Annotated in this window: 100 protein-coding genes, 4 tRNA genes, 1 other RNA gene and 1 pseudogene (2 of these 106 only partly in view); 56 read left to right on the top strand and 50 right to left on the bottom strand. The window is 73.8% G+C overall.

Annotated features, from left to right (window positions below):
• From CHC11_RS22485 to CHC11_RS22470, 4 genes are all read left to right on the top strand, one after another.
• Positions 1-3,650 carry the 3' portion of a type I polyketide synthase gene (locus CHC11_RS22485; protein ID WP_218826197.1) on the top strand. The gene continues 2,488 nt to the left of window position 1, outside the view, so 3,650 of the gene's 6,138 nt are visible here — the last part of the coding sequence; its start codon lies beyond the left edge, outside the window; it ends in the stop codon at positions 3,648-3,650.
• Complete coding sequence (locus CHC11_RS22480; RefSeq protein ID WP_089313728.1) at positions 3,647-7,906, top strand: type I polyketide synthase; 4,260 nt, start codon at positions 3,647-3,649, stop codon at positions 7,904-7,906. Before CHC11_RS22485 ends, CHC11_RS22480 begins: the two co-directional genes overlap by 4 nt.
• A 46-nt stretch (positions 7,907-7,952) precedes the next feature.
• Positions 7,953-9,164, top strand: coding sequence for a glycosyltransferase (locus CHC11_RS22475; protein WP_245919594.1), 1,212 nt, complete (start codon positions 7,953-7,955; stop codon positions 9,162-9,164).
• A 73-nt stretch (positions 9,165-9,237) separates the two neighbouring features.
• On the top strand, positions 9,238-9,627 hold the full coding sequence (locus CHC11_RS22470; RefSeq protein WP_089313727.1) for a RidA family protein: 390 nt from the start codon (positions 9,238-9,240) through the stop codon (positions 9,625-9,627).
• Between the two features lie 7 nt (positions 9,628-9,634).
• Here the strand turns inward: CHC11_RS22470 and CHC11_RS22465 are convergent, their stop codons facing one another.
• Positions 9,635-12,346: an ATP-binding protein gene (locus CHC11_RS22465; RefSeq protein ID WP_218826196.1), complete on the bottom strand. Its 2,712-nt coding sequence runs from the start codon at positions 12,344-12,346 to the stop codon at positions 9,635-9,637.
• Between the two features lie 269 nt (positions 12,347-12,615).
• Here CHC11_RS22465 and CHC11_RS22460 point away from each other — a divergent pair, with 269 nt between their 5' ends.
• A complete protein-coding gene (locus tag CHC11_RS22460; protein WP_143227196.1) occupies positions 12,616-14,751 on the top strand; it encodes a hypothetical protein in 2,136 nt (711 codons plus the stop codon).
• Positions 14,752-14,757: 6 nt separating this feature from the next.
• Here CHC11_RS22460 and CHC11_RS41510 read toward each other — a convergent pair whose 3' ends face one another.
• The 4 genes from CHC11_RS41510 to CHC11_RS22440 all read right to left on the bottom strand — a co-directional run bounded on the left by CHC11_RS41510 (position 14,758) and on the right by CHC11_RS22440 (position 17,689).
• The gene (locus CHC11_RS41510; RefSeq protein WP_179278946.1) at positions 14,758-15,597 is read right to left on the bottom strand and encodes a M48 family metalloprotease; all 840 of its coding nucleotides are present in this window, start codon (positions 15,595-15,597) and stop codon (positions 14,758-14,760) included.
• Between the two features lie 699 nt (positions 15,598-16,296).
• Positions 16,297-16,695 carry a hypothetical protein gene (locus CHC11_RS22450; RefSeq protein WP_089313723.1) on the bottom strand — a complete coding sequence of 133 codons (399 nt, stop codon included), beginning with the start codon at positions 16,693-16,695 and terminating at the stop codon, positions 16,297-16,299.
• A gap of 52 nt (positions 16,696-16,747) precedes the next feature.
• Complete coding sequence (locus CHC11_RS22445; protein WP_089313722.1) at positions 16,748-17,092, bottom strand: DUF6191 domain-containing protein; 345 nt, start codon at positions 17,090-17,092, stop codon at positions 16,748-16,750.
• A gap of 45 nt (positions 17,093-17,137) precedes the next feature.
• Complete coding sequence (locus CHC11_RS22440) at positions 17,138-17,689, bottom strand: pyridoxamine 5'-phosphate oxidase family protein (RefSeq protein WP_089313721.1); 552 nt, start codon at positions 17,687-17,689, stop codon at positions 17,138-17,140.
• Positions 17,690-17,803: 114 nt separating this feature from the next.
• Between CHC11_RS22440 and CHC11_RS22435 the strand changes: the two genes are divergently transcribed.
• The 4 genes from CHC11_RS22435 (at position 17,804) to rnpB (ending at position 20,935) form a co-directional block, all read left to right on the top strand.
• Positions 17,804-18,625 carry a Nif3-like dinuclear metal center hexameric protein gene (locus tag CHC11_RS22435; protein ID WP_089313720.1) on the top strand — a complete coding sequence of 274 codons (822 nt, stop codon included), beginning with the start codon at positions 17,804-17,806 and terminating at the stop codon, positions 18,623-18,625.
• Entirely contained in the window at positions 18,622-19,365 is a 744-nt protein-coding gene (locus CHC11_RS22430) for a zinc ribbon domain-containing protein (RefSeq protein ID WP_089313719.1), read from the top strand. Before CHC11_RS22435 ends, CHC11_RS22430 begins: the two co-directional genes overlap by 4 nt.
• Positions 19,362-20,465, top strand: coding sequence for a bifunctional RNase H/acid phosphatase (locus tag CHC11_RS22425; protein WP_089313718.1), 1,104 nt, complete (start codon positions 19,362-19,364; stop codon positions 20,463-20,465). Before CHC11_RS22430 ends, CHC11_RS22425 begins: the two co-directional genes overlap by 4 nt.
• A gap of 73 nt (positions 20,466-20,538) precedes the next feature.
• An RNA gene (rnpB, locus tag CHC11_RS22420) (RNase P RNA component class A) lies at positions 20,539-20,935 on the top strand.
• A 216-nt stretch (positions 20,936-21,151) separates the two neighbouring features.
• Here the strand turns inward: rnpB and CHC11_RS22415 are convergent.
• Positions 21,152-21,400 (bottom strand): hypothetical protein, encoded by a 249-nt coding sequence (locus tag CHC11_RS22415; RefSeq protein ID WP_089313717.1) that lies wholly within the window; start codon positions 21,398-21,400, stop codon positions 21,152-21,154.
• Between the two features lie 250 nt (positions 21,401-21,650).
• On the opposite strand from CHC11_RS22415, the gene CHC11_RS22410 reads away from it, so the two are divergent.
• On the top strand, positions 21,651-21,857 hold the full coding sequence (locus tag CHC11_RS22410) for a hypothetical protein (protein WP_245919592.1): 207 nt from the start codon (positions 21,651-21,653) through the stop codon (positions 21,855-21,857).
• Positions 21,858-21,900: 43 nt separating this feature from the next.
• On the opposite strand, the gene CHC11_RS22405 is transcribed toward CHC11_RS22410, so the two are convergent.
• From CHC11_RS22405 to CHC11_RS22395, 3 genes are all read right to left on the bottom strand, one after another.
• Complete coding sequence (locus CHC11_RS22405; protein ID WP_245919590.1) at positions 21,901-24,138, bottom strand: SulP family inorganic anion transporter; 2,238 nt, start codon at positions 24,136-24,138, stop codon at positions 21,901-21,903.
• Positions 24,139-24,427: 289 nt separating this feature from the next.
• The gene (locus tag CHC11_RS22400) at positions 24,428-26,296 is read right to left on the bottom strand and encodes a hypothetical protein (RefSeq protein WP_143227195.1); all 1,869 of its coding nucleotides are present in this window, start codon (positions 26,294-26,296) and stop codon (positions 24,428-24,430) included.
• Positions 26,297-26,563: 267 nt separating this feature from the next.
• Positions 26,564-27,151, bottom strand: a complete 588-nt coding sequence (locus CHC11_RS22395) for a YbhB/YbcL family Raf kinase inhibitor-like protein (RefSeq protein ID WP_245919588.1) — start codon at positions 27,149-27,151, stop codon at positions 26,564-26,566.
• 391 nt (positions 27,152-27,542) lie between these two features.
• Here CHC11_RS22395 and CHC11_RS22390 point away from each other — a divergent pair, with 391 nt between their 5' ends.
• Positions 27,543-28,916: an NAD(P)/FAD-dependent oxidoreductase gene (locus tag CHC11_RS22390; protein ID WP_089313714.1), complete on the top strand. Its 1,374-nt coding sequence runs from the start codon at positions 27,543-27,545 to the stop codon at positions 28,914-28,916.
• Positions 28,917-28,985: 69 nt separating this feature from the next.
• On the opposite strand, the gene CHC11_RS22385 is transcribed toward CHC11_RS22390, so the two are convergent.
• Together CHC11_RS22385 and CHC11_RS22380 are read right to left on the bottom strand one after the other, a co-directional pair.
• Positions 28,986-29,795: an ABC transporter permease gene (locus CHC11_RS22385; protein ID WP_089313713.1), complete on the bottom strand. Its 810-nt coding sequence runs from the start codon at positions 29,793-29,795 to the stop codon at positions 28,986-28,988.
• Positions 29,792-30,784 (bottom strand): ATP-binding cassette domain-containing protein, encoded by a 993-nt coding sequence (locus CHC11_RS22380; RefSeq protein ID WP_089313712.1) that lies wholly within the window; start codon positions 30,782-30,784, stop codon positions 29,792-29,794. The genes CHC11_RS22385 and CHC11_RS22380 overlap by 4 nt, the downstream gene beginning before the upstream one ends.
• A gap of 304 nt (positions 30,785-31,088) precedes the next feature.
• Between CHC11_RS22380 and CHC11_RS41505 the strand changes: the two genes are divergently transcribed.
• A complete protein-coding gene (locus CHC11_RS41505; protein ID WP_245919586.1) occupies positions 31,089-31,649 on the top strand; it encodes a PH domain-containing protein in 561 nt (186 codons plus the stop codon).
• Positions 31,646-33,088, top strand: a complete 1,443-nt coding sequence (locus CHC11_RS22370) for a PH domain-containing protein (RefSeq protein WP_089313711.1) — start codon at positions 31,646-31,648, stop codon at positions 33,086-33,088. Before CHC11_RS41505 ends, CHC11_RS22370 begins: the two co-directional genes overlap by 4 nt.
• On the opposite strand, the gene sepH is transcribed toward CHC11_RS22370, so the two are convergent.
• On the bottom strand, positions 33,060-34,820 hold the full coding sequence (gene sepH, locus CHC11_RS43510; RefSeq protein WP_089313710.1) for a septation protein SepH: 1,761 nt from the start codon (positions 34,818-34,820) through the stop codon (positions 33,060-33,062). The genes CHC11_RS22370 and sepH overlap by 29 nt on opposite strands.
• A gap of 444 nt (positions 34,821-35,264) precedes the next feature.
• Here sepH and CHC11_RS22360 point away from each other — a divergent pair, with 444 nt between their 5' ends.
• Positions 35,265-36,185, top strand: coding sequence for a hypothetical protein (locus CHC11_RS22360; protein WP_143227194.1), 921 nt, complete (start codon positions 35,265-35,267; stop codon positions 36,183-36,185).
• A 30-nt stretch (positions 36,186-36,215) separates the two neighbouring features.
• On the opposite strand, the gene CHC11_RS22355 is transcribed toward CHC11_RS22360, so the two are convergent.
• Positions 36,216-37,526: a D-arabinono-1,4-lactone oxidase gene (locus tag CHC11_RS22355; RefSeq protein ID WP_089313708.1), complete on the bottom strand. Its 1,311-nt coding sequence runs from the start codon at positions 37,524-37,526 to the stop codon at positions 36,216-36,218.
• 250 nt (positions 37,527-37,776) lie between these two features.
• On the opposite strand from CHC11_RS22355, the gene CHC11_RS43505 reads away from it, so the two are divergent.
• From CHC11_RS43505 to CHC11_RS22340, 3 genes are read left to right on the top strand one after another with little or no spacing between them, the layout of a single operon-like run.
• Positions 37,777-38,925 (top strand): lytic transglycosylase domain-containing protein, encoded by a 1,149-nt coding sequence (locus tag CHC11_RS43505; RefSeq protein ID WP_089313707.1) that lies wholly within the window; start codon positions 37,777-37,779, stop codon positions 38,923-38,925.
• A 47-nt stretch (positions 38,926-38,972) separates the two neighbouring features.
• Positions 38,973-39,881, top strand: a complete 909-nt coding sequence (locus CHC11_RS22345; protein WP_089313706.1) for a ferrochelatase — start codon at positions 38,973-38,975, stop codon at positions 39,879-39,881.
• On the top strand, positions 39,878-40,687 hold the full coding sequence (locus CHC11_RS22340) for an inositol monophosphatase family protein (protein WP_089313705.1): 810 nt from the start codon (positions 39,878-39,880) through the stop codon (positions 40,685-40,687). Before CHC11_RS22345 ends, CHC11_RS22340 begins: the two co-directional genes overlap by 4 nt.
• An 83-nt stretch (positions 40,688-40,770) precedes the next feature.
• Here CHC11_RS22340 and CHC11_RS41495 read toward each other — a convergent pair whose 3' ends face one another.
• Positions 40,771-40,947 carry a hypothetical protein gene (locus CHC11_RS41495; RefSeq protein WP_179278945.1) on the bottom strand — a complete coding sequence of 59 codons (177 nt, stop codon included), beginning with the start codon at positions 40,945-40,947 and terminating at the stop codon, positions 40,771-40,773.
• Between the two features lie 251 nt (positions 40,948-41,198).
• On the opposite strand from CHC11_RS41495, the gene CHC11_RS22335 reads away from it, so the two are divergent.
• Together CHC11_RS22335 and CHC11_RS22330 are read left to right on the top strand one after the other, a co-directional pair.
• Positions 41,199-41,852, top strand: a complete 654-nt coding sequence (locus CHC11_RS22335; protein WP_024935038.1) for a response regulator transcription factor — start codon at positions 41,199-41,201, stop codon at positions 41,850-41,852.
• The gene (locus CHC11_RS22330; RefSeq protein ID WP_245919584.1) at positions 41,849-43,222 is read left to right on the top strand and encodes a sensor histidine kinase; all 1,374 of its coding nucleotides are present in this window, start codon (positions 41,849-41,851) and stop codon (positions 43,220-43,222) included. Before CHC11_RS22335 ends, CHC11_RS22330 begins: the two co-directional genes overlap by 4 nt.
• Positions 43,223-43,266: 44 nt before the next feature.
• Here CHC11_RS22330 and CHC11_RS40445 read toward each other — a convergent pair whose 3' ends face one another.
• The gene (locus tag CHC11_RS40445; protein WP_143227193.1) at positions 43,267-46,035 is read right to left on the bottom strand and encodes an ABC transporter substrate-binding protein; all 2,769 of its coding nucleotides are present in this window, start codon (positions 46,033-46,035) and stop codon (positions 43,267-43,269) included.
• Entirely contained in the window at positions 46,032-47,708 is a 1,677-nt protein-coding gene (locus CHC11_RS22320) for a serine/threonine-protein kinase (RefSeq protein WP_089313704.1), read from the bottom strand. Before CHC11_RS22320 ends, CHC11_RS40445 begins: the two co-directional genes overlap by 4 nt.
• Before the next feature lie 507 nt (positions 47,709-48,215).
• Between CHC11_RS22320 and CHC11_RS22315 the strand changes: the two genes are divergently transcribed.
• Both CHC11_RS22315 and CHC11_RS22310 read left to right on the top strand, forming a co-directional pair.
• Positions 48,216-48,512, top strand: a complete 297-nt coding sequence (locus tag CHC11_RS22315; protein WP_089313703.1) for a DUF4193 domain-containing protein — start codon at positions 48,216-48,218, stop codon at positions 48,510-48,512.
• 52 nt (positions 48,513-48,564) lie between these two features.
• A complete protein-coding gene (locus CHC11_RS22310; protein ID WP_245919582.1) occupies positions 48,565-49,383 on the top strand; it encodes a hypothetical protein in 819 nt (272 codons plus the stop codon).
• Positions 49,384-49,568: 185 nt separating this feature from the next.
• On the opposite strand, the gene CHC11_RS22305 is transcribed toward CHC11_RS22310, so the two are convergent.
• The gene (locus tag CHC11_RS22305; protein WP_089313702.1) at positions 49,569-49,856 is read right to left on the bottom strand and encodes a DUF4235 domain-containing protein; all 288 of its coding nucleotides are present in this window, start codon (positions 49,854-49,856) and stop codon (positions 49,569-49,571) included.
• A 128-nt stretch (positions 49,857-49,984) separates the two neighbouring features.
• On the opposite strand from CHC11_RS22305, the gene valS reads away from it, so the two are divergent.
• Complete coding sequence (gene valS / locus CHC11_RS22300) at positions 49,985-52,510, top strand: valine--tRNA ligase (protein WP_089313701.1); 2,526 nt, start codon at positions 49,985-49,987, stop codon at positions 52,508-52,510.
• Between the two features lie 89 nt (positions 52,511-52,599).
• Positions 52,600-53,487 carry a metal-dependent hydrolase gene (locus CHC11_RS22295; RefSeq protein WP_089313700.1) on the top strand — a complete coding sequence of 296 codons (888 nt, stop codon included), beginning with the start codon at positions 52,600-52,602 and terminating at the stop codon, positions 53,485-53,487.
• Between the two features lie 10 nt (positions 53,488-53,497).
• Here CHC11_RS22295 and CHC11_RS22290 read toward each other — a convergent pair whose 3' ends face one another.
• The 7 genes from CHC11_RS22290 to CHC11_RS22265 all read right to left on the bottom strand — a co-directional run bounded on the left by CHC11_RS22290 (position 53,498) and on the right by CHC11_RS22265 (position 57,883).
• Positions 53,498-54,823 carry a cytochrome P450 gene (locus CHC11_RS22290; protein WP_089313699.1) on the bottom strand — a complete coding sequence of 442 codons (1,326 nt, stop codon included), beginning with the start codon at positions 54,821-54,823 and terminating at the stop codon, positions 53,498-53,500.
• Positions 54,824-54,917: 94 nt separating this feature from the next.
• Positions 54,918-55,475 (bottom strand): hypothetical protein, encoded by a 558-nt coding sequence (locus CHC11_RS22285; RefSeq protein ID WP_089313698.1) that lies wholly within the window; start codon positions 55,473-55,475, stop codon positions 54,918-54,920.
• 18 nt (positions 55,476-55,493) lie between these two features.
• Positions 55,494-55,661, bottom strand: a complete 168-nt coding sequence (locus CHC11_RS41490; protein WP_179278944.1) for a hypothetical protein — start codon at positions 55,659-55,661, stop codon at positions 55,494-55,496.
• The gene (locus CHC11_RS22280) at positions 55,649-56,203 is read right to left on the bottom strand and encodes a hypothetical protein (RefSeq protein ID WP_089313697.1); all 555 of its coding nucleotides are present in this window, start codon (positions 56,201-56,203) and stop codon (positions 55,649-55,651) included. Before CHC11_RS22280 ends, CHC11_RS41490 begins: the two co-directional genes overlap by 13 nt.
• Complete coding sequence (locus tag CHC11_RS22275; RefSeq protein ID WP_089313696.1) at positions 56,200-56,661, bottom strand: hypothetical protein; 462 nt, start codon at positions 56,659-56,661, stop codon at positions 56,200-56,202. The genes CHC11_RS22280 and CHC11_RS22275 overlap by 4 nt, the downstream gene beginning before the upstream one ends.
• Positions 56,658-57,188: a MauE/DoxX family redox-associated membrane protein gene (locus CHC11_RS22270; protein WP_089313695.1), complete on the bottom strand. Its 531-nt coding sequence runs from the start codon at positions 57,186-57,188 to the stop codon at positions 56,658-56,660. Before CHC11_RS22270 ends, CHC11_RS22275 begins: the two co-directional genes overlap by 4 nt.
• Entirely contained in the window at positions 57,185-57,883 is a 699-nt protein-coding gene (locus tag CHC11_RS22265; protein WP_089313694.1) for a hypothetical protein, read from the bottom strand. Before CHC11_RS22265 ends, CHC11_RS22270 begins: the two co-directional genes overlap by 4 nt.
• A 230-nt stretch (positions 57,884-58,113) precedes the next feature.
• Between CHC11_RS22265 and dut the strand changes: the two genes are divergently transcribed.
• The 3 genes from dut (at position 58,114) to CHC11_RS44050 (ending at position 59,632) form a co-directional block, all read left to right on the top strand.
• A complete protein-coding gene (gene dut / locus CHC11_RS22260) occupies positions 58,114-58,605 on the top strand; it encodes a dUTP diphosphatase (RefSeq protein ID WP_089313693.1) in 492 nt (163 codons plus the stop codon).
• 3 nt (positions 58,606-58,608) lie between these two features.
• Positions 58,609-59,430: a DUF3710 domain-containing protein gene (locus CHC11_RS22255; protein WP_089313692.1), complete on the top strand. Its 822-nt coding sequence runs from the start codon at positions 58,609-58,611 to the stop codon at positions 59,428-59,430.
• Between the two features lie 121 nt (positions 59,431-59,551).
• Positions 59,552-59,632: a 50S ribosomal protein bL37 gene (locus CHC11_RS44050; RefSeq protein WP_476692282.1), complete on the top strand. Its 81-nt coding sequence runs from the start codon at positions 59,552-59,554 to the stop codon at positions 59,630-59,632.
• Here the strand turns inward: CHC11_RS44050 and CHC11_RS22250 are convergent.
• A complete protein-coding gene (locus CHC11_RS22250) occupies positions 59,629-60,288 on the bottom strand; it encodes a PIG-L deacetylase family protein (protein ID WP_425427336.1) in 660 nt (219 codons plus the stop codon). The two genes, CHC11_RS44050 and CHC11_RS22250, sit on opposite strands and share 4 nt — an antisense overlap.
• A gap of 257 nt (positions 60,289-60,545) precedes the next feature.
• Between CHC11_RS22250 and CHC11_RS22245 the strand changes: the two genes are divergently transcribed.
• Positions 60,546-61,343, top strand: coding sequence for an ABC transporter ATP-binding protein (locus CHC11_RS22245; RefSeq protein WP_089313690.1), 798 nt, complete (start codon positions 60,546-60,548; stop codon positions 61,341-61,343).
• Position 61,344: 1 nt separating this feature from the next.
• Positions 61,345-62,700, top strand: a complete 1,356-nt coding sequence (locus CHC11_RS22240; protein WP_089313689.1) for an FtsX-like permease family protein — start codon at positions 61,345-61,347, stop codon at positions 62,698-62,700.
• A gap of 235 nt (positions 62,701-62,935) precedes the next feature.
• Here CHC11_RS22240 and CHC11_RS22235 read toward each other — a convergent pair whose 3' ends face one another.
• Entirely contained in the window at positions 62,936-64,411 is a 1,476-nt protein-coding gene (locus CHC11_RS22235) for an MFS transporter (protein WP_089313688.1), read from the bottom strand.
• A 140-nt stretch (positions 64,412-64,551) separates the two neighbouring features.
• Between CHC11_RS22235 and CHC11_RS22230 the strand changes: the two genes are divergently transcribed.
• Complete coding sequence (locus tag CHC11_RS22230; protein ID WP_089313687.1) at positions 64,552-64,974, top strand: OB-fold nucleic acid binding domain-containing protein; 423 nt, start codon at positions 64,552-64,554, stop codon at positions 64,972-64,974.
• 28 nt (positions 64,975-65,002) lie between these two features.
• Positions 65,003-65,698: a DUF3159 domain-containing protein gene (locus CHC11_RS22225; protein ID WP_089313846.1), complete on the top strand. Its 696-nt coding sequence runs from the start codon at positions 65,003-65,005 to the stop codon at positions 65,696-65,698.
• A 2-nt stretch (positions 65,699-65,700) separates the two neighbouring features.
• Here CHC11_RS22225 and CHC11_RS22220 read toward each other — a convergent pair whose 3' ends face one another.
• Entirely contained in the window at positions 65,701-66,360 is a 660-nt protein-coding gene (locus tag CHC11_RS22220) for a potassium channel family protein (protein WP_089313686.1), read from the bottom strand.
• Positions 66,360-67,025, bottom strand: a complete 666-nt coding sequence (locus CHC11_RS22215) for a potassium channel family protein (protein WP_089313685.1) — start codon at positions 67,023-67,025, stop codon at positions 66,360-66,362. The genes CHC11_RS22220 and CHC11_RS22215 overlap by 1 nt, the downstream gene beginning before the upstream one ends.
• A 257-nt stretch (positions 67,026-67,282) precedes the next feature.
• Here CHC11_RS22215 and CHC11_RS22210 point away from each other — a divergent pair, with 257 nt between their 5' ends.
• The 3 genes from CHC11_RS22210 to CHC11_RS22200 all read left to right on the top strand — a co-directional run bounded on the left by CHC11_RS22210 (position 67,283) and on the right by CHC11_RS22200 (position 71,365).
• On the top strand, positions 67,283-69,316 hold the full coding sequence (locus CHC11_RS22210) for an APC family permease (protein WP_089313684.1): 2,034 nt from the start codon (positions 67,283-67,285) through the stop codon (positions 69,314-69,316).
• Entirely contained in the window at positions 69,309-70,646 is a 1,338-nt protein-coding gene (locus tag CHC11_RS22205) for a class I SAM-dependent RNA methyltransferase (protein ID WP_089313683.1), read from the top strand. Before CHC11_RS22210 ends, CHC11_RS22205 begins: the two co-directional genes overlap by 8 nt.
• A gap of 308 nt (positions 70,647-70,954) precedes the next feature.
• Positions 70,955-71,365, top strand: a complete 411-nt coding sequence (locus tag CHC11_RS22200) for a PASTA domain-containing protein (protein WP_089313682.1) — start codon at positions 70,955-70,957, stop codon at positions 71,363-71,365.
• Positions 71,366-71,410: 45 nt separating this feature from the next.
• Here CHC11_RS22200 and CHC11_RS22195 read toward each other — a convergent pair whose 3' ends face one another.
• Positions 71,411-72,157 carry a GntR family transcriptional regulator gene (locus CHC11_RS22195; RefSeq protein ID WP_089313681.1) on the bottom strand — a complete coding sequence of 249 codons (747 nt, stop codon included), beginning with the start codon at positions 72,155-72,157 and terminating at the stop codon, positions 71,411-71,413.
• A 392-nt stretch (positions 72,158-72,549) separates the two neighbouring features.
• On the opposite strand from CHC11_RS22195, the gene CHC11_RS43500 reads away from it, so the two are divergent.
• On the top strand, positions 72,550-72,672 hold the full coding sequence (locus CHC11_RS43500) for an ATP-binding protein (RefSeq protein ID WP_143227192.1): 123 nt from the start codon (positions 72,550-72,552) through the stop codon (positions 72,670-72,672).
• A gap of 297 nt (positions 72,673-72,969) precedes the next feature.
• On the opposite strand, the gene CHC11_RS41485 is transcribed toward CHC11_RS43500, so the two are convergent.
• A complete protein-coding gene (locus tag CHC11_RS41485) occupies positions 72,970-73,119 on the bottom strand; it encodes a hypothetical protein (protein WP_179278943.1) in 150 nt (49 codons plus the stop codon).
• 460 nt (positions 73,120-73,579) lie between these two features.
• Here CHC11_RS41485 and CHC11_RS22185 point away from each other — a divergent pair, with 460 nt between their 5' ends.
• Complete coding sequence (locus CHC11_RS22185) at positions 73,580-74,761, top strand: GNAT family N-acetyltransferase (protein ID WP_089313679.1); 1,182 nt, start codon at positions 73,580-73,582, stop codon at positions 74,759-74,761.
• A gap of 1 nt (position 74,762) precedes the next feature.
• Here the strand turns inward: CHC11_RS22185 and CHC11_RS22180 are convergent, their stop codons facing one another.
• Positions 74,763-75,794, bottom strand: a complete 1,032-nt coding sequence (locus tag CHC11_RS22180; RefSeq protein ID WP_089313678.1) for a glycoside hydrolase domain-containing protein — start codon at positions 75,792-75,794, stop codon at positions 74,763-74,765.
• A gap of 243 nt (positions 75,795-76,037) precedes the next feature.
• Between CHC11_RS22180 and CHC11_RS41480 the strand changes: the two genes are divergently transcribed.
• A complete protein-coding gene (locus CHC11_RS41480; protein WP_179278942.1) occupies positions 76,038-76,772 on the top strand; it encodes a hypothetical protein in 735 nt (244 codons plus the stop codon).
• A 58-nt stretch (positions 76,773-76,830) separates the two neighbouring features.
• A complete protein-coding gene (locus CHC11_RS22170) occupies positions 76,831-77,757 on the top strand; it encodes an LLM class F420-dependent oxidoreductase (protein WP_089313677.1) in 927 nt (308 codons plus the stop codon).
• 57 nt (positions 77,758-77,814) lie between these two features.
• On the opposite strand, the gene CHC11_RS22165 is transcribed toward CHC11_RS22170, so the two are convergent.
• Positions 77,815-79,521: an MFS transporter gene (locus CHC11_RS22165; protein ID WP_089313844.1), complete on the bottom strand. Its 1,707-nt coding sequence runs from the start codon at positions 79,519-79,521 to the stop codon at positions 77,815-77,817.
• A gap of 168 nt (positions 79,522-79,689) precedes the next feature.
• Between CHC11_RS22165 and CHC11_RS22160 the strand changes: the two genes are divergently transcribed.
• On the top strand, positions 79,690-80,442 hold the full coding sequence (locus CHC11_RS22160; RefSeq protein WP_245919578.1) for a TetR/AcrR family transcriptional regulator C-terminal domain-containing protein: 753 nt from the start codon (positions 79,690-79,692) through the stop codon (positions 80,440-80,442).
• On the opposite strand, the gene CHC11_RS22155 is transcribed toward CHC11_RS22160, so the two are convergent.
• Complete coding sequence (locus CHC11_RS22155; protein WP_089313676.1) at positions 80,439-81,269, bottom strand: TIGR02452 family protein; 831 nt, start codon at positions 81,267-81,269, stop codon at positions 80,439-80,441. The genes CHC11_RS22160 and CHC11_RS22155 overlap by 4 nt on opposite strands.
• A gap of 106 nt (positions 81,270-81,375) precedes the next feature.
• Between CHC11_RS22155 and CHC11_RS22150 the strand changes: the two genes are divergently transcribed.
• Both CHC11_RS22150 and CHC11_RS22145 read left to right on the top strand, forming a co-directional pair.
• Positions 81,376-82,809: a 3' terminal RNA ribose 2'-O-methyltransferase Hen1 gene (locus CHC11_RS22150; RefSeq protein ID WP_089313842.1), complete on the top strand. Its 1,434-nt coding sequence runs from the start codon at positions 81,376-81,378 to the stop codon at positions 82,807-82,809.
• Entirely contained in the window at positions 82,806-85,361 is a 2,556-nt protein-coding gene (locus tag CHC11_RS22145) for a polynucleotide kinase-phosphatase (RefSeq protein ID WP_089313675.1), read from the top strand. Before CHC11_RS22150 ends, CHC11_RS22145 begins: the two co-directional genes overlap by 4 nt.
• 52 nt (positions 85,362-85,413) lie before the next feature.
• Here the strand turns inward: CHC11_RS22145 and CHC11_RS22140 are convergent, their stop codons facing one another.
• The 3 genes from CHC11_RS22140 to CHC11_RS22130 form a co-directional block, all read right to left on the bottom strand.
• On the bottom strand, positions 85,414-85,683 hold the full coding sequence (locus CHC11_RS22140) for a TFIIB-type zinc ribbon-containing protein (protein WP_089313674.1): 270 nt from the start codon (positions 85,681-85,683) through the stop codon (positions 85,414-85,416).
• A 67-nt stretch (positions 85,684-85,750) separates the two neighbouring features.
• Positions 85,751-86,650 carry a phosphotransferase family protein gene (locus CHC11_RS22135; RefSeq protein ID WP_089313673.1) on the bottom strand — a complete coding sequence of 300 codons (900 nt, stop codon included), beginning with the start codon at positions 86,648-86,650 and terminating at the stop codon, positions 85,751-85,753.
• An 8-nt stretch (positions 86,651-86,658) separates the two neighbouring features.
• Positions 86,659-88,392 carry an AMP-binding protein gene (locus CHC11_RS22130; protein ID WP_089313672.1) on the bottom strand — a complete coding sequence of 578 codons (1,734 nt, stop codon included), beginning with the start codon at positions 88,390-88,392 and terminating at the stop codon, positions 86,659-86,661.
• Positions 88,393-88,688: 296 nt separating this feature from the next.
• Between CHC11_RS22130 and CHC11_RS43920 the strand changes: the two are divergent.
• The 5 genes and pseudogenes from CHC11_RS43920 to CHC11_RS22105 all read left to right on the top strand — a co-directional run.
• Positions 88,689-88,913, top strand: a pseudogene (locus tag CHC11_RS43920) (MFS transporter); the annotation flags it as partial.
• A gap of 145 nt (positions 88,914-89,058) precedes the next feature.
• Positions 89,059-89,250, top strand: coding sequence for a hypothetical protein (locus CHC11_RS22120; RefSeq protein WP_089313670.1), 192 nt, complete (start codon positions 89,059-89,061; stop codon positions 89,248-89,250).
• A 364-nt stretch (positions 89,251-89,614) separates the two neighbouring features.
• Positions 89,615-90,742 (top strand): mannose-6-phosphate isomerase, class I, encoded by a 1,128-nt coding sequence (gene manA, locus CHC11_RS22115; protein WP_245919574.1) that lies wholly within the window; start codon positions 89,615-89,617, stop codon positions 90,740-90,742.
• The gene (locus CHC11_RS22110) at positions 90,739-91,656 is read left to right on the top strand and encodes an ROK family protein (RefSeq protein ID WP_089313668.1); all 918 of its coding nucleotides are present in this window, start codon (positions 90,739-90,741) and stop codon (positions 91,654-91,656) included. Before manA ends, CHC11_RS22110 begins: the two co-directional genes overlap by 4 nt.
• 75 nt (positions 91,657-91,731) lie before the next feature.
• Complete coding sequence (locus tag CHC11_RS22105; protein WP_245919572.1) at positions 91,732-91,995, top strand: sigma factor-like helix-turn-helix DNA-binding protein; 264 nt, start codon at positions 91,732-91,734, stop codon at positions 91,993-91,995.
• On the opposite strand, the gene CHC11_RS22100 is transcribed toward CHC11_RS22105, so the two are convergent.
• Complete coding sequence (locus CHC11_RS22100; protein WP_218826194.1) at positions 91,958-92,500, bottom strand: LysR family substrate-binding domain-containing protein; 543 nt, start codon at positions 92,498-92,500, stop codon at positions 91,958-91,960. The genes CHC11_RS22105 and CHC11_RS22100 overlap by 38 nt on opposite strands.
• A 388-nt stretch (positions 92,501-92,888) precedes the next feature.
• Here CHC11_RS22100 and CHC11_RS22090 point away from each other — a divergent pair.
• The 5 genes from CHC11_RS22090 (at position 92,889) to CHC11_RS22075 (ending at position 95,148) form a co-directional block, all read left to right on the top strand.
• Positions 92,889-92,974, top strand: a tRNA-Ser gene (locus CHC11_RS22090).
• A 1-nt stretch (position 92,975) separates the two neighbouring features.
• Positions 92,976-93,048: transfer RNA gene (locus CHC11_RS41475), tRNA-Met, on the top strand.
• An 11-nt stretch (positions 93,049-93,059) separates the two neighbouring features.
• Positions 93,060-93,132 (top strand) — tRNA-Arg (locus CHC11_RS22085).
• A 2-nt stretch (positions 93,133-93,134) separates the two neighbouring features.
• Positions 93,135-93,206, top strand: a tRNA-His gene (locus CHC11_RS22080).
• Positions 93,207-93,300: 94 nt separating this feature from the next.
• Positions 93,301-95,148, top strand: coding sequence for a glycoside hydrolase family 3 protein (locus tag CHC11_RS22075; RefSeq protein WP_245919570.1), 1,848 nt, complete (start codon positions 93,301-93,303; stop codon positions 95,146-95,148).
• Between the two features lie 18 nt (positions 95,149-95,166).
• Here CHC11_RS22075 and CHC11_RS22070 read toward each other — a convergent pair whose 3' ends face one another.
• Complete coding sequence (locus tag CHC11_RS22070) at positions 95,167-96,447, bottom strand: ABC transporter substrate-binding protein (protein WP_089313666.1); 1,281 nt, start codon at positions 96,445-96,447, stop codon at positions 95,167-95,169.
• Complete coding sequence (locus CHC11_RS22065) at positions 96,444-97,739, bottom strand: Gfo/Idh/MocA family protein (RefSeq protein ID WP_089313665.1); 1,296 nt, start codon at positions 97,737-97,739, stop codon at positions 96,444-96,446. Before CHC11_RS22065 ends, CHC11_RS22070 begins: the two co-directional genes overlap by 4 nt.
• 123 nt (positions 97,740-97,862) lie before the next feature.
• On the opposite strand from CHC11_RS22065, the gene CHC11_RS22060 reads away from it, so the two are divergent.
• From CHC11_RS22060 to CHC11_RS22050, 3 genes are all read left to right on the top strand, one after another.
• Positions 97,863-99,062 (top strand): ROK family transcriptional regulator, encoded by a 1,200-nt coding sequence (locus tag CHC11_RS22060; protein ID WP_089313664.1) that lies wholly within the window; start codon positions 97,863-97,865, stop codon positions 99,060-99,062.
• 119 nt (positions 99,063-99,181) lie between these two features.
• Positions 99,182-99,487, top strand: coding sequence for a hypothetical protein (locus tag CHC11_RS22055; protein ID WP_089313663.1), 306 nt, complete (start codon positions 99,182-99,184; stop codon positions 99,485-99,487).
• Positions 99,484-99,771, top strand: coding sequence for a hypothetical protein (locus tag CHC11_RS22050; protein ID WP_089313662.1), 288 nt, complete (start codon positions 99,484-99,486; stop codon positions 99,769-99,771). Before CHC11_RS22055 ends, CHC11_RS22050 begins: the two co-directional genes overlap by 4 nt.
• 14 nt (positions 99,772-99,785) lie before the next feature.
• On the opposite strand, the gene CHC11_RS22045 is transcribed toward CHC11_RS22050, so the two are convergent.
• From CHC11_RS22045 to CHC11_RS22015, 7 genes are all read right to left on the bottom strand, one after another.
• Positions 99,786-100,895: an AAA family ATPase gene (locus CHC11_RS22045; protein ID WP_089313661.1), complete on the bottom strand. Its 1,110-nt coding sequence runs from the start codon at positions 100,893-100,895 to the stop codon at positions 99,786-99,788.
• Positions 100,892-101,539: a nicotinamide riboside transporter PnuC gene (gene pnuC, locus CHC11_RS22040; RefSeq protein ID WP_089313840.1), complete on the bottom strand. Its 648-nt coding sequence runs from the start codon at positions 101,537-101,539 to the stop codon at positions 100,892-100,894. The genes CHC11_RS22045 and pnuC overlap by 4 nt, the downstream gene beginning before the upstream one ends.
• 41 nt (positions 101,540-101,580) lie before the next feature.
• Entirely contained in the window at positions 101,581-102,312 is a 732-nt protein-coding gene (locus tag CHC11_RS22035) for an anti-sigma factor (RefSeq protein WP_089313660.1), read from the bottom strand.
• A complete protein-coding gene (sigK, locus tag CHC11_RS22030) occupies positions 102,309-102,896 on the bottom strand; it encodes an ECF RNA polymerase sigma factor SigK (protein ID WP_089313659.1) in 588 nt (195 codons plus the stop codon). The genes CHC11_RS22035 and sigK overlap by 4 nt, the downstream gene beginning before the upstream one ends.
• Before the next feature lie 65 nt (positions 102,897-102,961).
• Positions 102,962-104,380 (bottom strand): sulfite exporter TauE/SafE family protein, encoded by a 1,419-nt coding sequence (locus CHC11_RS22025; protein WP_218826193.1) that lies wholly within the window; start codon positions 104,378-104,380, stop codon positions 102,962-102,964.
• The gene (locus tag CHC11_RS22020) at positions 104,377-105,687 is read right to left on the bottom strand and encodes a tetratricopeptide repeat protein (protein WP_089313658.1); all 1,311 of its coding nucleotides are present in this window, start codon (positions 105,685-105,687) and stop codon (positions 104,377-104,379) included. Before CHC11_RS22020 ends, CHC11_RS22025 begins: the two co-directional genes overlap by 4 nt.
• Positions 105,687-107,249, bottom strand: a complete 1,563-nt coding sequence (locus CHC11_RS22015) for a DUF4331 domain-containing protein (protein ID WP_089313657.1) — start codon at positions 107,247-107,249, stop codon at positions 105,687-105,689. The genes CHC11_RS22020 and CHC11_RS22015 overlap by 1 nt, the downstream gene beginning before the upstream one ends.
• 249 nt (positions 107,250-107,498) lie before the next feature.
• Between CHC11_RS22015 and CHC11_RS22010 the strand changes: the two genes are divergently transcribed.
• Positions 107,499-108,284: an SDR family NAD(P)-dependent oxidoreductase gene (locus CHC11_RS22010; RefSeq protein ID WP_089313656.1), complete on the top strand. Its 786-nt coding sequence runs from the start codon at positions 107,499-107,501 to the stop codon at positions 108,282-108,284.
• A 67-nt stretch (positions 108,285-108,351) separates the two neighbouring features.
• Here the strand turns inward: CHC11_RS22010 and CHC11_RS22005 are convergent, their stop codons facing one another.
• Genes CHC11_RS22005 through pdhA form a run of 3 tightly spaced genes read right to left on the bottom strand, consistent with a single transcriptional unit; the run spans position 108,352 to position 111,872 of the window.
• Positions 108,352-109,689: a dihydrolipoamide acetyltransferase family protein gene (locus CHC11_RS22005; RefSeq protein WP_089313655.1), complete on the bottom strand. Its 1,338-nt coding sequence runs from the start codon at positions 109,687-109,689 to the stop codon at positions 108,352-108,354.
• Positions 109,686-110,735, bottom strand: coding sequence for an alpha-ketoacid dehydrogenase subunit beta (locus CHC11_RS22000; protein WP_089313654.1), 1,050 nt, complete (start codon positions 110,733-110,735; stop codon positions 109,686-109,688). Before CHC11_RS22000 ends, CHC11_RS22005 begins: the two co-directional genes overlap by 4 nt.
• Positions 110,736-110,744: 9 nt before the next feature.
• A complete protein-coding gene (gene pdhA / locus CHC11_RS21995) occupies positions 110,745-111,872 on the bottom strand; it encodes a pyruvate dehydrogenase (acetyl-transferring) E1 component subunit alpha (protein WP_089313653.1) in 1,128 nt (375 codons plus the stop codon).
• A gap of 148 nt (positions 111,873-112,020) precedes the next feature.
• Here pdhA and CHC11_RS21990 point away from each other — a divergent pair, with 148 nt between their 5' ends.
• The gene (locus tag CHC11_RS21990; RefSeq protein WP_245919568.1) at positions 112,021-112,647 is read left to right on the top strand and encodes a GntR family transcriptional regulator; all 627 of its coding nucleotides are present in this window, start codon (positions 112,021-112,023) and stop codon (positions 112,645-112,647) included.
• 27 nt (positions 112,648-112,674) lie between these two features.
• On the opposite strand, the gene CHC11_RS21985 is transcribed toward CHC11_RS21990, so the two are convergent.
• The gene (locus tag CHC11_RS21985) at positions 112,675-113,379 is read right to left on the bottom strand and encodes a GntR family transcriptional regulator (RefSeq protein ID WP_089313651.1); all 705 of its coding nucleotides are present in this window, start codon (positions 113,377-113,379) and stop codon (positions 112,675-112,677) included.
• A gap of 156 nt (positions 113,380-113,535) precedes the next feature.
• Between CHC11_RS21985 and CHC11_RS21980 the strand changes: the two genes are divergently transcribed.
• Positions 113,536-113,606: the start of an NRAMP family divalent metal transporter gene (locus CHC11_RS21980; protein WP_089313650.1), read on the top strand. 1,159 nt of this gene lie beyond the right edge of the window; 71 of the gene's 1,230 nt are visible here — the first part of the coding sequence; it begins with the start codon at positions 113,536-113,538; the stop codon falls past the right edge of the window.

Below are 113,606 nucleotides of genomic sequence, written 5' to 3'. Positions count from 1 at the left end.
GCCGCGCCCTGGAGCGCGCCTACGAGCGCGCGGGCGTGTCACCCGCCTCCGTCGGGCTCGTCGAGGCGCACGGCGCCGGGGCCGAGGCGGACGACAGGACGGAGCTGGCGACCCTCGCCTCGGTGTTCACCGGAGCGGCGCCGGGCGGCATCACGCTCGGGTCGGTGAAGTCGCAGATCGGGCACACCGGGTGCGCCGCGGGCCTCGCCGGTCTCATCAAGACCGCGTACGCGCTGCACACGGGCGTGCTCCCGGGGACGCTGCACCTCGCCCGGCCGAATCCGGAGTGGACGCCGGACGGCCCGTTCGCGTTCGGCGGCGCCGCCCGGCCGTGGGCCGCCGAACCGGGCGAACGGTATGCGGGGCTGAGCGGCTTCGGCGCCGGCGGCGCGAACTTCCACGCCGTCCTGTCCGGCTACGACGGCGCTCCCGAGCCGGTGTCCGGGCTCGACGAATGGCCGGCCGAGTTGTTCCTGATCCGCGGAGCCGACCGGTCCGCCGCGCGCGCCGGCATCGACCGGCTCTCGGCGCTGCTGCCCGGCGAGCCCCGGCTGCGCGACCTCGCCAGGACCGCCGCCTCGCTCGAAGGCCCGGTGCAGGCGGCGCTGGTGGCCTCGAACCTCGACGACCTCAGGGCCAAACTCGCGCAGGCGGCCGCGTTCCGCCCGGCGCCCGGTGTCTTCCTCCCTTCCGGCGAGCCGGGGCAGGTCGCGTTCCTCTTCCCCGGCCAGGGCAGCGAGCGGCCGGGCATGCTCGCGGACCTCTTCGTCGCCTTCCCTCGCCTCCAGCGCCTGCTGCGGCACGCCGGCGGACGGTACGCGGGCGCGATGTTCCCGCCCGCGGCGTTCACCCGGTCGGAGTCCCGCCGCCACCGGGCGGAGATCACCGACACGCGGGTCGCGCAGCCCGCCCTCGGCATCGCCGGGCTGGCCGTCCACCGGCTGCTGACCGCGGTCGGCGTGCACCCGCACCTCGCCGCCGGGCACGGCTGCGGCGAGCTCGTCGCGCTCTGCGCCGCCGGCGTGTTCGACGACGCCGACATGATCGGCCTGAGCGCCGCGCGCGCCGAGGCGATCCTGTCGGCGGCCGGGGCCGAGCCGGGCGCGATGGCGGCGGTGGCCGCGTTGCTCGGCCGCGACCTGCGCTCGCCCGCGTTCCCGGTCTGGTCGAACGCGACGGCGGCCCCCTACGAGACCGACCCGTCCGAGCTGGCCGCCACCCTCGCGGGGCAGCTCGCCGCGCCCGTCCGCTTCGTCGAGCAGATCGAGGCGATGTACGCCGCGGGCGCCCGCACCTTCGTCGAGGCGGGACCCGGACGGGTCCTCACCGGCCTCGTCGCCGCGATCCTCGGGGACCGGCCGCACACCGCCGTGGGCTGCGACGCGCCCGGCGGCAACGCCCTGGCGGGGCTGCTGCGCGCGCTCGCCGAACTGGCCGCCGCGGGCGTCCCGGTCGACCCGCTGCCCCTGTTCGCCGGGCGCGACGCCCGCCCGCTCCCCGGCGAGCCCGCCCCGGAGCCCGGGTGGATCGTCAACGGCCATCTCGTCCGCACCGCCGACGGCGGGTATCCGGCGGGCGCGCTCCGGCCCGCCGAGCGCATCGAGGGCCCCGGCCCGGGCGGCTCGCAGGCCGCCGTCCTGGAGTACCTGCGCGCGAGCCGCGAGGTGATCGCCGCGCAGCGCGAGGTGGTCCTGCGGCACCTCGCGGCCCCGGTCCCGGCGGGACGGGACGCGGCGGCGCGGTCCGTCCCCGCGCCCCGTCCCGTCCTGCCGGGCGAGACGCTGCCGGACGGGCGGCCGGCGGCGCGGGACGCGCCGGAGGAGCGGCCGGCCGCCGACGACGAGCGGGACGTGCGCGCCTCCGCCGGCGCCGCGATCCGTGCCCGCAGGAGCGACGGCCGCACGGACGCACCTGGGGAGCCGCCGCACCCCGCCGTCCCGGAGCCGACCGCCCCGGAGCCCGCCGTGCCCGAACCCGCCGTGCCCGACGCCGCCGTGCCCGAACCCGCCGTGCCCGACGCCGCCGTGCCCGAACCCGCCGTGCCCGACGCCGCCGTGCCCGAACCCGCCGTGCCCGACGCCGCCGTGCCCGAACCCGCCGTGCCCGACGCCGCCGTGCCCGAACCCGCCGTGCCCGACGCCGCCGTGCCCGAACCCGCCGTGCCCGACGCCGCCGTGCCGCGGCCCACCGCCCATGTCAGCGCCGCGGACCTGTCCGGAGGCCGTCCCGCACCGCGGGTGGCACGGGAGGTCCCGAGGATCGTCGAGCTGGACGCGCTGCCCGTGCCGCCGGAGTCCGGGGCGGGGTTCGCGGGCAGGCGGTTCCTGATCGTGGACGACGCGTGCGGCGTCGCGCTCGAACTGGCCGACCTGCTGGAGCGGCACGGCGCGCAGGTGCGCGTCCCGCCGGACGTCGACGGGCCCTGCGACGGGCTCGTCCATCTGGCGGCGCTGCGGCCGGGAGCCGCGCGCGTGCTGCCGCAGGCGTTCGGGGGCGTCCGGCAGGCGCTGGCCGGCGGCCTGCGGTGGCTGGTCTTCGCGAGCGGCGCCGGTGGGACGTTCGGGCACCGGTTCTGCGGCGGCGCCGTCGGGGACCCGGGACCGGGAGCGGGCCTGGGAGGGCTGGCCCGGACCATCGCGCGGGAGTACCCGGAGGTGCTCGTCCGCGCGCTGGACGTCGACACCAAGGACACCCCGCGCGCGATCGCGCAGCGGATCCTGGCCGAGCTGCTGACCGCCGAGGCGCCGGTCGTGGTCGGGCACGAGGGCGGCCGGCGCAACGCCCTGGACCTGATCCCCGCCGGACCGCCCGGCGGGGACGCGGCGAGCCCGCCGGGCCCCGGGCCGGACGGCGTCGTCCTGCTGACCGGGGGCGCGCGGGGCATCACCGCGCGGGTCGCCCTGGAGTTCGCCCGGACGAGCGGCTGCCACATCGAGCTGGTGGGCCGCACCCCGGAGCCGGTGGGGGAGCCGGAGTTCCCTGACGCCGAGGACGAGGCCGGGCTGCGCCGCGCGCTCGTGGCGCACGGCGAGGAGCAGCCCGCCGAGATCGAGGCGACGGTCCGCAGGCTTCTCGCCGAGCGTGAGATCCGCCGGACCCTCGGGGCGCTGGGCGAGCACGCCGCCTCCGTGCGGTACCACGCGGCGGACGTGCGCAAGCCGGGCGCCGTGCGGGCCGTGGTGGACGACGTCTACCGGCATCACCGGCGGCTGGACGGCGTCGTCCACGGCGCCGGTCTCGCCGGGGACCGCCTCATCCGTGACACCTCGCCCGAGTCGTTCGCGCGGGCGTACCGGACGAAGGTGGACGGCGCCGCCGCCCTCGTCCAGGCGGTCCGCCCCGGCCTCGGGTTCTTCGTCGTCCTCGGCGGCATCGCCGGCGCGCACGGCGGCCGCGGGCAGGCCGGCTGCGCGGCGGCCGGCGACGCGTGCGGCGCGCTCGCGCACGTGTGGCGGAGGCGGCTGCGCGGGCGGATGCTCGTCGCGGAGTGGGGCCCGTGGGCGGGCGGCGCGGTGTCGCCCGAGCAGGCGCGCGAGTACGCGCGGCGCGGCGCCGGGCCGATCGACCCGGACGCCGGGGCGGCCGCCCTGCTCAGGGAGATCGCGCACGGGGACGAGACACGGGTCGTGCTGACCGGGACCGTCCGGTGAGCGGGGCGGCGGAGCCCATCGCGATCGTCGGGGCCGGGGCGGTGTTCCCCGGCGCCGGCTCGGCGGCCGAGCTGTGGCGCAACGTCCTCGACGGGGTCGACGCGATCGGCGACGTGCCGCCCGGCCGCTGGGACCCCGCGCTCTACTACGACCCCGACGCGTACGGGCGGGAGCCGGAGAGCGACCGGTTCTACTGCCGGCGCGGCGGGTTCGTCGACGAGCTGGCCACCATCGACCCGGCCAGGTTCGGGATCGTGCCCGCGGCGGTGCGGGGCATGGAGCCCGACCACCTGCTGGCGCTGCGCGCGGCCGGCGACGCGATCGCGGACGCGGGCGGCGCCGAGCGGCTGCCCGACCGTTCCCGGATCGGCGTCGTCATCGGGCGCGGCGGCTACCTCGCCCCGGGCGCGGCGCGGTTCGACCAGCGCGTCAGGACCTCCCACCAGGTCGTCGGGATCATCGGCGAGCTGGTGCCCGAGCTCGGGCCGCGGCGCCTGGCGGAGATCCGCCGGGCGTTCTGCGACCGGCTGGGCCCCGACGAGCCGGACGCCTCGGCCGGGCTGCTGCCGAGCTTCGCCGCGGCCCGCATCGCCGACCGGTTCGACCTGCGCGGCCCCGCCTACACGCTGGACGCGGCGTGCGCGTCGTCGCTGCTCGCGGTCGAGCACGCCGTGCGGGCGCTGCGCGGCGGGCATGCCGACGCGATGCTGGCGGGCGGGGTCCACCACGCGCACCACGCCACCGTGTGGAGCGTCTTCAGCCGGCTCCGCGCGCTGAGCCCGAGCGAGACGATCCGGCCGTTCGACCGGGCCGCCGACGGGACGCTCCTGGCGGAGGGGACGGGCGTCGTCCTGCTCAAGCGGCTGTCGGACGCCCGGCGGGCCGGGGACCGCGTCCACGCGCTGGTCCTGGGCGCCGGCTCGTCCAGCGACGGCCGCGCCGCGAGCCTCCTGACCCCGCTGGTGGACGGGCAGGTCCTCGCGGTGGAGCGGGCGTGGCGGGACGCGGGCCTGGACCCCGCCGCGCCCGGCGCGGTCGGGCTGGTCGAGGCGCACGGCACCGGCGCTCCGGCGGGCGACGAGGCGGAGCTGGCGACGCTGCGCCGGGTCTTCGGCACGGCCGGCCCGCCGATCGGCCTCGGCACCGTCAAGTCGATGATCGGGCACGCGATGCCGGCCGCCGGGATCGCCGGGCTGCTCAAGGCCGCGTTCGCGTTGCGCGACGGCGTCCTGCCGCCGACGCTGCACGTCGACGACCCGCATCCGGCGCTGGACGGCGGGCGGCTGAGGCTCGTCCGTGAGGCCGCGGAGTGGGCCCGGGAGGGCGGCCCCCGCCGGGCGGCGGTCAACGCGTTCGGGTTCGGCGGCGCCAACGCGCACGTGGTCCTGGAGGAGCCGCCCGCCGCCCGCAGGCCCCGGCGGCGCAGGCTCGACGCGCCGCCGTCGGACGAGGGCGTCCTGCGGCTGGCGGCACGCACGACCGAGGAACTGTCCGAGGCCCTGGCCGCCCCCGACGAGGAGCTCCTCGCCAGGGTCCGCGACGACGCCCCCGACCTTCCGTGCCGTCTCGCCATCGTCGGCCCCACACCGCGCAGGCTCGACCTGGCGCGCGCCCTCGTCCAGCGCGGAACCGCCTGGCGGGGCCGCAGCGACGTGTGGTTCTCGCCCCGCCCCCTCCTCGCGGGCGGCGGGCGGCTGGCGTTCCTCTACCCCGGCTTCGAGGCCGCCTTCGACCCGCGCGTGGACGACGTCGCCGCGCACTTCGGCATGCGGGCGCCCGTGCTGACCGGCCGCACGGACCTGGTCGGCCACGCCGCCGACGTGCTCCGCGCCGGCCGGCTGCTGACCGCGGCCCTCGGCCGGCTCGGCGTCGAGCCCGACGTGGCGGCGGGCCACAGCCTCGGCGAGTGGACGGCGATGGCCGCCGCCGGGGTCTGCGACGCGGACGCGGTCGAGGCGCTCCTCGGCGCCCTCGACGGCGAGGCCCTGGACGTCCCCGACGTCGCCTACGCGGCGCTCGGCTGCGGCGCGGCCCGGGTGCGGGAGGCCGTGGGGGCGCGGTCCGGCGTCGTCGTCAGCCACGACAACTGCCCGCACCAGTCGGTGGTCTGCGGTCCGGCCGGGGAGGTCCGCGAGGTCCTGGGCCGGCTCGCCTCCGAAGGGGTGCTCGGCCAGGAGCTGCCGTTCCGGTCGGGGTTCCACACGCCGCTCGCCGAGGCGTACGAGAAGCAGGTGCGGCGCTCGTTCGAGGCGCTGGAGTTCCGCGAGCCCCGCGTCCCGCTGTGGTCGGCGACGACGGTCGCGCCGTTCCCGCGCCGCCCCGCCGAGGTCCGCGAGCTGGTCGCGCGCCACCTGCTCGAACCCGTCCGGTTCAGCGAGCTGGTCGAGGAGCTGTACGGCGCGGCCCACGTGCGGGTGTTCGTTCAGGTCGGGCCGGGCGGGCTCACCGAGTACGTCGCCGACCGCATCGGCGGCCGGGAGCACCTCGCGATGGCCGTCAACGTGCCGAAGCGCGACGGGATGGCCCAGCTCCGCCGCGTCGTCGCCGCGCTGTGGACCGAGGGCTACGGCGCGTCCTCGCCGTCCCCGCCCTCCGCGACGGGCATGCGCCTGGACCTCGGGACGCCGCTGGTCAGGCTGGACGGGGCCGTCGAGCCGCTGCGGCTCGGCCGGGGACTGCCGCCGCTGCCGGCGGACGATCCCGTGCTGGCCGAGCTGGAGGCCCTGCTCGACGACGCGACGAGCGGGGCGCAGTCGGTCCTGGAGGCGCTCGGCGGCGGACCTCCGCTCCCGCCCGTCCCGGGCGAGGACGTCTCGCCGGTGGCCGCCGAGCTGAACGTCTCCCGCGTCTTCTCGGTCGAGTCGATGCCGTGGCTGCGCGACCACTGCCTCGTCCCGCAGCCCCCCGACTGGCCGGACATGTCGGACAGGTTCCCGATCGTTCCGCTGGCGGGACTGCTGGAGGTCATGGCCGACACGGCGCGCGAGCTGCTGCCCGACCTGGTGGTCGTGGGGTTCGAGAACGTCCGCGCGGTCCGCTGGCTCGTCGCGGCCCCGGCCACCCCCGCCGACATCCGCGCCTACCTCATCGAGTCGGCCGGACGGCCGCGCAAGGTGAAGGTCGTCGTCAACGGCCACGCCGACGGGACGGTCCTGCTCGCCGAGCGCTACCCGGCGCCGCCCCTGCCGGACCGCACGCCGCTCAGCGTCGAGGGGCCGCCCATCGTCACCGCCGAACGGCTCTACGAGGAACGCTGGATGCACCACGGCCCCCTCTTGCGCGGCGTCACCGAGATCACGGCGCTCGCGGAGGACGGCGTGCGAGCCGTCCTGACCTCGCTGCCCACGCCGGGCGCGCTCATGGACGGCGCGGGGCAGCTCTGCGCCCACTGGATCCAGGTGTACGGCGACACCAACCAGACCGTCTTCCCCGTGGGGATCGAACGGGTCGCCCTCTACGGGCCCACGCCGTCCCCGGGGGAGGACCTGGACACGACCATCTGGAACCAGTCCCTCACCGACACCACCATGCGCTGCTCGGCGGAGATGGTGACGGAGAACGGAACGGTGTGGGGGCGCGTCGACGGATGGACGACCCACCGCTTCTACACCGACGAGGCGCTCTGGCGGATGAAGTTCACCCCCGAGGTCTCCGGGACGGGGGAGCCGCAACCCGGCGGCTGGTGCCTGGCGCGCAAACGGTGGGACGGCACGGCGTCCCGCGACCTGCTGATGCGCCAGTACCTCTGCGCCGCCGAGCGCGCCGAGTACGAGGCCCTCCCGCCGTTCGCGCAGGGGCCGTGGCTGCTCGGACGGATCGCGGCCAAGGACGCCGTCCGCGACCACCTGTGGCGTGCGGGGCACGGGCCGCTGTTCCCCGCCGAACTCGCCGTCCGGGACGGGCCGGTCGTGACGGGGCCGTGCGAGGAGCCGCTCACCCTCTCGATCGCCTCGGACGCCGACCTGGGCGTGGCCCTGGTCAGACCCGGCCGCGAACCGGCTGGCATCGGACTCGCCCCGACCGGGGAGGGCGCGCGGATCCGCGCGGCCAAGCAGGCCGTGTCGGACGCGGTGCTGCGGGGAACGGGCACCGGATCCGACCGCCTCGAACTGGTCGTGACCGTCGCCGACGCCGAACGGCTCCTGATCGCGGCGGGCGGCACGGTCACTACCGTGGAGACCCGCGAACTCGAAGGACACGTCGTGGCCTGGACGGCCGCGTCCGGTACGGCGGACATGGAGGAGGCCCGAGCATGAACGACGTCGATCGCACCGGCGCCCGGCGGCCGGCGGGAGCCGCCCGGTGAGCGCCCGCCGCGTCCGGGTCCCGTCCCTGATGGGCGACCCCGGGATCGCGCGGGCGTGCGTCCCGTCGCGCCGCTTCCTGTTCGCGGTCCCGCCGCTCGCCGGGCATGTCGCCGCGGTCGCCGCCGTCGCCGCCGAGCTTGTCCGCCGCGGCCACAAGGTCGGCTGGACGGGCCACCGCGCGTCCCTCGAACCCCTGCTGCGCCCCCGCTCACGGATCTTCAGCGCCCTGGGCGACGGGGACGCGGCGCGCCTGCGCGACGACCGCCTCCGGTCGCACGGCCCCGCCGACCCCTCCTTCTGGGAGGGGTTCCTCGTCCCGCTCGGCCACGCCATGATGCCCGGCGTCCAGACGGCGGTCGACCGGTTCCGCCCGGACGTGGTGGTCGGCGACCAGCTCGTCCTCGCCGCGCCCGTCGCGGCCCGCCGCCGCGAGATCCCCTGGGCCACGGCCGCGGCGACGCCGGCCGAGTTCACCCGCCCGCTCGCCGACCGGCCGGACGACGAGCGGCGGGTGCGCGAGCGGATCGGCGGGTTCCAGCTCGACCACGGCATCGACGACCTGCTCGACCTGCGCTTCTCCGACCACCTCGTGCTGGTCTTCTCCACCGGGGCGCTGGTCGGCGACGTCTCCTTGTTCCCCGACCACTTCGCCTTCGTGGGGCCCGTCCTCGGCCGTCCCGTGCCGAGCGCGTTCCCGTGGGACCGGCTGGACGGCCGTCCGGCCGTGCTCGTCTCGCTCGGCGCCGTCGGCGACCCGTCACCCGAGCGGTTCTTCCGGGTCGCCGCCGAGGCCGTCCGGGAGCTGGACGTCCAGGCGGTCTTCGCGGCGCCGCCCGCGTTGGTGGGGGACGTGCCGCCGAACGTCCTCGTCCGCGCGCAGGTCCCTCGGCCCAAGCTCCTCGAACGGATGTCGGCGGTCGTCTGCGACGGCGGTTACGGCGCCGTGTGCGAGTCGCTGTCCCACGGCCTCCCGCTGGTGGCCGCGCCGGTCCGGGACGACCAGCCGATCATCGCGGGGCTGGTGGAGAAGGCGGGCGCGGGGACCTCGGTTCCGTTCGAGGGCGTCCGGCCGGACGGGTTGCGGGCCGCCCTCACGACCGTCCTGGCCGACGGCCCGCACCGCGCCGCCGCCGGGCGCGTCCGCGACTCCTTCGCCGCGGCGGGAGGCGCCGCCGAGGCCGCCGACCGCCTGGAGAAGCTGGCCTGACCCGCGCGACCCGGTGGCGTGCGCCGCACCCCCCGCGAACGGCGGGTATCCGGAACGCTCCATACTTTCGACCATGACGGAACGACGCGCGATCCTCAGCGGTTCGACCTTCGAGGAGCAGATCGGCTACGCCCGCGCCGTGGTGGACGGCGACCGGGTGCACGTCTCGGGTACGACCGGGTTCGACTACGCCACCATGACGATCTCCGACGACGTGGTGGACCAGGCCGAGCAGTGCCTCCGCAACATCGAGGCCGCGCTCGCGGAGGCGGACTGCACGTTCGCCGACGTGGTGCGCGTCCGGTACCTGCTGCCCGACCGCGCCGACTTCGAGCCCTGCTGGCCCGTGCTGCGGCGCCGCTTCGGCGAGGTGCGGCCGGCCGCGACGATGCAGGTGTGCGGGCTCGCCGACCCCCGCATGAAGATCGAGATCGAGGTCGACGCGCGGAGGGCGAAGGGGTAGGGCGCGGCTAGCCGGCGGTGGTGAGGGAGTCGAGCAGGCCACCGAAGTCGCCGAGGCCGGACGTCGCCTCCCGGAGGCGGTCGGGCCAGTCGGGATCGGTGCGCAGGGCGCCCACCGCGGTCTCCAGCGCAGGGGAGGATCCCCACAGCGCGAAGTCGCGGGCGGCGAGATCGCGCTGGTCGCGGTCCCACCAGGCGCTGACGGTGCGGAGCTGCTCGGCGAGCGTGTCGCCGGGGACCGCGCGCCCGTAGCGGCTCTCCCAGTCCCCGCTCAGCGGATGGCGTGCGCCGTCGGGGGTCGCTCGGTGCGCCTCGCCGAGCTGCTCCAGGACGAGGCACCAGCGGTAGGGAGGGGCGAAGAACTCCATCTCGTCGGCGGAGCACGCCTCGCCTCGCAGGATCGCGACCAGATGGGCTGCCAGACCGGCGGAGGCGGCGCGGGACGCGACGGCCGCGTCCACCGCGTGCGAGGCGGTGCAGTCGCGGATCCGGGGCGGCAGCCCGTCCAGCACCGGGGAGGACGGGCGCGGGGACCCCCAGCCGGTCAGGTGGGCGGCGGCGGCGAGCTCCGCCCACACCACCAGCCCGGGACGGTCGGACAGGGCGCGCTGGGCGGTGCGCATGTCCCGCAGCGTGCAGGGGGAGTCGCGGCAGTCCGCCCCGCAGGTCCCGCTGCGGGGGGTCACCAGCACGCGGGGCGAGGCCGTCGGCGGCGCGGCCTCCTCCAGGTGCGAGCCGTCCGGCATCCGGACCAGGTGCGGGTAGTCCATGCCGTCGGTGAACACCGCGCCCTCGCCCGGCGTGAGCGTGACGAGGAACTGCGACTGGGCCTCGGTGATGTTCATCGTGGCGCCGACCGCGTCCCGGTCGTCCTTCGCGGGCAGCCGGTGGACGATCTTGACGGCGGTGTTCTTGATGACGTCCGGGACGAGCTTGGACGGGATCTGCTCCGCCACGATCAGCCCCTCCCCGTACGCGCGGATCTCCGCCAGGAGGCTCGCGAACGTCTCCACGGCGTGGGACGCGGGCCCGGCCTGCTCGCTGCGGCGCAGCAGCCGGTGCGCCTCCTCGAACACGCTGAGGTGCCGCAGCCCGGACGGGGCGCCCTGCCGCTGCCGCAGCCGCAGGTGCTCGACCAGCCGGACCAGGACGGTGCCCATCAGGAACGCCTTGTCGCGGTCGTCCCCGACGTCCTCGATCTCCAGGACGACGTTGCGGGCGAGCAGCGCGTCGAAGTCGATGGGGTGGCCGCCCTCGAAGAACCGCCCCGTGGTGCCGAGCCGCAGGCTGGACAGCCGCACCCGGATGAAGCCGCGCACGTTGTCGGTGATCTCCTGGCCGTAGCCGATCTCGTCGACGACCTGCTCGGCGGTGGACTGCAGGTCGGCCAGCGTCGGGTAGCGCGGCGCGGTGCCCGGCGCGGTCGGCTCGCCGAGCGCCAGGTCCCAGCCGAGCCGCTCGTAGCAGCGGGTCAGCGCCGCCGCGAGCACCTGCGGGAACGGCTCGTCGGCCTCGAACGCCGCGAGGAACAGGGCGCGGACGAGGTCGGCGTGGGTCTGCAGCGGGAACGGCCGCCCGTCCGGCCCGGTCGCCGGTTCGAGCGGGTTGATCCCGGCCGCGATCGCCTCCGCGTCCCCCGGGCGGATCGTGACGACCTCCGCGTCCGGGAGCCGCGCCGCCATCAGCCGGTACTCCGCCTTCGCGGGCTCGACCACCAGCCACGGCAGCCCCGCCGCGGACGCGGCCGCCAGCAGCGACCGGACGGTCTGCGACTTGCCGGCGCCGGTCGCGCCGCACACGAACGTGTGCCGGTTCAGGCTGGACAGCGGCAGCGAGATCGGGCCCACGTCGCGGCGGTTGCGGTCCAGGACCCGTCCGAGCACGACCCCGGTGTCCGGCGACTCGGGCGTGACGTCGAACTCCGGCCGCATCACGAACCTGACCCCGGGGACCTCCCGGACGGGCGGCCGGGCCAGTGCCGCGACGAGCTGAGTGCTCGCCTCGAACGGCCCCGCCGCGCCCGGGACCAGCGCGTACGGCAGGCGGCCGAGGTCCGCCGACGCGCACACGAGCGCCGCGACCCGCGCGGCGGCCCGGGGCGTCGCCGCCCCGGCCGCCAGGTGCACCCGCCAGAGGCCGGACGTGGCGGCCTGGCGCAGCTCGCGGTGCCGCCTCTCCATCCGGACGGCCGTGACGGAGTCCTCCGGCGACAGCTCCGCCATCGACCGGGCGCGCTGCTGCCGGTCGGCCAGGTCGTCGGCGAGGCGCCGCGCCTCGTCCGGGTCGACGGGCTCGGCGACCAGCATCCAGGCGAACGGCTGCATCCACACCGCGAGCAGGCCGTCCTCCAGGGACGGCCGCGCGGGCTCCTCCGGCGGGGGATCCTCCAGGAGCAGGCCGTCGGCGATGCCGCCGATGCTCACCCAGTGGGCCATCGAGTCCTCGCCGATGCCCTGGGGCAGCAGGGTCCCGCGCCCGCCCGCGGGGAGGCTGAGGGTCGCGGCGTGCCCGTCGCGGTCGGCGAGGAGCCCGTCCCCGCCGACGAACACCTCCGTGGGGCCGAACGCCTCCGCGCGCCGCCAGCCGACGAGCACCGGGTCCCCGCCCGCGTGGTAGGCCGACACGAGCGCTGCGAGCCGCTGGTCGCGCCACTCGTCCCGCCCGTCCGTCCCGTCCGGGCGGGGGACCTCCGTCAGCCGGCACACCGGAAGGCCGCGCACGACGTCCCACATGGTCAGCCGCGCCGGCGGGCCGGGCCGGACATTTTCGCGATCTCGCCTCGGTCCAAGGTCATGAGCAGTCAGGCTATTGAGCAAGGTCCCCTTTGGGAAGGCCGATTCCTTACGGAGGGCCTGACAAGTCACATGTCAATCTGCTTGGGTTATTTGCGGCATACCGAGCGGGACGGGACGGGCGTGACGATAGCGTCGGCACCCGGACGGGACGGAGGGTTCAGGTCGTGAGGGGCGTTCCGGTCGACCATGGGGGCTTGCTGTCACGCCGGGAACGGCTCTTCACCCCTGATCCCCGTCTCGGCTGGGTGTTCCGCGACCGCTGGTGGTTCCTGCACCCCTTCCCGGACGCGCCGCCCCAGCAGCAGGCGCTGCCCGACTACCTGGCGCGCCGGGTCGTGCAGACCGAGCAGCTCGCGCAGCGCAGGCTGAGCCGGACGCTCCCGGTGAGCGCGGCGATCGCGACGATCCTCGTGCTCTTCGCCGCCTGCTCGGTCGGCGGCTCCCGGGACGTCTCGATCGGCTCGCTCCTGCTGGCCGCCATCGCCCTGGCTCCCGGCGCGGCGCTGACCTGGTGGGCCGTGCGGCAGCGGCAGAGCGCCAGGAAGGTCCACGAGCTGGCCCAGCAGCAGATCATCGGCGGCTACCAGGACCAGGCGCGGCAGTGGCACGCGCGCAAGCAGGCGCACGACGCCGCGGAGCGCGCGCGGCTGGACGGCCTGCCCGAGTGGGGCGCGGCCCCGCGCCCCGGCCGCCGCCTGGACGTGTTCGGCGGGACGCTGTGGGCGTGGGAGGCGCTGCTCACCACCTACGGGACGTCCACCCTCGCCGTCCAGCCGTTGCTCGTCCTCGACCTGTCCCGCGAGGTCGTCAGCCGCGAACTGGTCGAGCTGGCGCAGGCGGCGTGGATGGGCGTGGACGCGCAGCTGCTGCCCAGCCGCCAGGTCTCGTCCACCCTGCTGGCCGACCTGTCGCCCCGCGACCTGGTGGACGCGATCGTCGAGTCCATGCACGGCGGCACGCCCGACGCCGCGCGCGCCGACCGCAGCATGGACGACCGGATCCTGACCAAGGTCTGCGGAGCTCTCGGCGACGACGTCACGCTCGGCCGGATCGCGGCGGCCCTGCGCGCCCTGATGGGCGAGCCCGACGACGGCGACGCGCTGACCCGCGGGGAGCGGCGGCACATCGCGAGCGAGCTGTTCACCGTGGAGTACCGGCGGCAGGCCCACGCGAACCTGTCGCGGATCGAGTCCTACGTCCACCCGCTGGAGGACCTCGGGACGGCGCCCGCCGTGAGGGAGGGCGCCGGGTACCTGACCTGCGTCGCGCTCGACAGCCAGGCCCGCAACGTCCGCTCCGAGCTGCTGACCGACCTCATCGTCCAGTGGGTGACGCACCGCATCACCGCGTCGCAGGCCTCCACGCCCGCCCTCGTCGTCGCCGGCGCGGACGAGCTGGCCCGCCGCCACCTGGAACGGCTCTCGGACGCCTGCGAGCGGCGCGGCGTCCCGCTGACCCTGCTGTTCCGGCGGCTGCGGGAGACGTCCGCGGAGATGATCGGCGGCGGCGCCGTCGCGTTCATGCGGCTCGGCAACCACGAGGACGCCTCCCGCGCCGCCGACTTCATCGGCCGCGACCACAGCTTCGTCCTGTCGCAGATCACCAAGAACGTCGGCGGGAACGAGTCCCACACCACCACCGACACCGAGGGGACGGGCGACTCCGAGACCCACAGCACCAGCCGCACGACCGGGACGTCCCGCAACTGGGGGACGAACCGCTCGTCCGGCACCAGCTACTCGGGCGGCGAGATGTTCGGGCTGTTCCCCGACCGCTCGACCTCCTACCAGCGCGGCAGCAACCGGGGCGGCTCCACCAGCACCAGCGACACCGAGGGCACCTCCACCTCCACGTCGCGGAACTGGTCGGCCGCCTACTCCTTCGCGGAGGGGACCAACTGGAGCGACGCCGACACCACGCAGCGCGTGTACGAGTACGTCGTCGAACCCGTCACCCTCCAGCACCTGCCCGACCATGCCCTGCTGCTGGTCGAGTCGGCGCCCGGCGGCGGCCGCACGATCACGCCGGTCGAATGCGACCCGGCCATCATCACGCTGGACCGCGTCACCACCGGCCCCCTTCCGGACCCGCCGCCCCCGCAGCAGGCGCTGCCCGCCCCCGGCCAGGCGCCGACCTCGCCCGGCCCGGTGCCGCAGCCCCAGCAGTGGGGCGCGCCGCAGGGCCCGCGATGGGCCGCCCCGGCCACGCCGCCCCCGCCGCGGGCGCCCCTGTCGACCCGGCCGGGCCCGCCGCCCGGCCAGCAGACCGGCCCGAAGCCGCCCGACAACCCCCGCCAGGGGCCGCCGCCGCTGTTCGGCGGGAGGACCTGACCCGGCTCAGCCGAGCCGGCGGCGGAGCGCCTGCGCCCGCCGGACGAGGGGGAGCGGAAGCCCGTCGGGCTGGTGCTCGATGCGGTGCTCCACGGCCGCGACCAGGTCCGCGCCGAACCCCATGCGCACCGCCGCCGCGTCCGCCCGCGCCTCGCCGCCGGCGCTCAGCAGGCGCGCGCCCAGCGAGGCGGCGCTGGCGAGCGCGGCGGGCACCGCCACCAGCACCGTCACCACCGTGGCGACGGCGGCCAGCAGGAACACCCCGAGGAAGCCGATCGGCCGGTGCCACTCGACGGCCCGCCTCCACATCGGGCCGATCGGGGACCACGCCGTCCGCAGCGCCCACCGCAGGGTCCGGTTCGGCAGCGTCACCTGCGCGTGGACGAACGCCGGCACCGCCCGCCACCCCTGGAGATGCCCCAGCTCATGCGCGAGGACGGCGGCGAGGTGCCCGGGCGGCAACGAGCGGGCCGAATGCGAGGTGACCGCCACCGTGCGCGCCGACGGCCTGCACGCGGTCAGCCCCTCCGACTCCACGATCACAAGCCGGTAGCCGCTGACGCCGGCGTGCTGCTGCACGTAGCGCCACGCGTGCTCCAGCCGCGCGCGCTCGTCGGCCTCCGGCTCCCGGTAGCCGTACGAGCGCGGGGCGCTGAAGGGCGCCAGCAGCAGCATCGCCCACACCGCGAACACCGAGACCGCGCCCCAGAAGGGCCAGACGGACCCCGCCCCGAACGCGACGGCGGCGACCACGCCCCCCTCGGCCGCCACGACCAGGCCGATCGCGAGACCGGCCCGCCCGGACGGCGTGCCCTGCGGCTGCCCCGGCGGAAGATGACGCGGCACCGTTTCGTCCGCCTGCCGCGGCACCTCCGCCGCCCGTCGCTCCGGTACCGGCGGCCGTCGCACCGGCCCGGCGGGCCGCGGCGCCGGAGGCCGCGGAGCATGGGACTTCCGTAGACCCGGCGCAGGAGGCGCCGACGTCTCCATCCGAGCCTCCTGCAAGGGCGGCTGGGCAGCCAGTGGCGGGGCCGCGGGTCGCGGAGGCCGCACGGGCGATGGTGAGGACGCGGGTGCGGCCGCCGCGCGGCGCGGCGGTTCCGGCCGCGGGGGCGATGCGGGAGGCCGCGGTGTGCGGGGTCCGCCGGGCCGCGGCGACGGAGGCGCGGGCGATTCGAGCCGGGCCTCTCCCGTTGGCGGCGGCTGGACAGGCCGTGATGGAGGCGTGGCCTCGGGGTGAGGCGACTCGGGTTCTGGGGGCGGGGGCGGTGGTGGGGCCGGTGCCTGCGGTCGCGGTGCGGGCCCGGGCCGTTGCGGGCGTGGGGTGGGGGCGGGTGGGGGATCGGCGCTCAGGGAGGCGCGGCGGCGGGCGCGGGAGTCGTAGCGGCGCGACCGGTCGGTCCAGGTCTGGCCGTCCCAGTAGCGCTCGCGGCCCATCCACTCTGGATCTGGGTACCACCCAGGTGGTGTGCTCACCGGAACCCCGCCTCCCGTAAGGAACAGGTCAAGGCTTGCGCACGCCGCGACACAGCGTCAACACGGCGGTCACAGCTTGGGGGTGAAGGGGCGGCGATGGGCCGGATCGTCCGGCTCGGCCAGGCCGCGCAGAGCCGTCTCGACGAGCTCGATCCCCTGGAGGAGGGAGACGAGGCGGGCGCCCTCGCGGCGGTAGGCCTCCAGGACGGACTCGACGCCGTGCGGGGGGACGACGTCCCCGAGATCGACGCGGGCGGTGCGGAAGCCCTCGCGGGCCGCCTCCACGGACGCGTGGACGTGGTGGCGGGCCATGCGGGCGAGGGCGATGGGGTAGCGGCGCAGGACGCCGTAGCGCCGGTACTCGGGCGGGACGAGTTCCAGCAGCCAGGCGAGCGCCGTGTCCACGAAGCGGTCGGTGCCCGGTGGATGCACCTGCGAGGGCCAGCCGGGCGGAACGTAGGTGCTCACGAGGGCAGGATAACCCGGATTCGAACCTATGTTCGAGAGCGTTCCGGCGCGGTCATCCGGGCGGCGGGGTGCGCCGGATCCGGATCTTGCCGGACTCCAGGTCGTCGCGGGCGTTGCCCGATCCGGTCTGCTCGTGGTCGTCCTGGCGCAGCACCTTCTGCCGCTCCTGCTCCTCCTGCTTGACCTTCTTGGAGCCCTCGAAGGCGGAGGCGAGGTCCTCGAACATGCCGCCGCCGAAGCCGGCACCGGTCTCGCCGTCGCCCCGGATGGCCCCCATCAGGGACGACTTGCCCGTCCCCTCGCGGGGCCACTCGATGGTCTCCGGCTCGGCCGCCTCCGGGCGGTTGCCCATCGGACGGCCCTTGACGCGCTTGCGGCGGCGAAAGGGTGGCTTCACACACTCTCCAACGCGATGAGTCTCCAGAATGATCCCAGCGGACATTCAGGTTCCGAACGACCACCGGGTGGGAGAACCGGTGAAATCTCCCTGGCGGAGCCCGAACACCGACTGTGGCCGCACCGCGACGGTGGCGTTCACCTCCGGATCCAGGAAATCGACACGATAGCGCGTGGCGTACTTGGAGTTGACAAGGTCGATGAACCGCTGGAGGTCCCGCTGGTCGGTGACGATCTCGGCGCGCCCCTCGATGACCACCGGGTTCTCGGCCTCCTCGGTGGTGACCACGACCTGCGGGTTGCCCCGCAGGTTCACCATCTTGCGGGACGGCACCGCGCTGCTGAACAGCAGTGCCTCCCCTGACCAGGCGCCCCAGACCGGCATCGCGTGCGGCCGTCCGTCCGGCCGCACCGTGCACACCCAGAAGTTGCGGGCGGCCCGCAGCCGCTCCACGGCCCAGGACCACGGCAGCAGGCCGCTCCCCTCGTGCGGCCCCTGGATGCCGTAACCCGGCATGTACGGACGTTCCGCCTTCGGTTCGACGGGTCGGACGGGCTGGATGGGCTCCGGTTCCGCGGCGGCGCCGGCGGCCGACATGGCGTTCCTCCCTCGGTCGTGCACTGTCCCGTCCCATATCGTTACAGACCTTGGCGTCTCGGGGTGACGCTCGGTGGCTCGTTGGGAGCGCCCAGGCGCGGTAGCCTGCGGGACGTGCGCCTATCCCTTGTCATCTCCGCTTTGGAGGAGCTCTATCCACCCGCCTGGGCGGAGTCCTGGGACGCCGTCGGCCTCGTCTGCGGCGACCCCGGCCAGGAGGTGGGACGGGTGCTGTTCGCGGTCGACCCCGTCGCCGCCGTGATCGACGAGGCGCTGGAGTGGGAGGCCGACCTCGTGGTCACCCACCATCCGCTGCTGCTGCGCGGGGTGCACTCGGTCGCCGCCACCACGCCCAAGGGCCGCCTCGTCCACCGCATGATCACAAATGGGATCGCGCTGCACACCGCGCACACCAACGCCGACCGCGCCGCCCCGGGCGTGTCGGACGCGCTGGCGCGGGCCGTCGGCCTCACCGGCGGGCTGCGCCCGATGGTCCCCGCCGACGACGACCCGCGCCGCGGGCTCGGCCGGATCGGGGAACTGGACGAGCCGATCGCGCTGCGGAAGTTCACCCGGCGCGCCGCGGCCGGGCTGCCGTCCACCGCCTGGGGCCTGCGGGCGGCCGGCGACCCGGACCGCCCCGTCCGCACCGTCGCCGTCTGCGGCGGCGCCGGCGACTCCCTGCTCGGCACCGCCCAGGCGGCCGGTGTCGACGTCTACCTCACCGCCGACCTGCGGCACCACCCCGCGTCGGAGTTCGCCGAGCAGGGCGGCCCGGCCCTGGTGGACGCCGCGCACTGGGCGACCGAATGGCCCTGGCTCGCCGACGCCGAGCGGCGCCTGGCCGGGTCGTCCCCGGAAGCTGGCAAGTTGGAGACACGGGTGTCCACGCTCGTCACCGACGCATGGACCCTCCACGACGAAGGAGCATTGTGAAAGCCGCACCGCAAGCCCAGCTTCGCCTGATCGACCTGCAGGACCTCGACAGCTCCCTCGACCGGCTGGCGCACCGCCGCCGCACGCTGCCCGAGCTGGCGGAGATCGAGCGGCTGGAGGGCCGGCTGACCGAGCTGCGCGACGCGATCGTGGCGGCCGAGACGGAGGTCGGCGACCTGCGGCGGGAGCAGAAGAAGGCCGAGCAGGACGTCGACCAGGTCCGCACCCGCGCCGACCGCGACCAGAAGCGGCTCGACTCGGGGCAGGTGACCTCGGCCAAGGACCTCAGCAGCCTGCAGACCGAGATCGAGTCGCTGCACCGCCGCCAGTCCGACCTGGAGGAGGTCGTGCTGGAGATCATGGAGCGGACCGAGGAGGCCGAGGGACGGGTCGCCGCGCTGAACGCCGAGCGGTCCGGCGCGCAGGACGACCTGGCCGGGCTCAGCGAGCGCCGCGACGCCGCCCAGCGCGAGATCGACGACGAGGCCGGGACGTCGAGCGCCGCGCGCACCGCCGTCGCCAAGGACGTCCCGGACGACCTGCTCGCCCTCTACGAGAAGCTGCGCGGCCAGTTCGGCGGCGTCGGCGCGGCCAAGCTGTACCGCGGCGCCTGCCAGGGCTGCCACCTCGCGCTGAACACCGTCGACCTGAACCGCATCCGGGCCGCCGCCGAGGACGAGGTCATCCGCTGCGAGGAGTGCCGCCGCATCCTCGTCCGGACGCCCGAGTCGGGTCTGTGAGCACCGGCAGGAAGCTGGTCGTCGAGGCGGACGGCGGTTCGCGCGGCAACCCCGGTCCCGCCGGGTACGGAGCGCTCGTCCGCGACGCCCTGACCGGCGAGGTGCTCGCGGAGGTCGCCGAGTCGATCGGGCACGCCACCAACAACGTCGCCGAGTACCGGGGCCTGATCGCCGGGCTCGCGGCGGCCGCCGGGGTCGACCCGTCCGCACGCGTCGAGGTCCGGATGGACTCCAAGCTCGTCGTGGAGCAGATGTCGGGCCGCTGGAAGATCAAGCACCCGGACATGGTGCCGCTGGCCCTGGAGGCCCGCGAGCGGGCCGCCGCGCTGGGCCAGGTGTCCTACGGCTGGATCCCGCGCAACCGCAACGCGCACGCCGACCGGCTCGCCAACGAGGCCATGGACGCCGCCGCCCGCGGCGAGCACTGGACGCGCAAGGTCGAGGAGGCGCCAGAAAAGTCCGAGCCGCCGCCCCGGCCCGCCTCGTCCACCCCGACGACCACGCTCCTGCTGCGGCACGGCGAGACGCCGCTGTCGATCGAGAAGCGCTTCGCCGGGGTCGGCGACGCCCCCCTGACGCCGCACGGCCTCGCCCAGGCCCGCGCCGCCGCCCTCGCCCTCAAGGACCGGGGGATCGACGCGATCGTCACCTCGCCCCTGTCCCGCTGCCGCGACACCGCCGCCGAGGTCGCCGCCGTCACCGGCCTGGACGTCCGGGTCGAGGACGGCTTCCGGGAGACCGACTTCGGCGACTGGGAAGGGCTCACGTTCGCCGAGGCGGGCAAGGGCTGGCCCGCCGAGATGAAGACGTGGCTGGCCGATCCCGACGCCGCCCCGCCCGGCGGGGAGAGCTTCGCCCAGGTGTCCCGCCGCGTCCGCACGGCCCTGGACAAGCTGAAGGTCCGCTACCGCGAGCAGACGGTCCTGGTCGTCTCGCACGTCACCCCGATCAAGCTCCTCGTCAAGGACGCCCTGGGAGCGCCCATGTCGTCCCTGTACCGGATGCACCTCGACGTGGCGGCGCTGACGTCCGTCGACTGGTACGCCGACGGCCCGGCGACCCTGCGCGTCTTCAACGACACCCACCACCTGCCCGCCTGACCGGGATCCGGTACGAGGGGGCCGACGGGTGCGTGTGCGGCACGCGGAGCCGCTAACCTTGGGGGACGGCGGACGAGCCGGCCGGACGGCCGCGTCGGGGAGCGATCCCCGTCGAGGAAAGTCCGGGCTCCACAGGGCAGGGTGGTCGGTAACGCCGACCCGGGGTGACCCGCGGGACAGTGCCACAGAAAGCAGACCGCCACCGGTCCGCCGGTGGTAAGGGTGAAACGGTGAGGTAAGAGCTCACCAGCGCCCACGGCGACGTGGGCGGCTAGGTAAACCCCACCCGGAGCAAGGTCAAGAAGGGGCCCCGCAAGAGGCCCCGCGCAGGTGCCTGAGGGCGGCCCGCCCGAGCCTGCGGGTAGACCGCTGGAGACCGCCGGCAACGGCGGCCCGAGATGGATGGCCGTCACCCGCCGCCCCGCAAGGGGCGACGGACACAGAACCCGGCTTACAGGCCGACTCGTCCGCCCCCCAGCCTTCCGACCGGCCTCCAGCACTTCGACCGGCCTCCAGCACTTCGACCGGCCTCCAGCACTTCGACCGGCAACGCATGGCGTTCGAGGGTCGACGGTAATGGGAGGGGCCCGGTGGTGTCCGGGCCCCTGATGGTGCTGGGTTGAGGTCGCCGTTTCAGATCCGTCGTGCTGGTCTGAACGGCTGCCTCGGCTGGATTCGCCTGCCGGCTACGGCCGGGTCATCTTCGTTCCGTCGGGGTACGTGGTCGTCTTCCCGTCGTCGCTGACGGTGACCCGCTCGCCGCCGGGGCGGCGCGTGAAGCTGACGGCGTTCGGCTTCCCGGCGTCGGACGGCGCACCGGCCTCCGGCCGGGTCATCTTCGTTCCGTCGCCGAACGTGGTCGTCTTCCCGTCGTCGCTGACGGTGACCTCCTCGCCGCCGGGGCCGCGCGTGAAGCTGATCTTTCTCTTGCCCATGAGAGGGCCTCCTCGGTTGGACTCGGGCCGCGGACCTCGTCCGGGGCCATGACTGTTCACCCCTACCGTCCGGGAATGCCGCACCCGGGCAACCGGTCGCCTGCCGCGGTTTGGGGATAGAGACTCTCCGGAAACAGGTCATGGGACACAGAGGGCTTCATACAGGGCGCTTACCGTCCAGGTAAGAGCTGATCGCCCTGATCGGTGACGGCGGCGGGACCGGGGTGCTGGAGTCCCGTGGAGAGGAGCGATGATGATCGTCATCGTGTTCGTGGCCCTGGTGCTCGCCGGGGTGCTGGGGAGCCTGGTGTACCTGTGGGACTTCTCGCGTGCCAGCCGGCGCGACGCGCTGTTCCTGCCGGCGACGGATCGGCGCGCACGCCGGGCGCGCAAGGTCACGGGGATGTACGTACGCAGCTCCACGCGCGGCGAGGACGAGCTCGTCGGGCGCTGGTAGACCGGAAGCGCGGGTCGTCCCGCCGGGGGACGACCCGCGCCTTTCATGTGAGGGAGCGGGTCTGCGGCGCCTCGTCCGGGACGGGGACGAAGGCGCCGCCGGCCGGGTCGAAGACCTCGACGGTGGCGGATCCGAGGTCGAGGTAGAGGCCGACCAGCTCGATGTCGCCGGACTCGACCCGCTCCCGGAGCCACGGGTAGGTCAGCAGGTTGTCGAGCTGCTGCATCACGTTGATCTTGCAGAGGCGGGTGAGGGGCTGCTCGTCGCCGGGAACGTCCTCGGCGAGGAAGCGGGCGAGGCTGTGGTTGCCGTGCTTCAGCCAGCGCGACAGGCCCTCCAGGTGCTCGACCTCGGTGCCGCCGGCGAGCAGCGCGGCCATCGCGCCGCAGTTGGAGTGGCCGCAGACCGTGATCGTCTTGATGTCCAGGACGTTGACGGCGTACTCGACGGTGGCCGCCACCGAGTCGTCGGGCGTCCGGGAGCCGTGCCGGGGGACGAGGGCGCCGACGTTGCGGTTGATGAACAGGTCGCCGGGGCCGCTCGCGGTGATGATGTTGGGCACGATGCGCGAGTCGACGCAGGTGATGAAGAGGTGCTGGGGTTTCTGCTCCATCGCCAGTTCGGCCATGATCGGGCGGACGAGCGGCGCCGTGCGCCCGTGGTACTCGCGGACGCCGTTCAGCAGGACGGACGCGGGGGACGTCTCGGGTGCGTCCAGCTCGGTCTCGGACCGCCGCCGCCGGTTGGACCAGGGGGCCCACCAGCGGGCCGGGGGCGGAGTCTTGGCCGGTTGGGACATATCTCCTGTCACAGCTCTTTCATACCAAGCCTCGTGAACCTCGTCGATGTCGACCCTCCCCCCTTGGCGTTCGTGGGCGAGCCGCCACCGGTGGACGGCGTCGAACGCGGCGTGGTCCATGAAGTCGACGTTGAGGTCCAGGTCGACGCTCCCGTCCGCCGGGATCCGCTGGAGGGCGCGCGCCACGCGGGGGACGCCGAGGAAGGTGAAGGTGCCCTCGACGACCACGTGCCAGCGGGGCGGGGCGGGGGCGTCGCCGGGGGCCGGTACGAGCTGCTCCGTCCGGACCGTGAGCCGGGTGAGCCGCCGCAGGGCCAGCACCGCCATGATCCCGATGCCGAGCAGGACGCCCTCGCCGAGCCCGAACAGCACCACGCCGCCGAGGGTGACGAAGTAGGCGGGCGCCTCCCGGTGGTGGCGCAGGGCGCGGACGCGGGACAGGTCGGCCAGCCGGACGCCGAGCACGACCAGCAGCGCGGCGAGCGCCGCCAGCGGGACCTTCTCGATGAGCGGTCCGCAGGCCAGGGCGAGGACGAGGACCCACACGCCGTGCAGGACGGGGGACAGCCGGGTGCGACCGCCCGCCTCGACGTTGGCGGTGCTGCGGACGATCACGCCGGTGATCGGCAGCCCGCCCAGCACGCCGGAGACGGCGTTCGCGGCGCCCTGGCCGAGCAGGTCCCGGTCGAGGTCGGCGGCCGGGACGCCGGCCGGGCGGGAGCGGTCGACCGCGACGCTGCACAGCAGGGATTCCACGGCGGCCACGAGCGCCACGGAGATGACCGCGCCGGTGATACCGAACGCCGTCCCCTGCGGCATGACGGGGAGGCTCCAGCCGTCCAGCAGCGAGGACGGCAGGTCGACGCGCGGCACCCGCCAGTCGAGGCCCCAGGCGAGGGCGGTGGCCAGGGCGACGGCGGGCAGCGGGCCCGGGACGAGGCGGAGTGCCCCGCTCTTCGGCAGCCGGGACCAGCCCAGCACGACGAGCACGGTGAGCCCGGCCACCAGCGCGGAATGCGTGTGCGACCGTGTGAGCTGGCCCGGCAGTTCCCGCAGGTTCGCGACGGCCGACTGCTGGGGGCTGCCGCCGAGGACCACGTGGACCTGGGCGAGGACGATGACGACGCCGACCCCCGCGAGCATCCCGTGCACGACGGCGGGGGAGACGGCGAGGGCGGCGCGCGCGACCCGGCTCGCGCCCAGCATGATCTGCACGAGTCCGGCGAGCATGGTGATCGTGCAGGTGGCGCGCCAGCCGTAGGTCTGCACGAGGCCGGCGACGAGGACGGTGAGCCCGGCGGCGGGCCCGCTGACCTGGAGCGGCGAGCCGCCGATCAGGCCGGCGACGACGCCGCCGACGACGGCGGCTATCAGTCCGGCGGCGACGGGCGCGCCGGAGGCGAGGGCGATGCCCAGCGAGAGCGGGATCGCGACGAGGAACACGACGAACGAGGCGAGCAGGTCGCGTCGCAGCGTGGACACACTCGGTGGCTTTATAGTCACACAACGTATTCAACCATGCGCCTTCCCATACCTCGCCGCCGCGCGGCGCGAGGTGCCGGCCGGGCATCCGTGGGTCATCCTGCTGCCGGCGACCTCCCCCGCGAGCCCGGACTCGGCGATCACCGCGGTCGGAAACCTGGCCACCGACGCGCCCGGCTACACCTATGACGAGCGGGTTGAACGGCGCTCGACGGGGGGCGGTGGCTTTCTTCGGACACGACGAGGGCCGCCGGACGGATCCGGCGGCCCTCGGTCGAGTAGGTGCTGGTCAGCGGCGGTAGTTCTCCCAGTCGTCGGCGGGCTGGGGCGAGCCGTACGGGGGGTTGTCGTTCTGCTGGCCGCCCTGCGGGTACCCGCCCTGCTGCGGCTGCTGCGGCTGCTGGGGCGCGCCGCCGTAGTAGCCGGACCCGTACGCCTGCGTGGCGTTCGGGTCGGCATAGCCGCCGGTGCCCTGGTCGTGCGGCGCGGCCAGCGGGTCGCCGCCGTTGTAGCTGCTGCCGCTGAAGTCGCCGTAGGCCCCGGCGCCTCCGGGGCCGCCCTCGGTGCCCCCGCCGAACCCGCCGAGCGGGTCGTCGTAGCGCTGCGAGTCGCCGTAGGCCGGGGCGGACGGGTAGCCGTCGTTCTGCTGGCCCTGCCCGTACCCGGGCGGCCCGCCGAGCCCGGAGTCGTAGCCCTGGCCGGAGCCCGTGTCGTAGCCGCCGCCCTGCTGCCCGCCGGACGGCCACGGGCCGGTGTTGCCGGTGCTCGGCGGGCCGGACGGGGTCGTCCCGTACGAGCCGGTGCCGAGGGGGTCGCTCAGCGGGTCGTTCAGGGAGCCGCCGTAGGAGCCGCCCGTGTCGGACGGCGAGGGCGGGCCCGACGACCGCTGCCGGTCGGACTGGATGCGCTGGAGGAGCTCGTCCACGGTCGGAAGCTTGTGGCCGTCGGTGTCAGAGCCGCCGCCGTGCGCCGCCGGGGCGGCGGGCGCGGACGGAGCGGGCGGTGCGGCCGGCGCGGGCGGTGCGGGCGGCTCCTCGGGACGGCCGAGGGGCAGCCCGAGCGGGTCGCTGCCGAGGGCTCCGCCGGGGCCGGACGAGCCGAGCGGCATGTCGTAGTCCTGGCGGCCTCCGGGAGGCGGCCCGGCGGCCGGACGGCTGCCGAGCGGGTCGGAGTTGTAGTCGCCGTAGGACGGCTCCGGGGAGCCGTACTGGGGCTGCTCGGGGACGCCGTACTGCGGCTGGTCCCCGCCGTACTGGTCCTGGCCTCCGCCGTACTGCGGCTGGTCTCCGCCGTACGGGTCCTGGCCTCCGCTGTACGGGTCCTGGCCTCCGCCGTAGGGCGGGTCGCCGGGGCCGTAGTCGGCGGCGCCGTAGGCGGGCTGCGGCTCCTGGCCGCCGTAGACCGGCTGGTCGGGCACGCCCGGTCCGCCGTAGGGGCCCTGCGGGCCGGGGGCGCCGGGTCCGGCCAGGTCGGCCGGGATGGGGTCGAGTGACGTCGCGCTCGGGTCGTTGCCCGGGAACGGGGATCCGCCCTGGAATCCGCCGGGGCCCGGGGGCGTCTGCTGCGGGCCGGTCCCGGCACCGAGGCCGTTGAGGACGGTGCCGTCGGCGCCGAGGGAGACGGGCTGGGTCAGGCCGGGCGGCTCGATGGCCGGCTGCTCGGGCGGGGGGGCCTGCGCGTGGAGCGGGTCGGCGGCCGGGCCGGTGTCGGGCCGCGCGCCGCCTTCGTCGTGCTGCCAGGGGAACTTGGGCTTGTCGAAGGTGATCGTCGCCCAGTAGTCGTCGTCCTCCATCTCGTCCGACGCCTGGCCCGGAGGCGGGGGCGGCGGGGCGGCGGGGCCCGGGGCGGAGGTGGGAGCGGCGAGCGGGCCGCCGCCGCCGACGCCGGCGACGCGGCGGTCGGGACCGGGATCGGGGGCGCGGTCGTAGCCGCCGTCGTAGCCCTCGTCGTATCCGGGGCCGTACTCCTCCGGGCCGCTCATCTGCTCCTGCGGTGGAGGGATGCCCCGGCGGCCGCGCGGCTGCTTCTGCGGCTCGTCGTCCATCCAGTCGTCGTCGTCATCGCCTCCCGCCCTGCTGGCCCGCAGGCCGAGGGCCACGAGGACGACCACGAGGACGACGACCACAATGAGGCCGAAGACCACGATGTAAGAAGTCATGCCACCACCCAATGCCTTGGCCCGGCGAGAGTCGCCAGCGCGGACCGCGGGTCCGTCCCGATTGTCGCCAGCGTCCGGATAGTCACGGGTGTCCGCCGCCTTGGCTCAACCCGATTCTCTCTGACCGCTATGACCGTTGTCACACCCTTCGCGCACATTTACCCTCACACGGCGCGTGCCGATCGGCCAACTCCGCCGATCCGCACACCCCTGACAGCTCCGGCCCCGCGGGGGTCCGCCCTGACCGTGTGCTCGCGGGCTCCACGGTCAACGCGCCTGCTCGCCGCCGAAGTTCCCGGTGATCCGCCCGCGCCCCACCGTGTGCTCGGCGATCGCGGGAAGCGAGTCCTTCAAAGCCGCGCCGTTCTGGAACGGTGCCGGATCGTCCAGCGCGTAGATGGTGAACCGGTACCGATGCTTCTCTCCCTTGGGCGGGCACGGGGGCGCGTAACCCGCCTTCTTGCCTGTGGTCAAGCCTTCGACGGTCCCGTCCAGCCGGGCGCCTTCGACCAGCTCGTTCACGGTCCCGTCGATGCCCGCGATCACCCAGTGGACCTTGGCGCCGCCGGAGGCGTCCGGGTCGTCCATCACGATCGCGAACGACCGGGTGCCGGCCGGCGTGCCCGACCACCGGAGCGGCGGGGTCTTGCCCTGACCGCCAGGGTACGTCGTGCAGCCGTATCTCGGGGGCAACTCGCGCCCATCGCGGAAGACCGGGCTGGTCACGGTGAACCACTCGGACAGTTCCGCGCTCTTGTTCTGGGGCTGGCCGATCAGCCCGCAGCCGCTCAGCGCCCCGGCGAGCGCGAGCGCGCCCGCCGCGGCCATGACCGGACGCCGCTCTCTGCTCATCATCGATACGCTCCCGGGCGAGATCGTACGCCGCGCGCCACCGGATCGCCGTCATCTCGGCCTCCGCTTCTCGGCCGCGTGCGTCCCGTCGCCGGCGCCCCCTTCCTCGTCGGCCCCAACCCTAAGGGTTTTCGGGGGGTGGGACGGGCGGTTCGCGCCGCCTCCGGAGGGCGCCGCCCCGGCGCGGCGTCCTGTGACGTTCGTCATGCGTGCATTGCCGCGATCCATCCCGCTTTGGGGAAGGAGTGGCACGTTTCACACCCATATCCGGGTCATCCTTTGCCATAACGGGAAGTTCGGCGGTTCTTTCCTGGTTCCTGATTGGTGAACGGCACGTTCCATCCGCTAGTTTGTGAATGTCTTCACAAGCCGACCGTGACATTGGAGGGCCGCAATGGCCAGGACCGCCCAGGGGACCCCCGGCGCTCCCCACATCCTCATCGTGGGTGGCGGCTATGTGGGCATGTACACCGCTCTCCGCCTGCAGAAGAAGCTGAAGCGGGAGCTGAGGAGGGGCGATGTCAGGGTCACCGTCGTCGACCCCAACTCGTACATGACGTACCAGCCGTTCCTGCCCGAGGCCGCCGCCGGGAACATCTCCCCGCGGCACGTCGTCGTCCCGCTGCGCCGGGTGCTGCCGAAGTGCACCGTCCGCAAGGCGCGCGTGACCGAGTTGAACCACGACGAGCGATGGGCGATCGTCCAGCCGCTGGCCGGGCCGCCGGAGCGGATCACCTACGACTACCTGGTCATGGCGGCCGGCGCGGTGCCGCGGCTGCTGCCGATCCCCGGGCTGGCCGAGAACGGCATCAGCCTCAAGACCGTCGGCGAGGCCATCCACCTGCGCAACCACGTCCTGGAGCAGCTGGAGATCGCCGAGTCGACCGACGACGTGGAGCTGCGCCGCAAGGCGCTGACCTTCGTGTTCGTCGGCGGCGGGTTCGCCGGCGTCGAGGCGGTCGCCGAGCTTGAGGACATGACACGCGACGCCACCAAGTACATGCGCAAGGTCACGCCGCAGGACCTGCGGTTCGTCCTGGTCGAGGCGACCGACCGCATCCTGCCGGAGGTCGGCCCCGACATGGGCAAGTGGACCGCCGAGCAGCTGCGCGGCCGCGGCATCGCGGTGAAGATGAGCACCTTCCTGCAGTCGGCGGTGGACGGCCAGATCGAGCTGTCGGACGGCAGCAGCTTCCCGGCCGGCACCCTCGTGTGGAACGCGGGCGTCAAGCCGTCGCCGGTCGTGCGCAACGGCGACCTGCCGGTGGACGAGCGGGGCCGCGTGAAGGGCACCGAGTACCTCACCATCGAGGGCCTCGTGCACGCGTTCACCGCCGGCGACAACGCCGCGATCCCGGACCTCACCGAGGACGGCATGTTCTGCCCGCCCAACGCCCAGCACGCCGTCCGCCAGGCCAAGCTGCTCGGCGACAACATCGTCCGGTCGATGCGCGGCAAGACGCTCAAGCCCTACGTGCACGGCAACCTCGGCGCCGTCGCGGGCCTCGGCCTGCACAAGGGCGTGGCCAACCCCCTCGGCATCAAGCTCAAGGGCTGGCCCGCGTGGTTCTTCCACCGCAGCTACCACGGCGCGATGGTCCCGACCTTCAACCGCAAGATCCGCGTCATCGCGGACTGGACGCTCGCGCTGTTCCTCAAGCGCGAGACCGTCTCGCTCGCGACCATCGAGCAGCCGCGCGCCGACTTCGAGCTCGCGGCCCTCGACGACGGCAAGGCCAAGGCCAAGGCCGACCAGAACGCGGCCTGACCCGTTCCACGCGAAACGCCCCGGCGGTCACCCGACCGCCGGGGCGTTCCCCGTTTGAGGACGCGGTTCTCAGGCGCGCTGCTTGAAGGCGCGCAGCGACAGGGGCGCGAAGACCAGCGAGATGCCGACGCCCCACGCGAGCGCGATCCAGGCGTGCTCCAGGACCGGGCCGCCGACCAGCAGGCCGCGCATGGCCTCCACCAGGTGCGTGACCGGGCTGTTGTCCATGCAGAACGCCAGCCAGCCGGGGATGCCCTTCGTGGAAGGGATGAACGCGGTGCTCAGGAAGCTCAGCGGGAAGATCACCACGAAGCCGAAGATCTGCACCTTCTCCGGCTCGTTGACCTTCATCGCGATGAAGACCGACGTCCAGGAGAACAGGACCGCGAAGCCCAGCAGCAGCAGGAACGCGCCGACCACGGCCAGCACGTTCGTCTCCACCCGGAAGCCGATCGCGAACCCGACCAGCAGCAGGATCGTCATCGACCACGCCTGCTTGACGGTGTCGGCGATGATCCGCCCGGCGAGCGGGGCGCTGCGCGCGATCGGCAGGCTGCGGAACCGGTCGAACACCCCCTTGGTGATGTCGGTGTTCAGCCCGAACCCGGTGCTCATCCCGGCGAACAGCGCGTTCTGGGCGATGATGCCGGGGATCACGATCGGCAGGTACGCATCGACGCTGCCCTTCATCGGCGGGCCGAACACGTAGGCGAACAGCAGCACGAACATGATGGGCTGGATCGACAGGTCGAGCAGCTCCATCGGGTTGTGCTTGATCTGGACCAGGTTGCGCCAGGCCAGCGTGACCGTGTTGCGCAGGGCCGTGCCCGGCGCGACCCGCTTGGACAGGTCCTGCGGCGCGAGCGTCGCGGTGGTCATGCGGAGGCCCCTTCCTTGTCGGCCTGCTTCTGCAGCTCGCCGGCCTCGGCGTCGATGTCGTCGGTGTGGTGGCCGGTGAGGGCGAAGAACACCTCGTCCAGACTGGACTTGCGCAGCGACAGCTCGCCGACGGCGACGCCCGCGTCGTCGAGGCGGCGGACCACGGCCGGCATCAGCTGCGGGTCGGTGATCGGCGCGCTGACCAGGTCGTCGCGGACCTCCGGGACGGCCTCGGCGAGCTCGCCGACGATGCGCTCCACCGCCGCCACGTCGGCCGCGTCGACCGGCCTGACCTCCAGCACCTGCCCGCCGACCTGGGCCTTCAGCATGTCGGACGTGCCGTGCGCGATGGCCTGGCCGCGGTCGATGACGATGATGTCGTCGGCCAGCTGGTCGGCCTCCTCCAGGTACTGCGTGGTGAGCAGCACGGTGACGCCGTCGTCGGTCAGGCCGCGGACGATGTCCCAGAGCCCGTTGCGGCTGCGCGGGTCGAGGCCCGTGGTCGGCTCGTCCAGGAACAGGATCTGCGGGCGCCCGACGAGGCTCGCCGCCAGGTCGAGGCGGCGGCGCATCCCGCCCGAGTACGTCTTGGCGGCGCGCTCGGCGGCGTCGGTCAGCTGGAAGCGCTCCAGCAGCTCGGCGGCGCGCGCCCTGGACTCCCGGCGCGGCAGCCCGAGCAGCCGCCCGATCAGGACGATGTTCTCGGTTCCGGTCAGCATCTCGTCGACCCCGGCGTACTGGCCGGTGAGCCCGATCAGCTGCCGCACCTTGTGCGCGTCCTTCACCACGTCGAACCCGCCGACCCGGGCGGTGCCGCCGGTCGGCTCGATCAGCGTGGCGAGGATCCGGGTCATGGTCGTCTTGCCGGCGCCGTTCGGCCCCAGCACGCCGAGAACCGTTCCGGCCTCGGCGGTGAGGGAGACGCCGTCCAGCGCCCGGGTCTCACCGAACCGCTTCTCCAGGCCGTCCGCCTGGATCGCGTAGGTCATGAAATCTCCTAGGACTCGGTTGCCGGACGCCGGGGCCCCCGGCCAGGGGGACCAGCCAAAATAGGCGGAGTCCGGTTCGAATGCATCAAGTTTTCTGCCGCCGCCCCAGGCAGAGCGCCGCCGGCAGCGTGAACACGCCACGAACCTCGCATGCGCCACCGACAATCTCGCACGCGACACCGACAAAACTCGCACGCACCACTGACAGAAACGACGGCGCGTCCGCGATCGTGCCGCCTGTTCCCGGTTGTTTGCGTCGCGCGGGGCGGCGGGAGGGCGCCTCCGGCGCTCTAGACTCGCGGGTGTGACGTCGGTGCGGCGCGGTCGCCGGAGGGACGGCGGGGGGCCGCACCCGCCGGGTCTGCGGCCGCCCGAACACCGGGTGTCGCCCCGCGCGATCGCGCACTGGGCCATCGAGTACCTGCTGCTGTGGGGCCTGGGGTTCGGCCTCGCCCTCGGCGTCGCCGCCTGGGTCGGAGACGCCGGCTGGGACGCGCCGCCCGCCTGGCTGACCGGCCGGATCGGCTGGCTCCCCTACGTCGTCGGCGCCGCGGGGCTGCTCATGGTCACGGTCGCGCCCGTGTGGCGGTACCGCGTCCACCGCTGGGAGGTCAGCTCCGACGTCGTCTACACGCGGACGGGCTGGTTCAGCCGCGAATGGCTGCTGGTGCCCGTCGGGCGCATCCAGACCGTCGACAGCAAGCAGGGCCTGATCGAGCGGATGCTCGGCCTCGCCACCATCGAGGTGAACACCGCCTCCCACACCGGTTCCTCGGAGGTCTCGGGCCTGCCCGTGGCCGTGGCGACGCGCCTCGCCGAGGACCTCGCGCACCGCGCGCACGATCTCCGCGACGACGCCACGTGACCGCACGCCTGCATCCCTTCACCTTCGTGGTCGGCGCCGTCCGCGAGCTCCTCGCCCTCCTCGCCGCAGGCGCGACGGGCCTGCTCGTGGGCGGGCTGTCCACCGCGTTCTACTTCACCCTCGTGGGGCTGGCCTTCGGGCTGCTCTTCCACGTCGCGAACTGGGTGACGTTCACCTACGTGCTGTACGAGGACCGCATCGAGTTCCGGCGCGCGCTCGTCGGGCGGTCGGTCAAGAGCATCCCGCGCAACCGGATCCGGGGCGTGGACATCAGCGCGTCCCTCCCGCACCGGCTGCTCGGGCTGGCGGTCGTGCACATCGACGCCGGGGCGGACGGCGGCGAGGGGGAGCTGAACGCGGTCTCCCGCACCGAGGCCGAACGGCTGCGCGGCGTCCTGCTCGCCCGGGACGCTGCGGCCCCGCTCCGGCGCGCCCTCGGCCGCATGCGGCGCCGCTGGTACCTGTACGCCCCGCTCAGCGGCGCCTACCTGCTGACGCCGTTCGCGCTGGCGGGCAGCCTCCTCGGCACCGCCTACAACCTCGGCGACGACCTCGGGCTGATCACGCGGGAGCGCGTGGAGAGCCTCGGCCACGACGTGGTGGGGCTGCCCACCGTCCTGGTCCTCGCGCTGGCCATCCTCGCGCTGATCGCCATGCCCGTCATGTCGGTGATCGCCTTCACCCTCTTCAACTGGGACTTCACCGTCCACGAGCGGGACGGGGCCGTCGTCGCCGAGCGCGGGCTCCTCACCCGCCGCAGCGTCTCTCTCGAACGCCGCCGGCTGCGGGGCGTCGAGCTCGCCGACAACCCGTTCGAGCGCGCGGCGGGCGTGACGCGCCTCGGCGCCCTCATCACCGGGCTGGGGGACGCCGCCCAGCGGGGGCGGCTGCTTCCCGCCGCGCCCCGGGCGGCCGCCGAGGCCCTCGCCGCGCGCGTCGTCGGGAACGTCCCCGGGCCGCTGACCGCGCACCCGCCGGCCGCACGGAGCCGCCGCGTCGTCCGCGCGTTGGCGCCCCCCGCGGGCGTCGCCGTCCTGGCCGTCCTCGCGGGGCAGCCCTGGGTCGCGGGCGCGTGCGCCGGGCTGGCCGCCCTCGCGGTGCCGCTGGGGCTGGACCGCTACCGCCAGCTGGGCCACGCCACCGACGGGGAGCGCCTCACCGTCCGGTCGGGCTCCCTGCGCCGCCGCCAGGTCGTCGTCGAGCACTCGGCCGTGATCGGCTGGCGGATCCGCCAGACGCTCTTCCAGCGCAGGCTGGGCCTCGCCACCCTCTTCGCGGCGGTGGGCGCGGGCGACGGGGGCTGCTCGGCGACGGACATGGCCGAGGAGGACGCCGTGGCCCTCGCCGCCGCCATCACCCCCGCGTGGCTGGCCCCGTTCCTGGACCGGCCGCCCGGTGCGGGCGCCGAGCCTATTCGGGCCGGCGGGCACCGAACATGATCTCGTCCCAGGACGGGACGGAGGCGCGCTTGCCCTTGGCCTTGCGGCGCCGGGCCGGACGCTGCGCGCCCGCGGGCTCTCCCGCGGCCGCCGCGGCGGCGGGCGATCCGGTGACCGGCTTGTCCTGAGCGGCGGCGGGCATGGTGGGCCGGGCCGCCGGCTTCTTCTTGGCGGGCGGCCGCGCGGGCTGCCGCGGCGGAGCCACGGGCTTGCCCTCCGCGGCGGGCTCGCGGGACGGAGCGGGCACGCGGACGGGTGCGGTCTCCTGATCGCCCTCGGCGGTGCGGGGCGCGTCGGCCTCGGCCGGCGGCCGGGCGGCGGCCGGAGCCTGCGGCGTCTCGGCGGGTTCCTCCGGCTCCGCTGCGGGGGCGGCCTGGACCGGTTCGGGCGCGTTCGTGGCCTCCGGCGCCTCACCGACCGCTTCGGACGCGCCGTCCACCTCGTGCGCTTCGTCCGCCTCGTGGTCGTCGCCCGCCTGCTCTGGGAGAGCCGGCTCGGGCGGTTCGGCGGACGCGTGCTCCTCTTCCCGGGCCCTTTCGGAGCCGTCCGCGTCGAGCGCTTCGACCTCCTCTGGAGCCGGTGCCTCGCCCTCGGGCACCTCGGCGGCCTCGGCAGGCCGCACTTCCTCCGCGACAGCGGTCTCGTCGTCGGCGGTCTCGCCGGCCGTCTCGCTCGCCGGGTCGCTCGCGTCCTCGGCGCCCACGCCGGAGGACTCGGCGGGTTCCGCCGTTCCGGGCCCGGCGGCGACGCCGGGCGGCTCCTCGCCCTGGACGGGCATGGCGGCCTCGTCCGCACGCGTCTCGGCGGAGGGCGCCTGCGGGGCCGTCTCCTCGGCCGGCGGGCCGGGACGGGGCGGCTCAGGGGCGTGCGCGGCCGGCGGGCGCGGCGGGGGCGGGGCGGCCTCGCGCAGGGAGGGCGGCTCGGACGCCTCGCGGAAGGCGGGCCGCGGGTCGACCATGCGGCCGCGCTCGACGATGTACGCGCGGGGCTCCGCGGCGCGCAGCGGCTCGGGGGCGCCCTGCTCGGGCTCGGCGGGCAGGCCGCGCGCGGGCAGCCCGCGGCCGCCGGGAGGGGCGTCGCGGTCGCTGGAGACGACCTTCATCGCGGGGCGGCGCGGGACGAGCGGGGTGACGGTGTCGGAGAGCCCGTCGTCGTCCCACTCGACGGAGGTGAGCCGGGCGGCGATCTCGTCCAGCGGGGAGACGTGCCGGCGGCGCGGGTCGAACGTCCACTCGGCGGCGTGCGGGCGGCCGCCCTCGAAGAAGGAAAGCCGGACGCGCCAGGTGTTGTCCTCGCACTTCCAGGAGTCCCACTCGACCTCTTCCAGGTCGACGCCGCCGCGGCCGAGGCGTTCCTCGACGGTCTCGCCGAGCGGCGGGCCCGGCGCCGACTCGCCGGGGCGGCGGACGGCGACGCGCTGCGCCTGCTGGGCCATGTATTCGCGTTCCTGCAGGACCGGACCCTCGAACCAGCGGACCCGTTCGACCGGGATGCCCGCCGACTCGGCGATCTCCTCCGCGGTCTCCCCGGACCGGATGCGGGTCTGGATCTCCTTGGGGCGCAAGGGACTCTCCACTTCGATCTCGAACTGGCCGAGGCGGGAGAAGTGCCCACGGATCGCGGCGCGAAGCCGGTCGTCGACGGGCAGGGTGAACCGGGTGCCTCGGCCCGCGGTGGCCAGGACGAGGTACGTACCGTCCTCGCTGACCGCGACGAGGCGCAGCTCCTGCATGCGTGTCCTTCCTGCCCTGTCCTGACGGCACGGAGGACGCCGGACCGCGCGACCGTGCTCTCACCGGTCGGCCGTCCGATGCCCACCGAGGGCGCATGCGTGCCCTTCCCCCGGGTTCCCGAGTCTCTCTTTCGGACACACCTGCTGCCAGCACCGTACCCGGCATGTCCGAACATCGCCGCTCTCGAAGCCCTCTTCAGGAGGTCGAAGAGGGCACCTGACCAAGCTTGCCGGTGCCGCGACCGGCGGGGGGCCGCTCTGCTCGATTCTTGTCCATCCTTTTCCACACCGTTCCTGACGAGGCCGCGAACGTCCCGCCGCTCCGACGTTGCGAGCGTCACGTCGTGGGCAGGAACACCCGCGTCCTCCCGATCAGTTCACTTTCGGGGGTGTCCGTGGCGACAGACAGGGGTGAATCAGGCGATGCCGCGCAAGCTGCCGGATGTGAGCACGACGCAGCTGATCGCGAGTGCGGTGGCGACGGCGGTCGCCGCCCTGGGCGCGTCCTTCCTGGGCGTGTACGGGACGATCATCGGCGCGGCGCTGATGAGCGTGATCTCGACGGCGGGGTCGGCGGTCGGCAAGCACTACCTCGACCAGGGCCGTGAGCAGATCAAGGAGCTGACGCACCTGCAGTCGGCGGTCCGGCGGCGGGACATGGCCGAGGGCGCGGCCGAGGAAGCGACGAGCGCCGATCCCACCCGGACCGCGGTGTGGTCCGGCGACCCCGGCGCGACGCGCCTCGACCCCGTGTTCGGCGGGGGCGACCCCAACGCCACGCGGCTCGACCCCGGCGGCGACCCCGGCGCCACGCGACTGGACCCGGCGCAGACGGTCGCCGCCGCGTTCGCCGAGGAGGCGGGCGAGGACGCGGTGCGCCAGGTCGTCCGCCGCTCGGCGTGGCAGAGCACGGTGGAGTGGGCCAAGGCGCACTGGGTGACGCTGGTGGTCTCCTCGGCGGCGGTGTTCGCGGTCGTCATCGGCGGGATCACGATCTACGAGGCGAGCACCGGCAAGCCGGTCGGCGGCGGGGGCGGCAAGGGCCTGACCGTCACCAAGGTCCTCGACGGCGGGGGCGGCGGGCGGCCGGCCGACACCCCTTCGCAGAGCCCCTCCGGAGGCACCACCGAGGAGCCCGGCTCCTCGCCGAGCGGCACGCCGACGGGCGAGGCGCCGACCGGGGGGCCGGGCTCGACGGCGCCGCAGCCGTCGTCGGAGCCGACCGAGCGGCCGACGCAGGAGCCCACGACCGCGCCGCCGACGACGGCGCCGGTGACGCCGGAGCCGCCGGCGACGACCGGGAGCCCGCAGGACGGCGGCCAGGGCGTCCCCGGGCCGCAGGGGCGCGCCACCCCCGGCGGCTGAGCACGGCGGTCGCCGGCGAGTCGAGTACGGCTAGTCGCCGAAGACCTGCCTCGTGTAGGGGTTGGCGAAGCGGCGGTCGGGGTCCAGTTCGTCGCGCAGGGCGCGGAAGTCGCCGAACCGGGGGTACGCCTTCTCCAGGTAGGCGGCGTCGCGGGTGTGGAGCTTGCCCCAGTGCGGGCGGCCGTCGAGCCCGGTCAGGAGGTCCTCGACGCCGCCGAAGTAGTCCTCGTGCGGGTCGCGGTGGTAGACGTGCACGGCGATGAACGCGCTCTTCCGCCCGTGCGCCATCGAGAGCCAGGCGTCCTCGGAGGGAAGCAGCCGGACCTCGATGGGGAAGCTGATCCGCCAGTCCCGCCTGGCGAACAGGGAACGGAGTTCGCGCAGCGCGGGGACGAGCGCCTCGCGCGGGATCGCGTACTCCTGCTCCTTGAAGCGGACCGTGCGCGGGCTGGTGAAGACCTTGTACGAGGTGTCGCTGTAGGTGCGGGCCCCGAGCGCCTTGGCGGAGATTCCGTTCACGAAGGGCGCCGCGGCGGGCGCCCGGTGAGTGACCCTGTTGACTGCCCCGAAGACCGTGTTGGACAGGAACCGGTCGTCCAGCCAGTGCCTGAACCTCGGCAGCGGCTGCGCGGGGCCCTCGACGCGGTTGTTGCGCTTGGTCAGGCAGCCCTCGGTGTGCGGGAACCAGTAGAACTCGAAGTGCTCGTTGGCGGCGTCGAACTCGTCCACGCGCGCGATCACCTCGTCCCATTTCATCGGGGCCTCCTGCGCGCGCAGAAGGAACGCCGGGACGGTCCGCCAGGTGATGGCGGTGACGACGCCGAGCGCGCCGAGCCCGGCGAGGGCCGCGGCGAACAGGTCGGGGCGCTCCTGGCGCGAGCAGGTCGCCACCGTGCCGTCGGCGAGGACGAGTTCAAGGGCGGCGACCTGGGAGGCGAGCCCGGCGGCGTCGCGCCCGGTTCCGTGCGTGGCGGTCTGCAGGGCGCCCGCGACGGTCTGCTCCTGGATGTCGCCCATGTTGGCCAGCGCGAGGCCGTGCTCCTCCAGAAGGCGGTTGAGCGCGTGCAGCGGCAGGCCCGCCTCGACGGTGACGAGCCCGGTCGCGGTGTCGACGGAGCGGACCGCGGTGAGCGCGGTGGGGCGGAGCAGGACGCCCTCGGCGACGGCGGCGCCGGTGAAGGAGTGCCCTGTGCCGGTCATGCGGATCGTGAGGCCGTCTTCGGCGGCCGACCGGACCGCGGCGGACACCTCGTCGGCGCTGCGCGGCGTGCCGGCGCGGTGCGGCGTGGCCTGCTGGTTTCCCGCCCAGTTCTGCCACGTCCGGTTGGTCGCTGGGGACATGCGGTGACTCTACTCAGGATTCGATCGTGAGGAAAGTTCACATTTTTGGACGGCCCGCACGGGGGCACAGAGTCGGCGATACCGTACGATCCGGTAACCACGGCAGGCTAACCGTCCGTAGCGAGACTCGTGGGGAAATGTTGTGGCTCCTCCTTCAGCTCCGCGCACCGGCGCGATCAGCGGTGGTGAGGCGTCCGCCGGCCGTCCGCACCGGCCGCGGCCCGAGAAGAAGAAGCGGGATCGGCGGGGGATGAGCGCAGGGCCTCGGCGGGGCGGCCGGGCGCTGCCGTTCCTCATCGGCGGTATCGCCGTCCTGGCCGTCGCCAGCACCTCCGGCGGCGTCTACGCGGCGCTGACCACGGAGAAGGCGGATCCGGCCGGGGCCGACTCGCCGCAGGAGGCGGCCCCGCCGAGCGTGCGGCCCGGCGACCCCGTCAACGTGGCCACCGGCGGCCAGGTCGCGCCGCTGCGCCGCGTCGTGCCGCCCGACGTGCTCGCCGTCGGCACCGGCTCGATCCCCGCCGCCAAGATCAACCGGATCGCGAAGCTCGGCAGGGTCGGGGACGTGGCGGCCGTCGCGGGCGGCGCCGTCCAGCTGCAGGGCCGCCAGGTGAACGCGCTCGCCGTGGACCCGTCGGCGTTCCGCTCCTGGACGCCGCCCGCGACGGCGAAGAAGACCGACCTGTGGGCCGCCCTGGCCGGCAACCAGTTCGTGGTGTCGCCCGCCGCCGCCCAGCAGCTCCAGCTCAACCGCGGCTACCAGTACCCCGTGGTCGCGCGGACGATGCCGAAGCTGACCATGGGCGGCTCCGGGCCGCTCGGCCTGCCCGGCATCGACATGCTCGTCAGCAGGAAGTCCGGGGAGGAGATGGGGCTCGTCCCCAACGTGGCGGTCCTCGTCAACGCGCCCGGGGTGGACCCCGCCAAGGTCGTCAAGGCCGTCGGCAAGGTCCTCGGCTCCGGTACGAGCGTGCTGAACCTGCACGAGCGCAAGTACCAGACGCCGGCTGACGGCGGCCGCCCGGGCAGCTACCTGGACCTCTACAAGCAGGCGGCTCGGAGCTGCCGCGGCCTGTCCTGGACGGTCCTCGCCGCGATCGGCCAGGTCGAGAGCGACCACGGGCGCAACGCCGGCCGCTCCAGCGCGGGCGCGCTCGGCCCGATGCAGTTCCTGCCCTCGACGTGGAAGGGGTACGGGGTGGACGGCGACGGCGACGGCAAGGCCGACATCACGAACCCCTACGACGCCATCCCCGGAGCGGCCAAGTACCTGTGCGCGAACGGGGCGGGACGGGGCGGGCAGCAGCTCTACCGGGCCGTCTGGCAGTACAACCACGCCGACTGGTACGTCCAGAAGGTCCTGAACCTGGCGCAGGCCTACTCGGCGCGCTACGAGTGAGCGCACCCCTGGCGGGGAGCCGGGCCCCGGGCTGATTGGATGGACGCATGACGTCGTATGACGCGTTGCTTCTGCTGTCCTTCGGAGGGCCGGAAGGGCCCGAAGAGGTCATCCCGTTCCTGGAGAACGTCACCAGGGGCCGCAACATCCCCAAGGAGCGCCTGGAGGAGGTGGGGGAGCACTACTTCCTGTTCGGCGGGGTCAGCCCGATCAACCAGCTGTGCCGGGACCTCAAGGCCGCGATCGAGGCGGACTTCGCCGCCAACGGCGTGGACCTGCCCGTGTACTGGGGCAACCGGAACTGGAGCCCCTATCTCGCCGACACCGTCCGGCAGATGAAGGAGGACGGGGTCCGGCGTGTCGCCGCGTTCGTCACGTCCGCCTACAGCGGCTACTCGACGAGCGACCAGTACCTCGAGGACATCGCGCGCGCCCGCGACGAGGTGCCGGGCGCCCCCGAGATCGACAAGCTCCCCGCCTACGCGGACCGCCCCGGTTTCGTCGAGCCGTTCGTGGACGCGGCGAAGGACGCGCTGAGCCGCCTGCCCGAGGGCGCGCGGCTGGTCTTCACCGCCCACAGCGTGCCGCTGTCCCAGCCCGGCAGGGAGCGGTACACCGCTGAGCTGCACACCGCCGCGGAGACGGTCGCGCGGCGGGCGGCCCCGGGGGCGCCCTGGGACCTGGTGTACCAGAGCCGGAGCGGGCCGCCGGGCCAGCCGTGGCTGGAGCCGCAGATCACCGATCACCTGGAGGAGCTGCACGGCCGCGGCGTCCGGGCCGTGGCGGCCGTGCCGATCGGGTTCGTATCCGACCACATGGAGGTCAAGTACGACCTCGACGTCGAGGCCGCGGACCTGGCCGCCGAGCTCGGGCTCGCGTTCGAGCGCGCCGCCACGCCCGGGAGCGACCCGCGCTTCGCCGCCCTGCCCCGCCACCTCCTGGAAGGGGCCTCATGAGCCTGGCCGAGGAGCTGCTGGAGCTGGCCGTGGCGACCGCCCGCGAGGCGGGCCGGATGCTGGTCGACAAGCGGCCCGCGGGCGGCCCGGACGTCGTCCACACCAAGTCGTCCCCGACCGACGTCGTCACCCAGATGGACCGCGCCGCCGAACAGCTGATCATCGAGCGGATCAGGGCGGTGCGCCCCGGCGACGGCTTCCTCGGCGAGGAGGGCGGCACCCAGGCCGGTGCGAGCGGCGTGCGGTGGGTGGTCGACCCGATCGACGGGACCGTCAACTACCTCTACGACCTGCCCGACTGGGCGGTCAGCATAGCCGCCGAGGTGGACGGCGAGGCCGTCGCCGGCGTGGTGGAGATCCCGCGCCGCGGCGAGACCTGCACGGCGGTGCGCGGCGGCGGCGCCCACCAGCACACCGCGGCGGGGACGCGCGAGCTCCGCGTGAACGCGGACGTACCGCTCGGCCGGGCGCTGGTGTCCACGGGGTTCGGCTACGAGGCGGGACGGCGGGCGCGGCAGGCGGAGGTCCTCACCGGGGTGCTGCCGAACATCCGCGACATCCGCCGGGGAGGGTCGTGCTGCGTGGACCTGTGCTCCCTCGCGGCCGGGCGGGCGGACGCCTACTACGAGCGCGGCGTCCAGGCGTGGGACATCGCCGCCGGCGGACTGATCGTCCGGGAGGCGGGCGGGCGGGTGGAGGGCCTGCACGGCGCGGCCCCGGGACCCGAGCTGACCATCGCCGCCGGCCCGGGCACCTTCGAGGCCCTGCACGACCTGCTGGCCCCGCTCGACCCGGCCCGGGACTGACGCGAGCGGGCGGAAACCGGAACGGGGAGCGCGGAACCGGGTCCCGGGCTCCCCGTCACGGACAGCGCCTTGCGACGGCGGGGTCAGTCGCAGCGGGGGGGTTCGACGCCGATGTCGTTGTTCGCTGCGATCCGGCGCAGGTCTTCGATCTCCTCCTGGCGAATGTCCGCCAGGTAGGTGTCCCCATCCTGGTGGGCGCTCCGCAGCGACGCGTACGCGTCGTCGAGCCGCTGCTGGATCATGCGTGTCAACTCGCCCATGGGCCTCCTCCCGGATCGTGCCCATGCCTACCCAGGCCTAGGCTGAAGGTAAACCTGTCTTGCGATGCAATTTTCGCAGATCCTTGCGTCCGCGGGATCGCGATCGGGCGTACCGGGAGAGGAACAGCTGCTTACGGGCGTCTTACGGCCTCCATGGCATATGTAAAGCGGGCATATCTGAAGCGGGCATAGGTGAAGCGGGATGTTCCGGGGTGCGGGGCCGGCCGCGCCCCGACGAGGAGGGGGACCCTTTGCGTGTTCTAGTCGTCGAGGACGAGCGCGTGCTCGCCGACGCGATCGCCACCGGCCTGCGCAGGGAGACGCTGGCGGTGGACGTGGCCTACGACGGCGCGGGCGCGCTGGAGCGGGCGGGCGTCAACGAGTACGACGTGATCGTGCTGGACCGTGACCTGCCCAAGGTGCACGGCGACGACGTCTGCAAGCAGCTCGTGGCGCAGCGCTACCCGGCGCGGATCATCATGCTGACGGCGGCGGGGGAGCTGGACGACCGGGTCGAGGGCCTGTCAATCGGCGCCGACGACTACCTGGCCAAGCCGTTCGCGTTCGCCGAGCTGATCGCCCGGGTGCGGGCCCTCGGCCGGCGCGCCGCCGCGCCGCTGCCGCCCGTCCTGGAGCGCGCCGGGATCACCCTCGACCCGGCCCGCCGCGAGGTCGCGCGCGACGGCCGCCCGGTGGAGCTGACCCGCAAGGAGTTCGCGGTGCTGGAGGTGCTGCTCAGCGCCGACGGCGCCGTCGTCAGCTCCGAGCACCTGCTGGAGAAGGCGTGGGACGAGCACATCGACCCGTTCACCAACGTGGTCCGGGTCACGATGATGACGCTGCGCAAGAAGCTCGGCGACCCCCCGGTGATCGAGACCGTGCCCGGCGTGGGATACCGCCTGTGACCGAGGAGACCGCACCCCAGGACCGCCCGGACGGACCGGACGGCGAGGCCGCCCGGCCGAACCCGCTCCCGGAGGGCGGCGCGCAGGGCACCCGGCCGAGCGCGCTTCCCGGCGACCCCGGCGACCCCGGCGACCCCGGGGCCCGGCGCGGCGGGCGGTGGCGCCGCCCCGGCCCGCAGCAGGTCCCCCAGCCGCACCCGGCCGCGAAGGGCATGTGGCGCGGCGAGGGCGGCGGGCCGTTCGCCCAGATGACCGTGATGCCGGGCCGGATGAGCGTGCGGCTGCGCCTCACCCTGCTGTACGGGCTGCTGTTCTTCATGGCGGGCGCGCTGCTGCTGTTCGTGATGTCGGTCCTGATGGCCAACATCCTCGGCAACGTCAAGGTGATCGGCTTCGGCATCTCCGACGCGGAGGCGGCCGAACTGCAGCGCCAGTTCGTCGAGCAGACGATGCGCCGGCTCGTCGGGCGGTCGCTGCTCGCGCTCGGAGGGGTGGGCGTCATCACGCTGGTGCTCGGCTGGTTCGTCGCCGACCGGGCGCTGAGCCCCCTGCAGCGGGTCACCACCACCGCGCGCCGGCTGTCGGAGAGCACGCTGCACGAGCGGATCGCGCTGGAGGGCCCGGACGACGAGATCAAGGAACTGGCCGACACGTTCGACGCGATGCTGGAGCGGCTCGGGCAGGCGTTCGACACCCAGCGCCGGTTCGTCGCCAACGCCTCGCACGAGCTGCGCACCCCGCTCGCGATCAACCGGACGCTGCTGGAGGTCGCGCTCGGCGACCCGGAGGTCTCCGACGACCTGCGCGCCGTCGGCCGGACGCTGCTGGCGACCAATGCCCGGCACGAGCGGCTCATCGAGGGGCTGCTGCTGATGGCCCGCAGCGAGCGGGAGCTGACCGCCCGCACGCCGGTCGACCTGGCCGAGGTGGCGGCGACGGTGCTGGAGCAGTCGGCCCGCCGCGACCACGACAACGACGTCGCCGTCCACCCCGAGCTGACCTCCGGGACGGCGCTCGGCGACCCGGTGCTGCTGGAGCACCTGGTGTCCAACCTCGTCGAGAACGCGATCAAGCACAACGTCGAGGACGGCGGCGAGCTGTGGATCCGCACCGGCATGCTGGAGGGCTACGCCACCGTCCAGGTCGAGAACACCGGGCCCGTCGTGCCCGCCTACGAGGTGGAGCGGCTGTTCGAGCCGTTCCGGCGGCTGAACGCCGACCGCGTCGAGTCGGCCAAGGGCGCGGGGCTCGGCCTGTCGATCGTCCGCTCGGTGGTGCTGGCGCACCGCGGCGCCGTCTACGCGGCGCCGCGCCCGGGCGGCGGACTGATCGTCACCGTCCGCCTCCCACCGGGCCAGCCGGCTACTTGAGCGCGGCTGCCGCCGCTGCTACTTGAGCGCGGCTGCCGCCACTGCTACTTGAGCGCGGCTGCCGCCGCGGTCGGGTCCCCGTCGTAGTCGAGCTCCAGCCCGACGTACTTGCCGGGCCGGACCATGGCGACGCGGGTGTCGTTCAGCAGCGGGATGAGGGCCATGTCGTCCAGCGCGACCCTTTCGGCCTGCTTGAACAGGCCGGTCCGGTCGGCCGGCGCCGCGGTCCTGAGCGCCTTGGAGATCGTCTCGTCGAAGGTGCCGTTCCTCCACTTGCCCAGGTTGTAGAAGCCCGTGTCGCTCTCCTCGCCGCCGCCCAGCAGGGGCCACAGCATCGTGTAGGCGCCCGGGTAGTCGGGACCGTAGGGCAGGAAAGCGAGCCCGGAGGCGTCCCCGGACATGACGTCGTCGCGGTACTTGGTGAACTCGGAGATGGGATAGGACTTCATCTCGACCTGCAGGCCCAGCGCCGACTTCAGTTGCGAGCCGACGGCCGCGGCGAGGCGCTGGTCGACGGGCGACTGGCGGTAGTACAGCCGGACGGGCGACTTCAGCCCGGCCTGCGTGGCCAGCGTCTTCGCCTTCTCGATGTCCGTCGCGTCGCAGGACGGGCAGACGCCGCGCTGGCCGAACCCGGGCACCGGCGCCGGGACGATGCCGTGCGCGGGCTGGGGGAACCCGCCGAGCGCCAGGCTGAGCCTGCCGCGGTCGAGGGCGTAGGAGACGGCCTGCCGGGCCTCCCTCGACTTCATCGGGCCCCGGGCGGTGATCGGGACGAGCATCCGGGTGAACGGCGCGGGACGGGAGACCAGGCCCGTCCTCGGAGTCGAGGCCAGATCCTCGGTGCCCACCGCGTACCAGTCGGTCTGCCCGGCCGTGTAGGCGGTGCGGCCCTTGGCGGAGTCGTCGGTCAGCATCACGGTGACGCCGTCCAGCTTGGTCTTGCCGAACGCCCAGCGGTCGTTGCGGACGAGCGAGACCGACGCGCCCTTGCGGTAGTCCGCCAGCATGAACGGGCCGTTGCCGATGGGACGGGTGTTGAACGCCGCGTTGTCGACCTTGCCCGCCGCCTCGGGGACGGGCATGAACGCCGGTTCGGACAGCCGGGCCGCGAAGTCGCAGTTGGGGGAGGTCAGCGCGACTTCGAGCGCGGTGCCCGACACCACCGTGACCCCGGACAGCAGCCCGGTCCCGCTGTCCGACACCGAGGTGTACCCCTCGATGTCGATCATCAGGTAGGACGCTGGGCCGGTCTTGTCCGCCGCGCTGCGCGCCCAGCCGCGGGCGAACGCGTGCGCGTCGACCGCCTCGCCGTTGGTGAAGCTCGTCCCGTACTTGAGCGAGATGGTCCACTTGCGGCATTCCGCGTCCGGCGTGATCGCCGTCGCGAGCCGGTTGCGGGCGGCGCCGTCGGCGCCGACCTCGGTGAGGCCCGTGAACAGCTGCTTGCTGAGGAACCGCTCGGTTCCGCCGAGGGCGCGGGAGGGGTCGAAACCGCCGTCGGTGGCGGTCGGCGTCGACATCGCGATGGGCAGCGTCCCGCCGACCCGCCCGCCCGTGGCCGTCGCGCCCCGGTCGCCGTCCTCGCGGAGCTGGACCCAGGCCACGCCGGCGGCGAGGACCAGCACGGCCAGCGCGGCGCCCCCCACGCTGGCGAGAACGCCGATGCGGGGCCGCTTCCCGCCTCCGGACGGCTTGGTGAAGTCGACCCCCGGAGCGGAGACGGACGGCCACGTGGCGGGTGTGTTCTCGTTGGGCGGCGGGACCGGTGAGGGCCACTCCGCGCCGGGCAGGGGCGGCGGCGCGTGCGGCGGAGTATGCAGCGGCGGCGTGTGCGGCGGCGTGTGCGGCGGAGCGTGCGGCGCGGGGTGCGGCACCGGAGGGCCGGCCTGGAAGGGCGGCGGTGTCCGCGTCCGCAGCCGTGCGGACTCGGTGGCCGCCGTCTGGGCGCCCTGGGTGAGCATCAGGGCGTCGTTCTGCCGGGCGCCCGGCTGCGGAAGGCTGCCCGCCAGCGCCAGCAGGTGCGCCAGGACCATCTGGGAGGCGGGCCGCAGCGCCGGGTCCTTGCTGAGGCAGTTCGCCACGATGCCGCGCAGCGGCTCGGGAAGGTCGCCGAGGTCGGGCGGCAGGTTCAGGATGCGGTGCATCACCGCGGGGATCGAGTCCTGCCCGAACGCCGGCCGCCCGCTCGCCGCGTACGCCATCGTGGCGCCCCACGCGAACACGTCGGCGGGCGGCCCGACCCGCGCCCCGGAGATCTGCTCGGGCGCCATGTAGGCGGGAGTGCCGACCGCCGTGCTCGACATGGTCCCGGTGGCGTCCAGCGCCCGCGCGATGCCGAAGTCGATCACCCGCGGGCCGTCCGGCGCGAGCAGCACGTTGGCGGGCTTGAAGTCGCGGTGCACGACCCCCGCCTGGTGGATCGCGGCGAGCGCCGTCATCGTCCCGATCGCCAGCCGGTCCAGGTCGGCGCCGCGCCGCGGGCCGTCCTGCGCCAGCACCCGCGACAGCGCCGGCCCGTCGATGTACTCGCTGACGATGTAGGGGCGGTCGCCCTCGACGTCGGAGTCGAGGACGCGGGCCGTGCAGAACGCCGACACCCGCTTGGCGACCGCGACCTCGGCCGCGAACCGCGACCGGGCCTTCGGGTCGCCGCTGAAGCGCGCGTGCAGCAGCTTCACGGCGACCCGGTGGCCCGGTTCGTCCTCCCCGAGGTAGACGGCGCCCTGCCCGCCCTCGCCGAGGAGGCCGGTCAGCCGGTACGCGCCGAGCCGGGAGGGGTCGCCCTTGCGGAGGGGGGCGACCTCGGTCATGCCTTGGACACGGTCCCGTAGGCGGAGGCCGTCGGCTCGGACTGGGCGGTGCGCCACTCCCACCGCATCGTGGTCCCGCCGGAGGACGGGATGAACGTGACGTACCCGGACGCGCACTCCTTCGGGTCCATCCCCGCCATCGGCGTCTCCCGGTACTCGACCTTCGAGCTGTTCTCATCGCCGGACAGCAGCGACAGCCGGGTGTAGCAGGTGTCCTGGGCGCCGGACGGATAGGTGTACGTCGCGACGCCACTGGAGTACAGCAGGGAGAACTTGACGCTGAAGGAGGTGTGGCCGGATCCGGCGCCCGGCTGGTACCCGTTGCCGGTGAAGTTGCCGAGCAGCCCGCCCGTGGTGCTCGTGGTCGGCCTCTCGCTCGGCGTGTAGGTGTTCGGCGGCGAGTAGGTCGGCGGCGTCGGCGGGTCGTCGTCGCTGTTGGCGCCGATGACGGCGAGCACCACGACCACCAGGATCACGATCAGCGCGAGTGCGCCGCACCCGATCGCGATGATCGGCCCGGCGGAGCTGGACTGCTTCGGCGGCGGCCCGTACTGCGGGCCGGGCGGCATCGGCATCCGCGGCTGCGTCTGCGGCGGGGGCGGGGGCGGCATCGCCCCGCCCTGGTACATCGGCATGGGCGGCGGGGTGATGGGCTGCTGCTGGGGCCCGGCCGGACCGTGGCCGTGGCCGGGCATCCCGCCCTGGTGCAGCGGCATGGGCGGCGGGGTGATCGGCTGGTGCTGCGGCCGCGGCGCCGGCGGCACCGGGGGCGGCGGCGGAAGCTGCGAGGCGATCCGGGTGCCCTGGTTGAGCAGGTCCTCCTGCCCGGCGCCCTGGTTCGCGGGCGCGGCGCCGACGTGGCCGAGCAGGTTCAGCAGCAGTTGCGCCGCCGGGGGGCGCAGGCCCGCGTCCTTGGACAGGCAGCGCCCGATCAGATCGCGCAGCGGGCCCGCCGGCAGCGCCGACAGGTCGGGCTCCTCGTTGAGGATCCGGTTGATGATGACCGGCAGCGTGTCGGCCTCGAACGGCGACTGCCCGGTGGCGGCGAACACCATGGTCGCGGCCCAGGCGAAGATGTCCACCGCCGGGGTGAGCGGCGCGCCGGTGAGCTGCTCGGGCGCCAGGTAGCCGGGCGTGCCCACCACCATGCCCGTCGCGGTGACGGCGCTCTCCTGCGAGTTCACCGTCCGCGCGATGCCGAAGTCGACGACGCGCGGGCCGTCGGAGGCCAGCATGACGTTGTTCGGCTTGAAGTCGCGGTGCACGATCCCGGCCTCGTGGATGGCCGCGAGCGCGGTCACCGTGCCGATCGCGAGCCGCTCCAGCTCCGCCGCGCTCCGCGGGCCGTCGTGCGCGACCACGTCGTGCAGGGACGGACCGTCGATGAACTCGCTGACGACGTAGGGCTGGTCGCCCTGGACGTCGGCCTCCAGCACCCGGGCCGTGCAGAAGGGCTCGACCTTCTGCGCCGCCGCGACCTCGCGGGTGAACCGGGCGCGTGCGGCCGGATCGTTGGCCATCTGCGCGTGCAGCAGTTTGACGGCGACGTACCCGCCGTTCGGCGCCTTGCCCAAGAAGACGGCGCCCTGGCCCCCGGCGCCCAACCGTCCGATGACCTCGTACCGTCCGAGTGCCCTAGGATCGCCTGGCTCCAGCGGAGCGGCATCCGGCATCTGACCCTCCAGTGACCCGCAGTGATGTCCGCGACATTGTGCGCCGGACCCGCTCGCGGGGGCCCCGTGCCGGCGATCGCCGGGCTGACCCCCGCAGGGGATCCGCCCCCAACCTCAGGCGGGCACGATATCGCGTTAGTTCTGACGTTTCACCGATGTATCCGGTTCGGTGTTCCGGCTGCCGGATCGGGCCATCTCGCCGCGCCGAGGCGGGCGGTGCGCACAACGCCTCCGGGACGGGTATGATCCCCGCCGCCGCGGGAACCCCGGCAGGCGCCACGGTCCCCGGAACGGAGGCCGTGTCACCCGCCGGGTATGTGACGGATGACACAGTGCGAGGAAAGAGTCGGGTGATGGGTGTCACTCGTGGGAACGGTCGCGCCTCGTGTGTCGCAGGTCACCAACCGTGACAGAATTTCCCGCCCGGATCGGGCACAAGAACGGCCCCCCGAGCGTTAGATCCGCGCGACGGGGCGCATAAAGCACTGAGGGGGATGGAGATAGAAGATGGCGACCGACTACGACAGCCCACGCAAGACAGACGACGACCTGAGCGAGGACAGCCTCCAGGAGCTCCAGGCCCGGCGCGCCGACAAGGCGGCCAGCATCATCGACGAGGACCTGGACGCCGGCGAGGTCGCCGAGCTGCCGGGCGCCGACCTGTCGAACGAGGAGCTCACCTTCCGGGTGGTGCCGCGGCAGGCCGACGAGTTCACCTGCACGCGCTGCTTCCTGGTGCACCACCGCAGCCAGCTGGCCACCGAGAAGAACGGCCGGCCGGTCTGCCGCGAGTGCGCCGCCTGACCGGCGGCGGACACCGGGTGAAGGGAAGAGGGCGCGTGACGGGAGAGGCCGGGTGACGGGAGAGATCGAACCGCGTCATGGCGAGGTGGAGCCGGCGCGCGGCGACGGCTCCACGGAGCTGGGCGAGCTGATCGGCCGGCTCGCCTCCGACGAGGACATGGACCGCGAGACCCGCGGCCGCCTGCTCGGGCGACTGGCCAGACTGCTCGGCCAGAGCGCCCGCAGGGTGGGGGCCGCGGGCGTCGCGCGCGGCAGGTGGCTCGCCGACCTGCTCATCGCGACCGCGCCGCACATCCCGATCCGCGATCTCGAGACCCTGCAGGCCCACCACCACGGGCTGATGGGCGAGGAGCTCGCCGACCGGATCGTCAAGGCGGCGGGCAACGCCACGACCGCCGTCGGCGCCGCGGGAGGCGCGCTGGCCGCGGTGGAGTTCGCCGCCCCGCCGCTGCTGCTGACGGCGCCCGCCCAGCTCGCCGCCGAGACGCTCGTCGTCGCGGCCATCGAGGTGAAGATGATCGCCGAGCTGCACGAGGTGTACGGCGTCAGCGTCCAGGGCACCGGCACCGCGCGCGGGGCCGCGTTCGTGACGTCCTGGGCCCGGCAGCGCGGCATCAACCCCCTGGAGGGCGGCACCCTCACCAGCGCCCTCGGCACGGCCGCCAAGAGCGCGCTGCGCAGGCGCATGCTCCGCGTCTTCGGCCGGAGCATGTCCACGATGGGCCCCCTGCTCACCGGCGCCGCGGCCGGCGCCGCCCTCAACCGCTCCGCGACCAAGGGGCTCGCCCTGAAGGTCCGGGCCGACCTGCGGGAGATCGCCGGCTCTCTGCCCCCGCTCCCCGGCGACCAGCCCTCTCGCCTGGATTCGTAGCGGGCCGCCCACCCCCTGGCGGCACACGCGAACGTCGAGGACCGCGCGCCCCGCGCGCGGCGGGACCGTTTCCGAGCCCCGGCTCGACCGGAACGCGTCGCGGCCGGTCCCTTCGATCGTCGAAGGGACCGGCCGCGACGCGCATGGCCTCCGACCGGGGGGCCGGGCCCCCGGCGCGGGACGACTCAGACGTCGGCCTTGAGGTTCTGCGGGAGCTGGCCGGTGCCCTTGGCCCACTGGTGGGCCGCGGCGCGGGTGGCGAGCAGCCGCGCGACCTCCATGCCGACGCCCATCACCACGGCCCATCCGATCGCCTCGGCAAGCGCCACGTCGGGGGACTCCGGGTTGGTCGGGGGCTCCTTGCCGGTGCTCTTCTTCCAGGCCAGGGTGATGACTTTCTTCGCGACGAAGCCGCCCGCGAACGCGGCCGCGCCGGCCATCACCCGCCAGCCCATGTCGCCCTTGTCCGCCATGTTGGTCCTCTCTCGTCCTGTCGTCTCCGACGCTACCGGACCGGCCCGCCCCGGGAGGGGAAGGTGATCGCCGCGTCGGCGCCGGCAATCGGCATGCGGTCCGGGCCGATGTCAATACGATTGGCCCCATGACAGAGCAGCCGCGTACTTCGAACGTCCCTCCGAAGCCTTCTCTTGACGGCCTGGAGGACAGATGGGTACGCGTCTGGGAGGACGAGGGCGTCCACCGCTTCGACCGCACCCGGCCGCGCGGCGAGGTCTACTCGATCGACACCCCGCCGCCCACCGTGAGCGGCTCCCTCCACGTCGGCCACGTCTTCTCCTACACCCACACCGACACCGTCGCCCGTTACCACCGCATGCGCGGTCGCGCCGTCTTCTACCCGATGGGCTGGGACGATAACGGGCTGCCGACCGAGCGCCGCGTGCAGAACCATTTCGGCGTCCGGTGCGATCCGTCGCTTCCCTACGATCCGGACTTCGCGCCCCCGGCCAAGCCCGACCCGAAACGCCAGCAGCCGGTCTCGCGGCGCAACTTCATCGAGCTGTGCGAGCGCCTCACCGAGGTCGACGAGAAGGCATTCGAGGAGATGTGGCGGCGCGTCGGCCTGTCGGTCGACTGGAGCCACCTCTACACCACCATCGGCGACACCGCCCGGACGGCGTCCCAGCGTGCGTTCCTGCGCAACCTGGCCCGCGGCGAGGCGTACGTCTCCGAGGCGCCGACGCTGTGGGACGTCACGTTCCGCACCGCCGTCGCGCAGGCCGAGCTGGAGGACCGCGAGCACCCCGGCGCCTTCCACCGGATCCGGTTCCACGGCGACCGGCGCCCCGTCTACATCGAGACGACGCGGCCGGAGCTGCTGCCCGCCTGCGTCGCGCTGGTCGCGCACCCCGACGACGAGCGGTACCAGGAGCTGATCGGGACGACCGTGCGCACGCCGCTGTTCGGCGTGGACGTCCCGGTCGTCGCGCACCGGCTGGCCGAGCCAGGCAAGGGCTCCGGCATCGCGATGATCTGCACGTTCGGCGACGTCACGGACGTCACCTGGTGGCGCGAGCTGGACCTGCCGACCCGCGCGATCATCGACTGGGACGGGCGGCTGGCCGCCGACCCGCCGCAGGGCGTCCCCGCGGAACCGTACGGTGAGCTGGCGGGCAAGACGGTCTTCTCGGCCAGGGAGCGCGTCGTGGAGCTGCTGCGCGAATCCGGCGACCTGGACGGGGAGCCCCGCAGGATCAGCCGGCCGGTGAAGTTCTACGAGAAGGGCAGCAAGCCCCTGGAGATCGTCACGACCCGGCAGTGGTACATCCGCAACGGAGGCCGCGACGGGGGCGTCCGCGCCGAGCTGCTCGCCCGCGGGCGGGAGCTGGAGTGGCATCCCGGCTACATGCGGGCCCGCTACGAGAACTGGGTCGAGGGCCTGAACGGCGACTGGCTGATCTCGCGGCAGCGGTTCTTCGGCGTGCCGATCCCCGTGTGGTACCGGCTCGACGACTCCGGCGAGCCGGTGTACACCGACCCGATCGTGCCGGCCGAGGACGCGCTGCCGGTCGACCCGTCGTCCGACGTCCCGCCGGGCTTCACCGAGGACCGGCGCGGCCGGCCGGGCGGCTTCGCGGGCGACCCCGACGTGATGGACACCTGGGCCACCTCGTCGCTGACCCCGCAGATCGCGGGCGGCTGGGAGCGCGACGCCGACCTGTTCGCCCGGGTCTTCCCCTACGACCTGCGGCCGCAGGCGCACGACATCATCCGGACGTGGCTGTTCTCCACGGTCGTCCGCTCGCACCTGGAGCACGGCTCGCTGCCGTGGAAGGGCACCGCCCTGTCCGGGTGGATCCTCGACCCGGACCGCAAGAAGATGTCGAAGTCCAAGGGGAACGTCGTCACGCCCATCGACCTGCTGCGCGAGTTCGGCTCCGACGCCGTCCGGTACTGGGCGGCCGGCGGGCGCCCTGGCACCGACACCGCGTTCGACACCGGCCAGATCAAGGTCGGCCGCCGCCTCGCCATCAAGATCCTCAACGCGTCGAAGTTCGTGCTCGGCCTCGGTGAGGCGGCCCCGGACGCGCCGGTCACCGAGCCGCTGGACAAGGCGATGCTGGCGGCGCTGGCCGGAGTCGTCGGGGAGGCGACGGAGGCGTTCGAGGGCTACGACTACGCGCGCGCTCTGGAGCGCACGGAGCGGTTCTTCTGGGAGTTCTGCGACGACTACCTGGAGCTGGTCAAGGCCCGCGCCTACGGCGACGGGCCGCAGGCGCTGTCCGCGCGTGCGGCGCTGCGCGCCGCGCTGTCGGTGCTGTTGCGCCTGTTCGCGCCCGTCCTGCCGTTCGTGACCGAGGAGGTCTGGTCGTGGTGGCGGCACGGGTCGGTGCACACGGCCTCGTGGCCGACCGCCGCCGAACTGCCGCCGGGCGGCGACCCGGCCGTCCTCGCGGCCACGGGCGAGGCGCTCCGGCAGGTCCGCAAGGCCAAGTCGGAGGCCAGGGCGTCGATGCGCGCCGACGTGACGCGCGCGGTCGTGCGCGGCTCGCAGGTGACGCGGATCGCGCGTCCCGACCTGGCCGCGGCAGGCCGGATCGCCGACCTGACCCTGGAGGACGCCCCCGCCGCGCTCACCGTCGACGTCGTCCTCGCCCCCGCGACGTAGATCACCCCGGCCGGGCCTTGACGCGGATCCGGCGCACTCCAGATATTGGATCGGCGGTCTAATGAGATGCCGCCGCAGGAGGAGACGGGATGAGCGAGATCGACGAGCGGCACCCCGTGATCACCCCCCGCCGGGTGCGGTTCGACTGGACGGGCACACCGCTGCACTGGATCCCGGACGAGCCGGTCGCCACGCACTTCATCAACGTCCTGCACCTGCTGCTGCCCGCGGGCGAACGGTGGTTCGTGCACGTCTACAAGGAGGCGCTCCCGCTCGTGCGGGACGACGAGCACCTCTACCGCGAGGTGAAGGGCTTCATGGGCCAGGAGGCCGTGCACGCCTACTCCCACCAGGGCGTCCTGGACCGGCAGATGCGGGAGCAGGGCCTCGACCCGCGCCCGCTCACCGACCGGATCGAGTGGGTGTTCCGGCGGATCCTCGGCGACCGGTGCCCGGTGCCGCTCCTGCCCCGCAAGCGCTGGCTGTTCGTCCGGATCGGCGTCATCGCGGGCATCGAGCACTACACGGCGGTGCTCGGGCAGTGGATCCTGGACGCCCGCGAGCTGGACGAGGCGGGCGCCGACCCGACGATGATGGACCTGCTGCGCTGGCACGGCGCCGAGGAGGTCGAGCACCGGTCCGTCGCGTTCGACGTCTACCAGCACGTGGCCGGGCGGTACTGGATGCGGTTCATCGCGTTCTTCATCGGCGTCCTCGCGCTGCCGCTGATGGTGTACGTGGGGGCCGCGTTCCTGTGCCGGGCCGACCCGGCGCTGAGCGGCGTCCGCCCGCGCATCCGCGACTACCGGCGGGCGGTGCGGCGCGGGCTGTTCCCCAGCAACCGCTTCATGTTCTCCGCCGGCCGCGCGTACCTGCGGCGCGACTACCACCCGTCCCGCGTGTGCTCGACGCAGCGGGCGCTCGACTACCTCGCGGTGTCGCCCGCGGCGCGGGCCGCCGGCGGCCGGACGTCGTGAACCGCGCCGCTCACAGTGTGCAGGGCAGGTGCTTGATGCCGTTGATGAAGTTGGAGTAGAGCATCTGCGGCTCGCCGCTCGCGCGGATGCCCGGGACGCGGGTGAACAGCTCCCGGAACATCACCGTGATCTCCTGCCGGGCCAGGTTCGCGCCCAGGCAGAAGTGCGGGCCGGGGCCGCCGAACCCGACGTGCGGGTTGGGGGAGCGGGTGATGTCGAAGACGTCCGGGTCCGTGAACACCTCCGCGTCGCGGTTCGCGGAGTTGTAGAACAGCAGGACCTTGTCGCCCGCCTTGTACCGCTGGCCGTTCATCTCGTGGTCGCGGGTCACGGTCCGGCGGAACTGGATGACCGGCGTCGCCATCCGGACGATCTCCTCGACCGCCCCCGGGATGCGGGCGTCGAAGTCCTCCGTCAGCAGCGCCCGCTGCTCGGGGTTGTCGGTGAACAGCTTCAGCCCGTGCGTCATCGCGTTGCGGGTCGTCTCGTTGCCGGCCACGACGAGCAGGATGAAGAACGAGCCGATCTCCTGGTCGGTCAGGGACTCGCCGTCCACGTTGGCCGAGACCAGCCGCGACACGAGGTCGTCGCCGGGGTGCCGGCGGCGCCTGCGGGCGAGCTTCATCGCCAGGTGGTTCAGCTCGTACCCCGCGGACATCGCCATGAGCAGCCCGTACAGGACGCCGATCCGGGTGATGCCCTCGCGGGTCACGTCCTTGCCGCCGGCGTACTCGGGGTCGCCGAGCCCCAGGATGGTGTTCGTCCGGTCGTACACCATCGGGCGCACCCGCTCGGGGATGCCCATCATGTCGCAGATGACCTGCACGGGCAGCCGCGCCGCGACGTCGGTGACGAAGTCGGCCGACCCCTTGCGCTCCAGGTCGTCGACGATCCGCGTCGCGGTCGCCTGCAGGTCGGTCTCCAGCTTGGCGAGGACGCGCGGGGTGAACGCCCGCGACACGATCCGGCGGATCTTGGCGTGCCGCGGGTCGTCCATGTTGATCATCGAGCCGAAGTAGCGGGCCATGTACCGGGGCAGGTCGGCGATGCTGTTCGAGCACGGCTCGCTGCTGAACACCTCCGGCGTCCGGCTGGCCTCCACCACGTCCGCGTGCCGGGCGAGCGCGTAGTAGCCGGGCCCGGTCCGGATGAACGGCAGCTTGAGCTCCGGGAAGAACGCCGGATGCTCGCGCTCGCGCAGCCGCGAGAACGCCGCCAGCCGCCGGTCCGGGGGCAGCGACCAGAAGACCAGATCGGACAGGTTGTCCTGGGTCGCCCGTGCCGTCGTCGTCACCGCACACCGTCCTCGGAAGTCAGAACGCCGTTCGGTTCCCATCGAACCGAGCTTTCCGGACATCCGTCAAGCCCGGCGCGGGTACGGCCCCGCCGCCGGGGGCACCGACGCCGCACGGCGATCGAGCGCCCTCCGGTCATGGCAGGAGGAGGAGGGCGAGGGCGGTGAGGGAGGCGAGGGCCGTGGCGGTCTTCACGGGCGGCATGCGGGCGGCCATCGCGACGTCCCGTCGATCGTCGCGGGCGAGGTAGGTGAGCAGGGCGCTCAGCGCGCGCCCGGCGCCGAAGGCCGTGCCGGTCAGGACGGTGGTGAGCGGGTCCTCGTGGACGAGGACCAGGCCCAGGGCCAGGACGTAGGGGGCCGTGGCGGAGACGTAGGTGCGGACGCCGGTCCCGAGTTCGAAGCCGAACTGGAGGGCGCCCCTGCGGAGGTGGACTTGCAGGATGTCCTGGGGGATCTGTCGGGCGTTCTGGGGGAGCGGGACGCGGACCAGTCCCGCCTCGCGCGCGACCCCCAGCCCGGCGACGGCCAGGACCGCGGCGGTGCGGGCGGACGGCGGGAGCGGTGCGGAAAGACCGGACAGCAGCCAGATCACCGTCGCGGTGAGCGTGCCTCCGAGCAGGAGCCCGAAGGTGAAGACGGCCAGGACCTCGCCCTGCCGTACGGGGGCCCGCCAACCTGGCGAGAACAGCACGGATTCGCTGTTGCGCGTTCAGACGCTGCCGGAGAGGGAGAACCCGGCGAGCGCGCCGATCGACGCCCAGCACAGGACGGCGGCGTCCAGGGCGGCTGCCGACACCGACAGGAGTGCGAGGGCGGCGACGGGCAGCAGCGGGTCGGTCGTGCCCCGCCGCAGCCGCCCCGCGGTCAGTTCTTGCACGCCATCGCCTTGCGGCAGATGGTCTTGTACCAGTTGCCCTTCTTGGATTTCTTCCAGCCGTCATGGCAGCGCCAGGTGACGCCCTTCTTGCAGCTGCCGCAGCTCTTGGCGTAGGCCCAGAGCCAGCCGTCGTAGCCGCCCCCGTAGCACTGGTTGGGACGCAGCTTGTAGCGGCCCGGGTCCGACACGCCGGACTTGTGGAAGCCCTTGTACTTCCCGCTCGTCCGGCAGCACACGCTGCACACGAGGCTGGGCCCGCAGCCGGGGGAGCAGTTGTGGTCGGCCGCGTACGAGGGGCAGCGCGGATAGATGTCGTAGTAGCCGACCAGTTGGAAGCCCGATGCGAGCGCCTCCCGCGCGGGCGGGAAGACGCCGAGGGCCTTCAGGCCGGCGGTGGCGCCCGCGGCGGCGAGCCCCGTGAGGACGCTGCGCCGCACCGGGCGGAACCGCGGCCCGGCCGCGGGCACCGGGCGCCGCCGGACGCGCTGCGCCCCGGCCGGGCGGGGGCCGCGCAGCGGCGGGACGTCTTCCAGTTCGATCATCGTGCCGCCTCCAGGGTGAGGGCGCGGAGGGCTTCGGGGGAGCCGACGGGCTCGGCGGCCCGCACGCGCCCGTCGTCGCCGACCAGCACGGCGAACGGGGTGGCGGGGACGCGGTAGTCGGCGAACAGGCCGTCCTGCTCGCCGGCCAGCACGCTCACGCCGGGACGCGGCGCCTCGTCGGGCGGCGGCCCCGCGAAGATCGCGTGCAGCGGCCGTCCGGCCGGGACGGCGGCGAGGACGTCGCCGCACACGCCGCACTCGCGGTCCAGGAAGAGCAGCAGGCCGGGCCCGAGGCGGTCGAAGGCGGGCGCCGGCGCGCCCGCGGCGGGGCCGGGCCCGGCGGGCCGGGCGGCCCCCCGGCCGAGCGCGTGGACCTGCCGGACGAGTCCGGCGACCACCAGGGCGAGCAGCAGGATCGCCGCCCATGACAGCAGGAGCGCGCTGTTCTGGAAGCTCATCCGGCCGTCCTCCTCTCCTCGGTCATGGCGTGCGGGAGCGTCCAGAGGAGCACGGCGAACCCCAGCCCCGCCGCGACCTCCACGGACGACTCGTACAAGGTGGGCCCGGTCGGAAGCCCGTGCAGAGCGCCGGTGAGGGCGAGCGCGGAGAGCGCGGCGGCCCGCCCCGCGACCCAGCCGTTCATCGGCGTGCCGGCGCCGCCGCATCCGCAGGGGACGCCGCGCCGGGTGCGGGCCACGTGCGCCGCGTAGGCCGCGTACAGGGCCAGCAGGACGGCCGCCGCCCCGCCGGCCGCGCGCGCCGGACCGTCCAGCCGGAGCAGCAGCGCCGCCGCGCCGGCGACGCCGATCAGCGCCTCCGCGGCGATCACGGCCGCCGCGGCCGCGCCGGCGAGGGCGGCCGGGAGCACCCGGTGCGCCCGCACCGCGGCGGCCAGCGCCGCCGGGCGCGCGATCTGCCCGGCCAGCGACACCAGCAGGACCAGCGGGACCGTGACGGCGGCGATCCCGGCGAGCAGCCCGGTCACCGGACCGCCTCGACCGCCAGTCCCGCGAGCCGCCGCGGGACGTCGCGGACCCGGTCCTCCTCGGGCAGCACGGTCACCAGCAGCGATGCCAGCGCCAGCAGGAAGTAGGGGCCCTGGCCCTCCACGGTGTCCCGGAACAGCTCGCCGCCCGCGACCGGGGCGCCGCGCCACGGCGGGAGCCGCCTGCGCGTCACCGTGGTCAGCGCGGTGATCTCCAGCAGGCCGATCCCCGGCACCTCCTTGACCATCTCGGCGGGCTCGGGGCGCCTGGCCCGGCCGCGCGGGACGGCGGTGACCCCGTCCTCGTGCTCGGTCAGGCGCACCGTGTCGAAGAAGGCCACCGCGTCCGCGGGGCGCCCGTGGTAGAGGTGCGTGAACACCGCGTGGCGGCGTCCCTCCCACACGGCCGCGAGGACGGGGTCGCTCAGGCCCGTCTCGGCGTCGCGGGTCGTCGTCCTGCCGACCCTCAGCCGCCCGTCCTGCATGCGGAACTCCTGCTCGAAGCGGTCGACCCCGATGTCGGCGGCCCAGGCCAGCGCGTCCTCGCGGGTGCCGCTGGAGAGCTCGTGGAGCCGCCCGCCCTCGGCGATCCGCGCCACCGAGGTGCACGGCCGCCGCAGGTCGTGGTCGCCGGCGAGCCGGATCCGCACGCCGTCGAGCGACCGATGGGTGACGTGGTGCCCGCGCGTGCCCATGCCGTCCCCTTCCTGTGGGGACGAATCCCACAGAAGTGCCGCGGGTAACAAATGCGACGCTACGCGTGATACTTCATTTCTGGGTCAAACCTTCCGGAAGTGGTCACGCCCGGGACCGGGTAGGGTCAACTGCCGGACTCGCGCGGCAGCGGCGTTTCAGCGGCGGCCGTCCCCGGCGCCCTGGGTAGGGTCGTGTGGTTCTCCGGCAGTAGGCGCGTGAGGTGGAGCCCGTGAGCAAGGTCGATGTGCTGATCCAGCGGCTGGATCCGGAGCTGCCCCTGCCGCGGTACGCCCACGCGGGCGACGCGGGCGCCGATCTGGTCGCCGCCGCCGACGTGGAACTGCCGCCGGGGGAGCGCGCCGTCGTCCCCACCGGGATGGCGATCGCGCTGCCGGACGGCTACGCGGCTTTCATTCACCCGCGGTCCGGATTGGGCGCTAGGTTGGGAGTGACCATCGTCAACGCACCCGGTACGGTCGACGCCGGCTATCGGGGTGAGATCAAGGTGACCCTGCTGAACACCGACCCCCGCGCCACGGTGAGACTGCGGCGCGGAGACCGGATTGCGCAGATGGTCGTCCAGCGGGTCGAGCACGCAGTGTTCCACGAGGTCACCGAGCTTCCCGGATCGGCGCGCGGAGACGGCGGATTCGGCTCCACCGGCGGATTCGGCCCGGCCCCGCGATCCGGGGACAATGAGCACAGTCGAGAAGGAGCGTGAGTCGTGGCTTTTGGACGTCGCCGGCAGGCCGAGGAGCCCGCGGAGGGTCCCGAGGTGACCGAGGAGCCGGCGGAGACCGCCGAGGAGGCTCCCGCCGAGGCGGGGTCGGCCAAGGCAGATTCGGCGGCGGGCGGCCCGTGGGATTCCGAGGAGTCCTTCCCCGAGATGCAGCGGCTTGACTTCGGGGCCCTCCAGGTTCCGATCGCGCCGGGGCTGGGCTTCCAGGTGAACTTCGAGGCGACCCAGGTCGACGAGGAGGGCAACCCGCTCGACGGGCGCCCCGTCGCCGTGCTGGTGCAGTACGAGGAGAGCGCCATGCAGCTCCAGGTGTTCGCCGCGCCGAAGCGCAGCGGCATCTGGGACGACGTGCGCCGTGAGACCGCCAAGGACATCCAGGAGGAGGCGCAGGGCCAGACCCAGGAGGGCGAGGGCCCGTTCGGCTCCGAGCTGCTGGCGATGGTCCCGGCCGCGCTGACCGAGGAGGTCCTCGCCGAGATGCCGCAGGAGGTCCGCGAGCAGATCCCGGCGGAGTTCGTCGAGCAGGGCTGGGCGCCGCAGATCATCCGTTTCCTCGGTGTCGACGGCCCCCGCTGGTTCCTGCAGGCCGTGGTGCAGGGCGCCGCGATCGAGGACGAGGAGCAGTGGCAGGTCCTGGAGGACGTGCTGCGCGGCGTGGTCGTGCACCGCGGCGACGCCCCGATGCCGCCCCGCGAGCTGCTGGAGCTGCAGATCCCCCAGGAGTTCAGCGAGGCCGGCGAGGAGGAGGAGGCCGTGGAGACCTTCGACCCGTTCGAGCGCGGCCCGGAGATCACCGAGGTCCGCTGACCGCACGAGCACCGGACCCGCCCGGCCGCACGCTTTTCGGACGTGCGCCCGGGCGGGTTCGTGCCGTCTGGCCCGAGCCGATCGCTTGCCTTGGACCGGCCCGCGGGCGGTCAATCGGGACATGTCCAAGAAGACGCGCAAACGCCGGGCCCGCAAGCGGAGCAAGCACAACAAGGGCAAGCGGCCCAACGCCCGCCACTAACCCTCGATCATCTCGAACGTCATCGCGTGCTCGACGCCGGCCTGCTTCCCGCCGGCCTCGGCCGTGCCGGTGAGGAACGCCTCGGCGTCGAACCCGGCGCCGAGTTCGGCGAAGTACACGCGGTGCGCGAGCAGCGAGTCGATGCCGGCGCGCAGATGGCCGGTGACGTCCACGTAGTGGGTGGCCTGCGGCGATCCGCCGAACAGCGCGAACCGGACGCCCCGCCACGGTTCGAGGCCGAGGTCGCGGAACACCCAGCGGTTCGCCGCGTCCCGGACCGCGTCCGCGACCGCGAGGCCGAGCACGCGGTGGTCGGCCATGTTGAAGCCGCCGCCGGGGAAGGTCTCGCGGAAGTTCACCGACAGCACCACCTCGGGGCGGTGCCGCCGGATCGCCGCGGCGAGCATCCGCCGCAGCGGCAGGCCGTACTCCAGCGTGCCGTCCGGCAGGTCGAGGAACTCGACGGCGCGGGCGCCGACGATCCGCGCCGCCTCGACCTGCTCGGCGCTGCGGACCCGCCGGACCTCGCCGGGGTCCATCGAGTCGATCCCGGCCTCCCCGCGGGTGGCCAGCACCTCCGTCACGGTCTTGCCCTGGCCCGTCCACTTGGCGACCGCCGTCGACGTCCCGTACTCCAGGTCGTCGGGGTGCGCCACGATCGCGAGCGCGCGTTCCCAGTCCTCAGGCACCTCGTCCATCCCCCCATCCTCCCGGATGCGGGAAGGGTCGTCGGCGCCGAGGGCGAGGGCCCACCACAGCACGTGCCCGCGCGGCGGGGGAGGCCGGGCCCGGCGATGGTGGGGTTTTGCCTACCCCGATCGGAGTGCTGGACCCATCCTCTGCGGCTTCGCGCGTCCGTAGCTTCGTGTACCGAAGGCGCCCCGCGAGGGGGCGCCGGGCGGAGGTGAGGACGATGTTGGGACGCAGGGGACCTGAGCCGGAGCGCCGGGCGCCGGGGGAGGCGCTCCGGCTGGAGAACGTGCGCCGCGTGTTCGGCCCCGAGGGCAATCAGGTCGTCGCGCTGGACGGGGTGTCGCTGTCGCTGCCGACCGGGTCGTTCACCGCGGTCATGGGCCCGTCCGGGTCCGGCAAGAGCACGCTGCTCCAGTGCGCCGCGGGCCTGGACCGTCCCACCGGGGGCCGCGTCTTCGTCGACGGCGCGGAGCTGACGGGCGACGGGGAGGCGGAGCTGACGAAGTTCCGGCGGGAGCGGATCGGTTTCGTCTTCCAGCAGTTCAACCTGCTGCCGACGCTGTCGGCCATGCAGAACGTGGTGCTCCCCCTCAAGCTCGCCGGCCGCAGGGTGGACAAGGGGCAGGCGCGGGCCGTCCTGGACCGGGTGGGCCTCGGCGAGCGGCTCGGCCACCTGCCCGCGGAGCTGTCCGGCGGGCAGCAGCAGCGGGTGGCGATCGCGCGGGCGCTGCTCGCCCGGCCCCGGGTGCTGTTCGCGGACGAGCCGACCGGCGCGCTCGACACCCGCAGCGCCCGCGACGTGCTCGGCCTGCTGCGCGAGTCGGTGCGGGCCTTCGGGCAGACGGTGGTGATGGTGACCCACGACCCGGTCGCCGCGTCCTTCGCCGACGCCGTGCTGTATCTGGCGGACGGGCGGATCGTCGGCCACCAGTCCGCGCCGACCGCCGAGGCCGTGGCGGAGCGGATGACGCACCTGGCCGACGAGGTCGAGCGCCAGCGCACGACGGCGGGGGCGTGAGATGTTCGCACTGGCGATCCGCTCCCTGCGCCGGCGCGCGGGCGCGTTCACGGCGAGCTTCCTCGCACTGTTCCTCGGCTCCGCGATCATCATGGCGTTCGCCTCGATGCTGGACACCGCCGCGGCGAGCGGCGCGACCGGGGAGGCCCGGGACACGCTGGTCATCATGGCCAACGTCGTTGGCGGGTGGGGACTGCTTCTCGTGGTGTTCGCGGTCACTTCGACGCTGACCCTGTCGGTGCGCCAGCGTGCGTCGGAGATCGCGCTGCTCAAGAGCGTCGGCGCGACCCCGGCGCAGCTCGCCCGGATGATCGTCGGCGAGGCGGCCGGGCTGGCCGTGGCCGCGGCGCTGCTCGCCGTCGTCCCCGGGATGCTGGCGGGCCGGGGCGTGCTCGGCCTGCTGCACGGCACGGGCCAGGTCCCCGCCGAGATCGGCCATCACTTCGGCCCGGTCGCGCTGTCGATGGGGATCGGCATCACGACCGTCTCCGCGACCGTCGCCGCCCTGATCACCGCCCGGCGCGCCACCCGCGCCGGGGTCGCCGACTCGATGCGGTCCGCGGCGGTGGACACCGGGAGGCCGAGCAGGAAGCGCATCGTCTTCGCGGTGCTGTTCCTGCTGCTGGCGCTGGACGAGGCGGTCATCACGGTCACGCTGATGGACGGCAAGGGCAGCGACGCGATGGCGACGTCCGGGCAGGCCGACATCCTCGCCGCGATCGGGCTGGCGCTGCTGGCTCCGACGATCATGCGGCGGGCGACGTCCCTGCTGGCCCGGCCGCTGCGCGCGTTCGGCGCGGCCGGCGAGCTGGCGGCCGCCACGATGCGCCGCCGGACGGGCGCGCTGGCGTCCGCGGTCGCCCCGGTCATCCTGTTCGTCGGCACCGCCGTCGGGACCCTGTACCTCCAGGCCGCCGAGAACGCGGCGATGGAGGCCGCCGGGCTGGCCAAGACGGCCGAGCAGAAGAGCATCGAGACGCTCAACTTCGTCGTCATCGGGATGGTGGTGCTGTTCACGGCGATCATGCTGGTCAACACGCTGGTCGCGGCGACCGCGCACCGGCGCCGCGAGTTCGGGCAGACCCGGCTCGCCGGCGCGACCCCGCGCCAGGTGCTCGCCGCGGTGGCGCTGGAGTCGGCGGTGCTGACGGTCACCGGCGTCGCCTGCGGAACGGTCGCCTCGGTCTTCACGATCGTGCCCTTCGGGCTGGCCCGCCGCGACTCCGCCGTCCCGGCCGGGGACGCGTGGACCTACCTCGCGGTCGTCGCTCTCGCCGCCGCCCTGACCGGCGCCACGACCTGGGCCGCCACCCGCCGCGCGATCCGCGTCCCCGCCGTGGAGGCCGCCCTCCGCTGACCGCCCGGCTCGTCTTCGCGTGGGTGCTCATCCATACCGGATGAGCACTCACTCATGTCGATGCTCTCCGGCGAGGCGTTCCGATCGGACGTGGGAAGGCCGATTCGGAGTTCCCGCGGCTCGTGTCCTCCTCCTTCGTAGGGGGAGCCTGAGGTACAGACCGGGCGGGCGGCCGGAATCACCGGAAACGGCGGACCCGCCGTCCGGGGCGGACGGCGGGCCGGGTGCCGCGGGGTCAGTTCGTGCGGGCGCGGCGGGGCAGGAGGAAGGCGACGAGGAACGCGGCGGCGGTGAGCGCGGCGGTCAGGGCGGTGACCTGCTTCGCGGCCTCCAGCGCGGCCGGTGCGGCGAACCGTCCGGCCACCGGGGCGCCGATCGCCCCGAAGAAGACCGTGCCGAGGACCGCGACGCCGAGCGACGCGCCGAGCTGCTGGACCGACTCCAGCGCGGCCGAGCCGGAGCCCACCTCGTGGTCGGCGATGCCCGCGACGATGACGTCGAACAGCGGGACGAAGATCATGCCCATGCCGGCGCCGAACAGCAGCAGCGGTGCGGCCAGGTGCCAGCCGCCGACGCCCGTCCCGGCCGCCTCGAACACCGCGTACAGGGCGGCCAGTCCGGCGATCATGAGCACCAGGCCGAGGTGCAGGATCCTGCGGCCCAGCCGGGCCATCGTCATGCCGCTGAACGCCGACCCGGCGAACGCCCCGAGCGCCCAGGACGACATCGCCAGGCTCGCGGCCAGCGGCGTGTAGCCGAGGCCGAGCTGGAGGAACAGGCCGGTGGCCAGGGAGAACCCGGCGATCGCGCCGAAGAAGACGACGACGAACAGGACGCCGGAGCCGTAGGCGCGGTTGGCGAACACGCTCAGCCTGACCAGCGGCGTCCGGCCCCGGCGGCTGCGGCGCAGCTGGTGCAGGGCGAACAGGGCGAGGACGGGGACCGAGCCGGCGAGCAGCGCGAGCGACCAGGCGGGCCAGCCCAGGTCGCGGCCCTGGACGAGGGGGTAGACCAGCATGCTCATGCCGAGGCCGCCGAGCAGCATCCCGGCGACGTCCAGGCCGCCCGAGCGGTCGGCGGCGGCCGGAGCGGGCAGTGCCCTGGCGCCCACGACCAGCGCGTAGACGCCGACCGGCACGTTCACCAGGAAGATCGCGCGCCAGCCGGTGCCGAACAGGTCGGCGTCGATCAGCAGGCCCGCGACCACCGGGCCGAGGATCGTGGCCAGCCCGATCACCGGCCCGAACAGCGCGAACGCCTTTCCGGTGTCATGCCCGAACAGATCGCGGATCAGCCCGAAGCCCTGCGGGATCATCACCGCGGCGCACAGGCCCTGCGCGACCCGGGCGGCGATCAGGCTCTCCGGCGACCAGGCGAACGCGCACGCCACCGACATCGCCGTGAACGCGGCCGCGCCCGCCAGCAGGACGGGCCGCCGCCCGAACATGTCGCCGAGCCGTCCGCCGGTCAGCAGAGCCACCGCCAGGGCGAGCGTGTAGCCCGCGGCCGTCCACTGCAGTGCGGAGTACGACCCGCCGAGGTCCGCGCGGATCGCGGGCGCGGCCACGTTCACCACGGTGGAGTCGAGCAGGTTCAGCAGTATGGCGGCCAGGATCGCCGACAGGCCGAGCCAGCGGCGCGGGGCGGGCGCGGCACCGTCGCCGGGGCGCGTTCCGGCCGCGGGGGCCGGGGTTTCGAGGGTGGCGGTCATGATCCGTCCTTCCACTTCGGAGCGGAATGCTCTGTTCCGATAATAGCAGAACGGAATGCTTCATTCCACTCTTGTCCCGGCTTCGTTCCGGCGGCGGGCAAGGGGTCCGCTTCGTCCGGTGATGCCATACGCTTCGAGGTATGGACGAGGTTTCGGCCAGCACCGCGCCGGGGGCGGAGCCCCGCGGGCGCGAGCGCGGCAAGGGCGGGCTGCGGCGCTTCCTGCGGCGCATGGCGTCCACCAAGGCCGAGCTGGAGGCCGAGGAACTGCAGAAGACCACCGGCGACGAGGGCGCGACGCCGATCACCGACTGCGCCGCGCGCAAGCGGCACTGCGTGGCGGGTACGCTACGTACGGTGACGCTCCGTCCCCGGGGCGGCGCCCCCGCCCTGGAGGCCGAGCTCTACGACGGCACCGACGTGATCAATCTGGTCTGGCTCGGCCGTCGCAAGATCGCCGGGATCGACCCCGGGCGCCGGCTGCGCGCCGAGGGCCTGGTGAGCGAGCAGGACGGGCGCAAGGTCATGTTCAATCCGCGATACGAGCTGCGCGGCGGTGCGTGAGGCCGCGGCCGGCCGCCGGGAGAGCCACGTGAGCGAAACGGAAACGGGCACCGCGCGGGAGACCGCCGCGCACGACACCGTCGAGGCGGCCGTCCGCGCCCAGCTGACCAAGGCGCTCGGCGGCGTGCGCGGCATGGTCGAGGCGGCGGTGCCGACGATCGCCTTCACCGGCACCTACGTCGCCGCGAAGGACGTCAAGCTCGCCGTCGGCGCCGGCGTCGGCGCCGCGGTGGTGCTGCTCCTGGTCCGGATCGTGCAGCGATCCAGCCCGCAGTTCGTCCTGAACAGCCTGTTCGGCATCGCCATCGCCGCGTTCTTCGCGCTGCGCTCGGGCAAGGCCGAGAACGCCTTCCTGCCCGGCATCCTGCTGAACGCCGGCTACGGCGCCGCGATGATCTTCTCGATCGCGGTGCGCTGGCCGGTCGTCGGCTTCATCATCGGATCGGTCACCGGCGACCCGACCGCCTGGCGGGCCGACCCCGGGATCGTCCGGCTGTGCTCCCGGCTCACCTGGCTGCTCGTGCTGCCCTGCGTCCTGCGCGTCGCCGTCCAGTACCCGATCTACCTCGCGGACGGCGACCAGAGCGGCCTGCTCGGCCCCGCCAAGATCGTGATGGGCTGGCCCCTCCAGGTCGCCGCGCTGGCGGCCATGGTCTGGCTCCTCGCCCGCGGCCGTACCCCCCTCCACCGCGGAGGTCCGGCCGAGAGCGAGAAACCCGCCTAGCGCTACCTTCCGCCGAGGAGTTCGGCGAGTTCGTCCTCCACGTCCTGGGTGGCCACGAACATCAGCTCGTCGCCCGGCTCCAGGGTGTCGTCGGACGTGGGGACCAGCACCCGGCCCTCGCGCAGGATCGCCACCAGGGCGGTGTCGCGCGGCCAGTCCACCGAGCCGACGCGCTCGCCGCCGAGGGGGGCGTCGTCGGGCAGCGTGAGCTCCACCAGGTTGGCCTCGCCCTGCCGGAACGTCATCAGCCGGACGAGGTCGCCGACGCTGACGGCCTCCTCCACCAGCGCCGACAGCAGCCGCGGCGTGGAGACCGCCACGTCCACGCCCCACGACTCGTTGAACAGCCACTCGTTGTTCGGGTGGTTGATCCGCGCCACCACGCGCGGAACGCCGTACTCGGTCTTGGCCAGCAGCGACACCACCAGGTTGACCTTGTCGTCGCCGGAGGAGGCGACCACCACCTGGCAGCGCTCAAGTGCAGCGTCGTCCAGCGCGGCGATCTCGCACGCGTCGGCCAGCAGCCACTCCGCGCGCGGCACCATCTCCACCTTGATGGCCTTCGGGCTCTTGTCGATCAGGAGAACCTCGTGCCCGTTCTCCAGCAGCTCCTGGGCGATGGACCGGCCCACCGCGCCGGCCCCCGCGATCGCGACCCGCATCAAGCGTCCTCTCCGTTCCGCGCCGCGACCGCGGCGTTGACGCGCTCCAGGTCGTCGGCCCCCGCCATGATGTGCACGATGTCGCCGTCCTGGATCACCGTGTCACGATCGGGGACGAGCGCCTCGCCCATCCGGGACAGGAACGCCACCCGGGTCTTCGCGTGCTCCTCCAGCTCGCCGACCTTCTCGCCCACCCACAGGTGGCCGGAGTCCAGTTCGGCCAGGACGACCGCGCCGGTCGGGTCGCGCCACAGCGGCTCGGCGCCCTCGGGCAGCAGGCGGCGCAGGATCTGGTCGGCCGTCCACCGCACGGTCGCGACCGTGGGGATGCCGAGGCGCTGGTAGACCTCCGCCCGGCGCGGGTCGTAGATCCGGGCCACCACGTTGTCGACCCCGAACGTCTCGCGCGCGACCCGCGCGGAAATGATGTTGGAGTTGTCGCCGCTGCTGACGGCCACGAACGCCGACGCGCGCTCGATGCCCGCCTCGGCGATGACCTCGCGGTCGAATCCGAACCCGGTGATGCGGCGGCCCCGGAACCCGCTGCGCAGCCGGCGGAACGCCTCCGGGCTCTGGTCGATGATGGCCACCGAGTGACCCTTGTCCTCCAGGATGTGGGCGAGCGTCGAGCCGACCCGCCCGCATCCCATGATCACGATATGCACGGCCGTTCCCTCTTCCGTCCAGGGGGACACTCCCCCTGTACCCCCCGCGCCGGGCACGGCATTCGCCGCCGACACCGCGCCGCACCCGAGGACCGTTTCCTGTGAATGATCCCTGCGGGCTGCAAACCTACACATCCGCCCAGGCGAGTACTACTCAACCAGCTATCCGCCGGGGCGGCGAGGCGGTCGCGCGGGCACCGTCCGACGGGGGCGGCCGGGCGCTGCGCAGCGGTCCGCAGGGGCTAGAGTCTCGTTGCGTGTCAAAGGTTCCGGACCTCGCGAAGCGGCTCCTCCTCGGCCGCGCGCTGAGCAGCGCCCAGCAGCACGAACAGCTGCTGAAGAAGCGCATCGCGCTGCCCGTCTTCGCGAGTGACGCACTGTCGTCGGTCGCCTACGCCCCGCAGGAGATCCTCCTCGCGCTCGGCGCGGGCGGCCTCGTGATGTACCACTACACCCCGTGGATCGCCGCGGCCGTCGTGATCATCCTGCTCACCGTGGTCGCCTCCTACCGGCAGAACGTCCGGGCCTACCAGAGCGGCGGCGGCGACTTCGAGGTCGCCACCACCAACCTCGGCGACAACTGGGGCGTCGTGGTGGCCAGCGCGCTGCTGGTCGACTACGTCCTCACCGTGGCGGTGTCGGTGTCGTCGGGGGTGGAGAACCTCGGCGCCCTGCTGAAGTTCATGCAGCCGCACGAGGTCGCCGTCGCGATCGTCATCGTCGTGCTGCTCACCCTCGGGAACCTGCGCGGCCTCAAGGAGGCCGGGGTCGCCTTCGCGATCCCCACCTACCTGTTCATGTTCGCGGTCTTCGGCATGCTGGCGTGGGGCCTGGTCCGGCTCGTCTCGGGCACCGACCTGCAGGCCGAGACGGCGCACTACGAGGTCCGCGGCGACGAGATGGGCCTCGCCGGGTTCGCCCTGGTGTTCCTGCTGCTGCGGGCCTTCTCCTCCGGCTGCGCCGCGCTGACCGGGGTCGAGGCGATCAGCAACGGCGTGCCCGCGTTCCGCAAGCCCAAGGGCGAGAACGCCGCCACGACCCTGCTGATGCTCGGGCTCGTCGCGATGACGCTGTTCGGCGGCGTGACCGCGTTCGCCTACATCACCGACGCCAAGTTCGCCGAGCCCGACCAGGGCAGCCAGCTGATCGACCCGTCCACCGGCAAGCCCGTGACCGACGCCGACCCGGTGATCGCGCAGGTGGCGCACACGGTGTTCAGCAACTTCACCCCCGGGTTCGCGCTGGTCACCGCGATGACCGCGCTGATCCTGTTCCTCGCCGCCAACACCGCGTTCAACGGGTTCCCGGTGCTCGGCTCGGTGCTCGCGCAGAACCGCTACCTGCCGCGCCAGCTGCACACCCGCGGGGACCGGCTCGCCTACAGCAACGGCATCATCATCCTGGCCACCATGGCCGGGCTGCTGATCTACGCCTACGACGCGTCCGTCAGCCGGCTGATCCCGCTCTACACCGTCGGCGTCTTCGTGTCGTTCACCGTCAGCCAGGTCGGCATGGTCCGGCACTGGAACCGGCTGCTCGCCGCCGAGGCCGACCCGGCGCAGCGCCGCCGGATGCGCACCTCTCGCGGGATCAACGCCTTCGGCGCCACCCTCACCGGCATCGTCCTGGTCGTCGTGCTGATCACCAAGTTCGCGCTGGGCGCCTACATCGTCTGCATCGCGATGCCGCTGCTGTTCCTGCTGATGAAGGCGATCAGGCGGCACTACGACCGGGTCGCCGCGGAACTGGTCCCCTCCGGCGAGGACGTCGCGCTGCCCGCCCGCAACCACGGCATCGTGCTCGTCTCCAAGATCCACAAGCCGACGCTGCGGGCCCTGGCCTACGCCCGCGCCACCCGGCCGTCCACGCTGGAGGCGGTGACCGTGGCGGTGGACGCCGAGGAGTCGCAGCGGCTCCAGGACGAGTGGGACGCCCTCGACATCCCCGTCCCGCTGAAGATCCTCGACTCGCCGTACCGGGAGATCACGCGCCCGGTGCTGTTGTACGTCAAGAGCGTCCGGCGCAAGAGCCCCCGCGACGTCGTCACCGTGTTCATCCCCGAGTACGTCGTCGGCCACTGGTGGGAGCAGCTCCTGCACAACCAGAGCGCGCTGCGGCTGAAGGGCCGGCTGCTGTTCCAGCCGGGCGTGATGGTGACGAGCGTCGCCTGGCAGCTGCAGTCCTCCGACCGGCTCAAGGGTCGTACCGAGCCGCCCGGGCCCGGCTCGTCCCGGCGCCCGCCCCGGGCCGGAACACGCCCCGGGGCCGGTAGTGTTTCGGACCGTGACTGAACTCGAACCCGACGTCCTCGAACTGGAGGTCGGCAACGTCGCCAACGGCGGTTTCTGCGTCGCCCGGCACGAGGGGCGCGTGGTCTTCGTCCGGCACGCCCTGCCCGGCGAACGGGTGCGGGCCCGCGTCACCGACCGGACCAAGAACTTCCTCCGCGCCGACGCCGTGGAGATCATCGAGGCGTCCCCCGACCGGGTGCAGGCGCCGTGCCCGTTCGCCGGTCCCGGGCGGTGCGGCGGCTGCGACTGGCAGCACGCCTCCCTGCCCGCCCAGCGGGCGCTGAAGGCCGCGGTCGTGCAGGAGCAGCTGGAGCGGCTCGCCGGGATCACCCGCACGGTCGTCGTCGAGGAGGTCCCCTACCCGGTCGACAGCGAGGTGACGCCGCGGCCGGGGCTCGGCTGGCGCACCCGCGTCCAGTTCTCGGTCTCCTCCGGCGTCGTCGGCCTGCGCAAGCACCGGTCGCACGACCTCGAACCCGTGGACGAGTGCCTGATCGCCCACCCCGGCGTGGAGCTGATGGGCATCGAGCGCAAGCGCTGGCCGGGCGCGTCCGGCGTCGAGGGCGTGGTGTCGGCGAGCACGGGCGACCGCCTGGTGGTGCTGCGCGGCCGCGACCGCCGCAAGATCCGGGTCCCGCGGCTGGACGTGCCCGTCCGGCTCGTGCGCGGCAAGCCCGAACCGGGCGCCGGCCTCCCGTACGTGCGCGAAGAGGTCTCCGGGCGGCTCTACCAGGTGAGCGGCAGCGGCTTCTGGCAGGTGCACCCGGGCGCCGCGCAGCTGCTCGCCGACGCCGTCCTGGACGCTCTCGAACCGAAGCCCGGCGACATCGCCCTCGACCTGTACTGCGGCGTCGGCCTGTTCGCCGGCGTCCTCGCCGACCGCGTCGGCGACGAGGGCCTCGTCGTCGGCATCGAGTCCGACGGCCAGGCCGTCCGCGACGCCCGCTTCAACCTGCGCGACCTGCCGAACGTCTCGATCGAGCGCGGCTCCGTGGAGGAGGTCGTCCCCGACCTGGAGTTCGGCCGCGCGTCCTCGGGCTCCCGCACCCAGAACAAGCGCGGCACAGGCCACCACGGCGGATCCCGGGTCCGGCGCGCCGACCTCGTCGTCCTCGACCCGCCCCGCACCGGCGCGGGCCGCGAGGTCGTCGAGCACATCACCCGCCTCGCCGCCCGCAAGATCGCCTACGTCTCCTGCGACCCGGCCACCCTCGCCCGCGACCTCGCCTATTTCAGCGAACGCGGCTGGACCCTGGAGTCCCTCCGCGCCTTCGACGCCTTCCCCATGACCCACCACGTAGAGTGCCTGGCGACCCTCGTCAGAGGCTGATCAACGCGGCGACCAGCAAGGTCGTCGGCCCGTAAGGGATCGGACGGGGCGCCGTGGGAGTCGGGCTCCCCCTTCACTGCGCACCAGTGGCGCAGGTGCGAGACGCGTGAATGACGCGCACGATTAAGAACGCATGAACGCATGAACGCAGCAACCCATTCGCGCCCGCAACGGGGGCGTAACGGGCCAGGCGCGTAACGGAGGCGTAGCCGAACAGTGACAGAGGGCTACCTTGCGTGAACCGTCCACGGGAGGTGAGGCGTCCAACACGCGTCCCTCAGCCTTGGCAGATCACGACAGGACCCCCCATGCGCAGCGTCACCATCCTTGTCGCACTTCTCGTGGCCGCTCTGGCCCTCACCGCGTGCGGAGGCACCGCGGACAGAGCCGCCCCTACCAAGACCGTGACCGTCGCACCGCCCAGTGCGACCAGTGCGACCGCGCCCGTGAGCACGCCGACCGCACTCCCGAGCAGCGCGAAAGCCCCAGCGACGAAGAAGATTCGCGTCCCGGACGTGGTCGGGAAGAACCACCAGACCGCTCAGAACATCATGCAGGCAGCGGGACTCTGGATGCTGCAAGAGGAGGATGTGACCGGACAGGGGCGGATGCTCATCCTGGACCGCAACTGGCAGGTGGTCCGCCAGAAGCCGAAGGCCGGGACGAGCGTGACGCCGGAGGCGACGATCACCCTGTACTCCAAGAAGATCGGGGAGTAGGCCTCCGAGCACCAGCCCGTCGGCCTCCCCGCCGGCGGGCGGTCGTCATTCCACCGGCAGAACGTACTCCGCCTCATATCGGTCCGTGGGCACCACGATGTCCGCCGTCTCCACCGCCCGCTCCGCCGTCCGGTACGTCCGCCGGATCACCAGCACGACCGAACCGAGCGCCTCGCCGAGCAGCTCCGCCTCCGACTGCAGCACCGGCCGCGCCGTCACGACCTCATGCACTGACTCGATGCGCTGCCCGATCACCCGCATCCGCGCGACCACCCCGGCTCCGGCGTGCGGGCCCTCCTCCGGGAATATGACCGGCGTGCCGCGCGTGAGGTCGAGCGGCTCCCAACTCGTGGACAGCATCACGGGTTGCTCGTCGGCCAGAAAGGTGTAGCGGCTCACCATCACCGGGTCGCCCGCCGCGACGTCGAGCCGCTCAGCGATCCGCGGGTCGGCGGAACCGGTCTCGGACGACACGCGCCACGTGCCCGCGCGGCCCTGCCGCTGCATCTCCGCACGGAACGGCGACCCGTCCCGGCCGGATGAGCCGTACCAGGACCGGGCGAGGCGCTTCAGTTCTGGTTTGCGGCGCACATAGGTGCCCGATCCGGACTTGGCCTCCAGGAACCCTTCGGTGATCAGCAGGCGGACGGCCTGCAGAGCGACGGCATCGGACACCTCGTAGCGGTGCCGGATCTGGGCCCGCGAAGGGACGCGGTCGCCTGGGGCGAGCGAGCCGTCGATGATCTGGCGCCGTAGATCATCGGCTATGCGCTGGTAGGCGGGCTGGATCACGGCGCCTCCGGTTGCCGGGTGCGAATGCTCGGACACAGCTGACAACCTGTGCGCACTGCTTGCAAGCTGTGCGCACAGGTTGAACTGTGATGGCACGATCACAGTCCGTAAGAGGTATCCGTGGAGTGGAGCCAGACCTACCCCGGCTGCACGTCCATGGTGCCAGCCGCCCGGGCCTTCGTACGTGCGATGCTCGATGACTGCCCGCGTCGGTGCGACGCCGAGCTCATCGCCGCCGAGCTGGTCGCCAACTCGCTGCGGCACACGCCCAGCGGCGACGGCGGCGACGGCGGCGAGGTCACCGTCACCGTGACGACAGAGCCCGGCCGCGCCCGCATCGCCGTCCACGACTTGGCGACGGCAGGCGGTGGCACCCCGTCCCCAGCATCCCCGTGGAGGAGGACGACCACGGCCGCGGCTTGCTCGTCGTCTACACCTATGCCGACAAGGTGGGCCACGACGCCAGCGCCGGCGGGCGGACCATGTGGGCCGAGCTGACCTGGAACGAGCAATGACGGCCCGGGCCGGTGCGGGAACACCGGATGCCCCCGGGCCTAACCGGAATCGAGGCCCGGCTATGAGCAAGGTACCCAAGCCCAAACCGCCCGCGACACCATCCGCGGACCTGGAAGCGCGCTGCGCCGCGCTGCGCGTCGAGTTCGGCCCTACCGCCTGCTGCTCGTCGACGCGCTGGCGCCTCTCCCCGGTGAACCGGTCGTGGCCTAAGTAATGAAGGGCTGGCGAGGAGCCAGCCCTTCACTTCGAGCCTCTAGGGAATTACTTATCCCCGGGGGTTGTTCGTGCGGGCCGCCCTACTTGCCCGGCTGCCCCTGCTGCCCCTGCTGCTGGTCCTGGGGGCCGGAACGGTAGTCGTCGCTCGACTCCTCTTCGATGCCTTCCGCCTTGTTCGCCTCAGACTGGTGGGCCTTGCCTTGGGCCCACTTGTCCCTCTTGTCAGCCATCGGTTGCGCCTTTCCTTTGTTGTACGGCTCCCTTGTGAAACCGCCTCGGAAAGGACAGTTCCGAGATCGTTGGCCGCCGCAACCCCCTGGGGTGGCTGGTGGCGGGGGTGGCGGGGGCGTCGTGCGCGGCGCCGTCCACTTCGGGACGGTGCCGATGATGCGGGCGCGCTTGGCCGTCTACCAGGCGGTCAGGGGCGATGGGGAGTCGATGATGCTGGGCCGGCGCTTGCGCGGACCTACGCGCCCCGCCGGAGGAGGCCGACCTCGCAGCACGTGGTGAGCAGGGGACGGCGATGTCCGGTCGACCGTGCACCGTGTCCCGGCTGCCGCCTCGACCCCGAAGTCGCCGGCCGGACGGGTCGCGGCTGGCGCTTGCGGCGTCCCTGTTGGGGGAGTGCCTGACGATTCTGTGTGCGGCTGAGCTCGGAAAACCGGTTGCGGCTCGGGTTAGCGTGGAAGTGTGATCGAGATCAGGGACGTGCCGGAGGCCGATGCCGGGCTGATGGTCGACTTCGCCGGGATGGTGTTCCACGTTCCCGTGGAGGAGATCGACCGCGAGCGGGACGGGTGGCCGGTTGCGCGTGCCGAGCGGATCGGCGCCTTCGACGGAGAGACGAAGGTCGGGCAGCTGGCTGCCCTGCCGATGCGGCTCGCGGTTCCGGGGGCGCTGCTCGACTGCTCGGCGGTCACGTTCGTCGGGGTCCTGCCCACGCACCGCCGGCGGGGGATTCTGACGTCCATGATGGACCGGATGGCCGCCGACGCCATCGCCGCGGGGCGTCCGGTCGCCGCGCTCTGGGCGTCCCAAGGCGCCATCTATGGCCGGTACGGGTTCGGTCTGGCCACGCGGGCGATCGGGCTGGAAGTCGATACGTCCCGTCCGCTGGAACTGCGCACCGTGCCGGATGACCGGCCGTTGCGGCTCGTTGACGCCGGCTCCGCGTTCGAGGTGGCCGACCCGATCCATCGGCGGTCGCTGGCGGTGCGGCCGGGCGGGCTCGTCCGCGACCCCGAGTGGTGGGCCAAGGGGATCCTGCGGCCGGTCGACCGGGACGCCTCCGGGTACACCGCGCCGCGGATCGTCGTGCATCCTGCCGGTTACGCGGTCTACCGGGTCCGGGCGGGGACGGTCAGGGTCGTCGACCTCGTCGCCGACACCGCCGGGGCCGAGGCCGCGCTCTGGGGGTTCCTGGCGTCGATCGACCTGATCTCCCGCGTCGAGGCGCCGAACCGGCCGGTGGACGATCTGCTGCCGCACATGGTCGCCGATCCCGACCGGGTCGCCGTCAAGAGCGACTACGGCGCGCTGTGGCTCCGCCTGATCGACCTGCCGGCCGCCCTCCGGGCTCGTTCCTGGGCAACGGAGGACGCCTTCGTCCTGGAGGTCGACGATCCTCGCATTCCGGAGAACGCGGGACGCTGGCGCCTCAGCACCGGCGCGGCGCCTGTGTGCGACCCGGCCTCGGGGCCCCCGGACCTGAGCCTGACCGCGGCCGACCTCGCGGCCGTGTACCTGGGCGGCCAGAGCCCGGTCACGCTGGTCCGGATCGGCGTCGTCGCCGAGCACACGCCGGGCGCGGCCGCCCGTCTGGAGGCCGCCTTGGCCGTCCCCCTCGCGCCTTACATCAACGACGACTTCTGAGTCACCGCCAGAAGAAGACCTTGGCGCTGGCCTTGGAGAGCGTCGCCGCGGCGGCGCCCTGGTGGAGCAGCTGAAAGCGCACGCGCTTGCCCGCCTCGACGGTGTCGGCGGCGAGACCGTAGACGAGGTTGGTGGTGTCGCCGACGGAGATGAAGTCCTGGACGGGGCCGACCTGGTAGCTGGAGGTGTTGTCGATCTCCACCTCGATCACCCGGGCCTGGATGAGCGTGCCCGCGGGAACGTCGCTGAGCGTCGCGCCCACCGACAGGCTGTAGCGGGCCGAACCGGTCAGCAGGCTCGGCCCGCCCGCGTCGCCGTGCTGGTGTTCGCTGTCGGAGTACTCCTTGCTCCAGGTGACCGTGGTCCATTTGCCGGGAGGAAGCTCCTGGTGGTCGCCACCGGTGCCGACGGACACGTACTCGGGCATGTCGTCCTCTCCCTCGGGCGAGACGCCGACGCGCCACTGCCCGTAGTCGCTCTTGACGCCGCGGTCGTAGTCGACGCCGACGCCGTTGATCGTGTGGTCGTTGGAGTACTGCTGGAGCTGGGCGCGGGCGTCCCACCTGCCGCCCGACCAGGCGTACGTCTGCCAGCCGAAGGTGATCTTCTTGGCGTCGAAGGCGCGCTTGACCGGGCCGTGGCCGCCGTAGAGGCCGACCCGGCCGCGGCCGAGGACGCTCGCCGCGCCGTCCAGGTAGGCGTTGATCTCGTCCTGCTGTCCGGAGGTGGCGTCCCAGTCGGCGGCGAAGTAGATGGGCCGGTCGTCCGGCATGCCGCACGCCTTGGCCTGGGCGGCGGCGTCGCGGGCGTCGGCGGCGCCGGCTGACCGCCCGTCGAGGGGTCGCTTGGCGGTCGACTCCCACACGACGACCAGCCAGATGCCCGCGGCGGACAGTTCGTCGGCCTCCTTGCGGGTCAGGTTCTTGCCGGTCGTGTCGTGTGACAGGTAGCGGCACGCGAACTTCGCCCCGGCGCGTTCCAGCGCGGGCGCCCCGGGGCGGCCCCACGCGTAGTCGACGCCGAAGACAGCCATGTCAGCTCCATGTGTCGGGGATCGTTGGGGTCTAGGCGATTTAACAGCCTTGTGCTTTGGGGCGCAGGAGATTGCGGAGGTCGACCGTCCGGAAGAGGCGGACGAGCAAGATCACCGTGCGTGGCGACACGCCGACGCGGCGTTGGCGGGCACGGCTCCTGATCACTAGAACGGACGGTGACCGGTAAGAGACTCGCAGGCCACGGGGGGTTCGTAGTGATCCGGACATTGAGGGTGCAGGGCATGGTGCTGGCGATCGCCGCGCCGCTGCTGGGGGGCGTGCTCGTGCCGGTTGCGGCGCGAGCCGACGGTCCCGGCCCGAGTGCGGGACCCGGGAAGCACGGCAAGCGGGCCGCGGCCGTGGCGCTTCGCACGGGCGCTCCCGCGAGCGCCGTGGTCCGAGGACGCACCTACGAGTGGAGGTTCAAGATCACCGCCAGCGGGCCGGGGAGGCCCCGCAGGGCGGTGTTCAGGACGACGCTGCCGAGATCGCTGGCGTTCGTCTCGGGGCACAGGGACTGCGCGGCCGCGGGGTGGACGGTCTTCTGCGACCTCGGCACCGTGCGGAAGGGGCAGACCGTGACCGGCGCGATCAGGGTGAGGGTGTCCGGTTGCGCCAGGCCGGGCCAGACGATCCGCCTGCGCGGGTCGGCGGCGTGGGGCAGGGCGCGCACGGCCCGCCCGTTCCCGGCCGTCCGCATCGCCAGGACCGCCCACCTCGGACATTCCACGGCGGCGCCGAAGAAGCCGGCCGCGAAGAAGCCGGGCGTCAAGAAGCCGGGCGTCAAGAAGCCGGGCGTCAAGAAGCCGGGCGTCAAGAAGCCGGGCGTCAAGAAGCCCGGCGTCAAGAAGCCCGGCGTCAAGAAGCCCGGCGTCAAGAAGCCGGCCGCGAAGAAGCCCGGCGTCAAGAAGCCGGGCGTCAAGAAGCCCGGCGTCAAGACGCCGGCGGCGGTGCGGCGGACCTCGCACGTGCGATGACGACGAGCGGCGCGGCCCCGCCGCGCGATCGCCGCCCGGTCCGTACGAGGATGGGGACATGCGACTTCGAATCTTCACCGAGCCCCAGCAGGGGGCGACGTATGAGACACAGCTCGCCGTCGCCAAGGCGGCCGAGGACCTCGGCTTCGACGCGTTCTTCCGTTCCGACCACTTCCTCAAGATGGGGGACATGACGGGCGAGCCGGGTCCGACCGATTCCTGGATCACCCTGGGCGCGCTGGCCCGGGAGACCAGCCGGATCAGGCTCGGCACGCTGGTGACTGCCGGAACGTTCCGCTACCCGGGGCCGCTGGCCATCTCCGTCGCGCAGGTCGACCAGATGAGCGGCGGGCGCGTCGACCTGGGCCTCGGGACGGGGTGGTACGAGGAGGAGCACACCGCCTACGGCATCCCCTTCCCGAGCCTGGGCGAGCGGTTCGAGCGGCTTGAGGAGCAGTTGCAGATCCTCACCGGGCTGTGGGGGACGCCGCCCGGCGAGACCTTCTCCTTCAGCGGGGAGCACTACACCCTCAGCGGGTCGCCCGCGCTGCCCAAGCCCGTGCGGCCGGGCGGGCCGCCGATCATCATCGGCGGGGCCGGGACGAAGCGGACGCCGCGGCTCGCCGCCCGGTACGCCGACGAGTACAACGTCCCGTTCCACCAGGTCGAGGACACCGGCGGCGCGTTCGACCGGGTCCGTGCGGCGTGCGCCGAGGCGGGCCGGACGAGGCCGCTGGTGTACTCGGCCGCGCAGGTCGTCTGCTGCGGGCGGGACGAGGCGGAGCTGAAGCGGCGCGCCGACGCCATCGGCCGGCAGGTTCCCGAGCTGCGCGAGAACGGTCTGGCCGGCACCCCGCAGGAGCTGGTCGACAAGATCGGCCGGTTCGGCGAGCTGGGCGCGGAGTGCCTCTACCTCCAGGTCCTCGACATGAGCGACCTGGAGCACGTGGAGCTGCTGGCCTCCGAGGTGATGAGCAAGGTCTGACGGCGACGCGGGGCCCGCGCCCGGGGAGGCGTCCCCGGGCGCGGGCCCTTCGTTCCGTCAGGCGGGTGCCTCTTCCGGGCGCGCGTGCATCGGCAGCAGGAACGTCGCCAGGAAGGTCAGGCCGAGGAGCCCGACCTCGACCCACAGCGTGAACTTCATGGCGTCGCCGAACCCGGCCTTGGCGGCGTGCTCCCCGGCCTCGGCGACCGCCTTCTGGACGGCGGGCGCCGACTGCGGCGCGGCGGCGACGGCGGCCCGGACCTCGCCCTGGAGCCGGTGGCAGGACGCGGGCACGGCGGCGGCGTCCTTGGCGGTGGCGCGGTCGCGGCCGCAGTCGCGCAGGCCGTCCACGACGCGGTCCCGCTGCGCGGCCGGGACGGACGCGGCGGCGAGGTCGCGGCGCAGGCCGGCGGCGCCGTCGTCGGCGGCGGTCGCGACGTGCCCGCCGAGCAGCCCGAAGAAGACCGTGCCGAGGACGGCCGCGCCGAGCGCGCTGCCGAGCTGCTGGACGGCGGTGAGCGTGCCGCCCGCCGAGCCGGTCTCCTCGGGCTCGACGCCCGCGAGCACGGTGTCGAAGAAGGGCCCCATCAGCAGGCCCATGCCGATCCCGGTGACGGTCAGCGCGGGGACGAGCTGCCAGGGGGTGACGTCGATCCCGGCGTACCGGAGGGTGAAGTACAGCCCGGCGATCCCGGCGGCCATGATGACGGCGCCCGCGTGGATCACCTTGCGGCCGAGGCTCTGCACGGCCTGCATGGCGCCGAACCCGATGATGATGCCGACCGACCACGGGATCTGCGCGAGGCCCGCCTTGAGCGGGGAGTAGCCCAGCCCGAGCTGGAAGAACAGCGCCAGCACCAGGCCGAGGCCGGCGACGCCGGAGAAGAACACCAGGCCGACGACGAGGCCGCCGGTGAAGCCCCGCTTGCGGAACAGGGTCGGCACGATCAGCGGGTCGCCGCCGGAGCGCTGCTTGCGGGTCTCGTACCAGGCGAACACGCCCCACACGACGAGGGAGGCGGCCATCATGGCGAACGTCCAGGCGGGCCAGTCGTGCTCGCGGCCCTGGACGAGGGGGTAGACCAGCAGCCCGGCGCCGAGGGAGGCCAGGGCCGCGCCGGTGAGGTCGAGGCGGGAGGCGTGCTCGGCGCGCCCGGCGGGCAGGAACTTCAGCCCGGCCAGCACGGCGGCGGCGCCCAGCGGCAGGTTGATCAGGAAGATCATCCGCCAGCCGGTGCCGAACAGGTCGGCGTCGATCAGCCAGCCGGCCAGCACCGGGCCGCCGACCGACGACAGCCCCATGACCGGCCCGAACATGGCGAACGCCGCGCCCATCTCCTTCGCCGAGAACATCTGCTTGATCATTCCGATGCCCTGCGGCAGCATCAGCGCGCCGAACAGGCCCTGCATGCCCCGGGCGCCGATCAGCATCCCGGGGGAGCCGGCGATGCCGCACAGCAGCGAGCCGACCGTGAAGCCGACCGCGCCGAGGACGAACATCCGCCTGCGTCCGTAGAGGTCTCCGAGGCGCCCGCCGGTGATGAGCCCGACGGCCATGGCGAGGGTGTAGGCGGCGGCGAGCCACTGGATGGTGGCGGCCGATCCGCCGAGATCCGCGCGGATCGTGGGGGCCGCGATGTTGGTGATCAGGGCGTCCAGCATGTCCATGACCTCGCCGGCGAGGATCACGAACAGGGCGACCCAGCGCCAGCGGTAGCCGCCGTCCGCGGCGCCCCGGGCGGGGGAGGTCAGTGTGTCGGTCATGGTCACTCCGGGAGGAACGGTGTTCGTTGGTTACGAACAATGTTCTAAGGGCGAACGGTGTTCGTGTCAAGTACGATGTTCGTGTTCCGGAAAATCATCTCCGCAATAGAGAAGATATATCGCGATTCGCGACAGTCAAGATGTATCGCGAGATTGGGGGGTCCTGACGTGGCCACCGCACGCCCGGACATGCCGACGCCGCCCGGCCGCAGGCCGCGCAAGGCCGCGCCCGCCAGGCAGCCGCTCACGCAGGAGCTGGTCGTCGACACGGCGATCCGCGTCCTGGACGCCGAGGGGCTGGAGGCCGTGACCATGCGCCGCGTCGCCCAGGAGCTCGGCACGGGCCCCGCGTCCCTGTACGCCCACGTCTCGAACAAGGAGGAGCTGCGCGAGCTGATGCTCGACCGGGTGGCCGCCGAGATCCGGCTCCCCGACCCGGACCCGGCGCGCTGGCAGCAGCAGCTGAAGGAGCTGGCGCGCGAGATCCGCCGCGTCTACACCTCGCACCGCGACATCGCGACGGTGTCGATGGCGCTCATCCCCACCGGACCCCACCTGCTGGACGTCGCCGAGGCGCAGCTCGCCCTCATGCACGCCGGCGGCGTCCCGAAGCGGATCGCCGGGCTCGCCGTCAGCACCCTCGGCATGTTCCTCGACGCCGATGCCATCGAGGACACGCTCCACCACGCCAAGGCGCCCGCCGGGGCGGACGACCCGTGGGCGCCCTTCTACGAGTACCTCGAGCAGATCCGGGAGTACTTCGCCGCACTGCCCAAGGACCGCTACCCCACGATCTCCGGCATGGTGGACGAACTCACCGCGGAGGACGGCGACGGGCGCTTCGAGTTCGGCCTCGACCTCCTGGTCCGCGGGATCGCCTCCTACGCCGAGGAGCCGCCCCGTCCGGAGGGGGACGCCTAGGCGAAGGCGCGCTGGAAGGCCGCGTGCCTGGGGGCGCCCGCGGCGGTGTCCCAGACGGCGAAGACCACGTGCTCGAACCGTCCGGCGAACCCTCCGCCCGGACGCAGCGCCTCGGCGAACACCTCGGCGACCTCGGCCGGGTCGTTGCGGAACACTCCGCAGCCCCAGGCGCCGAGAACGAGCCGGGTGTGGCCGTTGGCCAGCGCCACGGCGAGGACCTTGCGGGCGCGAAGCCGCAGCACCACGGGAATCCGCTCGGCCTTGCCGGCGTCCCGGATCGCGCCGCGGTTCGGGGCGGGCGACGTCAGGAACGAGACGCCGTACGGCTCCTCCAGCAGCCGTCCGGAGTCCTCCCGGAACACCGGCACGTCCGGCGAGTAGATCATGTGGTCGCTGTAGAGGAGGTCCCCCTGCGCGCGGTGGAAGTCGTAGTACTCCCTGGCCGCGCGCAGCGACTCGTACAGGCCCGAGGAGCGCGCCAGCCCCTCCTCCTGGGCGTGGGCTCCGTTCAGGAAGCCGCCGCCCGGGTTCTTCGCGGAGGCGAAGTTGAGCGCGAACGGCGTCGTCCCGGGGGCGCACAGCCGCCGCGCGGCGGCGAGGGTGGTCTCGCCGGTCACCTCGATCCGCGTCCGCGTGTCAGGGTCGGCCGGTGGAAGTCTCTTCAGCAGCGTGTCCAGCTCGCCAGGCCGGTAGAGGACGGTGCGCCGGACGGCCTCGGCCAGGCCGTCGGCGATCGAGACGGCGCGGCCGGACGGCGCCGTGTAGTCGCCGCGTTCGAGGATGGCCACGGTCTCCTGCGCGGTCATCCGGCGGGGGTGTCTGCTCATGTCCCCCCGGATTCTGCTGGGCCGCCGAACCCGGGCGCAAACCCTTTAAGTCCGGCGTTCCGGAAAATGGATGGGGGCGTTCGACGCGTTCGGCCACACTTGGGGCGTGCTTCTGACGATCACCACGACGATGATCCAGGCGACCGACCTGGGGTTCCTCCTGCACAAGCATCCCGACCGGGTGCAGCGCTTCGAGCAGTCCTACGGCACGGCGCACGTCTTCTACCCGGACGCGGAGGAGCAGCGCTGCACGGCGGCCCTGCTGCTGGACGTCGACCCGGTCCAGCTCGTGCGCACGCGCGGCAGAGGCACGCCCGACTTCTCCCTCGGCCAGTACGTGAACGACCGTCCCTACGCGGCGTCGTCCCTCCTGGCATCGGCCATGGCGAACGTGTTCCGCACCGCCATGCGGGGACGCTGCGACATGCGCCCCGAACTGGTGGAGACGCCCGTCCCGCTGGAGGTCGTCCTTCCCGCCCTCCCGTGCCGGGGCGGGCCAGGCCAGGCCGAGCGGTTCTTCGCCCCGCTCGGCTGGGACGTGTCGGCCGCGCCCGTGCCGCTCGACCCGGACTTCCCCGAATGGGGCGACTCCCGGTACGTGACGCTCACGCTGACCGGGACGCTGCGGCTCGCCGACGCCCTCAACCAGCTGTACGTGCTGCTCCCCGTCCTGGACGACGCCAAGCACTACTGGATGGCGCCCGACGAGGTCGACAAGCTCATCCGGGCAGGGGAGGGCTGGCTGGCCGCGCACCCCGACCGCGGCGCCATCACGCGCCGGTACCTGGCCGACCGGCGCAGCCTCGTGCAGTCCGCGCTGGGACGTCTCGCCGACGCCGAGGACGCGCCCGACGAGGAACTCGACCCGGTGGAGGTCGAGGAGGAGGGGCCGGCCGCCGAGGAAGGCCAGGAGGAGGCGCCGCCCGAAGAGGCGTCCGTCTCGCTCGCGGAACTGCGCCTCCGGTCGGTGGTGCAGGCGCTGCACGACGAGGACGCCCGCCGGGTCATCGACCTCGGCTGCGGCTCGGGGAAGCTGCTGGCGCGGCTGGCCAGGGACGAGTTCTTCAGCGAGATCTCCGGGTCGGACGTGTCGTACCGCGCGCTCGGCCACGCTTCGCGGCGCCTGCGCCGTGACAAGCAGCCGCGCCGCGAGAACGACCGCGTCCAGGACGTCTTCCAGGGCGCGCTCACCTATGCCGACGAGCGGTTCCGCGGGTACGAGGCGGCCGTGCTGATGGAGGTCATCGAGCACATCGACCCGCCGCGCCTCGGCGCCGTCGAGCGGGTCGTGTTCGGCCACGCCTCGCCCCGCGTGGTGGTCGTCACGACCCCGAACGCCGAGTACAACGTCCGCTACGAGGGGCTGGCGCCCGGAGCGATGCGCCACCCCGACCACCGTTTCGAATGGACGCGGGCGGAGTTCCGCGCATGGGCGGACCGGGTCGCCGCCGAGCACGGCTACCGCGTCCGTTACGAGCCCGTGGGCGACGACGACCCCGAGGTCGGCGCGCCGACGCAGATGGGAGTTCTCACCCGATGACCGAGATCGTTGTTCCTGAGATGGGCCTCGTCGTGCTCGTCGGCGTGTCCGGGTCGGGCAAGTCGTACTTCGCGCGCAAGCATTTCAAGCCGACCCAGGTGGTGTCGTCGGACTTCTGCCGCGGGGTCGTGTCGGACGACGAGAACGACCAGTCGGCCACCGGCGACGCGTTCGACCTGCTGCACTACATCGTGGGCAAGCGCCTGCGGCGCGGCCTGCTGACCGTCGTGGACGCGACCAACGTGCAGAGCAAGGCGCGGGAGTCGCTGCTGCGGCTGGCCAAGGAGCACGACGTCCTGTCGGTCGCGATCGTGCTGGACGTCCCCGAGGGCCTCGCCGCCGAGCGCAACGCCGCACGCCCGGACCGCGACCTGGCTCCGCACGTCATCCCGCGCCAGCGCCGCGAGCTGCGGCGCGGCATGCGGTCGCTCGGCCGCGAGTTCCGCCGCGTCCACGTCCTGAACGGCCCCGGCGAGATAGACGCCGCGACGATCCGGTACGAGAAGGCATGGAACGACCGGCGCGACCTGACCGGCCCGTTCGACGTCATCGGCGACGTGCACGGCTGCCGCGCGGAGCTGGAGGAACTCCTCGCCGGCCTCGGCTACGAGATCCTTCGGGACGCGCAGGGACGCGCCGTCGGCGCGAACCATCCCGGCGGGAGGTCCGCCGTCTTCGTCGGCGACCTGGTCGACCGCGGGCCCGACTCGCCGGGCGTGCTGCGCCTGGTGATGGGCATGGTGGCCGCCGGCGATGCCCTGTGCGTCTCGGGCAACCACGAGGCCAAGCTCGTCCGCGCCCTGCGCGGGCGCAAGGTCCGCCTCGCGCACGGGCTCGCCGAGTCGATGGAGCAGCTCGCCGCCGAGGACGAAGGCTTCCGCGACGGCGCGCTGCGGTTCATGGACGGCCTCATCAGCCACTACGTCCTGGACGGCGGACGCCTGGTCGTGGCCCACGCCGGGCTCAAGGAGGACTACCACGGCCGCGCGTCCGGACGGGTCCGCTCGTTCGCGCTCTACGGCGACACGACCGGGGAGACCGACGAGTACGGCCTGCCGGTGCGCTACCCGTGGGCGCGCGACTACCGGGGCAAGGCGATGGTCGTGTACGGCCACACGCCCGTCCCGGAGGCGGAATGGGTGAACAACACCATCTGCCTGGACACCGGCGCGGTGTTCGGCGGGAAGCTGACGGCGCTGCGGTATCCGGAGCGCGAGCTGGTGTCGGTCCCGGCGCGGCAGGTCTGGTACGAGCCGACGCGTCCGCTGGAGGCGCCGGCCGGGGCGAGCGCGGGCGGCCACCGGGAGAACGACGTCCTCAACATCGGGGACGTCCTCGGGAACCAGGGCGTCGAGACCCGCCTGATGGGCCGCGTCTCGGTCCGGGAGGAGAACGCGCTGGCCGCGCTGGAGGTGATGAGCCGGTTCGCCGTGGACCCGCGCTGGCTCGTCTACCTGCCGCCCACCATGGCCCCCGCCGAGACGTCGGCCCTCCCGGGATACCTGGAGCATCCGGCCGAGGCCCTCGCCGCGTACCGGGACAAGGGCGTCCTGCGCGCGGTGTGCGAGGAGAAGCACATGGGCTCGCGCGCCGTGGCGGTCGTGTGCCGCGACGCCTCGGTGGCCGTGGAGCGCTTCGGCGTGGACGACGGGACGACCGGCGCCGTCTACACGCGCACCGGGCGCTCCTTCTTCCGCGACCCGTCCCGCACGAGCGAGGTCCTGGACCGGCTCCGCGCCGCCATCGGCGCGGCGGGACTCTGGGACGAACTGGACACCGGATGGCTCGTCCTCGACGGCGAGATGCTGCCGTGGTCGGCGAAGGCGATGGACCTCATCCGCACCCAGTACGCGGCGACCGGCGCGGCGGCCCGCGCCGCCCTGCCGGTGGCGGCCGGCGTGCTCGCGCGGGCGGACGGGCGGGGGCTCGACCTCGGCGGACTGCGCGAGCGCATCGACCGGCGGGCCGCGAACGCGGTCCGGTTCCGCGACGCGTACGCGCGCTACTGCTGGACGGTGGACGGGCTGACCGGCGTGCGCTTCGCGCCGTTCCAGGTCCTCGCCGGGGAAGGCCGCTCCTGGGCGGCCCTGCGCGACCACGAGTGGCACATGTCCGTGGCCGAGCGGCTGGCGGAGAGCGACGCGAGCGGGCTCGTCCAGCGGACGGGGTCGATGACCGTCGACCTGGGATCGCCGCAGTCGGAGGCCGCCGCCACCGAGTGGTGGGAGAAGCTCACCGCGGCGGGCGGCGAAGGCATGGTCGTCAAGCCGCTGGGGCCGCTCCCGGAGGGCGCCAAGGTGCAGCCCGGGGTAAAGTGCCGGGGACCGGAATACCTGCGCATCATCTACGGGCCCGACTACCGCGAGCCCGAGCACCTCGACCGGCTGCGCCGCAGGTCGCTGGGGCGCAAGCGGTCGCTGGCGATGCGCGAGCACGCGCTCGGCGCCGAGGCCCTCGACCGGCTCGCCGGCAGGGAGCCGCTGTGGCGCGTCCACCAGGCGGTCTTCGCCGTCCTGGCGCTGGAGTCCGAACCGGTGGACCCGCGCCTTTGACCCTTCGCGCGCGCCACGGCCCGCCGCCCTCGGGCGGGCCGTGGTCGCCCGGTCAGGTGGAGAAGAGCATGTGGAACACGCCGCCGCCGTGGTGCGGGCGGTGGTGCCCGCCGTGGTGATGGTGGTGGACCGACCCCCCGGGGGCACCCCATCCGGGCGCCGCGGCGGGCGGGGGCGCCGCCCGGTACTGCGACTCCATCTGGCCCAGGGCCTCAAGCTCGCCGTAGTCGAGGAAGATGCCCCGGCAGCTGTCACATTGCTCGATGTGGACGCCGCTGCGGGTGTAGGTCCGCATCACGCCACGACACTTAGGACAGTGCATCGCCTTGTCGTCCTTCCGGTATGGATCCCCAGATAGAGGCTAAATGTAGGACAGGTTCCGCGCCACGTCATGCCGCGTCCCCCGCCGCGGATATTCTCACGCAGGCGTCGACCATCGCCTGCTCCGCGCCGTCGAGTGGCCGATCTTCCCTCCCGGCGGATATGACGCACGTGGCCGCGATCTGGATCGCCAGACTTCGGGCGGGGACCTCCAGGGCCGTCCAAGGGTCGCCCTGAGCGGGCACGGCCGGGCCGCCGGCCTCCCTGTACGCGCCCAGGAAACGCTCCCACTCCTGTGGTGGGAGGACCCCGCCGGAGTAGAGCGCCGCGGGCCGTGCGAGGTCCCATGCGGGGTCGCCCCTGCCGAGATCCTCGATGTCGATGAGCCGCCATCGGCCGCCCGGTGCGCGGACCATCTGGCCCAGATGCCAGTCGCCGTGGATGAGGCGGCGGGCGGGGTCCGCGGGTTCGTCCTCCTCGCCGCGTATCCAGGCGGGGAGAGTGGTGAACGCGCGCCGCACCGCGTCCTCGGCGGGGCCGGCCTCCAAGCGGGAGACCAGGCGCGCCACCCGTGTGGGACGTCCCCACGACGGCGCGTCGGCCGGGACGGGCGCCGAGTGCAGGGCGGCCAAGAGCCGGGCGCCTTCCTCCCAGGGGAGTTCCTTGGCCGGATCCACGGGCTCACCGAACGTCGCGAGCGTGACCGTGCGGCCGTCCACGGTGAGAGGCGGGCTCAAGGCGCCGATGACCAGATCGGGCAGCGCGCCCGCCAGCCTCATCCGTTCGAGGAAGGGTGCTCCGTGCTCCCGGTCGGCCTGGTGCGCCTTCACGACCACGTCGCCGACGCGGACGACGAGCACACCGTGCCGGTCGTACAGGATCTCCGGCCGTCCGTCCTGGGTGGCCCTTCGACGCCCGATCTGGACGAGCCGTGTGAAGAGCCCTGACTGGACGGTCTCGGTGTGCACCCGACCAGTCAACCACTCCGCGCCGGGCCCATCCGCTCCGCGGACGAGGCGGCGAACTCGTCCCGCAGCCGCTGCCGGACGACTTTGCCCAGCATGTTCCGGGGCAGCTCCGTCCGGGGCAGGAACTCGGAGGGCACCTTGTAGTGCGACAGATAGCGTTCGCAGTGCCGGCGCAGCTCCTCCGCCGAGAACGGGTAGGCGGGATGCTCCACCACGTGGGCGATGATGCGCTCGCCGCGCCGGGCGTCGGGCACGCCGACCACCGCGCAGTCGTGCACGGCGGAGTGGCGGCGCAGCACCTTCTCCACCTCGGACGGGGACACGGTGAAACCGCTCACCTTGATCATGTCTCGCTGGCGGTCCACGATGGTGATGAAGCCCTTCTCGTCCATCACCCCGATGTCACCCGTGCGGAGCCATCCCTTCGACAGGGTCTGCGCGGTGGCGAGCGGCGCGTTCCAGTAGCCCGCGAACACCTGCGGCCCGCGCACGACGACCTCCCCCGTCCCGCCCGGCGGCAGGACCTTCGTCGGCTCGTCCTGGTCGACGATGACGGCGTCGGTCATGGGCAGCGGCAGCCCGACCGTCAGGTTCCGCGCCCCGCCTCCCAGCGGGTTCGCGGTGACGGCGGGGGACGCCTCGGTCAGCCCGTAGCAGTTGATCAGCCCCCTGGCCCCGACCCTGTCGAGCCGGTCGATCGTGCTCTGCGACAGCCCCATCGCCCCGGAGATGAAGATGCGCAGCGAGCGCAGGTCGTCCGGCCGGAACCGCGGGCTGTCGAGCACCTGCTCGTACAGCGTCGACACCCCGGGGAAGATGGTCGGCCGGTACTTGCGGATCGCGCGGACCACGCGGTCGCCGTCGTAGCGGGGGAGCAGCACCACCGCCCCGGCCGTCATCACGGGCGCGACGAGGCAGCTCATCAGCCCGAACGAGTGGAACAGCGGCAGCACCGCCAGCGTCACGTCCTCGCCGGGACGCCCGTCGAGGTCCCACGCGTGCTGCTGGCAGGCGTTCGCGACGAGATTGCGGTGCGTCAGCATCGCGCCTTTGGGGCGCCCTTCCGTCCCGCCGGTGTACACGATGGCCGCCAGATGCCTCGACGGGTCCAGGGGCAGTTGGCCCAGGCGCTGCCTGGGCGCTTTCTGCAGCTCTTCGAACGGGACGACGCCGGGGTCGTGCGGCACGTCCGCGGTGATGGCCGCCCGCCGCCGCTGCGTCTGCACGAGCGGCAGCCGCAGGACGATCCGCCTGGTGGCCGGGAGGAAGTCGGCCAGGGACGTCACGATGACGTGCTCCAGCCCCGCCCGGGCCCGCACGGCCTTCACCGTCTTGTAGGAACGATCCAGCACCACGGCGACGCGCGCGCCGCAGTCGGCGAGCTGCCGGAGCATCTCCTCCTCGGTGTAGAGGGGGTTGTGCTGGACCGCGATCGCGCCCCTGCGCAGCACGCCGAAGAACGCGATGACCTGCTGCGGGCAGTTCGGGAGGATCAGCGCCACCCGGTCGCCGGGCTGCACTCCCAGTCGGTGCAGGCCGTCGGCGAACCGGTCCACGGCCTCGCGCAGGTCGCGGTAGCAGATCCGCCGGCCGAAGAAGATCAGCGCGTGGTTGCGGGGGTACCGGTCCGCGGCGTCGTCGAGCAGGCGCGTGACGGGGACGTCCGGGATGTCGATCTCGCGGGGGACCCCCGGCTGGTACCACTGCCGCCAGGACGAGGAGCGCAGTGACGAGTGCCACATAACGCTCGATTGAATCATCTCCGGCATCTCCGTGCGGCGCGAAGAAGCGCGAACCCGCGGGGCGGCCGGGCGCGCCGGCTCAGCGGGTCCAGCCCTCCGAGCGCGTGACCGTGCGCGGCGGCCGCGGGCGCCGGCCTCCCCGCGTTCACCGGCCCGTTCCTGCCGGCCGTCCTGACCTGCGCGGCCGCCGCCGGAGCCGCGGCCGGCGGGCCCGGCGCCGGGCGGGGACGCAGGGCGCGCCGCCGCCGCTGCGCCGGCTGGCCCGGACGCCGGCCGCCCGCTCCGCGCTGGCGGTGATGGTCACGGCCCAGGTCGTGATGGTCGCCGTCATGACGGCCGCGCCACTGGACATGCACATGCACGGCGACGGCCTCGGGACGGTCGGCATGACGCTGTCCGCGCACACGCTCGGCATGTTCGCCCTCTCACCGCTGACGGGACGGATGACCGACCGGCACGGCGCGCACCCGGTGATCCTCGCGGGCCTGGCCACCCTCGCCCTGTCCACCGCGCTCGCGGCGGTCGCGACCGGGTCGCCGGGGCGCGCCGCGGCGCGCCGCGGCGCTCTTCCGGCTCGGCTACGGCTGGAACCCGTGCTTCGTCGGCGGCAGCGCACGCCTCGCCCGCGACCTGCCCGAAGCGGAACGCCCGCACGTCGAGGGAGCCGTGGACGCGGCCGTCTGGACGGTCGCCGCGGCCGCGAGCCTGCTGTCCACCGCCGTCCTTTCGGCGGGCGGCTACGCCGTCCTGGCCTGGGCGTCGTGCGCCGGGGCCCGCGCCGTCACGGTCGGCCAGGCCCGGCGCCGCGCGCCCGGGACGAGTCCGGAGTCGGCCGGGCGGGGGATCGGACGGCCGTGACGGGGTCAGATGCGGCCGGTGCCGCGGCAGACGTTGCACCGCTCGTGGGTGGCGGTGCTGGTGCCGGTGCCGTTGCAGCCGGGGCACGACCGCGTCGCCGGTTTGTTGTGCTTGCCCAAGTCCACCACCCCCTGGGGGTTCATCCTAAGGGCTCGGCCGGTCGCATGCCGTGCCCGCTCATCAGTTCGCCGGCGGGACGCTCCGGGTTCACCGGCGCGCCGGTGAACCCCCGCCGGCGGCCGGAGAACGCCGCGGCGCGGTCGGGCCGAGTCGCGTTCGCCTTCGCCTCCGGCGCTTGTACGCTGTCCCTCACGCGCGCCGTCGTCCGGTCACGGTGCCCCGAGCAAGGAGATCGCGCAGGTTGGTGCCATTGCCGCTGACCACCGCGATCCGTCCCTACGACTGGGGGTCGCGGACCGCTCTGGCCGAGCTGCTCGGAGTCGAGCCGACCGGGCGCCCGCAGGCCGAGCTGTGGGCGGGCGCGCATCCCGCCGCGCCCTCCCGCGTGGACGGGACGCCCCTCGGCGCCCTCATCGACCGCGACCCGATCGGCATGCTCGGCGCCCCGTGCGTGGACCGCTTCGGCCCGACGCTGCCCTACCTGCTCAAGGTGCTGGCCGTCGAGAAGCCGCTGTCGCTCCAGGTGCACCCGACCACGGCGCAGGCCGAGGCCGGGTTCGCCCGCGAGGAGGCGCAGGGCATCCCCGTCGACGACGCCGCCCGCACCTACAAGGACCCTTTCCACAAGCCCGAGATGGTCTGCGCCCTCACCGAGTTCCACGGCCTGTGCGGCTTCCGCGACCCCGGCGAGACCGCCGGCCTTCTCGAAAGCCTGAAGGTCCCCGAACTGGACCCGTGGATCGGAACGCTCCGCGCCGAGCCGCCCGCCGAGGCGCTGCGGACGGTCCTCACCCAGATGCTGGACGAGGGCTCCCGTCCCCTCCAGGCCGCGGTCGAACCGGCACTGACCGGCGTCTACGCCGACATCGCCCGCGCTCACCCCGGCGACCCCGGGGTCCTCGCCGCGCTCCTGCTCGACCACGTCGAGCTCAAGCCCGGCCAGGCCCTCTTTATGGACGCCGGAGTGCCCCACTCCTACCTGGGCGGTCTCGCGATCGAGGTCATGGCGAACTCCGACAACGTCGTGCGCTGCGGGCTCACCGCCAAGCACATCGACGTCCCCGAACTGACGCGCGTCGTCGAGTTCGTCCCGTCCAGGCCCCACCGCATCGAGCCCACGGCCGACCGCCTGTACCGCACGGCCGCCGAGGAGTTCACCCTCGTCCGCCACGACCTCGCGGAAGTCCCCGAGGACCTGCCCGCCGGACTTCCGCAGACGCTGCTCTGCCTGGAGGGCGAGGCCCGCATCACCGCGGAGGCGCCCCTGACGCTCGCCCGAGGCGAGGCCGCCTTCGTCCCCGCCGGGGCCCCCGCCACCCGCCTCACCGGACACGGCACGCTCTACCGCGTGCTCCCGGGGATCGGGTCATGACCGTCCTCGCCCTCGACATCGGCGGCACCAAGTTCGCCGTCGCCCGCGTCGACGCCGCCGGTGAACTGCTCGACCGCGCCGAGCACCCCGTCGGGCAGGCGCCCACCGCCACCCTGCGCGGCCTCGTCGCCGACTTCGCCGGGCCCGGCCTGACCGGCGTCGGGATCGGCTCGGCCGGCCCGATCGACGCGGCGGCCGGAACCGTCAGCCCGATCAACATCCCCCGCTGGCGCGGCTACCGGCTCGTCGCGGCCGTCCAGCGCCTCGTCCCGGGCGTCCCCGTCACCCTCGCCGGCGACGCCCAGTGCATGGCGCTCGGCGAGTGGTGGCGCGGCGGCCACGACTGCGGGTCCCTGCTCGGCGTCGTGGTGTCGACCGGCGTCGGCGGCGGCCTCGTCATCGACGGCCGCCCCTGGACGGGACGCACCGGCAACGCGGGCCACATCGGCCACGTCATCGTCGACCTCGACGGCGAGGCCTGCGTCTGCGGCGCCCGCGGCTGCCTGGAGACGGTCGCCGGCGGCCCCAGCATGGTCCGCTGGGCGCTCGCCCAGGGCTGGACGCTCGCCCCCGCGACGGGCCGCCCCGACGCCCGTGCCCTGGCCGCCGCCGCCCGCGGCGGTGCCCCCATCCCGCTCGCGGCCTTCCGGCGCGCCGCCGGCGCCCTCGCCACCGCGGTCCTCAACACCGCCACCGTCCTCGACGTCCGCGACGTCGTCATCGGCGGAGGCGTGGCGGCCGCGGGCGACCTGCTCCTCGACCCGCTGCGCGCCGCGATCGCCGCCCGAGCCGGCATGCCGCACCTGCGGGACCTGCGCGTGTCCTCCACGACCCTGGAGCGCGACGCCGGCCTCTACGGTGCCGCCGCCCTCGCCCTCCTCGCCTCCGGCATGACCCTGCGCCCCACCCCCTGAAGCAGAGCCTCAACGCTTCCTTAAAGACGCCATAAGGAGGGCGGCGGGGCGGGGGAAGGGTGCCAAGTTCGTTGTGTGGCACTGCGAATGGGCAAAGACACCGGTTCTTTCGCCCCCGGTTCGCCGGGGGAGCGGATGCGCCCCGCGGTGGTCGCCCGGGCCTTCCAGGGGCTGCCGCCCGCGCACCGCGAGATCCTCACCGAGACGGTCTTCCGGGACCGGTCGGTCAACGAGGCCGCCGCCTCCCTGGGAGTGCCGGTCGACGTGGTCAAGGTCCGCGTCTACCACGCGCTCCGGGCGCTCAGCGCGGCCGTGGAGACGCCGCGGACGTACGCCTGACGCCCGCGAGCGCGCGGACGATCGCGGCGAACGCCTCGACGAGCGGGCCTCCGTCCGCCCAGGCGAGCGCGACCCGCAGCGGCTCCACGTCCGTGAGCGGCACCCAGGACAGGCCGGGGCGCGCGTAGTACAGCGCCATGCTGGACGGCGCGAAGCAGATGGCCGCGCCCTCGGCGACCTGTTCGAGCATCTCCTCGACGTTGTCGTTGGTGGGGCCCCAGCGCGGGGCGGACCCGTCCGGTCTGGGGTTGACCGCCCACCAGTCCACCCAAGCGCGGGGCGCGCGATCGGTCCACATGAGGGGCTCGTCCTTGACGTCCATGATGGAGACGCCCTCGGCGGAGGCCAGCGGATGGCCCGCCGGGAGGCCCACGACGCGGGGCTCGGTGTGGACGATCTCCGAGTGCAGGCCGCCGAGGTCGGCGGGCAGCCACACGAACGCCACGTCCACCCGCCCGGCGCGGAGCGCGGCGGTCTCGCCGCCCCAGTCGAAGCGCTTGGGCACCGGGGGATCCGGCCAGGGCCGCCGCGGCGATCCTGAAGGCTCTGGACGCCGAGGACACGCCGCTCAGGCTGCCGCTGGGCAACGACGCGGCGGACGCCGTCGACGCCGCCCTCGCCGGAGCGCGGAAAGAGTTCGCCGCCTGGGAGCCGACCTCCCGAGGCACCGATTTCGAGAAATGAGGCGATAAATGGGTTGCCGGGGCGGAACCGTCCCGGCACGATGGACATCGAAGGTGAGAACGCAGGAAAGACGGGATCGGAAAGGGGAACCGCGATGCGACGTCATCGAATGCACGCCGGCCATTCCGGTCTCGGGAGCCGCCGACGGACGTGATCCGCACGTTCTGACGCCGACCGTCCGAAGACCACGGGCGGTCTTTTCCGTTTCCGGAGGGTTGGCCGAGCGGGAAGGCAGCGGCTTGCTAAGCCGTCGTCAGGGTCGCCCCCTGCGCGAGTTCGAATCTCGCACCCTCCGCGCTGAGCAGGGACGCTGGTGCGTCCGGCGGTCTCATAAACCGCAGCAGGCAGGTTCGATTCCTGCGCTCAGCACGCAAGAACACGTCTCCGTGGCGCAGTGGAGAGCGCGCCGGGTCGCGGACCCGGAGGTCGCAGGTTCGATTCCTGCCGGAGATACGGCTTTCGTGGTGTAGTGGTCTGCACACCAGGTTGTGGTCCTGGCGGTGTCGGTTCGATCCCGACCGAAAGCCCTAGGTGCTTTTGTCCGGCCGTGACCGGCAGATATTGCTCAGGTGCTGGTATCCGGTTGCGTTGCGTTTGATCGAACCTGGAAAAACCTTCCGCGTGTACTGTTCCTCCCCGCGGGCGTTGCGGTCCCGCGCCGCCGGCCTGAGCATGCTCGCCGCGCTGACGCTGACCGTCCACGGCGGTCCCGCCCGGGCGGCCTCGGGCCCCGCGCCCTACCTCGACCCGCAGCTGTCGGTGGAGGACCGCGTCGACGACCTGCTCGACCGGATGAGCCTCGCCGACAAGCTCGGCCAGATGACGCAGCCGGAGCGGCGGTACGTGACGCCGGAGGAGGTCACCCGCTACCGGATCGGGTCGGTGCTGTCCAGCGGGGGGTCGGCGCCCAGCCCGAACACGCCGCGGAGCTGGGCGGACATGTACGACGGTCTCCAGCGGGCCGCGCTCGCCGCGCCGCTGCGCGTCCCGATGATGTACGGGGCGGACGCGGTGCACGGACACAACAACGTGGCCGGCGCGACGATCTTCCCGCACGACATCGGGCTCGGCGCGGCCCGCGACCCGGCCCTCGTCCGCAGGATCGGCGCGGTGACCGCCGCGGAGCTGACGGGGACCGGCGTGGACTGGGACTTCGCGCCCTGCCTGTGCGTGGTCCGCGACGACCGCTGGGGCCGGGCGTACGAGTCGTTCGGCGAGGTGCCCGAGCTGCCCGCGATCATGACGACGCTCATCGACGGGCTGCAGGGGGACGAGCTGGGCGGCCCCACGTCCGTCCTGGCCACGGCGAAGCACTACCTCGGGGACGGCGGCACCGAGGGCGGGGACGACCGCGGCGACACCAGGATCTCCGAGGGGGAGCTGCGCGCGGTGCACCTGCCGCCGTTCCGCGAGGCCGTGAGGCGCGGCGTCGGCGCGGTGATGGTCTCCTACAGCTCGTGGAACGGGCTGAAGATGCACCGGAACAAGTACCTGATCAGCGACGTCCTCAAGCGTGAGCTGGGCTTCACCGGCTTCGTCGTGTCCGACTACAACGGCATCGACGGGATCGACGGCAGGCGGGGGTTCACCGAGGACGAGGTCGCGGCCGCGGTCAACGCCGGGATCGACATGGTCATGGTGCCGGCCGAGTGGCGCCGGTTCATCGACTACCTGCGGGACGCGGTGAAGGACGGCGCCGTCCCGATGTCCCGCGTCGACGACGCGAACCGCCGGATCCTGACCAGGAAGTTCCAGCTGGGCCTGTTCGAGCAGCCGATGGCCGACCGCACGTACCTGAGGACGGTCGGGAGCGCCGGGCACCGCGCGCTCGCCCGCCGCGCGGTCGCCGGGTCGCAGGTGCTGCTGAAGAACGCGGGCGGCGTCCTGCCGCTGGACCGCGACGACAAGGTCTTCGTCGCGGGCCGCAGCGCCGACGACATCGGCATGCAGTCCGGCGGCTGGACGATCAGCTGGCAGGGCGCGCCGGGCCCGACCACGAAGGGCACGACGATCCTGCAGGGCATCCGCAAGGCGGCGGACCCGTCCGCGACCGTCACCTACGGCAGGGACGGGACGGGCATCGACGGGTCCTACGACGCGGCGATCGCGGTCGTCGGGGAGAAGCCGTACGCCGAGTACCACGGCGACCTCACCGGTGACATGGGCCTCGACGACGCCGACCGGGCGACGATCGACCGGCTGCGCGCGTCCGGCGTCCCCGTGGTCGTGGTGCTGGTGTCGGGACGTCCGCTCGACATCGCCTCGGATCTGCCCGGCTGGAGCGCGCTCGTCGAGGCGTGGCTTCCGGGCAGCGAGGGGGCGGGCGTCGCCGACGTCCTGTACGGGACCACCGCACCCACCGGCAGGCTCCCGGTGACGTGGATGCGCGCGGCCTCCCAGCAGCCCATCAACAGGGGCGACGGCAAGAAGCCCCTGTTCCCCTTCGGGTACGGCCTCACGTACAGGTGAGCCTCTCCCGGAGGATCTCTAGTCGGCCAGGGCCGCCAGCGCCTTCTGGAGGTCCTCGGCCGCCCGGTCCACCGGCTTCCTTCCGGTGAGCGCCGCGGTGACGTGCTCCTGGACGGCGGCGCTGACCTCGTTGTACCGGACGACGACCGGGCGCGGCCGCGCCCGGTCCATGCCCTGCCTCAGCACCGGCAGGTACGGGTACCGCTTGATCATTTCGGGGTCGCCGTAGAGGGCGGCGAGGGACAGTGGGAACGACTGGGCGCGGCCGTACTCGTTCTGGACGGGCGGGCTGACGATGTGGGCGATGAAGTCGCGGGCGGTGGCCTGGTGCTCGGAGAACGCCGAAACGGCCAGGTTGTTGCCGCCGAGGGTGCCCGAGCCCGGCCCGTTCTCGCCCGGAATCGGCGCGACGCCGAACTTCCCGGCCACCTTCGAGCCGTCCTTGTCGGCGGCGAGCGCGTAGACGTAGGCCCAGTTGCGGTGGAAGACGAGGTGCCCCTCCTGGAAGGCGCGGCGGCCCTCCTCCTCCTTGAACGTGATGGCCTTCGGCGGGACGGTGCCGTTCTCGAAGGCGTCCACGAGGAACCGCAGCCCGGCCTTGGCCTGCGGGGTGTTCACCCGCGGCCTGCCCGACGGGTCGAAGACCTCGCCGCCCGCGGACTGGACGGCCTCGGAGTAGTTGACCGTGAGCCCCTCGTACTTCCCGTACTGGCCCGCGTAGCAGTCGACGCCCTCGCCGCCGGGCGTCCGGCGGACCTTCGCGCAGGCGTCGCGCAGCTCGGTCCACGTCTTCGGCGGGCTCTTCACCCCGGCCTCGGCGAGAAGGTCCTCGCGGTAGTAGAGGACCCCGGTCCCGGTCAGCCACGGCGCCGCGTACAGCCTGCCGCGGTACCTGCCGGTCTCCAGGGCCGCCGGGACGAACGAGGAGGCGTCCACCAGCCCGTCCGGCAGCGGCGGGATCCAGCGGCGCGCGGCGAACTCCGCCGTCCACACCGCGTCCAGCCGGACGACGTCGTAGGCGTCCGACTTGATCTGCATGTTCTGGACGAGCTGCTGCCGCGCCTGGTCGCCGTCCTCGGGCAGCTCGACGAGCCGGACCCGCTCCTTCGGGTGGCCGTCGTTCCACGCGGCGACGAGCCGCTGCACGGTCCGGGTCAGGTCCTTGCCGGTGGCGACGGTGATGGGCCCCCGGCCGTCGTTGCCGGCCTGCGTCGACGGCCCGCCGGACGAGTCGCCGCAGGCGGCCGGCGCGAGGAGCAGGGACAGCGCGGCGGCGCCCAGGAGCGGTCTGATGGTCATGGGCGCACCGTGCCTTTCGCGGGACGTGACTGCGGGCCGAGCTCGATGACGGCGCCGTCCAGCCGGGCCCGCTCGGCGGCCCACACGACGCGGTGCGAGGCGAGGCTCTCGCGGGGGCCGGAGCTGAGCGGGGCGGGGTCGCCCGCGGCCAGCGCGGCGACGAACGCGTCGGCCAGGGCGTCGTCGGCGTGGTCGTGGCGGCCGTCGGACGCGCCGTCCGGGGCGACGGCGCCGGGCTCGACGATCTCGGTCCCGCCCGTGACGAAGTCGCGGACCGTGATGCGGACGCCGTCGCCCTCCAGGCAGCCCGACGTCCCGAAGACGCGCGTCTGGCGCGGGGCGGCCGCCGTGAACGCGGTCATGGTGAACACGCCGGTCGCGCCGGACGGGAACTCCATGTTCACGACCTGGTGGTCGACCACGTCGTTGTCGCACGCGTAGACGCAGCGCCCGTACGGGCCCTCGCGCAGCGCCCGCAGGACGCCGGCCTCGGTGCGGTCGTCGGTGACCGCGCTGAGCGGCCACGCACCGCGGGCGGGATCGCCGAGGCACGACAGGTACAGCCGTGGCGCGGAGTAGGGGCAGCGTGCCTCCACGGCGCAGTCGACGCAGCGGCCGGCGGCACCGGGAGGCCGCTCCTCGGGCCGGAAGTGCGACAGCCGCCCGAACGAGGACACCCGCGCGGGAATCTCGCCCATCACGTGGATCAGCCAGTCGATGTCGTGGCACGACTTCGTCAACAGCATCGGCCCGGACTCGTCCGCCCGGCGCCAGTTGCCGCGCACGTAGGAGTGGGCGTGGTGCCACCAGCCGACCGGTTCGAGGTGCTGGACGCTGACCGGGGCGCCGATCCGGCCGTCCTCGATCAGCCTCCGGAGGGCGCGGGTGTACTCGGTGTAGCGCATCACGTGGCAGACGGCGAGCATCACCCCGGCGCGCTCGACGGCGTCCACGATGCGCAGCGCGTCCGCCTCGGACGTCGCCATCGGCTTCTCCAGCAGGATGTGGCAGCCGAGGCCGGCGAACCGGACCGCGGGCTCGGCGTGCTCGGCGTCCTGCGTCGCGATGATCACCCCGTCGGCGGGACGGCCCCGCCCGGCCATCTCGCGCCATCCGGAGAACGTCCGCTCCGGCGCGAGGCCGTGCTCGGCCGCGAACCGGGCGCGCCGCACCGGGTCGGGTTCGGCGACCGCGACGATCCGGCCGGCCCCGGCCGCCCGGATCCGCGCGGCGTAGCCGCGGCCGCGCAGCCCCGCTCCGGCCACGGCGATCGTCGGCCCCGTCCGCTGCATCGCGCACCCTTCCGACCTGGCAGTCCGTACCGCCCCGCAGTGGCGGCCGACTTATGCAAGGTGTTTTCATAAATAGTCTGGCAATAATGTCGTCCGTCCGCCGAACGCTGTCAAGGGGTACCCGTGCCGCACCACTCTCTCCACGGAGGCGACCCCTCGGTGCTACGCCGGCTCAACTCCGCCGCCACGCTGCGCGCGCTGCGCGACGGCGGCGAGGCGACGCTGTCGGAGCTGGCCCGGCGCGTCGGGCTGTCCCGGCCCACCACCGAGGGCGTGCTGGGCGAGCTGATCGACCGCGGCCTGGCCGCCGAGGACGCGCCGCGCCCGGGCGGCGGGCTCGGCCGTCCGGCCCGCCGCTACCGGTTCCGCGCGGAGGCCGGCCACGCCCTCGGCATCGACGTCGACGCGCACCGGGTGCGGCTGCTCGTCGCCGACCTCGCCGGCGAGGTCGTCGGCGGGCACCGCGCCGCCCTCGCCGGCGGCGCCGCCCCCGGCGAGCGGATCACGGCGGTGCGCGCCGCGGTCAGGGCGTGCCTGGCCGGGGCGGGCGTCGCCCGGCGGTCGCTGCGGGCCGTCGCGGCCGGTACCCCCGGCGTCGTCGCCCCGGACGGGACGGTCACGTCCTGCACGGTCGTGCCCGGGTGGGAGGGCGTCCACCTGGCGCGCGACCTGGGCCGCTCGTTCTCCTGCCCGGTCCTCGTCGAGAACGACGCCAACCTCGCCGCCGTGGCCGAGCGGTGGCGCGGCGCCGCCCGCGACGCCGACGACGTCGTCTGCGTCTACGCCGCCCTGCACACCGGCATGGGCGCGATCATCGGCGGCCGTCTGCACCGGGGCCGCTGGGGGGCGGCGGGCGAGATCGGCATGCTGGACGAGCTGGGCCTGCGGGACACGAGCGCCTCCCTGGTGCCGGAGGCCGGTTCCGGCCCCGTCTTCGAGGAGGCGGAACGCGTCCTGGACGCGGCCGGGCGCGGGTCCGCCGAGGCGCGGGGCCGGGTGGAGCGGCTCGCCGCCCGGATGGCGCGCGGCGTCGCGGCGATGGCCCTCGCCCTCGACCCGGAGATGATCGTGGTCGGCGGCCCCCTGGCCGGGCCGGGCGCGCCGCTGGTCACGGCGCTGCGCGCACGGGTCGCGCCGCTGTCCCTGAGCCCCGTCCGGATCGAGGGATCCGAGCTCGGTGACGAGTCGGTGGCCCTCGGCGCCGTGCGGCTCGCCCTCGACCGGATCGACGAGGACCTGTTCCGCCTCGACCCCCCGGCCGGGCGCCCGGTGCTCACCGGAACCGGCGAGGAGCACCGAACACGCCCGCCCGCATCGGCATGAAGGCTCCCAGAGGAAATCACTACGCTGCGTACCGAGAGATGACCCTCTGTGCTGTCGGCGGGGCCCGGTAGGGTCTCCGGTGTGCGGGTGAGAGGGGACACCGCACGGACAGGAGCGACATGAGCGCACAACCTGTAGAGCCACTCCTCCCGGGTCAGGTCCACCGGGTCCCGCGGACGATCAAGGGCATCGCCGACTGGCTGACGGAGGAGAAGCGCACCAGGTTCCTCAAGGAGGTCATGGCCGCCAGGGAAGAGGACGACTACAGGCGGGTCATGGACGACTGGTGGGCCGAGGCCCACCTGGCCCAGATCCCGGACCGCGCGGAGCGCCGAGCCAGGGCGCGCAGGGCGGACCGGAGCGAGTTGGTCTCGCTGGAAGAGCTCAAACGGCGGTTCCTGTCGGAGGAAGACGCGGAGAAGTGACCACCGGCCGGAGCGGCTGGACGGTCTTCTGCGAGAAAGAGGCCTCCGACGTGATCGAGGCCATGCCCGCCGCGCTGAAGAACTCGGTGACCCGGTTCTTCTGCGACTTCGCGGTGGCGGGCGGCCTGGCCGTCGACGCCGGAGGCAGTCCCCCCGGAAGACCGTTGGACGACGCCGATCTCGAATTCCGGCTGGTGGTCGGCCGCACCTCGATGTTCTTCGACTACCTCGTCCTCGCCGATATCAAGGAGTTCCGCGTCACGAACATGATCTGGCTCGGGTGACCTGCTGGCCGGGGCTAGGGGGTCAGCGGGGCGCTGAAGTGCCAGCCCTCGCCGAGCAGGGCGTCGGTCGCCTCGACGGCGGCGGCCAGGCGCCGCTCGTGGGGGCCCGTCACGGTGATGTGCGGAAGACCCTGCTTCTCCAGTTCCTCCTGGAAGCGTCCCGACATCCACGACCTGATCAGCTCGCCGTCGCGCCAGCCGTCCTGCTCGAAGGGGACGCCCTCGGGATCGGTCAGGATCCACAGGTGGTGCGGGGTCCGCCCGTGGACGGCCCCGACCTCGGGGGCCGGTGCACCGAGGTAGCGCTCGTGCCATATCGCCGTGGCGAACGCGTCGGTGTCGCAGACCAGCAGCGGCGAGCCCGAGCGGGCCGCCGCGTCCTCCAGGGCCGCGTGGTGCTCGGCGATCTCGGTGAACTCGGCCGACTCCCACACCAGGTCGTCCAGCCAGAGGGACGGGTCGCCCGCCCGCCGTCGCGCGGCGGCCAGCTTCTCCTCGGTGAACGTCCGGCCGTACTCCGGCACCCACCGGGTCGCCTCCCACACCCCGCCCCGCCCGGCGTAGTGGACCGCGAGCGCGCGGGCCAGCGTGGTCGTGCCGGTCGACTCGGCGCCGACCACCACGACTCGTCGCGCCAGATACGCCCGGACGGCCGGCGAGAGGTACTCCCAGTTCCCCACGGGGTCCTCGCGCACGGCGGTGCCGCTGACCGGGAAGCGCTCGCGCGGCGGGTCGACCGGGACGTGCACGGCCGAGAAGCGCTCCGCCAGCTCCGGCCCGTACGCCTCCGAGCTGAACACCGCGTCCACCGGCGGGACGGACACGCCGAGTCCCGACCGCATCGCCAGGCCCGCCCGGAACGCCGCGACGTGCGCGGACCAGGCCTCGTCGGACCCGTAGTCGATCTCCGCGTCGTCCACCACCGGGACGATCTCCACGTGCGGCTGCCGGTGCGCCTCGCGCAGCCACGCCGTCCGCAGCGCGAGCGGGATGCCCTCCGCGGTGGACGCCGCGACGACGACGCTCACCCGGGCGCAGGCCGCGGCGGCCGTGTCGATCAGATGGTGGTGCCCGGCGTGCGGCGGATAGAACTTGCCGATGACGAGGCCGTGCTCGTGCGTCATACGGCCGCCGCCGCGGCGAGGGGCCGCGCGCGCAGGTCGCGGCGCCAGGCCAGCAGCCCGGACACGCACAGCGCCAGGAAGACGAGGTAGAGGGCGCTGGTGAGCTTGAGGTCCTTGGCGAAGTACAGCGGGATGTAGACGAGGTCGGCGATGATCCACAGCCACCACGACTCCAGCAGCTTGCGCGACTGCCCGTAGGTCGCCATGAGGGAGAGCGCGGTGGTGAGGGCGTCCCAGAACGGCACGGTGGAGTCCGTCCAGGCCGACAGCGCCCAGGTCAGCAGGGCGGTGCCCGCGGCGCCCGCGGCGATCAGGGCCGCCCACTCGGCGCCCCGCGTGCGCCGCACCGGGAGCCGGTCGCGGCCGTCCCCGCCGTACAGCCACACCCACCAGCCGTAGAGCTGGAGCGCGACGTAGACGACCTGGAGCCCGGCGTCGGCGTAGAGGCCGCCGTCCAGGAACACCAGGCCGAGCAGGATCACGTTGGCGATGCCGATCGGCCAGTTCGCGATGTTCTGCCGGACGACGAGCCACACGTTGACCGCGCCCGTCGCGAAGCCGAGCAGCTCCGCCCACGTGGTGGGGACCGACCCGAGGTGGAAGGCGGGGTCGAGCAGCGGGCCGAGCGGGACGTTCACCGACATGCCCGCCATGATCACATATCGTCAGTCAGACGACAAGTGGATCAGGCGATGTCCAGCAGGACGACCGGGGACGTCGTCGGACGCGCGGACCCGCCGGCGGGCTCCACGGTCACGCCGACCTTGTCCCGCGGCCGCCACGCCCCGGCGACGACCGGGCGATCCGGCTCGCCGGGCAGCAGGCCCGCCGAGCGGGGTCCGTCCGCGCCGATCAGCCACAGCTGGTAGGCCCTCGACGACGGCAGCGGCCGCAGCCCGGACGAGGCCACGACCACCCCGCCGCGCGATGCGGACGCGACGACCGTGACCGTTCCGCCGCCCGCGGCGCGGCCCGTCGCCGAGCGCGCGTCCGGCGCCGACAGTACCGACGCCACATCCCGGTAGGCGGCCTCCGTGCGCTCCACGCGCTGCCGTTCATGGACGGCCACCCCGGCGGAGACGGCCGTCACCAGGCACGCCGCCGCGGCCAGCCCGGCCGCGGCGGCGCGCCGCCACCGCCTCGGCCGGATCGGCCGCACGCCCGCGTCCCGGTCCGGGGACGCGGGCGGCAGCTGCCGGACGTTCCGGACGTCGGCCAGTACCCGGGCGCGCAGCCGCGGCGGCGGGGCCTCGGCGACCGCCATGCCCAGCCGGGCCGTCGTCGCCCGGAACTCGCGCAGCTCGGTCGCGCACGTCTCGCACCCGTCGAGGTGCCTTTCGAACGACCGCCGCTCCCCGGCGTCGTCGATCGCGTCCAGCGCGTACGCGCCGGCGAGGGCGTGCAGATCGTCCGTCACCGTTCCACCCCCAGGCAGTCGCGCAGCCGGATGATGCCGTCGCGCATCCGGGTCCGCACCGTGTTCGGCGGCGCGTCCACCAGCGCGGCCACCTCGCGGTAGGAGTGCCCGCCGTAGTAGGCGAGCGTCACCGACTCGCGCTGCAGGTGCGTGAGCGTCCCGAGGCAGCGCCGCACCCGCTCGTGCTCCAGCCGGGTCTCGACCCGCTCGCCCACCGGGTCGTGCGCGCCGCCCGCCCCGAGGGGGACGGTCCTCGCCTCGCGCTCGCCCGCGGCCTGCTCGCGCCGCACGCGGTCCACGGCCCGGCGGTGCGCGATCGTCAGGATCCACGCCATCGCGCCGCCGCGGCCCGGGTCGTAGCGGGCGGCCGACCGCCACACCTCGATCATCACCTCCTGCGTCACCTCCTCCGCCATCGCCGGATCGCGGACGACCCGCCGCACGAGGCCGTGCACGGGCGCCGCGGCCGCGTCGTAGAGCAGCTCGAACGCGCGCTCGTCGCCGCGCGCGGTCCGGCCGAGCAGCGCGTCCGCGTCATGCCCGGACACCGTGCCGCCGTCCGGCGGTCTCGTCCCTGCCGGCATGCCGCGCTCCCCTCCGTGGGCCGTCCGTCCGGCACTACGCATCCGGGGCCGCCCAGGATCGGAAATCATAGGACCAGGCTCCGTAACGTGAGTCCCAGCCCGAGGACGACCACCGTCGCGGACGTCCCTACCGGCATCATCCCGGCAATTGGCATCATTCCGCCGGGAAGTCGGGGCCGCATGGCCGGAATGCGCCGCGCCAGGGCCCGCGCGGAGCCGGCGACGAGGAGGCCGACCGCCAGGAGCGCGGCGGCGAGGCCGAGCCCGTAGGCCAGGACGAGCACGACCCCGAACCAGGCCCGGCCGATCGCCGCGCCGCCCACCAGCACCACGACGGCCGACGGGCTCGGCACCATGCCGCCCGCCAGCCCCATCAGCACGACCCCGCCCCGCCGCGAACGCGCATGCCCGTCCCCGTGCCCGTCCCCGTGCCCGTCCCCGTGCCCGTGGCCGTGGCCGTGCCCGTGCCCGTGCCCGTGGGTGTGGTGCCGGCTGCGCAGGGCGCGCCGCAGCAGCAGCGCCCCCGCCGCCGTCACGAGGACGCCGCCCGCCGCGCCGAGCCAGGGGAACAGCGTCTCGGGCGCCAGCAGGGCCCCGGTCGTCACGAGCAGGCCGAGGGCCAGGACGCCGGCCGTGTGGGTGAGCGTGACCGTCAGGCCGAGCGCGAGCACGTCCCGCGTCCGGCGCCGCCCGTCCCCGATCGCGTGCGCCGCCATGATCGTCTTGCCGTGGCCGGGCGCGAGCGCGTGCAGGGCGCCGAGCAGCAGCGCGACCAGGAACGCCAGGACCGCGAAACCGGGAGTGAGGTCGTGCCGCGCGACCAGGGACGTGAACCGCTGCGTCAGCCCGTCGGCGCCGCGCGGCAGCAGCGCTCCGGGCCCGCCGCCGGACGCGGGGGCCGCGAGCGCCGGCCCGCCCGCCCGCACGTGAAGGGCCGCCGACCGCTGGTCGAGCGGGGAGGCGAGCAGGTCCGCCGGGTAGGCGGTGAGGCGGCGGCTGCGCGACGACGCGGGCACGCCGGACGCGGCGAGCGTCATCCGGTCGCCCCGCGCGGTGATCTCCCGCCAGCCGATCCGGCCGCCGGCGTCCGCGGCCCGGAAGGACACCGTCCCCGGTCCGGCGGGCGCGGTGATCCGGCATTCGAGCCGCAGCGTCGGCAGCCCCGCCTGGCCGTGCGGAGCCGACGCGGCGGCGGACGCGACCGTCGCGGTGACGGGGCGCCCGTCCACGGTGATGCGCAGGGACGAGGCCGCCCGCGTACAGGCCCCGTCCGCCCAGGTCGCGAGCTCGCCGCTGGACGGGCGCCCGTCGCGGTCGGCGTCGAGCCCCGGCATCGCCTGCGCGGCGGGGATCTCGGCGAGGTCCTCGACGTGGTCGATCCGCAGCTCGTGCGGCGCCGCGACCAGCCCGTCGTAGTGGTTGACGGTGAAGTTGCCCAGGGGATGCGCGGCGAGCATCCCGGCGGCGAGCGCGAGAACGATCACGACGCACCTTCCAGGTCGTCCAGGGCCGCCTTGGCGCGCGGCGCCCACAGAGGTGAGAAGTCCGGGTTGCGGTGCAGCGACCCGGCCAGGTCGCGCCGCGCGGCCGCACGCTCGCCGAGGGCCTTCTCGATGACGCCGAGATGGAACCGGAAGGACGCGCGGCGGTATCCGGTGGCCGTCGCCTGCCGGGCGTAGCGGAGGGCCTCGCCGTCCCGCCCGTTGACGTGCAGCGCCCAGGCCAGCGCGTCGGCCGCGTGCACGCCGCACCGCCGCACGCCCGCGCCCGGGCAGCGCCGCCGGTACTCGGCCCGCGCCGCCCGCAGCGCGTCCCCGGCGTCGCCGTGGTCGCTCTCGGACAGCGCGGTCTCCAGGTCGGCGTCGACGCCGTTGGCCCTGGCGATCCGCGCCCACGCCGCCGCGACCGCGTACTGCCGTTCCGCCTCGTCCCGGCGTCCGGCGGACTCCAGCAGCTCCCCGTACTCGGTGAGGTACTGCGGCAGCGGGAGCCGCCGGACGATCTCGGCCCGCTCGGCGAGCGCCCCGGCGGTGTCGCCCCGCGCGGCCCGGACGCGGGCCTCGCCGTCCATGGCGGGCAGGTGCCCGGGGGAGAGGCGCAGCGCCTCGGCGTACTCGCGCCGCGCCCGGCCGAGGTCGCCGTCGTTCCAGGCCAGCTCGCCGAGCTGCACCGCGACGTAGGCCAGGTCGCCGCGGTCGGTGGCGGAGGCCCGCGCGAGCCCCAGCACCCGGCGCGCCTCCGCGACCTCCCCGCGCAGCTCCCGCACGTACGCGAGCCGGGTGAAGACCGGGATCCCCGGGCGGACGGCGTCCGCCCGGCGGGCGGCGGCCAGGGCGCCGTCGTAGCGGCCGAGCTCCACCAGCGCGTCCACCCGGACGGCGGCGGCGCGCTGCCCGTAGGGGTTCGCCCTGAGCGCCCCGTCCGCGTACCGCAGCGCCCCGTGGAAGTCGTGGCGCGCCGCCGCGAGCGCGCCGAGCCCGGCCAGCGCGCCGTCGTTCCCGGGCGCCTCCCGGAGGGACCGGTGGAGCACCTCGTCCGCCTTCGGGTAGTACGCCGGGTCCGCGGTCACCCGGGCCTGCTCCACGTACGCGATTCCGAGGGACGCCCAGCCGGCGGCGTCGCGGGGCTGCTCGCGCAGCCGCTTCTGCAGGCCGGCGACGCCCTCGGCGGGGGCCCCGGCCGGGGCCGCCGCGGCGCGCTCCCCGGACGGGCGGCCGAACGCGACCGCCGATCCGAGGGTGAGCGCCGCGACGAGCCCCGCCGCCGAGGCCCCGGTGAGGAGGGGACGCATCAGTTCTCGTGCCGTCCCGTCGCGGGACGCCGGCGCCGCAGCCACAGCAGCCCGCCGGTCAGCACGAACGCTCCCGCTCCCGCCACCGCCGCGACCGGCGCCAGCAGGCTCCTCCCGCCCTCGCCGTCCGATGTGCTCTCGGTGGCGCCCGCGTTGAGGAAGTTCACGGGCCCTCCGTCGCCCTTGCCCGCCGCGCCCGCGGCCTTCGTCCCCGGCTTCGTCGCCCCGCGCACGTCCGACCCCGAGTGGGGCTGCGCCACGTACGGGAAGCCCTTGCCGAACCCGGCGTCGTTGGCGTTGACCGCGTCGCCGAGGTCGTTCTTCTTGCCGAGCAGCTCGCCCTCGACGGCCTGCAGCTCGATGTCGACGACGTCGTCGGTGAGCCGCCGCCCGTTCGGGAAGCCCGCCTTGTCGCCGCCGAGCACGCCCAGCCGGTCCGGGTTCGCGGCCGGCCGGATAGAGGTGTTCAGCCGCAGCAGCTCCGCCGGCCGCACGCGGGCCGGCTGGTTCAGCCCCGGCACCCCGGTGAGGAACGCCTGGACGAGGTCCTTGCGGGGCCCGGGCGGCGCCGGGATCTTGTAGATCTTCTCGATGAGCTTCGGCAGCTCGGGGTCGGTGACGAACCCGGCGAACTGCGCGTCCTGCCACGGGGTGGACGCGTTGAAGGTGTCCTTCCTGCCGCGCGGAATGACCACCTCGTTCACCAGCGGGCTTCCGAGCCGCGACACCTGCGCGTACGCGCCGGACGCGGAGAGCCGCGACACGGTCGAGTTCACCCCGATCACCGGGTCGTGCCCCGTGACGAGGTGGCGCGTCGGGATCTGCAGCGCGACCGTGTTGACGTTGTAGCCGCTCAGCGTGTCGTTCCCGACCTCCTTCAGGTTCGCGCCGTACAGCAGGTCGAACACCCGCAGGTCGAGGAAGAACGGGTCGTCGGCCTGCCCGGCGAACGACGTCGTTCCGCCGCCGAGCGGCCTGACCGCCTGGGCGCGCAGCTTCGCGTAGTCCGGCATGGACGCCCTGCCCACGTTGGACGGCGCGACGGGCGCGTTCTCGGCGAGCGCGCGCTCGCTCCTGACCTGGCCGTCGACCCGCCGGACCAGCGTCAGGTCGTAGGTCTGCGTGAAGTTGAGGTCGGGGTCGTCCAGGCTCGTCACCGGCCCGGTGTTGTAGAGGAAGGTGTTCGCGTTCTTCAGCCGGTCGTGGAAGCGGAACCGGTAGGTGAGGTCGGGCAGCGAGTCGCCGTCGTTGTCGACGTTGAGGTCGTACCTGGCGTCCCGCGCGAACTTGTAGAAGTTCGGCCCGCCCGCGGGGTCCTGGAACGGGATGAAGTTGGCGATCAGTGTGGTGGTGTCCGGCCTGTCCGGACTGACGAACGCGTACACGTCGGTGTTGTCGTACTGCGGCTGCCCCGAGATGAGCGGCGCCTCGCGGTGGCTGGACGCGGTGCCCTGCCGCGGCGCGAGTCCGGCGAACCCGCCCGCGAGCAGCAGGCCCCCGGCGGCGGCCATCGCGACGACCCGCGCCCTGGACGTTCCCCCGGCTGGATGGAGTGTCGGCATCGTGGAACCCTCGCCGGTCTCCGGGTGCCCGCCGCGGCGGCGCCTTTCCGTGGCGCTGGGCTACGTTGCCGCGACGCCGGATCGACCGGTCTCTTCGCCTTGCCCGCGGATACTTCGCGGCCCCCGCCGGATCTGATTGGTCGGATTCGGCCGCTGGCCGGATACGGCCACCGCCCCGCCGCTCGCGCTTGACAATGAGTGAGCGCTCACTCAGAATCGGGAGGGCAGGCACCCGACTAGGAGGCACCGATGTATCCCGAGCTCAACGGCATGGTCGCGGTCATCACCGGCGGCTCGCGCGGCATCGGCGCCGCCACGGCGCGCGCGTTCGCCGCCGAGGGCGCGAGGGTCGCCGTCATCGGACGCGACCAGGCGGCGCTCGGCCAGGTGGCCGAGGAGACCGGCGGGATCGGCGTCGCGGCCGACGTCACCGACCTGGCCGCCGTCGAGTCCGCGCGGCTGCGGATCGAGGACGAGCTCGGCCCGGCCGGCGTCCTGTGCGCCTTCGCGGGCGGCGGGATCGCGCGTCCCGGCCCGACCGCGGCCATGACCGAGCAGGAGTGGCGGTCGGTCCTCGACGGCAACCTCACCGCGACCTTCCTCACCCTGAAGGCGTTCCTGCCCGGCATGCAGGAGCGGAAGGCCGGTTCGATCATCACGATGTCGTCGTCGGCCGGGCGCCTGCCGACGAACCTGCCGGGCGGCGGCGGACGGGAACTGGGCAACCCGTGGGGCGCCCCCGTCGCCTACGAGGCCGCCAAGGCGGGCGTCCAGGCCCTCACCCGCCACGCCGCCGCCGAGGCCGGGCAGGACGGCGTCCGCGTCAACTGCGTCGCCCCCGGCACGATCCGCACCGAGCGCACGGCCCGGTTCATGCCGCCGGAGACCCAGGCCGCCGTGGCCGCCTCCCACCCGCTCGCCCGCCTCGGCGAACCGGGCGACGTGGCGGCCGCCGCGCTCTTCCTGGCCTCGTCCCAGTCCACCTGGCTGACGGGCCTCACCCTCGACGTCACCGGCGGCCGCGTCATGCTCTGAGCCCCCGGCAGGACGCGGAAGGGCCCTCGCCGCCGGCGGCGAGGGCCCTTCCGCGTTCCGTGCGGGGCTACGCGACGATGAGCAGCGGGTTCTGGAGCAGCTCGGCGAGCCGGGCCAGGAACCTCGCGGCCGTCGCGCCGTCGGTGGCGCGGTGGTCGACCGAGAGGGTGACCGTCATGCGCTTGCCGGGGACGACCTGGCCGTCGCGGACGACGGGTTCGTCGCGGACGGCGCCCACGGCGAGGATGGCGGCCTCCGGCGGGTTGATCACCGCGGAGAACGAGTCCACGCCGAACATGCCGAGGTTGCTGACGCTGAACGTGCCGCCGCTCATCTCCCGGGCGGACAGCTTGCCGTCGCGGGCCTTGGCGGCGAGCTCGCGGGTCTCCCGCCCGATCTGCGAGACGCTCATGCGGTCGGCGTCGCGGACGACCGGCACGACGAGGCCGTCCTCGACCGCCACCGCCACGCCGACGTGCACCCGCTTGTGGAAGAGCAGGTTCTCCTCGGTGTAGGAGACGTTCACCGCCGGGTGCTCGCGCAGCGCCGTCGCCACCGCCTTCACGACCAGGTCGTTCACGCTGACCTTCGCCGGGGCGAGCGCCTCGTTGAGCGTCGCGCGGAACGCCAGCAGGGCGCCGGCGTCCACCTCGCGGTTGAGGTAGAAGTGCGGTGCCTCGCGCTTGCTCTCGGTCAGCCGCCTGGCCGCGACCTTGCGGAAGCGGTTCAGCGGGACGGCCTCCACGTCCGGGTCGTCGGCCCGGGCCTGGACGGCGGGCGCCGACGGTGCGGAGGCCCCCGTGGTGGGGGCAGCGGTAGCGGGAGCCGGGGCGGGCGTCGCCGGGCCGGCCGCGCGCACGGCGGCCTCGATGTCGGCGCGGACGATGCGTCCGCCCGGACCGGAGCCGGTGAGCTCGGCCAGGTCGATGCCGTGGTCGCGGGCCAGCCGGCGCGCCAGTGGCGACGACGGCGGGCGGGAGGCGGCCGGACGTCCCGCGGCCCGCGGCGGGGCGGCCGTGGCGACCGGCGCCGCCTCGGGCGCCGCCTCCGCCTCGGGCGCTGTCTCCGCCTCGGGCGCTGTCTCCGCCTCGGGCGCCGCCTCGGCGGCGGGCGCCTGCTCCGGCTCGGCCGCGGGCCGCGCCTCGGCGGCGGGCGCGGGACGGGCGCCGCCGGCGGGGGCGATCACCGCGATCGGGGCGCCGATCGCGGCGGTCTCGCCCTCGGCGACGAGGATCTTCTCCAGCACGCCGGCCTCGTAGGCCTCGTACTCCATGACCGCCTTGTCGGTCTCGATGTCGACGATGACGTCGCCGACCGCGACCTCGTCTCCCGGCTGCTTCTGCCAGGAGCTGATGACGCCCTCCTCCATCGTGTCGGAGAGGCGGGGCATGAGGATCTCGGTCATCGCGCGGGCTCCAGAGCGGGTCGCGGGGACGTGGCGTCCGTCCCCGGCGTGGTGCGGCCGGTCGCGCGGAGCGTGGCGCGCACGGCGGTCAGCAGGGATTCGGCGGACGGCAGCGCCGCCGTCTCCAGGGACTTGGCGTAGGGGAGCGGCACCTCGGCCATCGCGACGCGCCGGACGGGGGCGTCCAGCCAGTCGAACGCGCCCTCCTGGATCGTCGCGGCGATCTCGGCGCCGATGCCGTAGGTCAGCCAGTCGTCCTCGGCCACGACGGCGCAGCCGGTCCTGCGGACGGAGTCGACGACGGTCTGCCGGTCGAGCGGGCGCAGGCTGCGCAGGTCCACGACCTCGGCGGAGACGCCCTCGGCGGCGAGGGTCTCGGCGACCTCCGAGGCGACGCGGGCCATCCGGGAGTAGCCGATGATCGTGATGTCGGTGCCCGGACGGGTCACGGCGGCGCGGCCGATCTCGGCGGGCTCGACGTCCTCGACCGCGGCGGGCAGCTCGCCCTTGCTGTTGTAGAGGGCGAGGTTCTCCAGGAACAGCACCGGGTCGTCGTCGCGGATCGCGGCCTTCAGCATCGCCGACGCCTCGGCGGGCGTGCTCGGCGCGAGGACCTTCAGGCCGGGGATGAACGAGTAGAACAGCTCGACGTTCTGCGAGTGGGTTGCGCCGAGCTGCTGCCCGCCGCCGCCCGGCGTGCGGATCACCATCGGCACGCTGGCCTGCCCGCCGAACATGCCGTAGATCTTCGCGGCGTGGTTGACGATCTGGTCCAGCGCCAGCAGCGAGAAGTTGATCGTCATGATCTCCACGACGGGGCGCAGGCCGAGCATCGCGGCGCCGATCGCGGCGCCGACGAAGCCCTCCTCGGCGATCGGGGTGTCGCGGACGCGGCGCGGCCCGAACTCCTTCAGCAGCCCCTCAGTGATCTTGTAGGAGCCCTCGAAGAGCCCGATCTCCTCGCCCATCAGGAAGACGTTCTCGTCGCGGAGCATCTCGGCGCGGAGCGTGTCCCGGAGGGCCTGGCGATAGGTCACGGTTGCCATGGGTGCCTCTCAGGAACCGAATACGGGGTCGGCGGGGAGCCGTCGCAGCTCGCCCGGGACCGGGGTGGCGTAGGTGTAGTCGAACAGCGTGGACACCTCGGGCACGGGGCTCTCGTCGGCGAACGCGGCGGCGGCGTCGATCTCCGCCGTCACCTCGGCGTCCAGCCGGTCGCGGTCGTCGGCGGACAGGATCCCGGCGTCCGCCAGGTCCAGCGCCATCCGGGCGAGGGGGTCGGCGGCCTTCAGGGCCTCCTTCTCCTCCTTGGACCGGTAGCGGGCGGGGTCGACGACCGAGTGGCCCTTCAGCCGGGGGCTGACGGTCTCCAGCAGGTACGGCCTGCTCTCGGCGCGGGCGCGCTCGACGGCGGTGCGCGCGGCGTCGCGCACCGCGAGCACGTCGGTTCCGTCCACCCGCAGGCTCTCCGTCCGGTACGCGGCGCCGCGCCGGTACAGCTCCGGCTCGGCCGCGGAGTTCTCCACGGTGGTGCCCATGCCGAGACCGTTGTTGATCACGACGAAGACGACCGGGAGGTTCCAGAGGGCGGCGATGTTCAGCGACTCGTGGAACGCTCCGATCGCGGTCGTCCCGTCGCCCATCTGGCACATGACGACCTCGTCGCCGCCCTTGTAGGAGACGGCGAGCGCCGCGCCGGCCGCGAGGGGCACCTGCCCGCCGACGATGCCGTACCCGCCGAGCAGCCGGGCCTCGGCGTCGAACAGGTGCATCGACCCGCCCCAGCCCTTGGACACGCCCGTGGAGCGCCCGTACAGCTCGGCCATGACGCGCTCCGCGCCGATGCCCTTGGCGAGGGCGTAGCCGTGCTCGCGGTAGTTGGTGAACAGGTAGTCGGTGGGGCGCAGCGCGGCCATCAGCCCGACGACCGTGGCCTCCTCGCCGAGGTTCAGGTGGCAGTAGCCGCCGATCTTGGCCTCGGTGTAGGCGCGGGCGGCCCGCTCCTCGAACCGCCTGATCAGCAGCATCTGCCGGTAGTAGCCGACGAGCGTGCCGGCGTCGGCCGCCGGGGGCGCCGCCTCCGGCGCCGCGGCACCGGTCTTCGGCCCGGGGGCCTTGGCGCCGCGCGCCCGCCGGCTCCGCGCCGGTGCGGCCCTGTCAACCGACTGAACGGTCTCAGCCATCGGCGACCTTCCTCTGTCCGGGGCAGCGCCGTAGGATCGCCACGACACTCCCGATCATCATTGATCTATGATCGATCATATTGTATCTCGCAGCGAACCCTCACCCGTCAAGAGGCACTTACCGGCCGTGGCGCTACGATCGAGTTTCGTGAAGACCTCCGACCACCTGCTCCGCACCGGACTCGCCGACCAGATCCGCGAGTTCATCGTGGAGGGCATCAGCTCCGGGCGGTGGGAGCCGGGGGAGCGCATCGTCGAGCGCCGCATCGCCGCCGAGCTGGGCGTGAGCCAGGGGCCCGTCCGGGAGGCGCTGCGCCAGCTGGAGGCGCAGCGGCTGATCGAGACGCTGCCGAACCGGGGCGCCCGGGTCCGCGACTTCACCGAGCAGGACCTGGCCGAGATCTTCCCCGTCCGCGCCGGCCTGGAGCGGACGGCCGTGGAGCTGGCGCTGCCCCGGCTCGCCGGCTGCCTGGACGCGCTGGAGGCGCACAACCGCCGGCTCGGCGAGGCCGCGCGGGAGGGCGACCTGCACGAGCAGATGCGGCTCAGCATCGCCTTCCACCGCGAGATCGTCGAGACGGCCGGGAACCGGCTGCTCGTCTCGGTGTGGGAGGGCCTCGGCATCGAGCTGTGGACGACGCTGTCCCTGCGCCTGCACCACACGGAGATCTACTCCAAGTCGGCCGAGCACGCCGAGCTGATCGAGGCGTTCCGCCGCGCCGACCCGGCCGCGCCGCGGCTGCTGCACGACCACGTCATGAACTACGCCCCCTGAATGGACTGCGCCCCCTGACTCCGCCCTTCAGCGGGCCTGCCCGCGGTAGGCCCCGGTGAGCTGGGACTCCGCGTCGTCGAGGTAGGAGCGCAGCTCACGCTCGGCCGCCGCGAGGTCGCCCCGCGCCATCAGGTCGTGGATCCGCCGGTTGCGGGCGAGGTAGGGCTCGTGGAACTCGCGCGGCGAGCCCATCTCGTGGAAGACCAGCCGCATCTCGGCCAGCAGGTGCTGGATCATCTCGTCCACCCGCGGACTGCCCACCAGCGCGGCGATGGCCTGGTGGAAGCGGATGTCGGCGGTGCCGACGTCCGGCCAGCGCCCGGCGGCGGCGGCGGCCTCGCCGTCCAGGACCGCGGCCTCCACCCGGCCGAGCGACCCGGCGGGGGCCTCCCGCGCGCACCGCACGCCCTCGCACTCCAGGATCCGCCGGACCCGGTAGAGGTCGGCGAGGCCGTCGGCGGTGACCCGGCGCACGAACACGCCCCGGTTGAACTCGTGGACGAGCAGCCGCTCCTGCGCGAGCATCCGGAACGCCTCGCGCACGGTGTTGCGCGAGACCTTCAGGGCCTCGCCCAGCTCCTCCTCGCGCACGCGCTCGCCGGGGGCGAGCCGCCCGTCGGTGATCTGCTCGCGCAGCAGGTCGGCGATCCGCGCGGCGGTGCTGGTGCGGTCGAGGTCGTGCCGGGCGGCCGCGATGTCGGTCAGCCAGGAGCCCTGCGCCGGCACGTGCATCAGCCACCTTCCGGGGGTAGGCGCGAGAGGACGCGCGAAGGTCTGGGGCGGCCAGCCTATCCCCCGGGGAAGGGACATGCATCAACAGGTCTCTTGATGGATTGTAGAACAATCCCTACGCTTACGGGAAGTCGAACCCCCTGGAAGGGCCCCGCCATGACGGACCCAGCGACCCTCGACACGACCAAGCGAACGGCCGCCCGCTCGCGCCGCGCCGCGCTCACCGG

Origin of the sequence: Actinomadura mexicana (assembly GCF_900188105.1) — a bacterium.
Taxonomy (GTDB): domain Bacteria; phylum Actinomycetota; class Actinomycetes; order Streptosporangiales; family Streptosporangiaceae; genus Spirillospora; species Spirillospora mexicana.
This window is presented reverse-complemented; position numbering and strand designations above follow the sequence as displayed.

What these genes read in the sequence shown, in the direction of transcription:
- CHC11_RS22470 (WP_089313727.1), top strand. Translation starts at nt 9,238, where the DNA reads ATGACGGAACGACGCGCGATCCTCAGCGGTTCGACCTTCGAGGAGCAG.
- CHC11_RS22440 (WP_089313721.1), bottom strand. Translation starts at nt 17,689, where the DNA reads ATGTCGGCCGCCGGCGCCGCCGCGGAACCGGAGCCCATCCAGCCCGTC.
- CHC11_RS22415 (WP_089313717.1), bottom strand. Translation starts at nt 21,400, where the DNA reads ATGGGCAAGAGAAAGATCAGCTTCACGCGCGGCCCCGGCGGCGAGGAG.
- CHC11_RS22410 (WP_245919592.1), top strand. Translation starts at nt 21,651, where the DNA reads ATGATGATCGTCATCGTGTTCGTGGCCCTGGTGCTCGCCGGGGTGCTG.
- CHC11_RS22400 (WP_143227195.1), bottom strand. Translation starts at nt 26,296, where the DNA reads ATGACTTCTTACATCGTGGTCTTCGGCCTCATTGTGGTCGTCGTCCTC.
- CHC11_RS22395 (WP_245919588.1), bottom strand. Translation starts at nt 27,151, where the DNA reads ATGATGAGCAGAGAGCGGCGTCCGGTCATGGCCGCGGCGGGCGCGCTC.
- CHC11_RS22390 (WP_089313714.1), top strand. Translation starts at nt 27,543, where the DNA reads ATGGCCAGGACCGCCCAGGGGACCCCCGGCGCTCCCCACATCCTCATC.
- CHC11_RS22385 (WP_089313713.1), bottom strand. Translation starts at nt 29,795, where the DNA reads ATGACCACCGCGACGCTCGCGCCGCAGGACCTGTCCAAGCGGGTCGCG.
- CHC11_RS22380 (WP_089313712.1), bottom strand. Translation starts at nt 30,784, where the DNA reads ATGACCTACGCGATCCAGGCGGACGGCCTGGAGAAGCGGTTCGGTGAG.
- sepH (WP_089313710.1), bottom strand. Translation starts at nt 34,820, where the DNA reads ATGCAGGAGCTGCGCCTCGTCGCGGTCAGCGAGGACGGTACGTACCTC.
- CHC11_RS22355 (WP_089313708.1), bottom strand. Translation starts at nt 37,526, where the DNA reads ATGTCCCCAGCGACCAACCGGACGTGGCAGAACTGGGCGGGAAACCAG.
- CHC11_RS43505 (WP_089313707.1), top strand. Translation starts at nt 37,777, where the DNA reads ATGAGCGCAGGGCCTCGGCGGGGCGGCCGGGCGCTGCCGTTCCTCATC.
- CHC11_RS22345 (WP_089313706.1), top strand. Translation starts at nt 38,973, where the DNA reads ATGACGTCGTATGACGCGTTGCTTCTGCTGTCCTTCGGAGGGCCGGAA.
- CHC11_RS22340 (WP_089313705.1), top strand. Translation starts at nt 39,878, where the DNA reads ATGAGCCTGGCCGAGGAGCTGCTGGAGCTGGCCGTGGCGACCGCCCGC.
- CHC11_RS41495 (WP_179278945.1), bottom strand. Translation starts at nt 40,947, where the DNA reads ATGGGCGAGTTGACACGCATGATCCAGCAGCGGCTCGACGACGCGTAC.
- CHC11_RS40445 (WP_143227193.1), bottom strand. Translation starts at nt 46,035, where the DNA reads ATGACCGAGGTCGCCCCCCTCCGCAAGGGCGACCCCTCCCGGCTCGGC.
- CHC11_RS22320 (WP_089313704.1), bottom strand. Translation starts at nt 47,708, where the DNA reads ATGCCGGATGCCGCTCCGCTGGAGCCAGGCGATCCTAGGGCACTCGGA.
- CHC11_RS22315 (WP_089313703.1), top strand. Translation starts at nt 48,216, where the DNA reads ATGGCGACCGACTACGACAGCCCACGCAAGACAGACGACGACCTGAGC.
- CHC11_RS22305 (WP_089313702.1), bottom strand. Translation starts at nt 49,856, where the DNA reads ATGGCGGACAAGGGCGACATGGGCTGGCGGGTGATGGCCGGCGCGGCC.
- valS (WP_089313701.1), top strand. Translation starts at nt 49,985, where the DNA reads ATGACAGAGCAGCCGCGTACTTCGAACGTCCCTCCGAAGCCTTCTCTT.
- CHC11_RS22295 (WP_089313700.1), top strand. Translation starts at nt 52,600, where the DNA reads ATGAGCGAGATCGACGAGCGGCACCCCGTGATCACCCCCCGCCGGGTG.
- CHC11_RS22290 (WP_089313699.1), bottom strand. Translation starts at nt 54,823, where the DNA reads ATGGGAACCGAACGGCGTTCTGACTTCCGAGGACGGTGTGCGGTGACG.
- CHC11_RS22280 (WP_089313697.1), bottom strand. Translation starts at nt 56,203, where the DNA reads ATGATCGAACTGGAAGACGTCCCGCCGCTGCGCGGCCCCCGCCCGGCC.
- CHC11_RS22275 (WP_089313696.1), bottom strand. Translation starts at nt 56,661, where the DNA reads ATGAGCTTCCAGAACAGCGCGCTCCTGCTGTCATGGGCGGCGATCCTG.
- CHC11_RS22265 (WP_089313694.1), bottom strand. Translation starts at nt 57,883, where the DNA reads ATGGGCACGCGCGGGCACCACGTCACCCATCGGTCGCTCGACGGCGTG.
- CHC11_RS44050 (WP_476692282.1), top strand. Translation starts at nt 59,552, where the DNA reads ATGTCCAAGAAGACGCGCAAACGCCGGGCCCGCAAGCGGAGCAAGCAC.
- CHC11_RS22245 (WP_089313690.1), top strand. Translation starts at nt 60,546, where the DNA reads ATGTTGGGACGCAGGGGACCTGAGCCGGAGCGCCGGGCGCCGGGGGAG.
- CHC11_RS22240 (WP_089313689.1), top strand. Translation starts at nt 61,345, where the DNA reads ATGTTCGCACTGGCGATCCGCTCCCTGCGCCGGCGCGCGGGCGCGTTC.
- CHC11_RS22235 (WP_089313688.1), bottom strand. Translation starts at nt 64,411, where the DNA reads ATGACCGCCACCCTCGAAACCCCGGCCCCCGCGGCCGGAACGCGCCCC.
- CHC11_RS22230 (WP_089313687.1), top strand. Translation starts at nt 64,552, where the DNA reads ATGGACGAGGTTTCGGCCAGCACCGCGCCGGGGGCGGAGCCCCGCGGG.
- CHC11_RS22220 (WP_089313686.1), bottom strand. Translation starts at nt 66,360, where the DNA reads ATGCGGGTCGCGATCGCGGGGGCCGGCGCGGTGGGCCGGTCCATCGCC.
- CHC11_RS22200 (WP_089313682.1), top strand. Translation starts at nt 70,955, where the DNA reads ATGCGCAGCGTCACCATCCTTGTCGCACTTCTCGTGGCCGCTCTGGCC.
- CHC11_RS41485 (WP_179278943.1), bottom strand. Translation starts at nt 73,119, where the DNA reads ATGGCTGACAAGAGGGACAAGTGGGCCCAAGGCAAGGCCCACCAGTCT.
- CHC11_RS22180 (WP_089313678.1), bottom strand. Translation starts at nt 75,794, where the DNA reads ATGGCTGTCTTCGGCGTCGACTACGCGTGGGGCCGCCCCGGGGCGCCC.
- CHC11_RS41480 (WP_179278942.1), top strand. Translation starts at nt 76,038, where the DNA reads ATGGTGCTGGCGATCGCCGCGCCGCTGCTGGGGGGCGTGCTCGTGCCG.
- CHC11_RS22170 (WP_089313677.1), top strand. Translation starts at nt 76,831, where the DNA reads ATGCGACTTCGAATCTTCACCGAGCCCCAGCAGGGGGCGACGTATGAG.
- CHC11_RS22165 (WP_089313844.1), bottom strand. Translation starts at nt 79,521, where the DNA reads ATGACCGACACACTGACCTCCCCCGCCCGGGGCGCCGCGGACGGCGGC.
- CHC11_RS22155 (WP_089313676.1), bottom strand. Translation starts at nt 81,269, where the DNA reads ATGAGCAGACACCCCCGCCGGATGACCGCGCAGGAGACCGTGGCCATC.
- CHC11_RS22145 (WP_089313675.1), top strand. Translation starts at nt 82,806, where the DNA reads ATGACCGAGATCGTTGTTCCTGAGATGGGCCTCGTCGTGCTCGTCGGC.
- CHC11_RS22140 (WP_089313674.1), bottom strand. Translation starts at nt 85,683, where the DNA reads ATGCACTGTCCTAAGTGTCGTGGCGTGATGCGGACCTACACCCGCAGC.
- CHC11_RS22130 (WP_089313672.1), bottom strand. Translation starts at nt 88,392, where the DNA reads ATGTGGCACTCGTCACTGCGCTCCTCGTCCTGGCGGCAGTGGTACCAG.
- CHC11_RS22110 (WP_089313668.1), top strand. Translation starts at nt 90,739, where the DNA reads ATGACCGTCCTCGCCCTCGACATCGGCGGCACCAAGTTCGCCGTCGCC.
- CHC11_RS22070 (WP_089313666.1), bottom strand. Translation starts at nt 96,447, where the DNA reads ATGACCATCAGACCGCTCCTGGGCGCCGCCGCGCTGTCCCTGCTCCTC.
- CHC11_RS22065 (WP_089313665.1), bottom strand. Translation starts at nt 97,739, where the DNA reads ATGCAGCGGACGGGGCCGACGATCGCCGTGGCCGGAGCGGGGCTGCGC.
- CHC11_RS22055 (WP_089313663.1), top strand. Translation starts at nt 99,182, where the DNA reads ATGAGCGCACAACCTGTAGAGCCACTCCTCCCGGGTCAGGTCCACCGG.
- CHC11_RS22045 (WP_089313661.1), bottom strand. Translation starts at nt 100,895, where the DNA reads ATGACGCACGAGCACGGCCTCGTCATCGGCAAGTTCTATCCGCCGCAC.
- pnuC (WP_089313840.1), bottom strand. Translation starts at nt 101,539, where the DNA reads ATGTCGGTGAACGTCCCGCTCGGCCCGCTGCTCGACCCCGCCTTCCAC.
- sigK (WP_089313659.1), bottom strand. Translation starts at nt 102,896, where the DNA reads ATGCCGGCAGGGACGAGACCGCCGGACGGCGGCACGGTGTCCGGGCAT.
- CHC11_RS22020 (WP_089313658.1), bottom strand. Translation starts at nt 105,687, where the DNA reads ATGCGTCCCCTCCTCACCGGGGCCTCGGCGGCGGGGCTCGTCGCGGCG.
- CHC11_RS22015 (WP_089313657.1), bottom strand. Translation starts at nt 107,249, where the DNA reads ATGCCGACACTCCATCCAGCCGGGGGAACGTCCAGGGCGCGGGTCGTC.
- CHC11_RS22010 (WP_089313656.1), top strand. Translation starts at nt 107,499, where the DNA reads ATGTATCCCGAGCTCAACGGCATGGTCGCGGTCATCACCGGCGGCTCG.
- CHC11_RS22005 (WP_089313655.1), bottom strand. Translation starts at nt 109,689, where the DNA reads ATGACCGAGATCCTCATGCCCCGCCTCTCCGACACGATGGAGGAGGGC.
- CHC11_RS22000 (WP_089313654.1), bottom strand. Translation starts at nt 110,735, where the DNA reads ATGGCAACCGTGACCTATCGCCAGGCCCTCCGGGACACGCTCCGCGCC.
- pdhA (WP_089313653.1), bottom strand. Translation starts at nt 111,872, where the DNA reads ATGGCTGAGACCGTTCAGTCGGTTGACAGGGCCGCACCGGCGCGGAGC.
- CHC11_RS21985 (WP_089313651.1), bottom strand. Translation starts at nt 113,379, where the DNA reads ATGCACGTGCCGGCGCAGGGCTCCTGGCTGACCGACATCGCGGCCGCC.